This window comes from Zooshikella sp. RANM57 (assembly GCF_050749885.1).
Classification (GTDB): Bacteria; Pseudomonadota; Gammaproteobacteria; order Pseudomonadales; family Zooshikellaceae; genus Zooshikella.
Genome location: NZ_JBOIUB010000012.1, coordinates 57672 through 173014, shown reverse-complemented (window position 1 = coordinate 173014; position 115343 = coordinate 57672). Strand labels below are relative to the sequence as shown.

Here is a 115343-nt window from a genome sequence, read left to right as displayed (position 1 = left end):
GTTGCTTTAACTTCATAAAGTAATCCTTAGTAACTGGTAATAGCAAAATAGCCGAGAATTAAGTATGGACACCTCTAAAAATGCACTTTTTTAGTGGAAGCTGTGTCAGCGCTGTACTCGGATCCTCATGTATTCCTTATACACTGCGGTCCTCCGTGCAGTGCTTCCTTGCTCTAACAAAAAAATTACTATTTTTAAAGGTGCCCATATGTAGATGTTAGACAGCTGATTTGTATACTTGCTTCACTTCAAATCAACATCAATTCTAAACATACGCTGCGAAGGGTCTATATTACGAGTCTTGTAGTCTATTGAGAGGTTGGACTTACCTAATGATTGGAATAAAGCTATGAGTCAATAAGACTCATAGCAGCCCCTCAGAACTTAGAATTTTAACTGGACACCCGCAGAAACAAAGTCAACATGATCAACGTCACTTACATCGTCAATACGTTCCCACTCGGCGACAATGTCCAAATTAGGTGCAAGGGCAAACTTAGCACCAACACCATAAAACAGATCGGTGCCTGTTTCATCATCATTAGCATAGGTAAAACGACCCCGATAGTGACCATCAGCTTCCCAGCGCATAGCACCTATTTTACTGGTTAGGCTAAACTGGTTATTGAGTGGTAATGTACCAGTAAGCGCAACACCTAGGCCTTCTGCTTCAACTGAATATTTACCAAAGCGGTTTTTACCAGTTGTTTCTCCAAAGTTGTAATAACCCGCTTCAATACCAATATTTTGGTTTAATTGGTAACCCCCATAAAGCTTCCAACCAGTATCTTTTTCGTCGCAGCTAAAACCGTCTGCACATTCATCAAAGTCAGTTTGACCAACATTGCCACCAAGATAAAAGCCATTACCTTGAGCAAGGCTAACACCACTCATGAGTGTAGTGATACAAAGTACAAGAATTTGTTTTTTCATAAAAACCTCTCTTGTTTTATGAGAAATTAAGAATAAAAAAAGATGTGATACGTAAAATTGGTTGTTTTGATGAGGCGTTAATAGAAGGAATTATCGCTTGATGTCGTAGATTACAATCATAATATAAGGTGTATAAACTATGTCAGAATTTATTTTATGTATATAAAACAATTGTTGTAAGAAAAATATTTTATGTTTGTTGTATGGCTGGCAAATAAATAATAGATGGTAGAAAAACGCATTGAGTTTTTTTTTGTTTTCTGGTTGGTGAGTGTTTAACCATTGCTTTTTTTGATGTTTTTGTGAGTTTGTTTGATAATTTGTTGTGCTTTGGTTGTTGTTATGGCGGTGTTGTAAGTCTTGGTATGTGGCTGATAATATTTGATTTAGTTGATATTTTAGGTGTCAAGCTTGGTGTTTTTTAATTATTTTAAAGTGGATGGTTAAAAAATGTTAATAACGTATTTTTTAGTAAAATTTCGTCAATACGAATAGTGCTTACGTTACGGTATACTCCGGTAAGTGAAGTGATTCAAAGCATGACTATGTGGGCGTTCTAAGATTTAAAAATCATACCTGTCTTGCTATTCCAAGTTTGAGTACACTATAGTCAATCCAAAGTGCTTGCTGCTCTTATTCTAAAACAGGTAGCGATTCTAAAGCGGATAGCAAGCATTCTTAAAAGGTATTAAAGGAGATTCATTGATGAATATGAAGAGTTTGAAGAAAACATCTCAAGGTGACCAAAACGCTAAAAGCTGGGGTCTATCAAAAAGGTAACGCTGGCTATACCAACTTCGTAGTAGCAAGCTAAATTACTGTAGTTACCGAATCTCCACTACAGTATACCTGTAACATGGACGTTTTTGGGCGACAGGCATTAAGGTGTAATGAAACTTAAAACTTACCTTGAGTGTATATTTGCCAATAACTAAGGTGAGATACACTTAACTTTAAGTCCCGGGTGACATAGCACGGTCGGTAAGTCTCAAAGTCAATGGTGAAGGGTATTATTCTTGCGAGTTGGCTTGTTGGGGGAGGTATCGCCAGCACTCATTTCAGTATGAGTGTTGCAAAGAGTAGTTTGATTTAAGTGTAAAGCTGGATCGTAAGATCTTGGTTAATCATGAATATTTATACTCAAATTGATGGGTATAAACGTATGAACATTAAGGGAAACTGCCTATGTTAAGGAATGCTGTAAAGCCTCTCTGTATTATTCTATCTCTTTGTTTGACACCTATATTAAGCTATGGTGAAACGCAGACAGATGCCACGCCTAAAGCTGAAAGTGTGAAATCGGATAAAGTAAAAAAAGAATCATATCTTTCTTATGGTGAGACATTGTCTCAGATTTTAATTCAATTTAAGAACAAGCCTGTTACCGTTGTGCTTTCTTCTGGTCAGGAGCTATCTGGCACTGTGGAGAGTATCAATGATTCACTGGTTGTGATTAAGGCCTTAAAAGGTAGGGAATTTTATGATGCGGTTGTGCGTCATAGCATGATTGATGCCCTAATAGTTCGCAGAGATAAGTAATTGTGTTGTTCTGCAAATCTTCTCATTTTTGAGGATTTATAACTAAAAAGTAAGCCGTACGACATTATAAGGAGTTAAGCACTAAAGCATTTCATGTTTTAGCTCTAATTATCCCTTAGGTGAAGTGAAGGGAGTAAACAAAGGATTGGCTATGAATAAATACATGATTTTTGAAAATAGTGCTCACAATATCCAAGTTGTAAAACGTGGCTGGTCATGGCCTGGTTTTCATTTTGGTTTGTTATGGGCACTTTTTAAAGGACTACCATTACTGGCTTTATTTGGTATTAGTGTCATAGTAGCAGTTTACGTATGCTGTTTACTTTATCTATTTCACTATGGTATGCCACTTATACTCATTGCCTTAATTGTGAGTTACCTCATACAAAGTGTTTTTTGTGGTTTGCTAGGTAACAAGTTGATGTACAAGCAGTTGGCTAAAAAAGGATTTGAGTTGATTACAGTGATTCCTGCTCATAGATCTGATATTGCATTACGAATCTATCGTCAGCGACGGAATGAGCAGAATTATCAACGATTACGCTTCTCACAACGGCAAGCACGTTTGAATATTGCTTAATATCACACGGCACTGTGTGTGTTTAAATTCACAGTGCCATGCTTATGGTTTTGAATCACAAAAAATGCGAGAAATAGTTCTGGAAAATTGATTTTTGATAGAGAAGCTGGGGATAAGGAAATAAAGGAAAACTTTAAAAAGGTTAAATGTCAGTAATCAGAATAAAGCTCTTTCATTAATACATGCTGTTAATAAAGCGTGTCTCTTCTTGAGTAATCAGCATCATACATAAGTAGGAAAAAGCATTCTTTAAAAAATTAAACTTGGCCCATGCGGTTAATGTGATAACGTTAGTGGTTTTTGGTGTGTTAATGATGATAATTTGCACCACAAATGAGAAATAAAACACTAACATAAGTGAAGAGGTTGCTTTTGAAACGGTTACGCTACCTACTGTTGTTCATTTGCTTCTGGGTTTCTGGCTGTCTATTCCCTGAGCACTTTTCAGCCGAAATTGCTATTCATAAAGACCTGTCATTTGATTTTAAGTATGAAGGAATTCTCACTGCGATTATGGCGCGTGCAGATGAAACTGAGCAGGGACATATTAGTAGTGAACGAGAACACGAAATGAAGCGATGGGCTGATGAGCTTAAACGTGATCCTGGTTTTAAACAGGTTAACTACATTGGTCATGGCCAATTTAAGGTATTTTATGAAAAACATGGTCAGCTTGATAAATCATTTGCGTTCGTAACTAAAGACATCAAATTAATATCAATAGTTCCACATAAAAATAATACAATTGAAATTAAAGGGTTAGCGGTTTCAAAATCTAGACGCCATAAGTTGAATATACTGGGCATGACGATCGAAGGTGATCTTCATATTATCAGTGACTTGCCCGCTGTCCAGCACAATGCACATCAGTTTCATGCGAGTAACTCATCTAAGGCGATTTATCACTGGCACGTTGCATCACTGACAGACCCTGCACCTAAGCTCGTACTGTCAGCACTGTAACATCATGTATAGCGGTATGCTAAGAGGTTATGGACTGAGCACTGATCAATAGGCTAGCAAGCATGACTTTGGAAAAGCACTACTTCATAGGTAGGGCTTTTTTTTGTTAGAAAAGGGTTAGTACTATGTCTGCTTGAAGGGCATAGCCTGCTTTGGTTTAGATGGTAGCTAATAAAGTCAGGTGTTACTATTGTGACAGCGACAATGGAATAGAAGCCTGTTATGCCAAAGACTACACTTTTTTTTCATGACTATGAGACATTTGGTGCTGATCCAGCTCGAGATAGACCTGTACAGTTTGCTGGAATCCGTACTGACACCGAGTTAAATGAGATTGACTCACCCTTTGTGGTGTACTGCAAACTCGCAGGAGATACCCTGCCACATCCTGAAGCCTGTTTGATTACAGGGATTACACCACAGATTGCGCATGCAGAAGGGGTAAATGAAGCAACATTTGCCCAGTTAATACACCAACAATTTGCTCAGCCATATACCTGTAATTTAGGGTATAACTCCATTCGCTTTGATGATGAGGTAACGCGGTTTCTATTATATCGCAACTTCTATGATCCTTATGCGCGGGAGTGGCAAAACGGCAACTCTCGCTGGGACTTACTGGATGTGGTGCGTTTAACTTATGCTTTGCGCCCAGAAGGGTTAAATTGGCCTGCGCCTGATGGTGTGCCTAGTTTTCGGTTGGAGCATTTATCCGTTGCCAATAATATCGCTCATGAAAATGCACATGATGCCTTGTCAGATGTGCGAGCAACAATTGCGTTAGCAAAACTGATAAAGTCTTACCAACCTCGTTTATATGATTATGCATTTTCGTTACGGCAAAAACGATTTGTGTTTCAGCAAATAAATCTGGCTCAGCATAAACCCTTTATTCATGTGTCTGGCATGTTTTCTGCTGCACGAAATTGTCTGGCGATTGTTGTACCTATTGCTACGCATCCTATAAATAGTAATGGGGTTATTGTTTATGACCTCTCAGTAGATCCAACACCACTGCTGGAAATGGATAGTGATGCAGTAAAATCTAGGCTGTTTACTTCTCAAGCTGAGCAAGGTGAAAATCAAATCAGAATTCCCCTTAAAGTTGTGCATGCGAATAAATCGCCAATGCTTGCTCCATTAAAAACGCTTCGGGAAGAGGATATTCAACGTCTGGAAATTGATATGGGTTTATTGAGACAGCATTATGATCAGTTGTTTACGAACCCGCATTATCCTGTTGAGCAGTTAATCAAAAAAGTGCAACAAGTGTTTTCCGATCCTCCCCAAAGTGACACACAAGATCCTGAACTCATGCTTTATAGTGGTGGTTTCTTGCCTCAAGAAGACCGTGAAAAAATGCAGGTAGTCAGGGAAGAGAAACCTGAGCACCTTGCTGACTTGAAGCTAAACTTTAAAGACTGGCGACTTGATGATTTGCTGTTTCGGTATCGTGCTCGTAATTATCCTGATCTGTTAAATGAGGAAGATAGAGCCGAGTGGTTAGCCTTTCGTCGACATCGTTTACTGGTGGGTGAGGAGGGTAGCTTGACACTCGCAGAGTTATATCAGCGTATTGAACGATTAAAGCAAGAAGTGTCAGAACCAGATCGCCTACATATTTTAGACCAGTTAGCAGCCTATGGACGGCAATTGGAATCTGAACTGCAGGGTGCAAATGTTGTGGTGAGTCCGTAATTGCCGCCATTGCGACTAACTTGAGCTAGCGCCTATAATGCGCTGCTTGCCAGTGAGGTCTGGTCTGAAAGCAGAAGTTTGATTCGTTTTGAGGACATTATGTCACGCACTTATCGGTTAGTTGTAGCCTGTCCTGATAGGGTGGGTATTGTTGCAAAAGTGAGCAACTTTCTCGCGACCTATAATGGGTCAATCACAGAGGCAAACCATCACTCTGACCCTGTCACGGGCTGGTTTTTTATGCGTCATGAAATCTGTGCAGACTCACTGCCTTTTGATCTGGAAGGTTTGCGTACAGCGTTTGCACCTATTGCTAAAGAGTTTGGTATGGAGTGGAAGATCACTGACTCTGCTGAGCGTAAGAGGGTGGTATTGATGGCGAGTAGTCAGTCGCATTGTTTAGTGGATCTTTTACACCGTTGGCATTCGGGTGAGTTGCACTGTGATATACCCTGTGTTATTGCTAACCATGAAGAGCTTCGGGGTATTGTTGAGTGGCATGGAATTCCCTATTTTTATGTACCTGTAGACAAAGAAAATAAAGCTAAGTCGTTTGACCGTGTTGCACAACTGGTGAGTGAGCATGATGCTGATACTATTGTGCTAGCACGTTATATGCAGATACTGCCACCTTCTTTGTGTGAGGAATATGCAGGACGTATTATCAATATTCATCACAGCTTCCTGCCATCTTTTGTGGGTGCTAAACCTTATCATCAGGCCTATGAGCGTGGGGTAAAATTAATTGGTGCAACCTGTCATTATGTGACAGAAGAATTAGATGCAGGCCCTATTATTGAGCAGGATATTATTCGTGTCAGTCACCGCGATAGTATTAATGATATGGTGCGGTTGGGTAAAGACTGTGAAAAAAATGCATTAGCAAGAGGGCTTCGTTACCATCTTGAAGATCGTGTCTTAGTGCATAATAACAAAACAGTTGTATTTTCCTAATCTATATCCGGCTCAAATTTTCCGAGTAAAAATATAGCCATAAAGCCTCATATAGTCCTTATATGAGGCTTTATACTTTAACTGTTTTATTTATGAGTAATGAGTTTTGCACCACAAAACTTACAGTGAAGTGCATCGCGGTCATGTCCTGCCCGACCACAGTTATGACAGCCATGAATGACTTTTTCACGTTTTAGTTCTACGGCTAATTCTGCAGTTATAATGCCTGTGGGTACTGCAATAATAGCGTAACCTGTGATCATAATGAGTGATGATAATATCTGCCCTAAGATGGTTTGAGGTGTAATGTCGCCGTAGCCTACCGTGGTAATCGTTACAATAGACCAATAAATACTTTTTGGAATACTGGTAAAGCCATTGGCGGGACCTTCGATTAAATACATCATAGATCCGAAAATAGTGACTAACACCATGACTGAAATTAAAAATACAAAAATTTTGCGGCGGGAAAGTAAAATAGAGCGCATTAATGTATTGGCTTCCCCTAAGTAGCGCATCAGCTTTAATATCCGAAAAATACGGAGTACTCGAAATAGACGAATAATAATTAAAAAGTTGGCTTGAGTAATAAATAAAGCGAAATAACTTGGTAGCACTGAGAGTAAGTCAACTAGGCCATAGAAACTTCGTGCGTATCGCCAGGGTTTTGGGCAACAATAAAGCCTAATCATGTACTCAATGGTGAATAAGACTGTAAAAAGCCATTCAATGGTTTGGAACGTAAACTTGTATTCTTTAGAGATAGATTCAACAGAGTCTAGAATGACGGCCACAACACTTAGCAGGATGGCGTAGATAAGGGCTATATCAAAGTACCTGCCTGCTGGAGTATCTGTTCCAAAGATAACTTCATATATCTTTATACGGAACTCATGGTGTTTTTCACGGAGTTTTGTCATAGAAAACCCATTGCGTTGAGACTTTGTCGGATAGTCAATATATATATTATACGCTCAGAGAATGCTATCTAATGGTGGCAATAGCACTAGAGTATGTGAAGTTTTAACTGGCATTTTTGTTGAGATTGGACCAAAAAGTAATGGTAGGGGTTATTGTGTTTAAAGGTATAAACTTACATTACTGTTCGTAATCTTTGGCGAGTAGCGTTTGCAGAATAACTTGGATACGGCGGCTGTTAACAGGTAGGGTGAAAAAGTCCAGTGCCCCTTGTTTTATGGCATTAACGGCACAGTGAACATCTCCAGATTGGCCAACCATTAACACTGGTAACTCATCATTTAACTGTTGAATGTGTTGAAGCAAGGCGGTGCTATCCATATCCGCTAATTTGGCGGTACTAAAAATACACAGTGGTGCTTCATGATCTAGCTGAGCCAGTAACTGTGCTCCAGAGCCCAGAGTCTTTGTCTCAATATTAAGACGCTGACAGACTTCAGAAATAGTATTTAATGTGTGTCTGTCATTATTAAGAATAAAAACAGATTTGTTGTACGACATTGCCACATTCATAAAGCTATTGCATCAGGCATAAAATATGTTTTAGGTCATTATTTTGTGAGATTTTTAAGGGTAAGTGCAATAACCTGGAAAGCTATTGAGCGTTAACACCTTTAAAATTCACCTTAACTGGTTACTGTAATATAACCCTTTATGATGCTAAGTCTATGGGGTGAGCCTTAAGTACAAAATCTGTAATTTTACTGGCTCATATTCGGGATTTACCTAACAGGTAATTTGTGGAAGGGTACCAAAATAAGTGCAGGTACCCTTTTTGAATAACTCTTGGAGGGTGGTCAGGTGTGGTGGTTTATAGCTCAACCTGATCTTTAACTTGCATCACCTGGCGCACTAAATGAGCAAGGGATTTTGTGCCCATTTTTTCCATCACCCGTGAGCGGTGGATCTCAACTGTGCGTTGACTTAAGTTGATATCTGCGGCAATTACCTTATTGGCTTTTCCTTCAACAACATGCTTAAGTACTTCTCGCTCACGCTCAGTCAATGTAGCAAGTCGCTTTAAGATTTCTTTGTGTTCCAGTAACTCTTTACGCTGCTCACTGTCCAGCTTAAGACCATCATTAATCAGATCAAGAAGCTCTTGGTCTCGAAAAGGTTTTTGAATAAAGTTCATTGCGCCATCTTTGATAGCTTGAACAGCCATTTGTACATCGCCATGGCCGGTAATAAAGATGATGGGCAGTATACAGTGCATTTCATTTAACTTGCTTTGTAGCTCTAAGCCGCTCATACCAGGCATACGAATATCAAGTACAATGCAGCCTGGTCTATTTTCGTCATAGGAAGCAAGAAATTCAGCTGGGGATGCAAACACTTCAACACGTTGCCCCACTGATTGCATCAACAGTTTTAATGAGTCTCTAACAGCCTCATCATCATCAATAATAAAAACAGTGGGTTCCTGCTCTTGCATATTCTCTCCGATCGAATTAATGCTCAAACGTTGGCAAAGTGATAAAAAATGTTGCCCCGCCATTGGGGTTAGCTTTGTAACTAAGTTTGCCACCGTGTGAAGAAATAATCGAGTGGCTAATTGTGAGACCAATTCCTAATCCATTGCTTTTAGTTGAAAAAAATGGATTAAATAAGTGATCTTCACCACCCTTGGGTAAACCACGACCTGTGTCTTGTACCGAAATCTCTACCCAATCAGGCGACAGTTGGTGAGTACTGATGGTTATGCCTGTAGAAAAATCAGTTGTATCCGCCATGGCTTCAACAGCATTATGTATTAAATTCAGTAATGCTTGCTGTAATAGTATAGGGTCAACCTTAAGCTGAGGGCTAGTTTTACTTAAATGCAAGTGTAGGGGAATTCTTCGGTGTCCACAATCAAGTTGCGCAAGGCTGATGGTTTCAGTAACCAATTGATTACAACTGACCACATGTGTATTGGTAGCTGCTTTACCAATAAAACCCCTTAAGTGACTAATAACTTGACTTGCACGTTCTGTTTGCGAGGTGATTTTGGTAAGGCATTCTACCACTTGTGGATTAGGAGGCTGGTGAGCATTCTGGTGGAGCAAACGCTGACACGCTTGGGCATAACTGCTAATAGCTGCGAGCGGCTGATTGATTTCGTGAGCGATGCCGGCGGCCATTTCACCCATGGTACTTAAGCGACTGGCCGCCATAAGTTTTTCTCGTTGTAGCTGGAGTTGATGGTCTTTTTCTTCAAGTTGCTGTTGTATTAAGAACTCATCAGTAATATCGCGAATGGTGGCAATAAAAACACATTCTTGTTCGGCATTGAGTGACAGTGCTTTCCAATAAACATCAAGTATAAGCTGGCTGTCTCCACGTGCGGCTCGCCAGACAAACTGTTGAGCATTATCTGATGCAGCTGCATCACAATAGCGTTTCAATGCTACTGAGGACGATTCACCCGTAGGCTGTTGAGGGGCACTAAAATTTAATAGCGACTTGCCTATAAGCTCATCACGTTCGGCACGAAAGATATGACTGGAGGACTCATTACATTCAAGGATTGTATGATGCTTATCGGAGACGATAACCCCTTGGCTGGATGAGTGAAATAAGATACGGAATTTTTGCTCATTATTATGCAGTCTCTGCATGATGGCATTGAGGCGTCGTTGGTACAGTCTAACGCCAAGAACCAATAATACTACGGTTAAGACACCAAGTAACAAACTTGCTTGTAGAAAAGATTTAGTCAAATCACTTAAGTCAATGAGACCAACTAAGCTTAAATCATGCTGCGGTAGTGGTAGGTAGCTGATAATGTATTGTTTATTGTTATCAGTAATTTGAGTTGTTTGTAAGCGATTTTGAATTAGCCGTTGAATACCTGTGGCAAGGGCGGGTGAGAGTGTTTCACCACTAAAGTAGCGTAATTCCTGCTTGTTGGTTTGCTCAAGGAGGAATATTTGCTCACCTTCACGTAATTGATTGAACGTTTGTTGAACAGCAAGAATGGCTTTTTCGGCATGGGGGTGTCCATTTTCTTCATTAGCTTGTGGTTGTTGTGATTCTGGAGAAGAAGAGACAATCTGCTCAAGAAGCATTGCTTGTGATTTGAGCATATTTCGTAAGTGCTGTTTTTGCTCATCAATCACAATGCTACGCAGAGTGGTAATAGTGATAACCTCCATAACTACCACAATACAGCACATGATCGCTATAACACTGAACAGCTTACGATAGAGTTGATGAGACTGATGATCAGTCGTTGATGGGAAAAACTGATCTGAAGCTGCAGAGGTCTGGGGTATGCAGTGATTAATTGTATGTGTAGCTAGCGAAGCGGGCTTATCCATTCATACCTTTTCCTTGCCAGGGACTGTGAGCAGACCCTCATTTTATTAGCGTTGAGACGAAGACCATTTAGCACGTCTATTAATGATTATTCTAGGAGGTGTACCACTAAGCACTAAATACGAGCAATTACCGTCAGGCTTACGATAATTACTTATAGGGTCAGTATTGTTGGATAGGAATTGAGCTATGAGTTTACCAACCGAAGGTGATTTGCAGCAACTTGCTGAACAGATTTGTCAGGAAATCAGCTCAAACCTGACTGATGGTGCAAGCCAAATAGCACGTCAAACCCTGATGGCACTAGCAGACTTTTGTTGTCTTGCTGACAGCTTATCTAATAAACAGCTTGCTCAGCAGAAAGTGTCTGAGTTGGTAAACCATTTAAAGTCTATTCGTCCATGTATGGGCGCAATAGCAGGTTTAATTGGATGTTGGCAGGAACGTGTCATGTCGATGGAAGATTTACGCGATGCTTCTGCTGTGGCACTAGAGTTGGTAGACTGCTCTCATAATGCAGTTCAGGAAGCTGTTGAGTTATTACAAACGATTTTACCGCGGTCAGGATGTTTGTTAACACATAGCTACAGCTCAACGATCAAAGAACTGCTATCGCAATTATCAAGAGATAACTACCGCATTATTTGTACTGAGTCCAGGCCAGGCAATGAAGGGAAGCGTTTAGCTGCTTACGCATCAGCGCTAGGGATTCCATGTACTTACATTACTGATGCTCAAGTAGGAATTGTGATGCCAAAAGTTCATGCAGTTGTTTTAGGTGCTGATTGTATTCTAGCCGATGGCAGTGTTGTTAATAAAAGTGGTAGCTTCTTATTAGCACTTGCTGCTAAAGAGTATCAAAAACCTGTCTATGTGGTTTGTGAAAGCTTTAAGCGGCAGGCATTTACTGCAGAAGCGTTGACTTTAGAGCAACATGCCCCCGAGGAGCTGGAACTGCCTCAATTACCTGGAGTAGACATCCTGAACCAGTATTTTGAAGTAGTACCTGCTGAATTTATAACAGATATTGTGACTGAAAAAGACTTGAACTTATCGGAATACTAGAAATGGGGCCAGAGACAGAAAGAGATGAGATAATCCCTTTCTGATTTATTTCTGGCTAGCAATTAGGTTATTAAGTGAGTGTTAGTTTTTTAGCAAATTATGAGGAGAAAGCATATTTTCAGGCTTGAGAACTTCTGCTAACTGTTCTTCTGCCATGAGCCCTTCTTCTTTCACCAAATCAACAACTCGTTTACCTGTTGCCAGTGCTTGCTTGGCAATTCGACTAGCATTTTCATAGCCAATATAAGGATTTAACGCCGTCACAATACCAATACTGTTGTCTACGTAGTCTCGGCAGCGCTCTTTGTTAGCCGTTATACCTTTAATGCACTTTTCACTTAGCATGATGGTTGCGTTAGTCAGTTCTTGTATTGATTCAAGTATTTTGTAAGCAATGACGGGCTCCATGACATTGAGCTGGAGCTGACCGGCTTCAGCTGCCATACTCACACAAAGGTCATTTCCTATAACATTATAAGCAACCTGGTTAACCGCTTCTGGAATGACTGGGTTAACTTTACCTGGCATTATTGATGATCCAGGCTGCATTTGTGGTAGGTTTATTTCATTGAGTCCCGCAGTAGGTCCGCTGCTGAGTAAACGTAAATCGTTGCATATTTTTGATAGTTTAATCGCAAAGCGTTTCAGCATGCTGGAAAATAAAACAAAAGCCCCCATATCTGAAGTGGCCTCTACCAAATCAGATGCCTGACATAAATCGATACAGGCAATGCGTGACAGGTGTTCAATGGCAATTTTTCCATAGGATTGATCAGCATTGATGCCTGTACCAATAGCCGTCCCACCTAAATTAACTTCTTTGAAAAGATCGGCTAGCCATTTAATACGTTCAACATCTTCACCAATAGTGGTTGCATAGGCATTGAATTCCAGTCCCAATGTCATAGGGACTGCATCCTGTAACTGAGTCCGTCCCATTTTTATGACATCAGCAAACTCAGCACCTTTTTCTTGTAAGCTTCGTTGTAATTGTTGTGCTGCTATCACCAGCTCACTATGTTTCAGGATGATGGCCATACGTACGGCTGTTGGATAGACATCATTAGTGGACTGGCTCATATTGACATCATTGTTAGGGTGTAGATGTTCATATTCGCCTTTTTTGTGTCCTAAAATTTCCAATGCACGGTTAGCGATGACTTCATTGGCATTCATATTGGTAGAGGTGCCAGCACCACCTTGAATGACATCGACCAGGAAATGCTCATGTAGTTTTCCTGCCATTACTTCATCACAGGCTTGGCAAATAGCATCTGTCTTATGTTGTGGGAGTTGTTTTAACTCAGCATTGGTTTTAGCGGCTGCTTTTTTAACCATTGCCAGCGCTGTTACCAGTGTTGGAAAGAGATTGATTGAGACACCTGTAATTTGGAAGTTTTCAATCGCCCGTTGGGTTTGAATGCCGTAATAGGCATCGATGGGTACGTCTTTTTCTCCAAGTAAGTCTTTTTCTTTACGAACCTGATCTGTATTCACATTACTGCTAATTGGCGAATTGTTCAGCATGGTTACCCCTTGTTCACTGCGCTCAGGTTAATGCTTTGGTTTTTGGTTGAGCGTGAATGCTGTACTAGTTTGCGCGTGGATAGGTCGGAAAACAATAAGGACAATAACGGATAACCGAGATGATGCTGCCGCTTTGTGTGAATGCATATTGCAAATTATTATAAGAATGCTAGGGTAAGCTGTTAAGTGATTATAGATCACTGTTTTTATACATTTATAAAAGGCAGGAGCTTTATAAAGTGGAGCCACGACACGTTGATTGGGATATTTAAAGTCTTTGTAGCTCATCAAAAGAAAGGTATGACGTGTTGAATAATAAAAGGGCTACGAACAGCGTGTTTTATGTGGTAATCCTTTGAATTTTATAAAGTGACGTGGCCTGCGGTTACATAGGTGAAGTAAGGGAGTAAAAAAATGATAAAACGTCTCGCATTAGCTTTTGTGGTGTCTGCTGTAGCATCAACAGCAGCAGTGGCTAAAGACTGGAAAACGGTTCGCTTTGGTGTAGAAGGAGCATTTCCTCCATTTAGCGAAACAGCACCTGACGGTTCTATCGTAGGCTTTGATATTGATATGGCAAATGCACTGTGTGCGGCAATGAAAGCTAAATGTGTGTTGGTTCCCCAGGATTGGGATGGCATGATTCCTGCCCTGATGGCGAGGAAATATGATGCCATTATTGCCTCAATGTCGATTACTGAAGAACGTAAACGTAAAGTGGATTTTACCAATAAGTATTATCATACACCTGCTCGCTTTTTGCGTAAGAAAGGCAGTGATGTTGAAATCAATGAAGACAGCCTAAAAGGTAAGACAATTGGTGTACTTCGTTCCAGTACCTTTGATAGTTATATCTCTGATAGATACCAAGGGTTAGTTAATATCAAACGATATAGTACACAAGATGAAGTTTATCTGGATATGAAAGCAGGGCGGTTAGACTTAATCTTGGGTGACTCAATCCCCTTACAAGATGGTTTTCTTAAAAAAGAAGGCGGAGATAAGTATGAGTTTGTAGGCCCTAAGATTACCGACAAGAAATGGTTTGGCGAGGGTATGGGGGTTGCTGTTCGCAAAAGGGATAAAGACTTGAAAGATAAGCTTAATGCTGCAATTGAAAAGATCAGAAAAGACGGTACCTACGATAAGGTACAGAAAAAATATTTTGATTTTGATATTTACGGCGACTAGTTTGCGGTATGTGTTCAAAAAGGCTGCTATTCATAGCAGCCTTTTTTATGGAAGGTGCTGAAAATTAATGTATAATGAGAATTATTCTCATTTGTGTGTAGGGAGATGCTATGCGCGTTAATTTTCAACGAATGGATGGCTGGTTAGGAAAACATTGGGTATTAATTTCAGCCCTGTTAAGTATGTTAGTGTGTTGGCTGTTTTTATTATCAGTAATTTAGTTTCTATCGTTGTTGCCTTCACTTTCGCAGAATAATGTTTAGCCTTGTTTGTTGAGCTTATTTATCAGGCTTTAGGTGGTGTTGAACACAGTCCATGAAGCACAATTTCTTGGTAGGTAATGATGCCAATAACTTGCCCATCTTGAATGACAGGTGCTGTGGATAAACCAAAGTGATCAAAGAGTCGGGAACAATAGCGAATATCCATATTCGGGTCCACACTGAGTACGGGTTTAGACATAATTTCGTAAACATTAACGCGCTCTGGTGCTCGATCCTTAGCAAGCACATTTTTGGCAATATCCGCTAAGACAACAATACCGTATTCATCATTCTCGTGGCGCTTTTCAACAATAAGGGTATGTGCATCAGCTTGTCGTAAACTATCAATTGCCTCCTGAACAGTTTTTAGCCCATTAATTTTTAGAAAATTACCTTTCATAATATCTCGAACACGAATGAGTGTGGGCTTGCTCATAATGCTTGCTCTACTTTATTAGTTAATTCGTCAATTTGGTGGGCAACACCAACCGCATCTTCAACATCGAGCTGAATGGCAATACCTGTACCAGGTGAGGTATCAAACTCTCCTGCAATGGCAATTTGTTCAAGAATCTTGCGGCTTAGGTGTTCTTCAACCAGAAAGAGTAAAACATCGCGTTGTGTTTCCAGTGATAGTCCTAAAAATGTTTTAGTACCAGAAAGTCCTTCACCACGGGCATTGTTAATTAGTGTTGAGCCCGTGGCTCCTGCTCCACGTGCTGCTTCCATAACGGCATTTGTCTTTGAATCATCGACAAGTGCAACGATTAATTTAAAGTGCATTATTCAGCTCCGTGCTTACTCTGTTTATTAGCGTTACGTTTAATCCAGTAGTCTACTAGTTGAGCGTAAGCCATCACTGTCATCATGGGAAATAAACTGGCAAATGCGATAAGACCAAACCCATCCATCAGTGGACTTCGGCCAGGGACCGTTTCTGCTAAACCTAATCCCAGTGCCGTCACTAAAGGCACTGTTACGGTTGATGTTGTCACACCACCTGAATCATAGGCTAAAGGAATAATGAGTTTAGGGGCAAAGTTGGTTTGTATAATGACAATGATATAGCCCGCCACAATAAAATAATGAATGGGTAATCCTGTCACGATACGGTAGGCCCCCAGTCCAATACCAATGGCCACGCCAATGGCGACTGCAACGCGCAAGCTCCAGGCATGAATGCTGCCACCTGACACTTCACTGGCTTTAATAGCGACAGCCATTAAAGAGGGTTCGGCAATTGTCGTGCTGAAACCGATAGCTATTGCAAAGAGGTAGACACAATAATAATCCTGCCAAGTAAGAGGGGTGCTTCTATTACTATTAGGTGCTAAAAAGTCGATAGCCGTTAATTGCTTTGCCATTAATTCGCCTAATGGAAACAGGGCGTGCTCTAAACCAATAAGAAATAATGTTAGGCCAACAATTACATAAATAAAACCAATTAGTACCCGACGTACGTTGGGTATAGGGCGGCGTATAACAAAGTGCTGAAAGCCAAATAAAATGATAGCGATGGGAAGGACATCTCTCATCGTGACAAAAAAACTAAGAAAAAAATCTGTTATCCAAGCCATTGCACAACCATGCCAAATATCATGACAAAAATAATCGGAAAAAGTGACGCAAAAGCGATGAGTCCAAAACCATCAATTAATGGGTTTCGGCCTTTAATAGCTGAGGCTAAGCCTACACCTAACGCCGTGACGAGTGGTACGGTGATCGTTGATGTGGTGACACCACCAGAGTCGTAAGCAATACCAATAATTTCTTGTGGAGCTATTAGGGTTATCAGGGTGACAATCACATAGCCAGCGATCATTAATAAGTGTAAAGGCCAGTTTTTTAATATTCTCAGCACCCCTACCATAATGGCAATACCAACAGATAGTGCGACTGTAAAGCGTAATCCATAGGCATAAGCATTTTGAGTCTGTTGATTAAATGCAATAATGCCTTCTTCGGCTGCAACTTCAGCGGCTTCTTGGCATACAGAAATAAGTGCTGGTTCGGCAACTGTCGTGCCAAAGCCGAGTGCAAACGAAAATGCAAATAACCAGGTTAGACTGCCTTTGTGCGCCAAAGCTTTTGCCATTGTTTCCCCAATGGGGAAAAGCCCTGTTTCCAGGCCATGTATAAATAATGTGAGGCCTATAAGAACACACAGTAATCCCCCCATCAGTTGCCAAAAGTGGGGAATGGGTTGTTGTAGTACAAAAAGTTGAAAAAAAGTGACAACGAGGAGAATGGGAGTGAGGTCGCGAAGGCTGCTAAGGGTCGATTTTACCAGTGCAATAAGTCCCGTATACAGCATAAATGATCCTGGTATGCTTTATTTGTTGTAGATATTACTATACATCCTCATGAAAAATTATACCTGCCATCATATGATGGTAGCAAAATTATGATGTTGACTAACAAAATTATGATGTTGACTAATAAGTTAAGCAATCGAGTCGATATTTTATTGGCGTGTGGAGAATAGGTTGGTTGCAGGCAATAAAAGAAATAAATGTAAAAAAGGTTGAAAGCAAATGCCTTCAACCTTATGTGTCATTATATAAGTCTACGGTAGGGTATTTTCAGTATTGACAGGCTCATTTTTAGGTTGAGCATTATTAATCTCTGATGTACTGGCTGCAGAGCTTCCATCCAAATAGGTTTCTAGATTTAATTCTTTTTCACTTTTGCTAATCAGCATGGTAACCATAAGATCACCGCTAACATTAACCATTGTTCTGGCCATATCCAGTATTCGGTCAATGCCCGCAATTAGTGCGACGCCTTCAACAGGTAATCCGACGGTGGTCAAGACCAGTGTGAGCATAATTAAACCTGCACCTGGTACACCGGCAGTACCAATTGAGGCTAAGGTGGCTGTGGTGATAATTGTTAAGTAGTCTGCAACGCTTAGGTCAATACCAAAGGCCTGAGCAACAAATAGAGCCGTTACACCTTGATAAAGGGCTGTACCGTCCATGTTAATGGTTGCACCCAGTGGTAATACGAAGCTGGAGATTGATTTTGGCACTCCCAGCTTTTCTTCGCTGCAACGTAAGCTGACAGGAAGGGTTCCTGAGCTACTAGAGCTGGTAAATGCAATAGATTGCGCGTCGATTATTTTCTTAAAAAAGGGAGCTGGATTTAAACGACCGATAAGACTGATAAAGAGACCATAACAACCATAGATATGTAAAGCACAGCCTATATAGACGGCAACGATGACAATCATTAACTTTTCTAGTACCGCTAAGCCATAACTGCCAGCAATAGAAGCCATTAGTGCGCATACGCCATAGGGTGCTAACTTCATGACCATACTTGTGAGCTTGTACATTGCTTCAGCAAGGCTACTAAAAAGAGCAACAGCTGGTTGGCTTTTTTCACCAATTAGGTTTAGCGCTACACCCAAAGCAGCAGCAAATACGATGATTTGAAGAATTTTGCCAGAAGCAAGTGCGGCGACAGGATTTTGGGGAACAATGCTGACTAGCGTATTAATAAAAGAGGGAGCATCTTTGGTTGCGGCCTGCTCTTTAGCAACAAGATCCATACCTGCACCAGGCTCAAACAAAGTACCAATCAGCAACCCTAATGAAATAGCAATTGCGGTGCTAATCAGGTAGAAAGCAATGGCTTTAATACCAATACGGCCCATTTTTTGTGAGTCTTTTATTGAGGTAACACCCACAATTAAAGAGCAAAAAACCAATGGCACAATGAGCATTTTGATAGCGTTAACAAACAAGGTACCAATAGGTTTCAGTACGGTAGCTGAAGGACCAAATACAATGCCAATGACAATCCCTAATGCCATACCTGTCACAATTTGTTGCCAAAGGGCCAGTCTGCTCCAGATACGCCAGGGAGTTAGCAGGGGGTGTGATGTTGCCGACATAGGCTACTCCAGTTGTTTAGTCTCAGTATATCGGTACTTCAGGCTATTCTTGTGAAGAATTTTTAGGTGGGTAGTCGATGTACAACACGTTTGTTATAGGTATTTCCTACTATCTAAAGGTAACAAAGTAGGTATGGAGCACATACATGTGACAGCCCCCTAAAAATAATTCGCTTATGAATAAGCATAAAGCACGGAATTTTGGTGAGTTATTAACCAGCGCAATAGTAAGCGTTAATAGCTAAAGAGCTGGCTGATACACATCAAGAAACCTTGATTCAATGGAGTTGTGTGTTGAAAGTCAAGTATTAACGTAGATTTAACCTATTGATTAATAATAGCTTTATTAGGTTTAGTAAAATCAGTTTGGAAGAAAAGAGGAAAAAAACAGAATAACTTACGAAGGATGTAAGCGTATTATTTTAGAACTACAGGATATTAAAACAATGAGAAGATTGATAACGTAAATTTGGTAGCGGGGGCTGGATTTGAACCAACGACCTTCGGGTTATGAGCCCGACGAGCTACCATGCTGCTCCACCCCGCATCGAAGTTACTATCTTGCTTGAACTAAAAAACACTATTTATAAAGCACAATACAGATAGTTAATGTTGGTAGCGGGGGCTGGATTTGAACCAACGACCTTCGGGTTATGAGCCCGACGAGCTACCATGCTGCTCCACCCCGCACCAAATTGAGTTGCGTATTATAGGTAGAAAAAAACTGTCGTCAACCTTTTTTATTCATTTTGTCTTAAATCTTATATAGGCATGTCAACTTTGAGCATAATCTAACCTGATCGATTTTGGTTAATGGCAAGAGAACATGGGGACTTCTATACTCTCGAGTAAAGAAAAAAGGAAAGAAGAGAAAGGCCTCATAGGTTATTTCCCATGGAAGGTAGAATGAAATTGCTGTATGCAAACTTGTTAATTGTAACTTTGGTTGCTACAGGTTTTCATATTTATAGCCACGAAAGCTCTCACTGGCATAACAAACAAATTGAAGAACTTCTTGGCATTGAACGTAATATTGCTGAGTTGACTACCCAGATTGTATTAATTCGATCTTCAAATTTTAGTCAGAAGGTCACATATAGACAATCATTGAAAGATTTTAGCAAAAAGTTACATCATTACCTGCGGACAGCGCCTTCGAGCTTTTATTTTGCAGATGACTCAAGTCTACAATTTAAACAGTTATCGTCATCACTCTTGGCATTAAGTGAAGATTTTACGGCTTATTTGTCGTTGGTTGATGAACTTACCCATGCGACCTTGCAAATTCACCAACTCAATCAGCAGTATTTAAGAAAGAATTATGAGCTTTCAATCCATGCAGCGGAGGTTGCAGGACTAATGCTCGTTTATCAGCTTGAACATCAAGTAAATGTCAAGCAGGCTATCGATAGAAAAATAGAGGCATTGGAGGCCATTTCGCGAGAGGAAAAATTCACTGTATGGCAACGATCACTCACTGTTTTCTTACAATATGCGCGTTTTATCTCTGAAAATGGTGCTATGGCTGATCGTTTTTTAGATCGCCTAATGACGAATCAGTCTTTTAAATCGCTTCTGGATAGGATTGCTTATCACGAAAAAGAAATTTATAGCAACCAGCGGCGTGAAGTTATAACGTTTTTGCTGTTTTTTTTGGCTATTTTTATCTCAATTGTAACGATTATTTACTCTAAAAATAAGGGATTACAGAAGCAAACACGATTAGCTAAGCGAGCTGCACAAGCGAAGAGTGAATTTATGGCCAATATGAGCCATGAGATACGGACACCCATGAATGCCATCATAGGGTTTACAGGGCTGGCATTACCGTTAGCGTCAGATATGAAGCTTCGAGATTATCTGGAAAGAATAAGAACTGCTTCTGATGCGTTATTAATGTTGATTAATGATATTTTGGATTTTTCTAAAATTGAGGCTGGAAAACTTAATATTGAGCGAGTTTCATTTGATTTAAATGAGCGTCTTGATGTCTTGTGTGGTATGTTTTCTGATATTCCAGTGACCAAAAAAATTGAAATGGTTGTTCATAATGCAACCCATTTGGATAAATGGTTATGTGGTGATCCGCTTCGACTTTCGCAAATACTGATTAATTTAACCAGTAATGCGGTAAAATTTACTGAAAATGGACAAATACTGATTCTTGTTAAATGCCTAAAACTTGAAGGAGACAGCAAGCAAATTGCGTGGCTTCAGTTTGAGATAAAGGATACAGGTATCGGTATTAGTGAAGAACATCAGCAACTGTTATTTGAAGCTTTTAATCAAGGCGATAACTCTTCTACTCGAAATTATGGTGGAACGGGGTTAGGGCTCACTATTTGCCAACAGTTAACAAAACTAATGGGTGGTGAAATAGAGGTTAATAGCCAGTTAGGTAAAGGAAGTACTTTTACTGTTCGGTTACCTTTTGAACTTGTTGAGTCGCCATGTGATACCGCGTTTTATCACATGGTTGGATTGGTTAAAGGTTGTAATGTGCTTATTGTGGATGATGATCCCCATTTTGCTGAAGTTGTGATAGATATACTTAAGCACTTTGGTGTGCATTCATATTACTGCTCGTCGGGGGAAGAGGCTTTAAATCGGCTAACTAATGAGCATATTGACATTGATGTTTTATTAGTTGACTGGGGGATGCCTGAAATGAATGGGTTGGATTTTCTGCGTGCTTTAAAAGAGCAGTTACCAGGATTAAATAAACCCATCATTATTATGTCTGTATATGAGCGTATTAAGTATATGGGGCAAAAACAAGCCGATTTAAATTGCAGTTATTTACCGAAACCATTCTCGTCTATAGCCTTATTAAAAGCGCTGATTCGTGCCTTACAGTTGGAGCATTTTTTAGAGTTACCTAATGGCGATAAAGAAAACTATGATGGATTGTTTGGTAAAAGAGTGCTTTTAGTTGAGGATAATAAAGTTAACCAACTATTGGCTTCAAAATTACTTAGAAATGTCGGTATTATTACAGATACAGTAGATAATGGTGAAGAAGCGTTTATTAAAGTACAGACACAATTCTATGATGCCGTACTGATGGATATCCATATGCCGGTGATGGATGGTTATCAGGCGACTCAACAGATTAGGAACCATTTTTCTAAAGATGCGTTACCTATTATTGCAATGACAGCCAATGTTATGGAAGGTGATCGGGAAAAAAGCCTGGCGATAGGGATGAATGACTATTTGACTAAACCTATTCAAAAAGAGGTGTTATACCGATGTTTATTGCATTGGTTGACTACTGCAGATGCTAGGGTTAACGCATTTTCTAAGCTGCATTCTTCTGATGGTGTTAAGACGGCAACACATACATCAAGCGAGGCAGAGCTGGAGATGGTTAATGCGCGCAAAGATATTTTACCAAAAAAAGAACGCCTTCAGCTTGTATCAGTCGAAAGCAAGTCGTTGAGAAATTTAGTACAACCATCTTTAGCATTACTCAATATCGAAGATGCTATGATGAGACTGGATGGAGACTGCGCAATGTACTGTTCTTTGCTTGAGCTATTTTTAGATGATTTTTCTATAGTACCTACACAGTTGAAAAACTTGGTAAAACAAGGGAATTATAATGAAGCACTTGCGTTGGCGCATAGTCTAAAAGGTGTTGCTGCAAATATTTCAGCACAACGGTTATATGAACTGACAGAGAATATTGAGCGCCAACTTAAAGAAGAAAGTCCAAAGTTAACGGCACTCCTTAATGCTTTTCAAGTCTGTCATCAACAAACGCTGGAAGCAGTGCAGTCGTACACGGCATCTGTTGCAAATGCTTAGTCGTCGCTGAGTGTCCAGTTTTAACAGCAGAGCCAATAAGTTGAGCAAGTCTTAAAACCTCTGGTATATTGCCTTGATCAGACAGCCGGTGAAGTGTCGCTGCAGCAATACCAGGTGAAGTGCCTTGTACTTGAAAATAAAAGTCGCCACTTTTGTGTATATTGCCTGCTTTGCACATAGTTGCAAAACGTTGGTGAGTGTCAGATAAATGCGTTAAGGCAGTTTGAATAGCTCGCATATTGGGTAATTCGCGCATGACGGCGATACAAGGGCGCGCGAGCCATTTTGTTAAAAGGGGTAAATCAATAATATTGAGTCCTGCCATACTAATACCATCAAATAAAATGACATGGACATGAGGGTAAAATGGGCTGCTGACCAATTGTTCAGCCAGTATTTCGGTAGCATCCATTCCATTTAACGTAACTTCACTCCATAACATGCCTTCAAAACGTGTATTTAAGCAAACAATGCCACTAATGTTCACTTTATTATCTTGGCTATGGTTGAAAGGCGTATCGTAGTAACCAATAGCTCTAATGGACTTGTTGTACTGAAGTAAAGCCTCAAGTGTCTTCATAGGGTGCAGGTATTTGTAGTAGTACTTCTTATGTTATCGCTATAGCTCAGCAAAGACATCGCTTAAAATCTTGAATAAACGTATGCTATAGGGATAACGATTAACTGATTACGGCATACCAATCGACTTTCTAAAAGATTAGCACAGAGATAACCAAAACAGAGAGCTAGCTAAGTTGTAGAGATAGACTGTTGAGTTGTTTCGTATATGGTATTTTGTAGTATGCATTCCAATGTATGAGAAGGACCTTGCAAGCGCCATTTTGAATGAAGACAAAGATGCTTAACATGATTATGTTGTTTTGACTCCATTGGCATAACGTCAGGTTGGTACTGATTATATATTGTTTTTATGGGGCGTTGTAAAATTCAGTGTTTAACATGCTTGTTTTTTCTGGTTAAGATAGAAACGATGTGTCTTATTTATTGTACTGAATAATCTGCATCCCTGTAGATTATTATGGGTAATGTTCTATCCAACAAACTTGGTTTAACTCTCCATGATACTAAACAGTGCGGGATTTTCGAGTTTTAATTGCTTAATTGCAATAACGGCTTGAGTACGATTACGTACGCCCAATTTTTTAAAAATTGCTGTTGCATGTGCTTTTATTGTCGCTTCAGATAATTTTAGTTCGAAGGCTATTTGCTTATTTTGTTTACCTTCAGTCAACATTGAAAGCACTTTATATTGTTGAGGTGTGAGTGTCGCCATTTGTTCGGCTAACTTTTCTTGTTGAGGGTCATTCATGAGATGTTGACGCTTATCGATTGTCTCAGGAACCCAAATACTGCCATTCAATACTGTTTGAAGTGCGGTACAAATGGTACTCAAGGAAGACGATTTGGGAATAAACCCTGAAGCCCCATAGGTGATGGTTTGTTGTATAACCTGAGGTTCTTCTAGCGCAGAAACAATAATAATAGGGATGTTTGAGTAGTTCCCTCGAAGAAAGAGCAGTCCTGAGTAGCCATGAGCACCAGGCATGAATAAATCTAATAGGATTAAATCTATCTGAGGTTGTTGTTCGAGTATGTGTTGCAGATTATCAATGCTTTCAGCCTCTATCAGATCGGTATTGCTGACACCAGTAGTCACTGCTTGGCGAAGTGCAGTTCGAAATAAAGGGTGATCATCGGCGATAACTATTTTATAGTACTTTTGCATTCCAAGACCTCGTGTGGCGATTTTGAGACCACGGTTTTCCCTTATAAAAAATCATGGTAATTATGTAATAAAAATGCGCATAAATGTATCCTTTTTTAGAAGATTTTATAGGGTATTTTGTGTATTGATTATTGGCTTAAAAGTTCACAGTGGATTACCAGTGAATAGCTGCAATCATTGGCTTTAGGTATACAATAAAATTAATAGGAGTTGACTGGACTGCGTGAGATAAATATGTTGTTGGTCATTGAGGCTGAAATCTATGCTTGAATCTCAAGACCGCAAAATAATCCATATAGATGCAGATTGTTTTTTTGCGGCAGTAGAGATAAGAGAAAATCCGAAATTAGCAGGGCGCCCTATTGCAGTTGGCGGTACACCTGAGCGACGGGGTGTCATTGCAACATGCAATTATGAAGCACGCCAATTTGGTGTTCACTCAGCTATGGCATCTACCAAAGCTCTGCAACTCTGCCCAGGGTTAGTCATCCTAAAACCCAGAATGTCACTCTATCAACAGGTCTCTCAACAACTGAGGGCTATTTTTTTTGAGTATACTGATAGGGTAGAACCTCTCTCGCTTGACGAAGCCTATTTAGATGTGACATCAAGTTCACAATGTCGGGGAAGTGCAACATTGATGGCGCAGGCTATCCGTCAAAAGGTGTGGGAAAATGAGCATATTACGGTGTCAGCCGGTGTTGCACCTAATAAGTTCTTAGCCAAAATTGCCAGTGATTGGCAAAAGCCCGATGGTTTATTTGTCATCTCTCCAGAACACGTTAATGATTTTGTCTTGAAATTACCCGTTGCAAAGTTACCTGGTGTAGGGAAGGTCACTGCAAAAAAAATGCATCAACTGGGTATTACTTCGTGTGAAGATTTACAGCAAATGAACAGTGCAAAGTTAAAACAATATTTTGGCGTTTTTGGCGAGCGTCTTTATTTATTAGCGCGGGGGATGGATCAACGTCCTGTACAGCCTTTTCGACGACGTAAATCGTTGAGTGTTGAGCATACATTTAGTCAGGATCTGCCTGACTTAGCAGCAGTATTACAATCAATGTCTCGCTTATTTGAAGCATTATGTGAGCGGTTGGATCGAAGCCTTAATGAAGGCTATGAGATGAATAAGCGCTTTATTAAGCTTAAGTTTAGTGACTTTACCCAAACAACCTATGAAGAGCGTTGGATTGGTCAGAATACATCGCAACTGTCGTTGGCCGCATTTCAAACATTAGCAGAGTGTGCATTTAAGCGTGGTGAAGGTAAGACGGTGCGATTAATTGGTATTGGTGTTGGACTTAAAGATCGAAACATGGACGATGGTGAGCAGCTAGTTCTGTTTTAAAAATGGTGCTGATAATCGCGGTTGATTGCTGATTGCAGGCAAGACGGTGCTTTCATTATGAGGTGTAGAGTTTATATCTAAAGGAAGAATGAGAGAGCCTATTATGATGCATACCAAAAGCACAAGGTATACATAAATAGACTCACTCTGCAGGTGCACAAGAACAGCATTAATAGCAAATAAGCTTAATCCAATGGTTAAGGTGCTATAGTCTGTTCAAGTCATTTTCGATTTCTGAAATTTTATGGGCGACTACTTTTTCCAAGTGGCGAAGGTCATCAAGAATTTTCTTTTTCAAATCCTTCATGTCCTTTTCCTGATTAGTAATTTGGTCCAGCTCTTCTACCACTTGCCGTAAAATAGGCGAAATTTCAGTGACATTCTTATACTTATGCGTACCACTATCGACAAGAACTGTTTTCTTTTGCCGAGGATATTTAAACTTTTCACTGCGCGCAAAAAGAGCACCCCTCTCTTTTTTATAATAGATTTTTAGCGTGTCATAATCCGCTTCTGAGCGTAGCGCGTATTTTTCAATTCGGTCATACTGGGTTATACCCATTCCTTTTAAGTGTTCGTACATGACATCACCTTGTAAAACAATGGTTATTCTTTGATCACCATTACGTTAGTTTTGGCATGCTCAACAACCTTGGATGCGACAGATCCTAAGAAGAACTGGCCTACCTTTCGACCACTATGACTGGAAATTACAACGAGGTCGATGTTCTCCTTTTCAATTTCCTTAAGAATCTGTTTATGAGCACTACCCTCACCAACGCCAAACGTGACATTAATATCTGCAGGGATGTTTGCTTTGGCATAGTCCTTTAACTTCTGCTTGAGTTCAGTTAAGGCCTTGAGCATAACATCTTTAGGAAAATAGCTTGATACCATAGGCATATTAAAACCAGGTATCGAGCTAAAGAGGTGAAGGGTGGCATTATGGGCTTTAGCTTCGGTAATGGCTGCCTTGAGTGCTTTTTTTATCAGGGCAGTTTCATTCATATTAAGAGGGAGCAGTATTTTTTGGTACATTGGGCGACCTATAAAACAGCAATGTGTGCAAGCCGAGTACTTGGTTCTATTATATCTGGTTTACGTCTAAATATGGCTAATCATTTTTATGGACGTTGTCATTACAGTACTAAAAAAAAACCACTGAAGCAGTCTCATCCATTGAGAGAATGCCGCAGTGGCATGGGCCGTTTGCCCTAGTCCTGAAATTCATCTCGCTCTTCGAGAGTAGGTGACTTGCTGTTAATAATCAATACGTAGAACAGCGGATTCGGTTTCGGATAAACGGCAGTCGTAGTTGAATTTTATTTAAGTGGCTATTTTTGTGGACGATACTCTTCGCCTTCTTTGTAGTCCAAAGATCATCGCCAGTAAAAGCAATGCAGGTATATACATCAACTCTTTTGCAGGTCGATCATTGGGCAATTCTATATACAAGACTTTCCAATCAAAATCGATGCCTGCTTTAGCCGCAGGGCTATCAAACTCAACATTGTCAACAATGACTTTATTATCATTGGTGATGAGTTCAAGACCCGCATGAGCAAGACGATTTGCGCCATCAGCCTTTGCACCAAGAGGCAATAAAACCGTTTTTTCTACCACATCGCCATCAAATGTTTCGCCCGCTACCCGCATTCGCAGTTGACTATTTTCAGGTTGTTCTGCTGCAACAGTCGTAATTTCGGTTGCAGGAGTATGTAGGAAGGGAGGGTAAAACTCATCCCACCAGAACCCTGGCCTGAATAATGTGAAAGCAACAAGAAGCAGTCCTAAGGTTTCATACCAGCGTGATTTTACCAGCCAGTATCCTTGGGTTGCTGCGGCGAAAATTAACATTGCCATTAAGGCACCAACTACTGTGATAATGAGTTCAAGTGGACTATCAATACCAATTAGCAGTAGTTGTGTATTAAAGATAAACATGAACGGCAAAATGGCGGTACGAATATCGTAGATAAACCCTTGAATACCTGTTCGAATGGGATCACTCTGTGCAATGGCGGCTGCAGCAAAAGCTGCTAGTCCCACAGGTGGCGTATCATCAGCCAGAATACCAAAGTAAAACACAAATAAGTGTACGGCTATCAGTGGCACGATAAGCCCATTTTGTGCGCCTAGCGTTACAATAACCGGTGCCATCAGTGTTGATACTACAATGTAGTTGGCTGTTGTAGGTAAACCCATGCCAAGAATAAGACTGATGATCGCAGTAAATATCAGGATCAGTAGAATACTACCGCCAGAAATAAACTCGACAAATTCAGTCATGACTAAACCAATACCGGTTAGGGTAACCGCACCAACCACAATACCCGCTGCAGCTGTCGCAACACCGATGCCAATCATGTTGCGAGCCCCATTGGCCGTACCATGGAAAAGATCATGAAAACCTTCAACCAATGGTTTGTGCAAATCAGCTTGTTTTCTGAATGCAGCTTTAAGGGGTTTATGTGTTGCTGCAATGGCAATCATAAATACCGTTGCCCAAAATGCAGATAAGCCAGGTGAAAAACGTTCAACAGTAAGACACCAAACTAATACAACAATAGGGAGCAAAAAGTACAGGCCACTTTTTACGGTGGGACCCACTTCAGGCATACTGACTAATGGTGCATTGGGGTCATCTATTGCCAGCTCAGGGAATTTTGCAGAATAGGCGACAAGTGCAATATAGCCAGCACAAACTGCTGCACCAACAGCCCAAATGGCATAGTCACCCAACACATCTTTTACCCAGCCAATACCGTAGTAAACGGCTGCACTCATTATACATAGCAGCAAAAATGAGCCTGTAAATGAGAGCAATGAACGCATAAAGGTTGAAGGTTGGCGTCTAGGTAAGCCTTCCATGCCTGCTTTTACTGCTTCAAGATGCACAATATAAAACAGGGCAACATATGAAATAGCGGCGGGTAGGATGGCGTGCGTGATGACTTCAATATAGGAAATACCCACATACTCCACCATCAGAAAAGCCGCTGCTCCCATGATGGGTGGGGTCAGCTGACCATTGGTGGATGCAGCTACTTCAATAGCACCTGCTTTACTGGCTGGAAAGCCAACCCGTTTCATTAGGGGAATGGTAAAGGTGCCCGTTGTCACCACATTGGCAATGGATGAGCCAGAGATAATACCGCTTAACCCAGAAGAAACGACAGCTGCTTTAGCAGGACCTCCACGTAAGTGGCCTAATAGTGAGAAAGCTACTTGAATGAAATAATTTCCTGCACCCGCTCGGTCAAGCAGGGCTCCAAACAGTACAAACAAAAAGACGAAGTTTGTTGCTACACCCAATGCGACCCCAAAGACACCTTCTGTTGTAATCCAGAAGTGTGAAAGTGCTTTATTTAAGCTTGCACCTTTATGGGCAATAACATCCGGCATATAAGGGCCCGCAAAAACATAAACTAAAAAGACACTGGCAACCACCATCAGTGGAGGGCCTAATGCTCGGCGTGTTGCTTCAAGCAACAGTACCATGCCAATGCCTGCCATCACCAAGTCGGCGGTTATGGGAGCACCGGCACGTGATGCAAGTTCGTCTTTGAAGAGCACCAGATAAAAAGCACTGGCAGTTCCCAAAATTGCAAATAACCAGTCTGTCCACGGAATATAAAAGCGTGGAGAGCGCTTAAATGCCGGGTAGGCTGTAAAAGCTAAAAACAGAGCAAAACATAAATGAATGGCTCTTGCTTCAGACGCATCAAAAACGCCAAACCCTAAGTCATAGGGAATGGGCGATGCAATCCAGAGCTGAAATAATGACCAACAGATTGGCACTAAAAACAGCAGTGATCCCGTCCAGTTTTGAGGGACTCGAGCACCACTGTCAGCCTCTGCGACCATTTGCTCTAGATTGGCATCAAGCGTCTGACTGGATTCTTTCGTATTTGTCATAATTACTAGCCTGTCATTACGAAAGCGGAAAATATGTCTGGCGCTTGGCCGGGGAGTGTAATAGTTATTGTAGTCTTATCCCCGGCTCGAGAAGGGAGAGCAAGATTATTTAATCAAGCCCACTTCTTTGAAGTATTTAGCTGCGCCCTCGTGTAAGGGTGCGGAAAGTCCATCTTTAGCCATACTTTCTTTCTTCAGACTAGAAAAAGCCTGATGAAGCCTTTTGAAGTCATCAAATCCTTCAAATACCGCTTTTGTAAGTTGATAAATAATTTCAGGACTGGTTTTGGTGGAAGAAACGATTGTTGCTGCAACACCAAACGTTGAAATGTCCTTGTCGTTCCCCTGGTATAAACCGGCAGGAATGACGGTTTTTGCATAATAGCTGTTATCAGCTAACAGCTTGTCGATGACTGGACCTGTTACAGGAACAATCATAGTTTCACACGCTGTTGTTGCTTCTTTGATGGAGCCACTTGGGTGACCAGCAACAAACACAAAGGCGTCAATTTTGTTATCACATAGAGCACCAGCCTGTTCTGCAGACTTTAACTCAGATGCGAGTTTGAAATCTTTTTTAGTCCAACCATACTTTTCCATCAGTAACTCCATGTTGGCACGTTGACCAGATCCTGGGTTACCAATGTTTACTCGTTTGCCTTTTAAGTCTTTAAAGGTCTTGATGCCTGCATCTTTACGGGCCACAACAGTGAATGCTTCAACGTGTAAAGAAAAGACAGCACGTAAGTCTTTGTAAGGACCCTGAGCTTTAAATTCACTGCTACCATTATAGGCATGGTACTGCCAATCCGATTGAACGACACCAAGGTCTAGCTCACCTGCACGCATGGTATTCAGGTTATAGATTGAGCCACCTGTACTTTCAACTGAGCAGCGAATTCCGTGCTCCTTACGGCCTTTATTGACTAGCTTACAAATAGCACCACCTGTTGGGTAGTAAACACCAGTTACGCCCCCTGTACCAATTGTAATGAACTCTTGCTTGGCAAAAGCCGAGGTGCTGGTCAGGCAGGTTACCGCTAGGCTGGCACCGATCACTCCAAAGGACAGTTTTTTTAGTATTGACATGTTTACCTCATCGCGTTGTAGTTATCTTGGCTTGCGTTGTTGGTGCAAATTATCAGCAAAAACAAATATTTTCTGGGTTTAAATGACTCAGAAAACTGCAAGACGAGGCCCTTTTCTTAGAAAGAGCACGACTATAATGACCAATATGGGTAAACCACTATAAGTACTTTTACTTACTTGTGGGTAAAATGTGGCCAATACATAGAAAATAGCAATTATAATTTTCTAATTTTTTACTATTTGAAAATGAGTTTCTGCGACAGTTTACCTGTTTTAGATAAGAATGTATTTTTTGGTAAATCTATTAGAAGTCAGGAAGCAATTAAAGATTGCTCTACTGGGTCGTCAGCGTTACGCTTAACGTTTGTATCAAATTATTTGGGTAATGATGAAAAAACAGCCAGCCGATTGGACAATAAATTGGAGAATTTAGTGTGACAGTACGTGTCGGATTACACGGGTTTGGTCGCATGGGGCGAACGGCCTTGCGTGCTGCCTGGGGCTGGCCAGAACTGGATTTTGTTCATATAAATGACAGTAGTATGGAGCCTTCGCTCGCTGTGCATTTATTAACGCATGAAGACCCCAATGTTGCTTGGAATGATATACACGTTACTGAAAATGTTGAGTTAAGTATTGACAACCAGTGTCTTGGGTTTACGCGCCAAACGTCAATTCTGGATGTCGATTGGCGAGGGTATCAGGTTGATGTTGTCATTGTATGTGATGAAAGTACAAATGATATATCAGCTATAAAACAGTTGCTTTCAAAAGGTGTGCGCAAAGTCGTTATTGCTGGGTCGATGCATCATAATGTACTGAATATTGTGATGGGCGTTAACGACTATTTATATAATGCTTCTACACATCACTTAGTGGCTACTGGGCATTGGTTGACACAGTCCTATGCACCCATTTTGAAAGTATTACACGATGGGTTAGGTGTATCTCATGGCGCAATTTCTGTTGCTAAACCTTTAATTCCATCTTCACAAGATTATGATCCTATTGCTTGTCGTTTCCGGGACCCAGGTAATGCAATCATTCCTCAACGGCTAGAGAAAATACATACTAAGCTTATTTTTCCTGAGCTGGCAAATCGCTTGAACTGTAATATTATTCACTTACCAGTGTATGGTGCTTCATATGTGGAAGGTACTTTTGAAGTGAGTTGTAATACAACTGCTGAAGAGGTGGGCAGTCTTTTTGTGAAGGCGGCCAATGGCTTGTTAAGAGGGATTATGCGAGTGGATGATAATAATTTAGTTTCTACTGACTTTGCCCATGGCCCATACTCATGTGTCATTGACCAGCCGGCACTGAGTGTTGTCGCAGGTACACAAGTCCGTGTATTGGCTTGGTCTGATTTTGAATCCAGCTTTTGCCAGCGATTAATGGAATTAGTTCGTAAAGTTGGTATGTCTATTTAGAGCATCTCTTCCTGGTACTCTTCCAAAAAACTATTTTTTGTGATGCCCCTTAGTAACTGCGCTAGTGTTTAGCTGCGCATACAACACTTTTTGTATTTTTTACCACTGCCACAAAGACAAACATCGTTGCGTGTTAATTTTTTAACTTTAATTGATGGCGTGGTATGTGGGTCAATGTAGTACCACTTTGGGTCAATGAAACAAAAAGTTGAATTTTCATGCAACTTACCTGTTTGTTGTGAAGATTTCAGCCGGTAGTGGGCGATAAACTCTACTTCACCATAAGTGTGCGTTGGTAGGCCAAATAAACAATGAATAATTTCTAACCCAAGCCACTCAGTTTGTTGTGCCCATTGTTGAATTTCATGTCGATTAAGAAAAGGTTGTTGGTCAGGGTGAGTGGTATTGACCAAATAATCAACATTCTGCTGATGATAGGCTGTATAGCGGGATCGCATTAATTGCTCTGCCGTTGCTGGCATTTGTTCATTGTGTAGATATAGTAGACAGCAATCCTGATATGTGTGTCCACTTTGACAGGGACAAGGGTCGTTTCTAGATAATGACATATTAAACTAACAGCATGACTTTGTTTTGTAGCCTGTTTATACCCTTGAGAAAGTTGAATGTCCAAGCTTTTTTGCCTTTAGAGGTACCCTTTAGGCTCTAGTCGATATTGTTTTTTTTAGACAAGCAGTATTTTACTAAATAAGCCCCTTGATACGCCATTGCTTGAAATACATTGCTTTTACGTGTCTGTGAAAAATACAATAATTAGGTAGCTGTATTTTACAGTAAGTGCGTAATGGGGCATAAAATTATTGTTTTTTAAAAATTCTGTGATAAATTGCGGCAAGTTGGTTTAAATATAAACTACATATAACATGTCTTTCGCACATTAATTATTATTACTGTGAATAATATTTATATGGAAAAAACACCCTAAAATTGTAGGGCTGTTTGTAAGTGTAGGTTTAGTTAAAGGAATGCTTAGCGTTCAGTGTATTTTTATTTATCACATTATATGCATAGTATAATGCTTGATATCATTCACTTAATAAAAATTGCTGAAGATATGTATACCGGTTACAAAGCATTTTTAGTATGGCTAGCCTGTTGGTAGAAAGCTAGAGCAGATAAGAGTGCTTGGTAAGCGGTGTAGTAGGAAGCTTTACATGGCAAAGCAGTAAATTAAAGGAGTAATAGTGTTTGTCATGCCTTTGGATGAAGAAAATCGTTAAAAGGACATAAATATGAAAAAGATTTTCAACAAAACTTCTGTAGTAGTATGCTGTGCTATAAGTTCGTTATTGATAGGAAACACGGTATTAGCTGTGGATCCAGATCAGCCGCCAGAAGGCAGTGTGTATATTGAAAATATTGTCTATGGGGGAAGTGGATGCCCGCAAGATAGTGTAGGTATATCAATCGCAACAAATGGCCTAAACTTTGGGGTTTCTTTTGACCAATATATTGCTGGAATTGGTGATGATTTTGGGCGTGCAGACCAAAGAAAAAGCTGTGATCTACGTGTTAATTTAAGAGTGCCTCCTGGTTATGCTTATACTGTTGCTGACTTAACCTATCGTGGATATGCTGAAATGGATCGGGGAATCTTTGCTTCTATGTCATCAACATATCATTTCCAGGGGGAAGCGCTTGAGGCTGGGTTTGTCAAAAATATGCGTGGGCCTATAGAAGAAGATTTTACTTATACTGATAGCCTGGACCTTGAGTCATTTGTGTGGTCAAGCTGTGGTGCGACAGCGCCTTTAGTTTTGAAGACAACAATGAAGCTCAAAAAAGCGCGCTTTACGCCACCAGAGTCTGGCGGTACGATAGGGGTTGATAGTGTTGAAGGTAAATTAACGCATGAATATGGCCTTTTATGGAAAAAATGTGAAGGCTAAACTTTTGCCAATCATTCGCTATTTGTAAGTGTTTAAGCAAAGCCTTTAATTGGTTTGTGCTTAATAAAACTATGCTAAATTAAAGGTTTTGCTACTGATAAACAACTGTTGTTTTTTTTGTTCAGTGTGTTAGATTGATTTCGCGCTAACAATTGCTCAAAAAAACAGTAACTTGTTTAGCTTATTTTATGTCTGTAATAGCTGAAAAAAAGCAATGAAAGGATACTTTGCTAATAAGACTTAGGCTAAATAGCAACGGGTTTTGTTCACCATTAAGTCTTGAGACTTTTTATTTGTGCTTATTTTCCTATGATTTTAATTTTGAAGTTTTTCCTTTTGTTTGCCAACGAATATTGTGTATGTTAGGTACATATATTTTTGCTCATTGGTGCTGTTTTATGTGAAATATATTATCAAGAGCATGTAAAGCTAGAGCAGATAATAAAAAGTATTGAATTATATAAAAACTCATCCACATGGAACGGTGAGGATTATAACATGATTAAAAAATCAGGCTTGAAAGTCCTGGGGACTTCATCTCTTTTAGTTGCAGTTGCATTTTCCACTGCAATCGCACAAGCACAGACGGATCCTGTAACACCACCTCATGGTCAGGTTTATGTAAAAGACATCACTTATGGTGGCAGTGGTTGCCCTCAGGGGTCTGTTGGCGTCTCAGTGGCTGATAGTGGACTTAACTTTGGTGTGTCATTTGACGAATATATTGCAGGTATTGGTCCTGACTTTAGTCGGGCTGATAAGCGTAAAAACTGTGATCTTCGTGTGAACTTGCATGTGCCTTCTGGCTATTCGTATACCATTGCTGATGTAAACTACCGTGGCTATGCAGATCTTGACCGAGGGATTATTGGTAAATTTAAAACCAATTATCGCTTCCAAGGTGAACGTTTAGAAGCTGGGTTTGTACAATCAACTCGGGGACCAGTGAGTGAAGATATTTTGGTCTCAGATAGTTTGGATCTGGAAGCTTTTGTATGGTCAGCCTGTGGTGCCACAGCGCCTGTTGTACTACAAACCAAACTACAGTTAGCCAAAACTCGTATGGCTGCAAGTGATGCCGGTGGTGTGCTGGGTGTAGACAGCATTGAAGGTAAGCTGACTCACGAATATAGCTTGGTGTGGCGTCGTTGTAGCAATTAATAATCCTCTTAGTCATCATATGTTGTATTTGCTGAATGAGGGTATATTGTTGTAGCCTTAGCAAAGGGCCAGTATGTACTTTTACTACGAGTGTTAGTGTACTTATTGGCCTGCTGTAATATTTTAAGCTTTATCGTTCATAGGCCTTACTGTTGTCAGTAAGGCTTTTTTGTATGTTGCTAGGCAGATAGTCGCTAAGTGAATATCGGGTGAGCAAATTACTCAAAATTGCCTTATCATTAAGCTGGCAATTTATGAGGGTCGTATGCTGAGTTCATCATTAAAAAAAGTGATTCAAGATGCCTATCGTGCATTTTTAAATAGCAAGCAGCTAAAGCCTCGGTATGGCCAGAAGCTGATGGTTGCAGAAATCGCTAAAACGATGGGCTCAATTAAAGAAGATGATGAGGGACAGCGTATTGGCGACCCTGCAGTCTGTGTTGTTGAAGCGGGGACAGGAACTGGGAAGACGGTGGCTTATGCGTTGGCAATGATTCCCGTTGCTCAGTCATTTGAAAAGCAGTTAGTGATAGCGACTGCAACAGTGGCGTTACAAGAGCAAATTTTATTCAAAGATTTGCCAGAAATCCGGCAAAATAGTGGTTTGTCGTTTAGCTTTGCTTTAGCTAAAGGGCGCGGTCGTTATGTGTGTTTAAGTAAGCTGGATAATATTTTACATGATGGTGCTTCAACACTTGTCACACAAGATCTATTTGTTGCTGCAGGATTACTGAATACTGATCAGCCTTATGATAGGCAAATTTACCAAACTATGTTGGATAAGTTTGCCAGTAGTCGTTGGGATGGTGATCGTGATAGCTGGTCTGATGTTATTGCGGATAAAACCTGGCAATTAGTGGCTACTGACCATGTACAGTGTAGTAATCGTCGTTGTACCTATTTTCATCAGTGCGCATTTTTTAAAGCAAGAGAGCGACTTAATGAGGCTGATGTTATTGTCACTAATCACGATATGGTTTTGGCTGATTTGGCTTTAGGAGGAGGGGCTGTTTTGCCCGCTCCCAGTAAGACACTTTATGTGTTTGATGAAGGACATCACTTACCAGATAAAGCACTTAACCATTTTAACCACAACTCACGGATTCATAGTACCCGCTCCTGGTTAGAGCAACTGCCCAAAACACTACTTCAAATGCGTGATAATGAAGTCATTGAGCGTGCCAAGGCTGAGAAATTTATTCCTAAGGTAGAACAAGCATGTGAGCAATTAAGGCAAGATTTATTGCTGTGGCAGCAGCAAATAATGCCTCTTTTGCCGAATAAAGATGAACAAGCTAAACCTCAATATCGCTTTGCACATGGTGTGTTACCAGAGGCTTTACGCGAAAGTGCTGGTGTTATTAAGGCACAATTTGCCCTTTTGGTTGATATTTTAGGCCGTGTGAGTGAGCAGATTAAGCAACTTCTTGATCAAAAAAACTATATTATTCCACAGCATGAGCTAGAGAATTGGTATGCCTTAGCAGGTGTATTGTTATTAAGGGCTGAAGCTAATTTTGATTTATGGACAGTATACAGTGTTGCAGATGAGGCTGAAGCGCCACCTAATGCCCGCTGGATAACCTGGCATGGGCAGGGGGGGCAGACTGATTTAGAGTTATCCTGTAGTCCTATTCTTGCGGCTAAAACCTTACGCCAAAACTTGTGGAATCGCTGTTTTGGCGCTGTGGTTACCTCTGCCACTTTAACAGCATTGGGTCAGTTTGATCGTTTTAAAATGCGTGCAGGTGTTACTGATTCAACACATTTTGTGGTTGTTCCAAGTCCATTACCTTATCAGGCAGCGGCACGGCTCGTGGTGCCTTCGATGCCATGTACGCCTAAAGATGCTGAGTTACACACTGCATTTATTGTCGATTATTTACCTGAGTTACTTGGTGCTCAGTTAGGTACTTTGGTTTTGTTTGCTTCACGCCGACAAATGGAAGATGTCTATACAGAAATGACAGGAGCATGGCAGGATAAGATTCTGATGCAAGGTGAATTGAGCAAACAAGAAATTATTCTGCGTCATAAAAAACGTATTGATCAACGCAAAGCGAGTGTGATTTTTGGTTTAGCATCTTTTGCTGAAGGCATTGATTTACCTGGTGTGTATTGTGAACATGTGATTATTGCCAAAATACCCTTTGCTGCGCCAGATAACCCTGTTGAAGCTGGGTTAGCAGAGTGGATTGAACAACGAGGTGGTAATCCTTTTATGCAGGTTACAGTACCTGACGCAGCAACGAAACTGGTTCAAGCGTGTGGCCGGTTATTGAGGCATGAAAGTGATCAAGGCATTATTACTTTGCTTGATCGTCGAATTGTTACCCAGCGTTATGGTAAAGCAATTCTTTCATCCTTACCGCCTTTTCAGCAAGATATTCAGCCAGCATAATGGATATTACAATAAAAGACTTTTTCACAGGTTTAATGGATTTTCTTAGTTATGCAGACTCCTGAAATAACGACACCTGTAGTACAAGGTTATTATGAAGAACCGTTTCATGGATTAAAAACGCTGTTTCAACAACAAATGGAAAAACAGCAGGGTGCCTCGTTAAGTATTTGCCAAAATGGTGAGATGCTTGTAGATATTTGGGCCGGTCATATGGATAAGGCTCAGCAAGAAATATGGCATCAAGATACACTGGTGAATATTTTTTCCTGCACTAAGGTGGCTGCAATTGTTAGCTTGCTCCAGCTTTATGAACGGGGTGAATTATTGTTGGATAAGCCTGTTTCCTATTATTGGCCAGCCTTTGCTCAAAATAGTAAAGGGCAAGTTACTGTTGAACATCTATTAACACACCAAGCGGGTTTGCCAGCATTTAAACATGAGGTATCCCCTGATGATTTATTTGACTGGTCAACCATGGTTAATCATATAGAGCGTGCCGAGTTATGGTGGCCTGCTGGCACTAAGCATGGCTATGCACCAGTAACATTTGGTTGGATGGTGGGTGAGCTATTTCGACGTATTCAAGGCGAGACTCTTGGTAATTATTGGCGTGAACTTATAAAACATGAGTTTCAGGAAGAGTTTTATATTGGTGTACCTGAGGATGTAACCCCACGTATTGCCACTATGATGCGATTAAATCAACCCGATCAAAATCCCCAAGGTCTTTTAGCGGAGTTAATGAGTCGGCCAAAAGGGATTACCGCACGGAGTTTCACTAATCCGCTAACCATCATGACCAGCACAAACTGGCCTCAGTGGCAATCAATGGAGTTGCCTTCTGCTAATGGTCATTCGACAGCGCGAGCATTAGCCAAAATAATGGCTGATTTATCAAGCAAAGAGTCCAGGCTATTAAAACCTGAAACACGATCACTAGCGACTCAAACTTTTGTTTCTGGTCAGGATGCAGTATTGCCTTGTCAAACTCGTTTTGGTTTGGGTTTTTTATTGCACCAGTCTTATCCTGGTGGACAGCTCGGAGCACCACAAAACTTTGGACATCCAGGTGCTGGTGGTGCATTGATTATGGCTGATCCTGTCCGTCAGCTTGGATTTGCATTTGTGACTAATAGTATGGGGGCTGCATTACTCGTCGATGAGCGTGCTGAAGCGCTGCTGGAAGCCTGTTATCTTGCCTTGGATTAATTGCAGCGCTAATGTGAATGAAGTTAATAGGCACCTCTAAAAAAGTGCATTTTTAGAGGTGCCCTAAATTTGGTCTTTAATAAAGTCAATGACGAATGGCTTCGTACTATTGCTGAGCAGCTTGGGGTTTTTCTGCTTTTTGTTGAAGGTAGAGATGTTTTAAGCTGGCCAGGATGGCATTAGCTTGCTCAATTTGTCCTGGCGCAAGAAAATGTTTAATTCTTGATACTTCTTCCTGAGCATTTGCTTGGTGTGGGCTATGCGCTTCACTTGATAGGCTTAACCAAATATAAGCAGTAATCAGGTTGGCATCGACGCCTATACCTTTATGAAAAGCATGGCCCAGGTAGTATTGTGCTTCAGCATCTTTCAGTTTTGCTGCTTCATTTAATAATTTAACGCCAAATTTTTCATCCTTGGTGACACCTTTACCTTCTAAATAAGCCAGGCCAAGCAGACGTTTGGCAATGGGGTGATTTGCTTCAGCAGCAGGTTTAAGATAGCGAACTGCCTTTGTATAATCAGTTTCACCCATACTGCCTGTAAAAAAGGCTTGTCCTGCAGCTACCTGAGCTGCTTGATTACCTTGTTTTGCTAATGACTCAATATCAGTTAAATCATTCGCCAAAGAGCTAGGTACTTGCAAAGACAACCAAATCAAGGGAAGAGAGAAAAGGCGTGCTAGATTTGAAAACTGCATAAAAACCTCTGCTGATTGTCATAACATGGATGCGCTTATCCATTTAGGCATGATGTTCTAGCTAAACGGCGGTGGCATTATAGCGGATAGGAGGAGTCATCCCAAGTATTGTTATGATAGAGGTCAATCCTTCAGCATATTTAGCAATCATCCGTCGTAAGTACTTTGATATCGGTTTGTTGCTGAATAGGGTCATAGTCCACCACTAAATGAATAGGGCGACAGCATACCTGACAATCTTCAATAAAGTCCTGAATATCGCAAAGTGGCTCTATTGCCGCATTAAATGGTTCGCCACAATAAGGACATTGCAAAGTGAGCCATTGAATTGATTCCATTTAATACCAACCTATCTATGTGATTAACAGAAAATGGTGGCTGATTTGTACTATAATGGCGAGCTTCTTAAGCAGTACAATGTTGGACAATACTTTCTTAAGTCCTATATATAGCTTGTTGTAGTTATATAGTATTGCAGGAAAAACGAATAAAATTGTTGTTAATACAGTCAGAAGGTGGACCGTTGTTGCATGGACAACTTCGATGATATCAGGCCTTATCACGATGATGAGGTAAGAGCGGTTTTGGATCGCCTGTTAGATGATGCTGCATTTATTAATGCAATGACTTCACTAAAGTTTCCCAGATGCCCTGAGTTTTTACAGCCTGGTTTAAAATATTTAGTGCGTATTGCACTTCGTGAAGAGCTGCGTCATGTTAAAGATGTCGCAGGGTTACAGGACGTACTGGAAACCTATATTGATCGCAATATCCAAAAAAATACATCGCAAGTCACTTATTCTGGACAAGAGTCACTGAAGAATGCCCGTGGTTATCTTTTTATGTGTAATCATCGGGATATTGTTATGGATCCAACATTCGTTAACTTCTCTCTTTATCACCATGGTATGAAGACGCCACGCATTGCAATTGGTGATAACCTGCTAAGTCGTCCTTATGTCAGTGACCTGATGCGCTTGAACAAAAGTTTTATTGTTAAGCGCTCTGTTAAAGGCAGGAGAGAAAAACTGGCGGTATACAAGCAGCTTTCAGCCTATATCAATTATTCGCTGAATACCTTTGAATCAATTTGGATTGCTCAGCGTGAAGGGCGTTCTAAAGATAGTAACGATAAAACTGATACAGCCATTCTTAAAATGTTGTTAATGGCGCAAACAGATAAAGATGTAACGTTTGCGGAGCAAATACAACGGCTCAGTATTGTCCCAGTCGCTGTGTCCTATGAGTATGATCCTTGTGATATCGTTAAAGCGCGAGAATTGGCTTATCGAGCTGCACATGGTAAATACGATAAAGCTGAAAATGAAGATGTGAACAGTATTGTGCGTGGAATTACAGGGTACAAAGGGCATGTTCATATTTCATTTGGTCAATGTTTAGAAGAGGAATATTCAAATGCAACGGAGGTAGCTAATGAGATAGATCGCCAGATCCATTCACTTTATCATTTGCATCCTTCTAACTTCTTAGCATTTGAGCAGGTCAAAGAAGCGTTTGCAGATATTACCCCCCCTACGCTAGAAGCGTATTTTCCTGATCTTGACTTAAAAGCAAAAAGAGAAGAGTTTGAGCAACGCCTGGCTTCTTGTCCAGAGACATGGCGCCATTGGTGGCTTCAGGCTTATGCTAACCCGCTGATTAATAAATTTCGTTGCCAAATGATGAGTAGTAATGAGTCAAATGAATAACGTGTGCGTTAGCACAGCTGATATGCTGGTCTTTGTTGAGCATCGAAACGTTATAGTGAGTGGCTGATAAATGCTTTAGTGCCAAGGAAGGTGCAAAAATTTTCTTATCAACTCTGATGAGCTGGTGACGCAAGTAAGTTCAGCTCAGCACAACCCATTTTTTATAAATATAAAATAAGTGCAGATGTATAGCTGGCTCCAGCCATAATAAGCGAAAAGATTGATACGGTTTGAAAGAGTTGGGTCCATATATATTGAGGTGCTGCAGAGTAAGGCTTTAATGGAAGCTGCTGGATATCGCTATAAACTAGCGCATGCTTTGCAGAGTGTTTACGGAAATAGACGTTAATGATTAAAACGATACTTAATAGTAAATAAATAGACCCTAATATAAACAAAGAAAAACTTGGCTCACTGACTGCAAATTGCCATAGACTATTAATAAGCATAATTAGGTACTTCTTCAGTAAATTGTTTGATTAATCTTGCCTGAGATGAAGCCTGCCTCAATCTATAAAAGAAAATTCACTGTATTCTATCTGGTTAAATAATGTACAGCTACTACTGTGATGGATTGTGAATTAAATATGTGAACTTGGTAGCGACTTTTGATCATATGGCTTTACTGTGTAGATAACAATCAATTGTCAAATTATTGGCGTAGTTTAGGAACTTTCTCTGCTATATTTTTTCTAACCAAGAGTACTAAATGTGATGATATCGTGTTTTAGGTTATACGCAATATGACGTTTTTTTATTTACATGGTACACATATTACTTAAAACAAAAGCGCATAGCAGCCTTGTTAGTGGAGATTGAGAACCGGTTGGTTATACAAAGGAGGTTCTTAAATCATTCAAACGGTTAATGCTAAAGTCAGTAAATAGTCGTGTTTGGGTAGGAATAAGGTTGCTGAATGAGATTAAGCTTGAACATCATTTATTGAGGATCAGGTACAATGCAAAGCCTGGAAACTCGGTGGCGGCAATTAACATTTCAAGGAAGTGAAGCGTTTCACACAGAGCAATATTGGAAAGCGCAAAAATATTTCTTTCAAGCCTTATTTGTTGCTGAAGATATGCTGCTTTTAGAGGATAGTCAGGGTAGTAGTTTACCTGTTGTCCAGTTATTTATGCTTGCTTGTCATAATTTAGCAGATACCTATTTAGCTTTAGGGCTGAAAATTCAAGCATTTGAATACTACCGAAAAGCCTATGCTGATTTAGTTCATTTACTAAACTCACCACTACAGGGTGCGGATATACGTCAACAAGCGCAGGAATTTGTAAGTAAAGCAGCAGATGAATGGCAACAGGCATTTAATAACCTGGATAAGCATATACTATGGGGTTGGTGTAACCAGCAACAGAGTAGTAAGCCCAGCTACACCATGTCGTATAATGCAAGACACTAGTAAACTATACAATTAGTTTTAATACCTTGCTGTAGACAAAAGAAAATTGAAAAATCCCATTTATAGCTAAACAGCATGTTAGGTTTTGCTTTCTTATGGGGACTATGATTGATACCAAAATAAATTATTTTTCTTCAGCCCTCTTAAAATTGAAGTGAGTGGTTTTGGTTGGCCGATACAGGTTGTTTTGTTGAGCAGATAGGGGTAGGCATCAGTGGTGACGAAGCTAAAGATGAAATTTTGTTTCTCTTTTGCTGAAGTAATTGCTGATCTGCTTGGTTTAACAATACTTCAGCATTCCAAGTAACATCTTTTAAGTAAGTGGCTGCACCACAAGAAATTGAAATCGGAATGGCTCTTTCTTGATAAATCAGCGGCTCTTTGACAATAGCCTTTTTTAAGCGTCTACTTACTGCTTGAGCATCATTCATACTTTGGTTGGGTAATGTGATGACAAATTCATCACCTGCATAACGAAAGGCTTGATCACTTCTTCGTAGTGTCTTTTGGAAAACATAAGCAAGGTGTTGTAAAACGGCATCCCCACAATCATGTCCAAATTGGTCATTAATCTGTTTAAAGTCATCACAGTCAATAAATAAAATGGCTAAAGATGCTTGATACCGTTCACAACGCGTCAACTCATTTTGGATATGGTCAAGCATAACCCTTCGGTTATAAAGGTTCGTAAGTGGGTCTCTTTGTGCAAGGTATTGCAGGTTGTCATGTTTATTTAAAAGTGCGAGTAAAAGAGTGACTTTGGTCGCCAGTTGGTTAAATAGAGGGCTTACTGTTTGGAACCAATTCAGTTTACTTTTTTTAAAACCCAAGTTAAGTACGGCAACTAGCTTGTCTTGAAAATAAACGGGTAGCATGAAGATGCCATCAATACGATTAATATATTTGGTAGGAATAATACAAAGTTGTTTTTGTTGGCGTAGCAGGTGTAAGCCATTGGGGCTTTCATCCATAAGCTGTTGCACAATAGATTCAGTTTGAAAGAGGCTATGAGAATAAAGCCATTTTGGTACACATGTGGGAAAATTTATTGAGGAAATGGGTATATGAGGCGTTAAGGTATACCATGCGACGTCTGTATTAAAATACTTTAAGCCAGCTTGTAGCAGTCGCTTAAACAGCCCTTCACTACTATTACTTGTTAAAAGGCAAGCATCAACTTTAAAAAAAATTTGTTGGGCTTCCTGGAACGTTCTATCAATAGTCATAACCATTTTATTATCTACAGCAAAACTGCAGACCTAAACCTCATACATTACTTTATGGATATCACTTTTATAGATATCACTTGATGTGTACGATCCGATCCCTTTATTCATTCTTTTTAAGGGTATTCATAATTTGATTATGAAGTTTGTCATAGTTATACACATGATATCGGTATGAATTCTCAAATGATGAAATTGTCTCGTAATATTTTTACTAAGTAATTTTTTCTTAAAGTTTTAGTAAACTTTTGTATTTTTTGTGGTCTATTTTGATAAGTCACTGTGAAGTATCTTTAGGACGGTGGTAAAGAATGATTTTATCTCCTGCAATTAATGAGAAAGGTGCGATAATCAATAGTAGCAATGTAATGATTAAGTGTGAAAAACACGGTTAGGTATGGAACCATGATAAAGCTAAAGAATGTGGCAATTACAGCCTTAGCGGCTTTTTCCGTAGGTCTTACTGGCTGCATGTCGAACTTATCTGGAAATAGCTACTCTCGTGATGAGGCTAGACAGATGCAAACGGTTCAGTTCGGTACAGTTGTAGGCGTTGAAGCAGTTGCTATTGAAGGCACTAAAAGTGGTGTTGGTGCTATAGCAGGTGCGGCTGCTGGAGGTATTGCGGGGTCTACAATTGGTGGTGGCCGTGGCAGTGATATTGCTGCTGTTGCAGGTGCTGTAGCGGGTGGTTTACTTGGAGGTCAGGCAGAAGAAGCCTATACTCGCTCTCACGGTGTGCGATTAACCATTCAGCTGGATAATGGCGCTTATATCTCAGTTGTTCAGCAAGTTGACCCAGCAGTACGTTTCTATCGAGGTGATAGAGTGCGGATTTTGACGGCTAATGGTGTTTCTCGCGTTGTTCGCTAAGATCTTTACAGTTTGAGATAATATTAACCCTTTGAAAACATGTCTGATCAGGTGGGCTGTGAAATATTTTTATAGTCTGCAGGGTCTTTATTGGCATGAGCAAAAAAGATATGCAATTTAAAGCGTTAGTCGATGCTTACTATAAATCGCTGTATCGTTATGCGTTCTGGCTAACATCAGATGAGAGTATCGCTGAAGATTTAGTGCAGGAAACGTTTATGCGAGCGTGGCGTTCATTAGATAGCTTGCAGAATGAACAAGCCGCTAAATCTTGGCTGATAACGATTTTACGTAGGGAAAATGCGCGACGTTTTCAACGAAAATCGTTAGAGTACGCTGATTTAAGTGTTGATGAACTTGAAGATCAAACACACTCATTTGATGTTTCCACTGATGTGGATGCGATTCGTCAAGCATTGCATAAATTGTCTGATAAGTATCGAGAGCCATTGGTTTTGCAAGTCGTGATGGGGTTTAGTCAGGAAGAGATTGCCTCTGAAATGGGGTTACCTATTAATACCGTCGCTACTCGATTACGCCGTGCTCGGCTACAGCTTAAAGAATTGCTGGGAGATGATCACATTAAACAAGGGGTTAATCGGAGGGGCTTATGAAATGCCTGGAATTTCGTCGCTTAGCTTTGGAACAACCTGCGGCAATTCCTGCGGAGGCCCAAGCGCATATTCGGCAATGTGCCAACTGTAAGCAGTTTTATCAAAAGCTGAATACACAAGAAGTCGCTTTAGCACAAGCATTAGCTGTTGATGTCCCTGAGGATTTAGTTGCAAAAATAATGTTACGACAGAGTTTTGCACCTGAGGAGCCTGCTGGTTCAAGTGCCAAACGGTCACATCAAGGTATCAAAAGAGGCATGATAGGGTTTGCGCTTGCAGCATCGATTGGTGTGCTTGCTGTTATGCTCAACTGGTTACCACTCACTAGCCCAGTATATGAAGAGCATGGTGCAACTGCTGAGCTTATGATTCGCCATGTTGAAGATGAGGCGGAAACGCTCACTAAAACTGAGCTGATATCCATGGATACTTTTCGCAAAACCTTACAGAATGTCAATCTGCAAGCTAATGCAAACTATCCAGGAATTACATTTGCAGGTAACTGTATTGTTGATGGTATTTTAGCGGCGCATTTTGTTGTGCAAACACCTGAAGGCCCAGTAACGGTTTTATTGATGCCAAATCACCCATTCCATGATTCCATCGACTATAGCGATAAACGTTGGCATGTTGCGATGGTGCCTATGAAAAAAGGTTCAGCTGCATTTATTTCGCCTACAGGATTGAATTGGCAGGTGGTTAAAGATCAGATGATGGCTATTGTTAAAGTTTAATAACTGATGCCACAAAATTTATCCACGAAAAGATATTAAACAAAAGGGCCAAGACAGGCCCTTTTGTTTTTGCACTGTAAATAATCGATACGCTTTAAAAGCCATACACAAGTAGCTTTTTGGCAGCATGCATTATCTCTTGTCGGTACTGTGCTTCTAGCTCAAGGCGTTCTTTATCGAGCGCATTGAGTTTGTTGGGGCGTAAACTATGACGTTCATCATGAGTTGGCATATCTTTTGTGGCGAGATACATCGTGTCAATTACGGCGAAATCAGCCTGTTTTAGGATATTTTCATCAATATTTTCTAGTAAAAATCTTAGACGTATACATGCTTCAGATAAATTAACTTGCTCGTTAACAACTGCGGCAGCTATCAGTCGTATACTGGAGATTAAAAAGTCTCGGTGTTGTTTTTTGTATTCACGAATTTTGGCTTGATTTTGAAAAACTTCGCGCCAAAGCTTAATTGCCCAAATAGCAAGTGCAAGTGTAATTACGGTGGCAATAATTAATAACAACGTATATAACGTCATAGGACTCTCATTTCTACTTTTAACAGCTTGGTCATTAGAGCACTTTGCAATTTAGTGCAGAACTACGCATGGTATTTATTAACTTAACAGAAGCATAAATGTGTTGCTTTTTATTCATTGAAGATCATTGGACAAGCTGCAGACGTTGGTGGAGCGTTAACAGAGGCAACATAGGTTCCAGTAAAATCTGCAGTGATTTTATTTCCTTGTTTGATTTGGACAGGAAGAACAAGTTTAGCTGTACTTTTTACATTTAAATCATGGCAAAAACTATCAAGATCACTATCCACCGGGCGGAGACATTCAGCAAAAAAATCATCCGTAATAGGCTTCAAGTAACGTAATTTACTCTCAGCGATAACGACTTGATTAGGGCCTGACGCTTGTTTAGCAAGCAATGTAGCCATTGCCCAGCCAGTAATGGTTGCCAAGGTGGCAATACTTCCACCAAATGCGGTTTGCTTGTCATTGATATTTACGGCTAGCGGAGCACTGAGACGCAAACACTTGCCATCAAAGTAGCTGACTTTAATTTGCATAGCTGCGATTAAAGGGATATTGGCTTGTAAATAGGCATCAAGTTCTTGAGCAATTGCTAGTTTCATTATCTCACTACAAACGCTTGAGTTTTAATTGATTAGGCTGTATGTGAAGTATTGTGGCTATATAAAAGTGTTGAATCATTCTAAACGCTGCCTACAGGGATTGCCACCATTGCTTAGGTATGAGTATTTATAAGATATAAGCGATTGTTAAACTACCCTGTCAATGCAACCTGCTGTTGTGACAAAAAGTGTAGCAGGTGTTGATTGACTTGCTCAGGCTGGTCCAAAGGTGAGGCATGTCTGGAATCGTTAATAATTGCAAGGGTTCCATGTTTAAAGTGTCGTATATAGCTTTGTTTGTAGGCAACCGGTGTGTAGTCATGCTCTGCTGCAAGTACAAGTACAGGGCATTGAATACGCTCAAGTTGGGATTCAACACTCCAGTGTATAAGTGCTTCAAAAGCCGCTAAGTAAGCTTCTTTATCATTTTGTTGCCAGCGCTTAATACCTTTTTCACGAAGTTTGTCCTGAGAGGGCAAGGGGAATAACCTCTTCATCAACAGGTGACTGTGTAGGCGCATACCAAAGAGTTTAATAATGGTTATGCGCTGCCAGATAAATAGTCTGGTTGCCCAGTTAAGCGAGTTTATACCTGGACCACTGTTGATGAGGGTGACAGAGTGAAACAGTGTTGGATGATCAACGGCCAGCTGTAATGCAATCATGCCTCCCATCGATAAACCTACAACATGACAACGTTGGATTTTGAGCTGACCCAGTAGCTGACGAATATCTTCAGCCATACCCCTGATTGAATATGGGCCTGCTGGTTTAGCAGAGTCTCCATGGCCACGAAGGTCTGGTGTGATGACATAGTAATGTGCGGCTAGAGCCTCAATTTGAGACTGCCAGTCTTTACCACAAGACCCTAAGCCATGTAAAAGTAGTACCGGAGTACCCTGTCCATAGCAGTTGTATGCGATTTTATGTGTGTTGACCATGGTCAATGGCATGGTGTTGGCCTTCCCTTGCACGTATAAATACCAATTGTCTGTCACGGTTGGGCAGGTTTAATAGAGGCGCCCCAAGGTAATTGGTTAAATAGATGACAAACGGTCTGGCTAAATAATTTACAAAAAAAGCATAGCGTGACCAACGAATTTGTCCATTGTTCAGTCTTACTGGCTAACCCAAAGGCAATAAACCCGCAGTAAGCTTGAGTGTAACGGCTTAAGATGAAGTTTGTGGGGGTGGTATTTAATAAATTGAGAAGTGGCAGTAGTTATGTTGGAACGGTTTGGTGATTACCTTAAGCGTAAGCGTAAAGCGCAAGGTTATACACAAGAAATGATAGCAACAGCTTTTTCTAGTTTCTCGCCGGTACTGACAGGTATTGATGCTGTTACGATAAGTCGTTGGGAACGATTTACTACGGAGCCACCCATTAGTCGGCAAAAAGAAATTATTTGCTTTTTTAAAGATGAGATAAGCGAAGTATTTCCTTTCATGCCTGCTAAAACCACACTGCAGTCTACTGATCAATCTGTGGCGTATTTGTTAAAACACTACCTCAACTCAACGAAGTTACAGTCAAAGATTGGTACCTATCCAGAGCAGTGCATTACTAATTATGAGCTCAGGTCATTGCTATCACTAACCACGGATGAGCATTTACTCCGTCTTATTTTGGACTATGACCACTCCATTTATCAGTCTGATAACAACGTGACGTTATCAACCTTACAAAAGTGGATGCAGTCTGGCTGCTCTCCGTTAATGCTAGCATGCACAAAGCTGGGTCACTACTTTGGCCACTTAATAGCGTTACCCGTGACGTTACAAGCGTTCTTGCAGCTGATTAATAATGAGCTGGCTGAAGCGGATATATGCCTATCACATTTGGCATCAGTTAACGAACCTCACTGCTTATATGTTTTTTCTCTCTATGGTGGAAGTCGACTGGCCGCATCACTCATTATCTTACAGGTCATGTCTTATGTCAGTCAGTACCGTGACTATGTGCAGAAAATTGGCGGCTTATGTGCAACAAGTGATGGGGTGCGTCTTGCTAAAGCATTCCATTTACAACCCAAGTTTGTTGGGCCTACTGTGGCAAACGGTTCTGTCCGCTTTCAGGGACGAGAAGTGGAGTTTGTTACGTTTTCAGCCAATGTGACTGACATTTTGGCAGACCGAGGGGTGCGTCAAGTGATGACGGCCTTTGCCACATAAGTGCTTGTAATCCAGTGTTACGTTGTTGATAGGCTTTAAAGCGCTGTAATATAGATACAGGGAGCGTGTGGATATCTGGAATAATAAAATTAGCTTTTAAGTAAAATGGGACTACGTCCTGCTCAGCAAAACAGTAATAATGATTAATGGTAAGAAAATCAATAATTCCATCCAATAAGGCTAGTCCTAGCCCTTGTTTACGCAACATATAATCAACCCACAATCCCCTTAATAACCATTGGTCAGTTAAGGGGGTGAGACGTAGGGCTGCGACAATTTGAGGTTGTTGCAGAACAAATATATTTTCATTACCCCTTGCTTTGCCTTTATACCCTTGTGCTTTATAAAAGCGATTAACAAGAGGATACTCAACGGGTTTTAACTGTTTTACGCTAAACAAGACGTCGGTCTCAGTATGGGAATAGTGGCAAATTGATTACACCATTAGTCAGTGATAACCTCGTAACGTGTTAAGTGTACCTTATCATTGAGAGATAAAGTAGACGCTATGGATAGTGTGTATTAGCCTAATTTATGAGAGGCTTGATGGGCATTTGTATTTAGTGTGACATGTTTATAAAACATTAAAATTTTCAAATCACTATATCACATGTAATTTTTACTCATTAGCAGCAGGGATGAAACAATTAATGAATCGCGTATTGCCGTATATTGCAGTTTTTTGGTTTTCATTTTTATGTTGTAGTGTAAATAGTGAAACTCGAGTAAGTGCAGTACCTGCAAGTGAACTGCTATTTTATCCAACACGAAGCGCTCCTGCGCAAGTTGTGGCATTAAATAAAAGCCAAATTCCTGCAGAAATTTCAGCGCGTTTAGTTTCAATGCCAATTAATGTTGGTGATCAAGTAAAAAAAGGCGCTATATTAGCTAACCTTGATTGTCGGCAGACACTATTAACTAAACAACTACAACAAGCTAAATTAGCAGAACTTAACAATCAGTTAGCCTTTAGTAAACGTGAGTTGCAAAGAAATGTAAAGCTCGCGCGTAAGCAGACCATTGGTGAGGCAGAACTGGATCGATATAAAACCAGTGTAGTCAGTACAGAAGCACAGCTAGAGGCACAACGTTCAGCGCTGGACATTGCTGAGCTAAATGTAGAGTACTGCGAAATAAAAGCCCCCTATAGTGGTGTAATTACAAAGAAAATTGCTAATGTGGGTGAGCTACTCTCTATTGCTACTCCTGTTGTTGAGTTACTGCAAACAGATCATCTAGAAGTTTCAGCAAAAATTGCGCGCTCTGATGAGTTATCGTTTATTAATGCTCGCCATTATGAGTTTTCGAGTAGTGAAAAAACATATCCCTTAAAAAAACGTACACTACTGCCTTTTATTGAAAATAATACCCGAAGCCGTGAAGCGCGTTTTTTATTTACAGAATCGTTTTCTATTATTGGTAGCACTGGTCGACTAATCTGGGAGAATCCTAATCCTCACTTACCTGCTTACCTATTACAAAAACGCGATAAGCAATATGGCATTTTTATTGTAGATGATAATTCCGCAAAATTTATTCAAATTGATGGGGCACAAGAGGGGAGACCAATTTCTGTCAATATTGCGTTAACATCATTGGTGATCATTGATGGCCGTCATGGGTTAGTTGATGGTGAGCAACTCCATATTGTCAAAAAACAATAAAATAAGGAACGAAGACAATGTGGTTACGTAGCTTAATCGAAAATCATAAACTGACTAACTTGCTTTTTTTATTAATATTATTGATGGGGTATTTGGTTTATTTACAATTGCCAAGAGAACAAGACCCTAGTATTAATTTTAATTGGGTGCAAATAACGACGTTATTGCCCGGCGCTTCTGCTCAAGATATTGAAAAAAAAATTACCGATGTATTAGAAGAGGAGCTGGAAAAAATACAAAATGTTAAATTTGTATCCAGTACCAGCCGTGAAGGTGTTTCCAGTATATTAGTGCGTTTTCAGGATATTAGTCAGCGCTTGTTTGATAAACGTATGGCTGATTTGCGTCGTGAAATAAACAATGTAGAAGATGAATTACCTGAAGAAGCAGAAAGCCCCACAATTTTTGAAGTAACCACTGCGAATGCCTTCCCAACCGCAACCGTAGTGATATCAGGACCTGCCGATGATGAAAACTTACGTCGGCAAGCGATAATTCTGGAAAATGAATTAATTCGAACAAAGGGTGTTGATCGGGTTCAACTCACTGGTGAGCGAGACCCAGAAATACAAATTCGATTTGACGTAGGGAAAATACAGTTACTTGGCATTTCACCAACAGCGGTGGCAGATACTATACGAACCTTTTATCGTGATATTTCTGCAGGTAGTGCACGTGTTGGCGAAGACCAATGGTTAATACGAGTTGAAGGGACAACTACCAACCCAGATGAGCTGGCGCAATTGCCTGTATTAACGAATCAAGGCTCACAAAGTGAGGTACGTCTGGGTGAAATTGCTGAAGTTGTTTGGGCCAGAGCCAAGGCTGATCGATTAGTTCGTTTTCAAGGCCGTCCTGCCGTAATGTTTGCTGTAATGAAGCAAGAAAGCACCAACACCCTGGAGCTTGTAGAAAGAATTAACCATCTTGTAGAAGATAAAAATAAATTTTCTAAAGAATTAGGGGTTAATTATACACTGATTGATGACCAAACATTAATTACCCGTAATGCATTATCCATCATGGAAAATAATGCTTTAATTGGTTTAGCTTTTGTACTTCTGGTCACTTGGTTTTTTCTTGGTTCTCGCATTAGTTTGTTGGTTACTATTGGTATTCCTTTCACACTGGCGGGTACTTTTATCATGTTAAAAGTATTTGACCAAACGCTAAATACTTCTGTGTTGTTGGCGATAGTCATTGCGCTAGGAATGTTGGTTGATGATGCGGTGGTGGTGGTTGAGTCAATTAATAATAAGATACGTTCTGGGCTAAAAGGAATTCACGCGGCCTGGACTGGACTAACCGAAGTGATTGGTCCAGTCACAGCCTCAGTATTGACCACTATGGCGGCATTTTTACCGTTGATGTTACTACCAGGCATTTTAGGTAAGTTTATGATGGTGATACCCCTAGTGGTAACAACGGCATTAGCGGTTAGTCTCATTGAAGCCTATTGGATGTTGCCAGGACATATCATTGCCGCCAAAGTGTCATTCGCAAGAGCCTCTGTCATTGATAATTTTAGACAACATATTATTCATAAATTCAAAGTGTATTATGGTTATGCATTACTTAAGGTTATGCGTCACCCTAAAAAAACAATATCTGCATTGGTTTTGCTGTTTGCTGCGGCACTTTCAGCCGTTGGAAGTGGTGTTATCCGGGTGGATTTCTTTGCAGCCGACACAATTCGTCTATTCTACGTTAATGTGGAAATGCCAACCAATAGCTCACTAGAAGAAACAATGGCCAAGATGCTTGAGGTTGAAAAGCATGTAGCCAAGAACTTAGAGGATCGTGAAGTACGTTCTGTTGTGAGTTATGCTGGGCAAATGTTTACAGAAACAGCCCCCATGTTTGGTGAGCATCTTGGGCAAATTATGGTGAGTTTGCAACCGAGAAAAGAAGGTTATCGCTCAGTAGAAAAAATTATAGAAGATATGCGTAGCGAAGTTTTACAAGTCATAGGACCTACCAATATTTCTTTCTTAAAGTTAGCAGGCGGTCCCCCTACCAGTAAGCCTATAAGCGTAAAAGTACGAGGGAAGGAGTATAATGAGTTACGGCAGGCTACAGATGCATTAAAAGCCTATATCGCAAAAAATAACAATTTTCGAGATATATCGGATGATGATAGTAAAGGACGTTATGGGCTGACATTAAAGCTGAATAATGATGCGATTAATCGGCTGGATATTGTACCTAATGAGGTTTACCGAACTGTAAAAATGTTGGTTGATGGTGAAATAGTAAGTTATGTGCAGCATGAAGGTGAACAGGTAGCTTTACGAATTAAGTCAACATCAGCCGTTGAAAATAACTACAATGATATCAATGAATTATTACGGTTATCTGTCCCCACCCGAAATGGAGATAATGTACCATTAAAAGAACTGGTAGAGGTTAAAACGGAGCAGGTTAAAGGCAATTTACGCCACTACAATTTCTTGCGTACCATAACGCTAGAGTCTGATATTGATAAACAAAAAATTGATACAGTAGCCGCAAATAACCTCATTAAAGATTATTGGGAAACCATTGCCAAAGAATATCCTAATGTATCATTGGATTTTTCAGGTGAATTAGATGATATACAGGAGAGCATTGATGCCATAGCAATGTTGTTTATGTTGGGTATTGGTTTAATGTATTTAATTTTGAGTACGCAATTTCAAAGTTATTTTCAACCCTTAATGGTGTTGATTACGGTACCTATGGCATTTACTGGTGTTGTTTTAGGATTATTTGTTTCAGGTAACCCTCTTAGCTTATTTACGTTGTATGGCATTGTTGCGCTTGCGGGTATTGCAGTTAATGCAGCAATAGTACTGATATCTACAGCGAATAAAAATTTGGCTAAAGGTATGAGTTTGATCCATGCGATATTTTATGCATCTAGACGGCGAATGTTACCTATTCTGATTACGACGTTAACAACCATTGCTGGGTTGTTTTCTTTGGCTGTAGGGCTAGGTGGGCATTCGCTTATTTGGTCTCCTGTCGCGACGGCAATTGTTTGGGGCCTATTCTTCTCTACGTTTTTAACGCTCTTTGTGGTGCCTGCTTTGTATCAGATGTCAATGTATCGAGTTGCTAACAAGCGAAATATGACGTTATTTGTTGCTCAAAATCAGGATGTGCAACAAAGTGAAATATATAAAGATAAAGAAATAAAGAAGTAAGTCAAGAGTGTGGCTAGGGGGAAATACTGCCGCATACATGTGGCAGTACCAAGTAGAATTACAATAGTTTGGTTTTGACGGATTGAACTTACATTGTACACTCGTTCCTAGCCATGGCCTCCACCGCCAATAGCCGACGAGGATATGCAGTTGTACCCTGGCTTAGGCTTAATAGTAATTTTACCCTCATCGTATAGATGTTGCTGGCGATAACAAAAGTCGAGGGGTTTACCTGTTTGTTTCACATATTTGAGTTGAGCTTGTTTTTGTCTGGCCCACTCACTGCCTTGAGTTGTATTTTGACTGTCACTGGCAAGAGCTGATAGCGGACTAGCCAGCATAAGGGAAGAAAATCCCAACGCGAGTCCAAGCTGTTTATCCCATAAGGTTGACATCACTAATTTTCCTCAGAGTCATTATTTTGATGAGTAATCTAAATATAGGATAAATTTTTGAGTGACGTAAAACGTTTTCATTTTTGCGTACTATGTTTCCAATCTTGCTAAAAACAACGTGTAAAGATTAGTTAGAGTTATTTGCAGGAGATAGATAGTCCAAATCTTGCTTATCGGTTCGAATAATTTATTTAATAATCTGATGACTCAGTTAATGCAGTTAAAATAACGATTGTTGCTATCGCTTGTTTTAACAAATTTGATTAGTCTCATTAAAAAAATTCGTTATGAATATAATATTTTCTTGCGAATAAGTGGAATTGTTTTCTTTCTAAAAATTGGCTCTTTTTGTGGCCAGGTTATATAGTTGAACGAGTATACTTGGCTTTCGTTCTGTCTTGGCGCAATAATATTTCGACTGATGATTCATGGTAGAACATTATTCCAAGCTTATATTATGGGTGGGGTTTTAGTCTTTAGTGCTTATACTTCGATCGAGTTGTTTAGGTCGTATGATAAGATTTGGGCTAAACTGTTCGCTGTCACTTTAATGGTGCCATTAAATTTATTTGTTTTATACTTACTTTATTTTGCGATTCCTTGGTTAGTTGAAATAGTGTTCTGAAAGTTGGTTTTGAGTACGTGATAGTGTCATGATTTGTGAATAGGTGTGAGCTGGAAGAGTAACTATACTTCTCCGATCTCGGTGATGAAGAATATGTTTGTGTTTTTAGCTTAAAATGAAGTATAGCATTTATTCACGAACAATTTGGGGTAGGTTGCTGATCATAGGCGTGTGATGGTGAAAAATATTTTAAAGCTACTGCTAACATTTTCGTCAGTTGCTACTTGTCTTTATGGTATCAATACGTTTGGAAATTCTATGTGGCCATTAATTGTGATTGGCTTAAGTGGAATAGTATTTATATCTATTTTTAAAAGATCCATAGATAAGTTAGCCATAATAGTCTGTCGTATTATGGGTGTTGTGTGTATTGGGGCAGCAGTTTTGTTATTAGTTGCAGGCACAATAGGAGGTTCTTTTCATCTGTCAAAGAGTAATGAAGTTATATTATTAGGTTTGATCTCGATGGGTACCATTGGATGTCTTTTCTTTTTTGTCAAGTTAGAGGAAAAGTTTACATAATCATTGCACTATTTTGACATCTAGTAGTGTCATTTATTCACGTCTTTAGCGTAAAGGAAACCATGAGTATTATTCAAGAAATTAAAGAGTCATGGGGCTGGATTGGTATCGATCCAATTGAGGTTGTTGGTGGTAACGAATTTGGTAATCTTATGATAAAAGATTCTCAAGGAAAATATTGGCGGCTTTGTCCTGAAGATCTTTACTGTAAGGTAGTAGCCAATGGCCGAGAAGAGCTTAACTGTTTATCGAAAGATCAAGAATTCCTTGAAGATTGGTATATGCAAGCTCTGGTAGAGCAAGCAAAGGAAAAGTATGGGCCACTACCAGATCAAATGAAGTACTGTCTTATAACACCAGGACCATGTGGTGGTGAATACGCTATATTAAATATCAATATAGCACATCAAATAGAACTTGTGCGTTTTTCAGGTGATTTGGCAAAGAAAATTAAAGACCTGCCAGAAGGTGCTCACATTCAGCTCAAGGTGGTAGATTAGAGGAAGACATTTGATCATTAAAGCAAACAAAAGCTGTTGGAGGGAAGTCTACGGAGTACTTCCATTTACTTTCTTGCGTGACGCTATTACATAGGAGATGGCATGGTACGAATCCTCATTTTTTTATTTCTGCTTAGCGTGGAAGTACATGCTTTTGATGTTGAGGTTTTTGAAAGTGGAATGGCAAAACATGGGGCAATATACGATAACTTTGCTTCTCTAGAAGAAACTAAGACTCTTTTTATTGAAGGCAAAGTAAGCGAGTCTAATCAGCGCCTTATAGAGTTAGTTTCTGATGACAAAAAGACCGTATATGATTATTTCATACTTGGAAATATGTTATTTGAAAACGATTTTGAGACAAGTTATGAATTGATGCGCAAAGCAGAAAAAAAAGAACCTGACAACCCATATGTGTTATACGAAAGAGGTATCCATGAGCATAGACTAGGAAATTATTCTGTAGCTAAAACCTATTATAAGCGAATACAAAAGACAGACATTGCTTTTAGTAAGCATGTATTAAATGCGTATTTAACTCATACATATCTCATGACGGGAGAACCTGAAGAAGCATTCATTGCTTGGCAGCGTGCAAACTTTGGTCGTAATCATACCTCAATAGAAAAAGCGATGTATACGATTTTCTCAAATACAAATCAAGTTAAAAAGCGAGAGTCGTTGTTATTTGAAATCAATCAAGGTGCAAAACTAAAGTTATGTGATTTATACTACTTAGACTCTGAGTGGGAAATAGATTGGTGGAATTACCAACCGAAGAAAACATATTTAGAGTATGATAAAAATCTGGCATTGGGGATTTTAGAAAGAGGATCTTTAGCTGAAAAGTATTTCAGTTTATGCAGTTCAGGAAAAAAAATAGATGATCAAGCATATATCGAACGATTGCATGAAATAGGGTTGTTTAAAAATAATGCTAAATTGCCAGAATCATCTACTTTGGTTTACGAAATATTAAGAAAGCTCATTTCGACAAAATCAATGAAGCCTGAAGAATTTATTGTGAAATTTGAAAGCAATCTAATTGAATTATCGAAGAGATATCCTAATGATAGAAAATACTTCGATGTATTGGCCTTTCTTTATGCTAATGTTGGCAATCAAGAAAAGCTGAAAGATATTGATTATTACGGATGGAAAAAACTAAAAATTGAGAAATTTGCATTAAGCTATATTGCTGGAATAGACCCTCAGTCAGAGAGTTACGAGTCTGTTTTCAAAGAGGCTCTAGAAGACTTTCCTTTAAGTATACGTTTAAATCAGTATAGATTGTCGATTGATACGAAGAATAAAAAAGATGCACTATTAAAGTTTGTTGCCTCTCAGTTTGCAAATGTGAAAAATAATTGGTCTGGTCCGTATCGACTGAACGACTATATGGCAAGTTTAAGGCATGAGCTGGATAAACTTAAAAATTAGTTATAGCAAAGTATTGCTTGGGGAAATGCTGTGTTTTTGTTTTCTTAGGATCGTTTTACGTTAAGCATGAATAATGGGATTAAAAATGCGTCCAGATTCAAAAGAAAGGCTTGAAATACTTAAGGTTGAAATGGGGCTTCTACAAGGCACATTTGATAAGTATGACGACTTAATATTTAGAAATAGAAATTGGTTTATCACTATATGGGCTGGCGCAATAGGTTTGGCCTTTACTATTAAAGATCCTAGAATTACGTTTCTCGCAGTTTTAGCTGCGGTTCTATATTGGGTGCTTGAAGGGATGATGAGGCAGCAATATTGGTACAAATATGTTGTGCGTTATAGAGCTATACGGGAGTGGCTCAATGAGTCAAATAGCGAATCAATATCTGTTTATGACCTTACCAATCACTATGGCAATCGCGCAAAAAAGTGGGAAAGAGCGAAAAACTCGTTTTTCAAGCTAGAGCCTTCTTTGCTGGGTATTGTCATGGTTGTCTGTGCGTTTGTGGCATATGTATTTGTGCCAGAAAATACCTAATCTAAATAAGATAAGGCAGGCTATTAAGGTTCTGCTATTTCAATGCTCTAGATCTTGTTTCGTTCAGCCTGTTATGTTGGTACTATGCTTAACTTAAAGTGAATTATTTATGCAATAAGTACTACAGTTTTTTTTGATGTTTTTATTTTTATGAACATTTATAATAGAATTTAGCATATCAGTATGATGTGATTACAGCTTAACCTCTATAATCAATATAACATAACCCTATTTAGTGTGCTGTATAAGAAAAAAACTGCCTAAGTTGTTTTTCTATTTCATAACTTTTACAAATAATAGAGTGCCCTTCTTTTGCTAAATTACCAAGCTTGATTTTGAGTGAGGTATTTTGTGAACTATGTGTTTTGACTGTTAGACGGTATTCACTTTGATGCTCATAGTCTTTGGATTTGGTAAATAAGCTAAGTTTGCCGTGATGTTTATTGAAATCAATATACTTTATGTGGCCGCTATCTATTTGATACTTGTTTTGGTTACAGTAATTTTTGATTTTATCTAGAAATAAAAAGGTATTTTTGATAATGACAGCAGTATCTCCAAGTTCGAAACATGCATTATCTATAAGTGGTTTATTGTCACGGCTGAAATGTGTATGGGTAATTGCGCACATGCAATAAATGTAGGGATTGTCAAGTCGGGTATTAAATATAATGGGGGTATAATGATTTTTAATAACGTTATTATTTATTGTTATTGATGGGAGATTGCGTTGTACTATATGTGTAAACCCTTCGTAAATATCTCGGCGTTGGGTGTTGTATATGGGTTTTCTAAACATTTTTAGCTGTTGTAAAAGCATTTCACCTTCATGATGAAGTTTTTCCATAAACTCACTTTCACCAAACTTTATGAGGAAAAAAATACCTTTGTCCATAATGCCACACCTCCCTGTATGTGCTGGACAAATAATAATCAAGCTGATGTCTGCTTACAACAGGGAGATCTCTGAAAATATTGAATAAATTGTGAAGGGAAAAGTTTCAATTATAATGAATTACTTTGTAAAGCTATTAAGGCCCAAGGATAAAGGCACATAATTATGTGCCTCTAATTCTCCTGACTCGAAAAGAACGACCTTTTAATTTTCCTTCAGATAGTTTCTTTAAGGCTGGTTTGCTCGCTTCCCGAGATACTGCTACGTAGGCACAGTTATCAAAAATATGAATTTTACCGACTTGTTTTCCGGCAATACCATTTTTACCTGTTAATGCACCAAGAATATCTCCTGGTCTTACTTTTTGTTTTTTTCCACCATCTATTTGTAATGTAACCATGGGTGGTTTGTCAGACTGCTTTTCTAATAGGCTAAAAGAGGGTAGTGGTTCTGGTTGGATGAATGCGTTCAGCATGTCTTCTATTTTTGCTATCTTGTGCTGTTCACTTTCACTATAAAGGGTACAGGCTGTACCTTTGCTGCCAGCTCTACCCGTTCGCCCGATGCGGTGAACATGTACTTCAGGGTCCTTGGCAACATGATAGTTGATAACAACATCAACAGAGTCAATATCCAAACCTCGGGCCGCTACATCAGTTGCGACTAGGATTGTAGTACTTTGATTCGCAAACCGTACAAGAATTTGGTCGCGCGCTTTTTGCTCTAAATCGCCATGTAATGCTAAAGCGCTGAAGCCATGTTGACGTAACTCTTCTGCAACTTCTTGTGTTGCTTGTTTAGTACTGCAGAAAACAACAGCAGATACAGGTGAGAATTTTATAAGCGCCAGGCGTAGTGCGGTATCACGCTGTTTATTATTGTCAAGTTTATAAAAATATTGCTTGATTTTTGTATTGCTGTCGGTGGTTGTGGCTTGCACCATTAATGGGTGATGCATGATCCGACCAGCAATAGCTTGTATCTGGTCGGGGTATGTTGCACTGAATAACAGTGTTTGTCGTTGGCGAGGCATTTTATCAATAATTGCATCAAGGGCATCTTGAAAGCCCATGTCCAACATGCGGTCTGCTTCGTCTAAAACCAGTGTGTTTAAGTGATTGAGTTGCAAAGTGCCTTTACGTAAATGTTCTTCTATACGGCCTGGTGTGCCAACGATGATGTGGGCGCCATGTTCAAGTGAACCGATTTGGGGGCCAAAAGGCATACCACCACACAATGTGAGTACCTTGATATTGTGGATAGCACGGGCTAGCTTACGAAGCTCCTTGGCGACTTGATCTGCCAGCTCTCTTGTTGGGCACAGTACCAGAGACTGTATTCTGAAGTGCTTAACATCAAGCTTGTTTAGCAAACCGAGGGCAAAAGCTGCTGTCTTGCCTGATCCTGTTTTACCTTGGGCAATAACATCTTGTCCTTGCAAAATGGCAGGTAGACTTTGCTGCTGGATAGGCGTCATGGTTTGGTAATTGAGAGTCGCCAGGTTTTTAAGTAAAGCTGGCTGCAGCTTAAGGTTGCTAAAAGCGGTGTGGTGCATTAAGTAATACCTGAATTCTGTTGTTGCCTGTCATTGCATCTCTTGAGGTTGTACCCTTCACGTGTCATTTTTGTATCCACTGAACACAAGGGGATGTTGTCAGCATTAAAGCGTTGTCTTTAACCTTTACTACGACAATGATTGGTAATGTCTGTGTGAAAGAGGTTCTCATGAGAATGTATTGAGGCTTTCGTGGGGCGCATTGTAACAGATTAAGTGATGAGGAACAGGTTTATTTTAGCCATCGTTCATGCGCTGTTGAGCTGCTTTTATCAATAAAATAATGGGCTAATTCAGGAAAGAAGAGCAGAAAATCTTCTTCGATTGATTCCAAATTTGAGGCTATTAAAGGCAAGTAGCTTGATGCTGTTTCTTTAGCGAGTATTCTTGGCGATAGCCGATGATCTATACGCTGAAGTGCGGAAACTAAGCCAGAATAATCTTCGTAACTTGAGAGAACATTATGAGCAATAATTCGCTTAATAAAATCGGCAGCTTGTTTCGGCAGGGTATCTAATTGCTTGAGCGAATTAATATGAAATGTATGAATAAATTTATTAATGTCAGTATTTATGAAATGTTTCCAGTGTTTAATTAATAAGTGATCAAACGTAATATCGATTACCACTCCTTTAAGATAACCTTTTGTACCAAGTCTAGTTTTTGCTCTCCTTACATGTTGATTGGTATCAGTGAATGAATCAATCCAACCATGCATTTGTATACCATCGAGATGTGACGGGCTGCATCCCGCCCATGCTTTTCCTTTGAGTGGGTCAGCCAGTAAATTTCCCAGTTGATAATCGATGTCTTTTTTAGATAATACAGTATGGGCAAGGTAATTCATTTCATTGCTACTTGTACAGCGTATAAGGTTTGAATGGGGTTTGCTATAGGTTTCCCGTCTAACTCTCGTGAGAGTGACTCATCGCGTTCAGATTCACAAAGTCTATACTTTAGTCTAATTGACGTCATCATAAAAATTTTTTCTAATGCCTGCACTGTTACATACAACCTAATCATTTTATGGTTTGTTAATTACATAATCGAAGCGTTACTTTGGTACACATAAATGATTATTTGTGGCTGAATCATGTGGGTACATGGGTGCTTTCAAATAGTCAATGTCTCCCAGTGTGGTAAAAAGGGGGTAGGGGTGAAATGGGTTGTTAAAAGCCTGTCAAAATATAGCTGGATGGCTATTGTTTCAATACTTTGTGGTGCAATATTTACGTTTGCTGAAGTTAGTTTTCTTTCATTAATAAGTGATTCTATCAATAATGCCGAAGCAGTAAATATAGAAAGTGGCTTTCTATTAGTGCTGCTGGTTTTTGGTTCAGGTTTTTTAACTAAACTGTTGCTTGATATTTTAAGTGAATATTTTAGTTTCAATATTCATTACCAATTAACGAAAAGTTTGAACGATTGTAATTATGCATTAATGGAAAAAATTGGTGGGGCGCGTGCTTATGCGGCATTAACGCGAGACATGGATGTGCTACAGCAAGGTATGCGCATTATTCCTGAGTTACTACTGAATTTTTTAATTATACTGGGTGTATTAATATATTTTTCAATACAGTCACTGACAGGTCTGTTACATTACTCATTTTTCTTGTTAATAGCGGTGTGTGTTGCATTTTTAATGAATCATTATGTGAGTGGTCATCTGCAAAATGTGAGAGAAAAAATTGATCATTTGCATCTGCTTTATCATGAACTATTTAACGGTGCAATGGAGGTAAAGCTCAGTGCGGCACGTCAGCACTGGCTGATGAACAAAAGTTTATCAAATACATTATTAGCTATTCGCCGTAAACGGTTAAAAATAGCCTGGCTGGATGCCTTTAATCTTAACTGGGGACACTGTATTACCTTAACGTTGCTCTTATCACTTTTATGGATACCTGAATGGTTTTTTGGTGAACAAGGACAAGATCATCAATCGGGCTTTATTTTAGCGACATTATTTTTAATAAGTCCTATTACCACTGTGCTGGAGTATATTCCAAAAGCGATTGAGAGTGTTATCAGCTTGAAGCGGGTTTTACCACTAGCAACACTTCCTGCCCAAAAGGGGGCTCATTATTCATTAAATGATAAGGTGTATTTGACGAAAGCAGCATATCAATATCCTAATGAAGAACGACGGATTGGGTTGATGGATTTGCAGTTATCGCCGGGACAGTTGGTCTTTATTGTGGGTGGGAATGGTGCCGGAAAATCAACCTTAATAAAAATGTTAAGTGGGTTATATCCTTTAAGTTCAGGACAGCGTCAGTTAGGTAATAAAATTTTACATAAAGACGATATGCTAAGCTGTGCTTTGGTAAGGCCCTCTCCATACATTTTTGAAAGGGTTATTGATGAGAAAGGTGAGATAGCTGATGTAGAAATAGTTAATCAACGATTATCTCAACTTAAGTTAAATGAAAAAGTGAGTTACCAACAAGGTCGTTTGAGTCAAGTAAAATTATCCCAGGGACAAATGAAACGATTAGCGTTATTACAAGCATTGGTCAGTGGGGAGCAATTATTATTACTTGATGAGTTTGCTGCTGATCAAGACCCTTCATTCCGTCGATATTTTTATAAAGAATTATTACCAGCATTAAAAAAGGAAGGGCGTACGATTATTGCCATTACGCATGATGAGACTTATTTCAGTGATGCTGATCGTGTATTAAAAATGGTTGATGGTCAGCTTATTGAATACAGTTTGTGGGAAAAAACAAATGCCGAAACTTGTCGACTTGAGTGTAGCAATTGACCCTGATTATTGGGAGCCAGATCCTGTTAAACGTAAAGTGATAGATCATAAGCGTGGTGCTGATCGGTTAGGTTCGGCATTGGTGTATCTCAATAGTAAAAATTGGATGTCACGTTGTTGGGAGTGGCTTAAGTGGCGCTGTGGTTGGGGGATGAACCATAAAGATTTCCCAGATCATAAAGGCTTATCACTGATGTTTTATCACCTGAGTACCCATACAGGGACACATATGGATGCACCCTATCACTATGGTGATGTTAATCAGCAGGGGCAACCACAAAAGACCATTACCGATATTCCTTTAGAGTGGTGTTATGGACAAGGGTTGGTAATTGCTGTCAGTCATGATGTTAAACGAGGCGCAATTTCACTTTCAGAAATGATGCAGGCAATAACGCTGCAAAACTTAAGAGTTGAAGCGAATGATATTGTATTTTTTCATACTGGAGCGGATAAATACCAAGGTACGCCACACTATTATTCGAAATTTAGAGGTATTAGTCGAGAAGCCACAGATTGGTTAATTAGCCAAGGCGTCAAAGTTATTGGTATTGATAGTTTTAGTTTTGACCCTCCGTTTGCTGATATGGTGACTCACTACCTTGAAACTGGAAATAAATCAGTGCTATGGCCAGCACATATGCTAGGTCGTGAAAAAGAATATTGTCAATTAGAACGACTTGCTAATTTAGACCAATTACCTATTGATAAAAAATTCAAGGTAAGTTGTTTTCCGATAAAACTTGAAAAAGCAGATGCCGCATGGTGTCGGGTCGTTGCAATTCTAGATGAAGAGGTGAACTGTCATGCAGCTTAAGCATGAAATTGAAGTTAATTGTCCTGCTCGTGAGGCATTTTATTTTTGTAGTCAAGTGGCAAACTGGTCTACTTATTTTGCACCTTGCTTAAAATCAGAAGTTGTTGAACAAGACGGTAATCAACAGCAAATTCGTCTCACAGCTTGGGGTAATGATCGGTTATTTTGCTGGCAGTCAATGCGTACTTTAGATGATCAAAAGCTGGAAATTACTTTCCAACAGGCTAAGCCAATGCCTTTAGTGAATGATATGAAAGGTAAGTGGTGTTTTATTGCATTAACGGATGATACCTGTCGTATTGAGCTATGGCATGAGTTTTCAATCAAAGAGAATATCAGTGGCTTGGTTGAAGGTGTTAATTCAACGCTAGAGGCTGAACAGTTTATGCAAAAAACTATTGATGCCAACAGTGATCGAGAATTACTGGCAATTAAAAAATGTTTGGAACAACAAGCGTGGCATCATGAGTTTGCAGAAGAACTTGTAGTGGAAGGTGATAAGGATATTATTTTTCAATTATTGCGTGAAGCAGAATACTGGCCTGCTTTATTACCTCATTGTACTCAGGTTGATATGGAATATAACGATGGGGAACACCAAATTTTCACGATGACCGTGCAGGTTAATGGTGGAGACGAAGTGATTAGAACCATTCGTCGTTGTGCCGATCACGCGGTGAATTATTTCCAACCAACACCACCTTTACCCCTTAAAAAACATGTTGGTAGCTGGACGTTAGAAGACACGGCAGTTGGCGTAAAAATAATTTCTTGGCATGACGTTGTGCTTAATCCTGAACACTGGCAATCATTAAATAAAACACCTGCAGAAGCCAAACAGTTAGTTGCCCAAGCCATTAATAATAATAGCTTGGGCACAATGCATGCTATTCAGCAAAAGCTGGCTGAACTCTCAAAAGAAAACTAAACCCTTCGCGATGAGTATTTTGGACTTTCTGTTTACCAAATACGAATGGCATATAACTTAAAAAAAGCATTATGGTGGATATAAACCATGGCAAAAAAAACAGCATTAATTACTGGTGCCAGTCGAGGTATTGGCGCTGCAATAAGCCAGCGTTTAGCAGAAGACGGCATGAATTGTGTTTTAGTGGCGAGAGAGCAAGCAGGCTTACACACACTAGCGAGTGAGCTTACTAAAAAAGGCTGTGAGGTTTTAACGATACGTTGTGATGTAACGGATGAGCATGCTGTTAATGCTATGGTTAAACAGGCTGCTGAGCACTTTGGTCGTATTGATGTATTAGTCAATTGTGCAGGACGAGGAGGTGGCGGTATTACCCAAAACCTGTCTACGGATTTATGGCGTGATGTAATTAATACCAACTTAAACAGTATGTTCTATGTCACGCATGCGGTACTTAATCACGGCAACATGTCTGCAGGTAGCAATATTATCAATATCGCCAGTACAGGAGGTAAACAAGGCGTTATTCATGGTGCACCTTACAGTGCATCCAAGCACGGTATGGTTGGTTTTACTAAAGCACTCGGTTTGGAATTAGCGCGTAATGGCAGTGGTATTACGGTGAATGCTGTTTGCCCCGGCTTTGTTGAAACCGATATGGCAAAACAGGTTCGCACTAATTATGCACGACTCTGGCAGGTCGATGAGGCTGAAGCTAAGCGGCGTATTGAGGAGCGTGTTCCTATTGGTCGTTATATTGAGCCTGAAGAAGTGGCTGCCATGGTTGCTTATCTGACTTCTCCTTTAGCGAAAGGCGTGACAGCTCAAGCATTGAATGTGTGTGGTGGGCTGGGGAATTACTAAGGTGGCAATCACGATGAAGCAACAAAAATCAAAACCAAAACCAAACCCAAACCAAAGACGCGTGGTGGTAACCGGACTTGGAGTTATTGCTCCGAATGGTCTTGGCACTGAACAGTTTTGGCAAAACTGTATGCAGGGTGTTTCAGGTGTTGATGTGGTCAGTCAGTTTGATACTGAAGGACTGGAAGCCAAAATTGCAGGTATCGTAAAAGGATTTATGCCCTCTGACTGGGAAATAAGTGAGGAACAAGGTCAACGTTTGGATCGGCACGTTTTATTTGCATTAGCAGCCAGTAAGATGGCTATGTCTATGGCAGGTTTACACGCTGGAGCGATCCCTGTTGAGTTGATGGGCGTGTCCATTGCGACGGCCATTGCCGGTACTGGCTATATGGAGCAAGCTTTCCTGCGTTATACCGATCATGCCAGTAAACCGATTGATTACAATCGCGTTGATCGCCACTTGTATCCTCATATTGGCTTTAATAGCGCTTCGACTGAAGTGGCCGCTCAATACCAACTGTGTGGGCCTACCGCTTCGCTCGCGACAGGCTGCACCGCAGGTTTGGATGCCTTAGGGTTTGCGTTGGACTGTATTCGTAATAATCAAGCTGATGTGATGATTGCAGGTGCAACAGAAGCACCGCTTACGCCAATAACGATGGCGGCCTTTGATATTATTGGGGCACTCAGCAGTAGCCATAATGAATCACCCACCGAAGCTTCTCGTCCTTTTGATAAAAATAGAGATGGGTTTGTCCTGGGGGAAGGCTGTGGCATTTTAGTTCTGGAGGAATATGAGCATGCATGTCGTAGAGGGGCTCCTATTTTAGCTGAGCTGTGTGGTTTCGGTTCGACCTGTAATGCTTATCACATGACGGATTTGCCTGCTGATGGTGAAGAACTGTTACGCAGTATGTCATTAGCACTTGAAGATGCTGATATAACGCCTGATCAAATTGACCATGTTAATGCTCATGGCAGCTCTACGCCTCAAAATGATGTGAATGAGTCTCAAGCCCTGTTAAAACTGATGGGGGAGCATGCTAGACACATTCCTGTTTGCTCATTGAAATCAATGAATGGCCATGCACTGTCTGCCGCCAATGCCATTGAAATGGTGGCAGCGGTATTAAGTCTGGTTCATCAACAAGTTCCTCCCACCATTAACTATCAAACCCCAGACCCTGATTGTCCTCTAGATTATGTTGCGAACCAGGGGCGTGCTGCTGCAATGAATTACGTATTGAAAACGGCCAGTGGCTTTTCAGGTATTCACAGTGCTGTTGTGCTGAAGCGTATTGAGGATTAGAGGGATTTGTCGATGAATAATGAAGTAGTAGTGACGGGGCTGGGTATATTGGTTCCAGATTGTGATGACAAACAAGCACTGTGGGTAAAAGCACTGACACCACAAGCCTGTGGGCAATTTAATGAAGATTTGCAAGGTCATGTGGCTGCCATTGATGATCACCAGCTTTTTTCGGGTTTGTCAAAACGACAAATTCGTAAAATCGATTCATTCTCCCACTTTGGTTTGATCGCGGCAGAGCGTGCTTTGCAGGATGCAGATTTAGTCCCTGAGACAGTGGATCGTCAGCGAATGGGGGTTTTAGTCGGTAATTGTTTTGGTGGTTGGGCTTTTACCGAGCGTGAGCTTAGACATTTACATAAGTCCGAAGGAACGTCACGTGATGTCAGTCCTTTTCAAGCGACAGCCTGGTTTCCTGCTGCGGTGCAAGGACAAATTTCTCTGCAATATGGTTTAAAAGGATTCAGTAAAACGATAATGGCTGATCGGGCAAGCAGTCTTATTAGTGTTGGTATGGCCGCTAATTTAATTGCTCAGGGTAAATTAGATTGTGCGTTAGCAGGTGGTTGTGAAGCGATTAATACCGATTTTATTTTAGCTGCATTACAAGGTGCACCAGAGGGAATTAGCCCTACTGGCCACTATGCACCGTTCGATAAACAAGCTAATGGGATGGTGCCTGGAGAAGGTGCAGTATTTTTGCTATTGGAATCAGTGGAACACGCTCAGGCAAGAGGAAAAGTACCTTATGCTCAAATAAAACGTTGGAGTATGCGTAATGATCCAACGTGCTCAGGAAAAGGATTGGAGCAAACGATGTTGGCTGCAGCAGGAGGGTGTCCCGTGGATCTGCTGATTGCTGATGGCGCAGCTCAGGTACTTCAGGATCAACAAGAAACAGAAGTCATTCAGTGGGTACTCAGTCAGCATACCCATGTTACAGCGCCCAAAGCGTCAGTAGGACAATTATTTGGTGCTGCTGGCGCATTGGATATTGCGTTAGGTGCATTGATGATAGAAAAGCAGATGATACTACCAACCGCCCAATGTTCAGCTGCATCAATATTAGTAAATCAACAGCTCATTCAGCAGGCTGAAGAAAAGCCATTATCTCGGATTTTAATAAATAGCCGTGGTTTGAGAGGCTCTGCTGCCACGCTGGCATTATCTTCACTTCAGTAAAAATACAAAATTAATTCGTCACTTTTTAGGGGATAAAAAATGTCTAATGAAACAGTTAAAGCTATTTATACGACACTTGCAGAATACCTTGATATGCCTGTCAGTGAATTAAAAGAACATACTAATCTGGAAAATGAGTTGCTATTAGATTCTACCGAGTTGGTTTGTATTATGGTGGCCTTGGAAAAGGCGATGGATGTTAGCCTGAAAAATGTTCCTTTTAAGGACTGGGTTGTTATTAATGATATTGTTGAGGCGGTTGAGCTAAGACTCAGTCAGGCTGCTTAGGGAGTATTTGCCATGTCGAGCATCTACCAGCAGGTAAAAATTGCTGCAGAAACCTATGCTAATCATACTGCAATATGCTCAATGGATCGGTCTGTTTCTTATCAAAGCCTGCTTAATCAGGTTCATGAACGAATACATTGGCTGCAATCACACAATGTTTGTTCGCAACAGCGGTTGCTAGTGACCACATCTGATACCTATCAACTTATTGTACTTGAACTGGCTGCGAGCTATTTGGGTTTAACATTAATTTATCTTGAGGGATTAATTAAAGCTAAACAGCATGAACTAAATGCGATTATAAGTGATGCAACTGCTGATTGGTTAATTGAAGATGTAAACAGTACAGATGTAGTCTTTCCTCGACAGCGTCGGTTGAATTTACCAACAATAGAAAATCAAGAGGCACACTTAGAAAGCACTTTTAACACGGAACAGACAGCTGATTTTGTGTTAGTGCAAGCGTATACCAGTGGTACAACAGGACAACCTAAAGGCGTTTGCTTATCTGACCATCGGCTTTGTGCACAAGGTAAGTCTGTCGCGAAAGCTATGCAAGTACATGCTCAAGCGCGGATTTTATTAGACGACAGTATTTTTGATTTAAAAGGGCAGCTGTTAATGCTGGCCGGCTTAAGTCAGGGTGCTTGTTTGGTTATTAATGATGTGCCAGATGATCAGCAAGTTTTTGCAGTCGCTGCAGAATGTGGCATTAGCCATATGATGTTGCCGCCGTTTTATCTCGCAGAAGCGCTCAAAGACCCTGAGCTTGAATCCAGAAATCTTTCTGCATTAGAGTTAATAGCCTATGGTTGTGCACCAATAGACCCAATGCTTTTACAACGAGCACAACGGATTCTTTCTTGTCGATGGTTACAAGGTTATGGATTGACAGAAACTGCAGGGCCTTTTTGCTGGTTAGCAAATGATGAGCATGACCAAGGCAGAGGTACAGTGGGTAAGCCTGCAAATGGGGTTACACTCAAGCTGACTGATCGAGCGGGTAAACCTTCGTTACCTGGACAAGTGGGTGAAATTTGGGTGCAGTCACCAGGTAACATGCTGGGATATTGGGATGCTGGACGCCATAAGCCAGTCGCCAATGAGGAAATTATTCAGCAAGGCTGGTTAAAAACAGGTGATATGGGGGTGTTGACGACAGAGGGATTTTTGCAGTTAAAGGGACGTCTACGGGACATTGTGTTGTTAGCCGATGGGTTTACCGTGTATACCCGAGAAATAGAGGAAACAATCCTTAGTTTAAATCTGCTTGATGATGTGGCCGTTGCTGCATGGCATGATAATGAACACGGTGAAGTTCCTTTGGTATTTATGCGTTCTACCCAGAATGTATTATCACTGCTACCCAAAATCCAACAACATTTAGCGGCTGTGTTAAGCCCATTAAAACATCCGAAATATGCTTATATTTACGATAAGCCATTTCCTCGTGGGCGTAATGGTAAAATCCAGAAGCATGAACTTGTTGACGATGTGAAGCAACAGCAGTTAATTCCTTTATTTATTTAATTTTTTTAGGTTTAGTTTGCTTTGACCTAATGCTAATCATGACTGATTAATGACGTTTCATGAAACGACAATGTGAGAAAAATGAGTAGCTTGGTCAATTGACTATACAAGTGGTAATACCATGAGCATGATGACCTCTCAACAGTTTTCTGAGTTATATTATTTTTTACCGCGTATTATGTTTGGCGGAACAGAATGGGGAGAAATAATTGATGTGAGTAAAAAAATTACCGCATCACCGAGTAGAGAAGCTGAAAAATTTTGGCCGCAATGGTTCGATGCTTGGAATACACATGGTAACCAATTAGTGAATATGGCCAAAGAATGTCATCATAAAACAGCTGCAACGATTTATTTAAAAGCTGCGGCGGCCTATCACTGGGCTGAGTTTATGTTTTTCGCTGACCCCGTAAAAAAAGAACAGGTTCGCGCAAAAGTGACTGATAGTTTTCTGCATGCCTTACCCAATCTGTCTTATTCATGTGAACGACTAGAACTTCGTTATTCACAACAAGTATTGCCTGGTTATTTGTTACATGCCAAAAAAGATCAGCCATCTCCATGTGTGATATTACTTAATGGACTTGATTCAGCTAAAGAAGTTGAGTTGTATGCTTTTTGTAAACACTTCTTGCGCGAAGGCATTAGTTGTTTTATTTTTGATGGGCCAGGACAAGGAGAGTTACTCGGACAGACGGCCATGCCTATTGAATTTGAAAATGTATTTGGCACTGTCCTTGACACACTCCGTCAACATCAGGCTGTTGATCGAAATAGATTAGGTGTTTTTGGTGTTAGCTTTGGAGGATATTTATCATTACGTTGTGCATCTTCCTTTCCGGAAATAAAAGCTGCAATTAATTTATCAGGTGCTTTTGACGTCAGTAACTATTTAGATATTAATCCTCGGGTGCGTCACGATTTTCGATATGTTTTTCATGCAGCGGATGACCAAGAGATGGCGTCGCTGGCTGATGATAAATTAACACTTGCTGGAAAAGTTAACCCCAAGTGCCCTGTACTCTGTATACATGGGGGAAATGATGCAGTATTCCCAATAAGTAACTGCCAGTTAGTTAAGGATTGGGTAGGTGAACAAAACGTTACCATGATAGAGTATCCTAATGAAGCACACGTGTGTCAGCATTATTTTCATGATTATTTACCAAAGGCCGCAAATTGGTTAGCGAGTATTATTTAATACGCATTATTTTTGGTGGTAAATATAATCATCAATAATGGTTAAGTTAACGATAAAGAGTTGGAATACCATACGACAAAGGGTATATATAGTGATCAATGAATGAATCGCCATGGTGTAATGTTAATTTAGAGAAACTAAATACTTGTCTAAAACATTTTGCTTATGCAACGCATGTTGTGTATATACCCTATGACAATCTAGATCGTGAAAGTCAAAGTAGAGAGGCTCATCGTTGGTTGCAGGAAATACTGTCGAGTGTTTTGGGAATACCTGTGAGTTGTTTGCAGTTTAAAAGAACATCTTTGGGAGAACTTTATGCGCCAGGGATAAAAATGGGCTTTAGTATAAGTCATTGTCCTCAGGGTGTGCTAATAAGTGTGTCACCTATAGCGGTTGGGGTGGATATGGTTCAGAGCAAAAAACGGCCTTATTTGCAAGCACTACATGAACGAACGTCGCATCTTGAATTATTGGTTAGTTACCCTAAGCCCTCTGTTCAAGATATCCTAACACTTTGGTCAGGTAAGGAAGCGGTGCTTAAAGCTGCAGGTGTAGGGCTTAAAATAGAGCCAAGTAAGCTAAAGATGAAGTTATATAAATCTCTGATTTATCAAGTTGTCTACGTGGGTAGGAAACCTTATTGGTTAACGTGGTTACCCAAAATTGCGGATATGATTTTTAGTTTATCTCTGGCTAAAAGAAGCCCGCTATTGTTGTGGAAGATTTGTAGTAAGTAGTAAATTGGTTTCTTATTAATATTGATTATGAATCACTTTTAAGTGTTATAAAATAACTAAAAATGCCCTATACACAGGGATAAATAAAAATATGGAGCTTGTATGAGATCATTGCTGAAAACTATTCACTTAATTGCTTTAGCCGTATTTTTAGGAAGTATTATTACGTATATTTTTGCGGGAGCATTTATTCCAGAAGGTGATGCTCATGCTTTAACATTGAACCGTCAGTTTGTATTTGTTGGCACTAAGTTATTGACAATACCTGCCATGCTTGTAACAGGGATTACTGGCATATTACTGATGGGGAAGCCGAGTCAACGATGGTTATGGGTGAAGTTGATTGGTTTTGTAATAATTGCACTTAATACCTACTTGTTTATTTATCCTGCAATAGACGATTCTGTCGTTTTTTTGAGCGAGAATAAGATTGAGCTATTTGATGATGCATTAATGAAAGAGGCTATATTTGGTGCGTTAAATATTTTACTGATTGTGGTTCTTGTCTTTGTGGCGACTAAAAAACCTTCATTTTTTGCTAACCGTAAAATAAGTTAATATTATATCTTTCCCTCTGGTAGCTGAGAAGAATTATAAGCCAGGGGGATATGCATTCTTCTTATCTTTGCTTTAACAGCTTGTCACTCCCTCTCGATTCCAGATTTGTTAGCCTGTGAAATTTTCTAATCAAGTTTCTGAATAGTAATTCGTGAATAAAGCGTAACTAATTCGCCTTTAAGGCTAGCCTGAACAGGACTAAACTCTCTTCTAATAAGATGTTTTATGTCTTGAGGTTTTTCATGCACAGCGTACTTACTTCAATACTTTTTCTAATGTTAACAGTGACTGCAGTATCAGCAGAAGAGTTAGTTATTTTTAACTGGCAGGAATATTTATCTTCTCAGGTTATTGAACAGTGGGAAAAAGAAACTGGGTGGAAGATACACCAAATATTTTATGATACTGATGAAATGCGTGATGAAGTATTGGCGAGTGAGGTTGGCAAGCAATTTGACTTAGTTGTAATTGATAGTATTTCTGCTCAATTATTTGGTAAAAATAATAAACTACTATCAATTACACGTTCAGAAGTGAGTAACTTAGTTAATATTCAGAAACGTTGGATTCAAAGTTGTGGTAATTTTGGTGTTCCCTATTTTTGGGGCACAGTGGGTATTGTTTATAGAGCAGATAAGGTCGAAACTAAACCTGTATCATGGCGAGCACTGATTGAACCTGAGGCTGAGCTGATTGGTCACATTGGTATGCATGAAGACTTTACTGATACATTAATTCCTGCATTAAAATTGAGTGGTTATTCTATATACAGTGAGAATACAGATCATCTTAAGGCTGCTTATCAGTTGCTTAGAAATCAACTTACTGCAGTACTAACCTATGACTATGTCATTAGCTATATTAGTGCAAAGCCTGATGATGACGCGTTATATATGGCGATTGGCTATAGTGGTGATCAACATACTTTAAACGATGTAACAGGAAAAGACAGTTGGCGGTATGTTGTGCCGGAGGAAGGCACATCACTGTGGATAGATTGTTTTTCTGTATTGAGTCATTCGGAAAAGAAAAAACAAGCATTAGCATTTATTAATTTTCTTAATAATGCTGAGAACGCTGCAAAGAATGCAGAGGATATAGGGTATTCAACGACGAATAATGCCGCAATTGCACTATTACCTAATGAAGTAAAAAATGATAAAAGTATTTATCCTGAGCAAAGTGTATTGGATCGGAGTGAGCCTTATAGAATTATATCAGATAAGAACATGAGCCAGCGAAATCGAATCATGCGGGCATTGAGCAAAGAGCATGAGACTAAGTAGACGTGTTAGAGTATTAATTCTTCCTGTTTTAGTATTGAGCTACCTGATTACGTTTATAGGTATTTATCAGGTGCAAAAAAAATCATTGATTGATTTTCTTTCAAGTCAAGCCAGGTTACAACTTAATCAGCTAGCTGATAGTATGAATAGGTATCTTAGTTTTGCTGATACTTATTTCCCATCGCTGGTAAGAAGTGCTGAAATTCGACAATATTTAAATGTGGAAGATAAACGCTTTAAAGCACTTGCGGTTGAAGGTAACTTAGAAACAACTATTCAAGACTTGGATGAAATTAATTTTCATTACATATCATTAGCGATTTTTTTTCCAGATAACAGTATTGAATTTTACTATGAAAATAGTGGTGATCCCTTCAGTAAAATTGATCCTGATATTCCCATCATAGTAAAAAAAATGCGCCAAGAGAAAATTATTAGTAATAGATATTTACTAAGTAAGAATAATAAAACCAGGCTACTCTACATCCACTTTATTGATAGGTATACACAACGCAGGCCTTTAATGAAGGAATGGGAACAATCTATCGCTGTGGTAATGGCATTTGATGCTACTGATTTTGATGCTCTGCGAGAGACCCTGAGAAAAGAGCAAAATAGTGAAACATTTATATCTGGAGTAGATAACAAAAAAACTAAAGCGACTAATGCGTTGATTTCAGTTGACTATAAAATCCCAAATTTAGGCAGTATTGTACTTGCTGTCAGTGATGAAGAAATATCCAACCAGTTGCAAGCGCTTGAGACGCGAATGCTGTTGTCATTTATGATATTAACATTATGTTCGTATGTAATGTTGATATTTTTAATTAAACGTTATATTACCAGCCCGATAGAGGTGCTTGAGAATGATTTGACGAATGTATTAGAGGGAAATAAAGATAAACCTAATGCTTATGATAGTCAGGATGAAGTCGGTAGCTTGAGCCGTGCTTTTGTTCGTGTCTATGAGCAGCTTCATAAAGTATATGAAGTGACTAAGGAAATGGCTGAACGAGATGCGTTGACAAAGTTATTTAACCGTAGAACATTTACTCAGTGCTTGGAACGCGTCATTAATCGGGCACATAGGAAAGTAAAGAAAGTGGCACTGCTTTATATTGATTTAGATAACTTCAAGTTCGTGAATGATAAGTTTGGTCATGAAGCGGGTGATATTTTGCTTAAGACATTTGCTGAGCGTTTACAGTTATCAGTACGCACGACAGATCTTGTTATTAATGTTAATGATCATGATTTAGCGAGATTAGCTGGAGATGAGTTTGCTGTACTGTTACATGACTTTGATAAAGATGCAGTACTTTATAAAGTTGCAGAAAGAATATTAAAGTTATTTGAGGGTGGTTTTGACTGCGAGGCGGGCCACTTTCCTGTTTCAGCCAGTATAGGTATTGCCGTATATCCTGATGATGGTTCAACCCCTGCAGAACTGATTTCTAATGCTGATAGTGCAATGTATCAAGCAAAACACGCAGGGAAAAACCAATATGCATTTTATTCTCAGGAGTTAGCTATTCAGGCTCGAAGGGATAAAGAAATTGAAACAGAGCTTAAGAAGAGAGATTTTACTGAGTTTGAAGTATTTTATATGCCTATTTATTGTGCCAAAAAACTAACGGTTTCTGGCGTTGAAGCATTATTGCGTTGGCAATCCACGGTGCTTGGTTTTGTTTCTCCTGCTGAATTCATTCCTATTGCTGAAAGTCGTGGTTATTTTGAAACAATAGACTTTTGGGTGATTGGGCAAGTGATAAAAGATATTCCGAAATTACAAGCGCTGTATGGTATGGATCTCAAGATAGCGATTAATATTTCATCCGCGCATCTTAGTTCAACACACTTTATTGATAAATTAGCCACGGTTTTTTCTGAAAGTCAGGTAAACCTCTCAGTCATTCAATTAGAGATTACTGAGACATTTGAAATAAGTGATATCGGAAAGGTTGAAAAAAATTTAGCGCTGCTCAGAAATATTGGGGTATCACTGGCGATTGATGACTTTGGGGCAGGCTACACTTCTCTTGTTCAATTATTGAATTATCCTATTGATACTATCAAAGTAGATAAAACTTTGGTTGATATGATGGTTGATAATCGTCGCTGTGCAATGGTGATCTCATTGATAAAATATTTAAAGCACCAAGGTTTTAAAGTGACTGTTGAGGGCATTGAGCATAAAGTGCAAGCTGAGCAATTAATTGCGGCAGGGTGTGATGATTTGCAAGGCTATCTTTACTGTAAACCAATGCCATTAAACTGTCACACACAAATGGTTAAGGCTTCATCAAATTAGGGTATAAAAACCGGGTTAAGGCTATACTACTCAAAATGTATCTTGACTATAAAGGTAATATTTTTTAATGAGTAGTTCATGACAAAATTTATACCAGGAGCGTCGTTACTTGTTGTGCTATTAGCACTATTTAACAGCTCATATACATATTCAATAGAAGTCAAAATAACCATTGGGGAGTGGCAACCTTTTATTGGAAAGAAACTTCCTGGTTATGGAGTAGTTCCTCACATTATTACGGAAATATTTTCTAAATATGACATACAGGTAGTGTATGGATTTTATCCTTGGTCAAGATCGTATAAGTATGTACAGCAAGGTGAGTGGCACGCCTCAGCAATTTGGGGTAAAACAGAAGAACGAGCTAAAGATTGTTATTTTTCAGATGTAGTTTATTCAGGTGAGTCAGTACTATTTTTCTTAAAGGATAGACCGTTAGCATGGTCTGCTGATAGAGAGTCTCTGTATAAACTAAAGAATATCACTATTGGTCTTTCACGAGGTTCTGCTAAAGGTGAATTATTAAAAAAAGCAGAGCAGCAAGGTTTGATTAAATACACTATTGGTGCAGATAAAGTTAGTACTTTTCGAATGTTGCTTGCTAAGCGTTTTGATGCATTGGATGAGAATAAAGCTGTTGGACTGAATATTATGTATACACAATTGACAAAGCAACAACGCAGTCAAATTCGATATACACAGAACTATGAACAATGGAATTATTATCTTATTTTTTCTAAGAAAATCGATAAAAATATAGAATTTTTAGCGTTGTTTAATAAGGGGCTGGAAGAAATAAAAAAGACTGGAGAATATGATAAATTTTGGAAAGACTTTGAAAGGGGTAAATTTAGTTCTGGGGAGGTGCCTTAAAGAGGTTATTGGTTGACAATTTTTATTGACTCATCAAAGAGTTTATAAATTGATCATAGGTTTTTTTTAAGGTACCATTTTTTTGCATTGTCAGTAAGGATTTTGTAATGAAAGGTTTTAATTTTGCATGTTTTTTGTGCAAATAATGGTATATGGCAACTTGGTCTAGGGTGGGATTGACTATTTTTATATTGCTGTTATCAAGTTGTTTGAGTGCTTTTAAGGCTTCGACTTTTCCTAAAATACCAAGTTCAATACGTGATTGCGAAACTACACGTAATAGTTGTAAAGGGGTATTGAATAGTTCTTTATTATATTGATGCGTTTTATTCTCAATATATAGTCCACCTTTTAATATACCTATATGATATGGTTTTACATCTTGCCACCCATTAGGGATTTTGACTGATCTGTAACTAAAAGCCATAAATTCTATGTAACATAAGGGTATTGGTATCATAAGCAAATTTTTATAGGTTTGATCTATCCCTTTCACTCGTCCTAAAGAGCCATCTAATTCTCCTTGATTAGACATAGACAATGCCCTCATTGGTGGAAGTTGGCGTACTTGAATAGTCACATTCAGTGGAGAATAAGCTGACTGTAATATTCTTTCTCCAACAGGAATAAGAGGATGATCAGTGGGGGCAGCAAAAACAAGGGGTTGTTGGTTAGAAGAAATAGCTAGGCTACTCAGAATGAGCAAGAATGATAGAAATGAATACTTGGTTAATAAATTACGGCAGGTAATACGCATGGTTTGTTAATCGTTATTTCTATTTGGATAAGTATACACCTAGAGTGGGTTCAATCTAGTTTTAACAGGCCTGATTTGCAGAAGCAGAGAGTTATTCTTGGCGATTTACTTGTGTTTATATCACCCAATAACTAATGTTACTTATTAGTAGCTGTTTTATAACGACATCTTGTATCTAGCCTTTCAAAGGATTGAAATGATGAGTAAAGTAAAGAATTTTAAAGATGAATACTTTTATGATCTTGATCTAAGTGGTGAAGGACTTTTTTCAGGTCGTTTGTTGCAAGGGCCTGATGCAATATTAATGTCAGCAATCAAGCTGACACCTTATCCGATTTTTTTATCTCATCAAGAACTTATTATTAGAGGACAGGGAACAGTAGCTTTTTCTTTTCAGGCTAGGTCTACCTTTGGCATCGTTTTAAGTGAAAACACTGCTATATTGGGAGCTGATGAGCCTGTCATTTGTTTAGAGATTGGAACGGATCAAACGTTGTTTAAGAAAAATTTAAGTGATGATCCTGATGCCGTTATTGCAAGAATAGAAAAACCAAATGATGAAGATGCTTTTTTAGATACCAACCATGTTCAAACCTATTGGTTAAGTATCGATAAAGAAAACCGATTATTAAGATTTGGTAAAGGTTATATGTTACAAAAATTGGTAGTCTTTGAAGCGAAATTACCAAAGAATGAGGAGCCAGAAGAAGACGCTTATGCCTATATTGAGAAACTAAAGTTTATATCTCTTACAGGTGACTTTACTCAAGAAATGTTATCAATGATAAAGTCTAGTTTTTGGAAGTTTCCAGTAACGGTTGATTTACCTCCAGTTGTTATTTCTACTGAAAAAATATCTTTAGATATGTTAGATCAAGGCACCTCTACAGTGATAAATAACTTGTCTGAAGAGTGTGGTGTTTTATATGGTAATGTTGCAGGTCAAAGGATAACTCTTAATACTCCTGATTTCCCTGATTTTGCTGATGCTATTAATTACAGTATTATCACTAAAGGGTGTATGCTTTATGAAAAATTAAAGGACAAAGAAGGTGAATTTGGACATGCAGATCCAAATGAAACTTACTTACGTGTTACAGTGGGAGTCAATAAAGGAAACTCCCCAGGTGTACCATTTGTTTTAGAAATCTGGCCTGGTGGGCATTATTCACCCATTCATAATCATTCAGATTGTAATGCCATTATAAAAGTTTTGCATGGTAGCATACAGTGTAACTGGTATAGGGGGTTAAGTGTCTATGAAAGTGAGCCCTATGATTTTTGCGAGCTGGCTGAAGGTGAAGTTACTTGGTTGAATAGTCGTCAGTTTCAAACACATAAGTTACATAATGCTAATCCCGAAGGAGAAATGTGTGCGACTATTCAATGCTATATGTATGATAGCAATGATATTCATCACTATGAGTATTTTGATTATGTTGATGCAGATGGGGTTATACAGCACTTTACACCTAACAGTGACTGGGAGTTTGGTGTATTTAAGGTTGAGTTAAAGAAAGAATGGAATAATAGAAAGAGCTAAAGCCCTGTTAACAAAGATTAAGGAGAATATCAATGTGAGAGTGATATTCTCCTGGTACAGTTTTTTATTGATACCTGTAGATATACCCTTCACGGACCCTAAAAATGATCATGAAGGGTGTAAAGCATTAAACAGTAGATAACTGTTTATGTATGTATTTTGTATCAATTTTTGTTAATAGATGAGTTATTTTAGATGCTAATGACATACAGGATACTGTGATATGTCTTGCTAAAGATAAATTTTGAAATTCATGCTACGAATGAGTTATATTCAAGCTGATAAATATGAGGAAGTCAGTTAATATAACTAGGGAGTAGCCTGATGAAAGTTTATACATCCGCTTTTTTGTTTGTCTGTATCTCAACTTTTATAAATGACGCTATGGGCACAGCCTTAAAGAATGAGCCCATACAACCTATACCAAGTGATATTTCCTACAATCAGAATAAAGTTGAACTGGGTAAGATGCTGTTTTTCGATCCTCGGCTCTCAAAGTCGGGTTGGTTAAGCTGTAACTCATGCCATAATTTAGCGATGGGAGGAGATGATAACAGACCAAGTTCGATAGGACATCAGTGGCAAATTGGTCCGATTAACTCACCAACAGTCTTAAATGCACGTTTTAATGTAGCACAGTTTTGGGATGGTCGGGCGAAGGATTTGCAGGAGCAAGCAGGAGGACCTATTGCAAACCCCAAAGAAATGGCTTCAAATCATCAATTAGCTATTAAAATATTACAGTCAATACCTGATTATCAACGTATGTTTGAAAAGGTATACGATAGTAAACGTATTTCAATCAATGACGTCACTGATGCAATCGCTGAGTTTGAAAAAACATTGGTAACACCAGCATCTCGATTTGATCAGTGGTTATTGGGAGATGAAAGTCAGTTAACTAAACAGGAAGAAGAAGGGTATCACCTATTCAAGACAAAAGGTTGTGTGGCCTGCCATAATGGTGTTGGAGTAGGAGGTAACTCGTATCAAAAATTTGGCATAGTGAAGCCTTATGATAAAGATAAAAATTCATTAGGAAGATATAACGTTACAAAAAAAGAAGAAGACAAATATGTGTTTAAAGTACCTTTATTAAGAAATATAGAATTGACTGCACCTTATTTTCATGATGGTTCTGTGTGGGATTTAAATGAAGCTGTAAGCATGATGGCTGATTATCAGCTGGGTATAAAGCTTTCGGATAATGAAACAAGTAAAATAGTAGCTTTTTTAAAAACACTCACAGGTAAGCAACCAGAGATTACTTATCCTGTATTACCACCAGAAAGTATTCGTACACCGAGACCCAGTATTAATTAGCTTGAACTTTGTATAATTTAAAGCAATGACGTTAAAAGCTTACTTTGTAAAAAATCAGAAGATGTTGTGGCTAGTTATCTGTGATTTTAATTACAGAGTAGGCTTTAATACCAGTAAGAGTTTAGAATAGAAACTGGTTAAAATGATACGAAAATATTGAAAAATCACACATAATTTTACCGTTATAAAAGTCATTTTCTAAAGCAACTTTGTTCAACCTCTGCATAATATCCTTCGAACACGCCGTGAATCCTTCCCTGGAGGCTTGGTTGATGCATCCTTGTGGCAAACAGTTTATCCAGCCATTGACTACCATGAGTGTACATTGCAATATGACAAGTGTGATTGAAGTACCCATATGTGGGTTTGCAGTGCTTGAATGGGGGTTGTGAAACAGGTACTGGCATATTTTTATATTTTATTACAGTTTATAGGGTTAATGAGTATATTTTCGGATACCATCATAAGAGAGGAATATATTTATTTAAGCTCTAATTTGATTTTGTTGTAGTCCTCTGTTTTAAAGGAAACAAAATGCTTGCTTATTTTGAACGGTTAATAAAACCATTCCCGAAAAGTGAACCTGAACAGCCGCCAAATACGTTGTTTAAGTTTTGCCTATATTACACTCAGGGAATGTGGCTACCTATTTTATTGGTTTCTATTTTTACGGCGATTGCTGCCATTGCTGAAGCATCGATGTTTGGGGTAATGGGCGCTTTGGTTGATTGGTTAGAACAAAGTGATCCGACGATGTTCTTTACTGAAGAGAAAGGCAAGCTCGTACTTCTAGCCGTTATTCTATTGGTGGCCATTCCAGGTATCGTGTTGATCCGCTCACTGCTGGTGCATCAAACGTTACTTGGGAATTATCCTATGGTGATTCGCTGGCTTGCACATCGTTACTTGTTAAAGCAGAGTTTGTCATTTTACCAGAATGATTTTGCTGGGCGTATTGCCACTAAGGTCATGCAAACTGCTTTATCTGTTCGCGAAACGGTAATGAAGCTAGTTGATGTAATGGTTTATATAGCCATTTATTTTGTGACAATGATAATATTGATTGGTCAAGCTGATAAACGCTTAATGATACCACTTTTTGTATGGTTAAGTGCTTATATTTGTATACAGTGGTATTTTATTCCTCGCTTACGTCGTGTTTCAACACAACAGGCTGATGCACGTTCTGTTATGACAGGCCGTATTGTTGATAGTTATACTAATATTCAAACAGTAAAACTTTTTGCGCATACGCAACGTGAAGCAGATTATGCGCATGATAGTATGGATTTATTCTTAACCACTGTACATAAGCAAATGCGTCTTGTAACAGGTTTTAATGTTTGTTTGGAGTGGATTAATTACACATTAGTTTTTGCTGTTGGAGCGTTATCACTTTATTTTTGGTCATTAAATGAAATAACGATTGGTGCTATTGCTGTGTCAATTGCTTTGGCACTTCGTTTGAATGGCATGAGCCATTGGATTATGTGGGAAGTAGGTGCTTTGTTTGAGAATATTGGGACTGTTATGGATGGTATGGGAACATTAAGTCAGCCATGTACAGTGTTAGACCATGAAGACGCTAAGCCTCTAAAAGTCACTGCAGGTGCGATTGATTATACTAATGTAAGCTTTCACTATGGTAAAGAAAGTGGTGTACTTGAAAAACTCAATTTAAGTATTAAACCTGGTGAGAAAGTTGGGTTAGTAGGACGTTCAGGTGCTGGCAAGTCAACATTGGTTAATTTGTTATTACGGTTTTATGATGTAGAGCAAGGTGAAATTCGAATCGATAAACAGAAAATAGTTAATGTTACTCAGGAATCTTTACGTGCTCAAATTGGCATGGTAACGCAAGATACGATGTTACTGCATAGGTCCATAAGGGAAAATATTCTATATGGCCGCCCAGATGCAACTGAGCAAGAGTTAATCGCGGCATGTAAAAAAGCTGAAGCCTATGACTTTATTCAAGAGCTGACAGACCCTAAAGGTAATAGTGGGTTTGATGCTGAAGTAGGTGAGCGAGGAGTTAAACTATCAGGTGGACAACGTCAGCGTATTGCTATTGCCAGAGTATTATTAAAAGATGCGCCTATATTAGTATTAGATGAAGCTACATCTGCACTTGATTCTGAAGTAGAAGCAGCCATTCAAGATAATTTGTATACACTCATGCAAGGAAAAACAGTTATTGCGATTGCACATCGTTTGTCAACTATTGCAGCTATGGATCGCTTAATTGTAATGGATGCTGGGGAAATTGTTGAACAAGGTACACATGGAGAGCTTGTGTCTGCTGGAGGAATTTATGCCCAACTATGGGCACACCAGACTGGTGGTTTTTTAGGTGAAAGTTAAAAGTCTGCCCTAAATGATAAACCACCTCTGTGTCTTATGAAGTGGAGGTGGTTTATATATCTCGTACTTTCATGTATTAACTCCAGTTGGCTTGTTAGTTTTTTTCTGTTCCATTGAGTTGAATAATATTATTGGGAAATGCCAACGACTGTACTTCTGAAGAAAACTGTTTTGCTACCTTAACTATTGTTTGACTTACATGAGCATACTGTTTTGAAAAAGGAGGCCAATAATTGCCAAGTCCTAGGGCATCATTAATAACCAAAACTTGTCCATCACAGTGAGGCCCAGCACCAATACCTATTGTTGGAATATTTAATGCGCTGGTTATAGCTCCTGCAAGTGAGTAGGGAATATGCTCAAGTACTAACATAAATGCGCCTGCATTTTGAATTGCCTGTGCTTAAAATACTACTCAATTCGATATCCCACACCATGTATTGTTCTAATTACCGTGGGATTTTTAGGATCAACTTCAATCGTTTTACGAAGCTTTGATATATGTTGATCAAGTGTACGGCTTGACGCAAGATAGTCTCGTCCCCAGCAGTGGTTGAATAATGTATCTCGGTCGACCACTTTTCCTCGCATAGAATAGAGTAGGCTGATAATTTTTATATCCCGCAAACTTAAATCAATGGTTTGAGTACCCCGTTGTGCTCTAAGCTCATCAGGATAAATGGTCAAATCATTAATGGTAAATGAATTATCGTGTTTTTGATTGGCTTGTGTTTTTAGATAACGACGTGTGACTGCACGAATTCTGGCTACCACCTCTCGGGTACCGAATGGCTTCATAATGTAATCATCAGCACCTAACTCTAAACCAAGTACTTGATCTATTTCTTCTGATTTTGCGGTTATAAAAATGATGGGTATGTCTTGATTATGTTGTCGGATCTCACGACATAATGAATAACCATCTTTTTCTGGCATCATAATATCTAAAAGCACTAACTCAGGCTTTTCCGTTTGAAATGCTTGCCAGGCCAGTAGTCCATTTTCGGCAAGAATACAGCAGTAGCCTTCATTGCTGAGCAAGTCATTTAATCCTTCGCGAATAAACGTATCATCTTCTGCAATTAATACTTTCACATGAATTCTCCACCAGAATCATAGACAGTGCTCGATAGCTAATTTGAGGTAATATTGATGCTTAATTGAAAACAAGCACCCACATCGGAAGCAACAAGCATTAAATCACCTCCATGTAATTTAGCAAGCTGACGAGCAATACTAAGCCCTATACCTGTACCACTGATACCGTCAGTTAACTTAGAGCTAACACGATAAAATGGTTCAAAGACCTTTTTTTGTGCTGCAGACGGTATACCTGGCCCATAGTCTTGTACCGTTATTTTACACAGGTCATTTTCAATTAGGGTTGTTATATGGATTTTTTTTCCTGAATGTGCATATTTTTCTGCATTACTAAGAAGGTTATTTAAGACCTGTTCGACGATAGCTTTGTCAAAGTATACAGTTTGTCCTGCAGCATAATTTACCTCAAATAGCATACCTTTATTATGCAGTGTTGCTTCAAATGCGACTATTGTATTTTTAACACACTCATCAATAATACCTGGTGTCTTATTAACATTAATCGCATTACGTTGGGCTCTGGAAAAGTTGAGTACATTCTCAATAAGTCGTGAAAGTCGTAAACTTTCGCCTGTAATGACACTGATGTATCTTTTTTGCGGTTGGTCTTCTTCATACAACTGTTCAGCCATAAGCTCAGCATACATGCGTATATTGGTGAGTGGAGTTTTCAGTTCATGAGATACTTGGTTGACAAAGCTTACCCGCTGTTGGGCCTGCTGCATTTCGCGTTGATGCTCTCGATAAAAGTAGATATCTAAGCCAATAAGTGTAAGTCCAAAGGCTAGCAAGCCGGCAAGGGTACTTAGCCAGCTTGAGGCTGTGGGGCTAGGTTTATGGCTAAAATAATTTACTTTCCAACTCGCTAAAGGTGGAGATAAGTAGCGTGTACCCAGTGGTTGCTCATTGTCGGCAACCTGATATTGACCCCACTGATAGAGCACACTTGAATTATCGTCTAATAATTGAATAGCAGACTGATTGAGCCCATTGTGAAGCTGGGTGGCATCAGGTAGGCGATTAATCAGGTCGGATAACATTCGCATGCGGTTCAAATCAAACCCTATGACACGATTTGTGGAGTCTTTGACCCAAAATAACAAGCGATGATGGTTTTCTGAAAACCAACTAATCCAGGCACTGGATAAGATGCTGGGGGCAAAGCTTGCGACGGCTTTTTTCTGGCTGATGGGGCTAGCATAGGCTTCTAACTGTGCTGATCGATCAACGGTTGAAGGTGATATTGACGTTTCATCATGACTGGCTAGGTTCTCAAATAATTCAGGATTATTCCATATAGGCTTTGTTTGACTGATGAAGTTTTTTTCTGTAATTGAAGTCTGATTATTGGGTGGAAATAGTAAGTGACCTGTGCTGTTTAAGATAAAAATATTTTGTATTAAAGGGGATTCATGTAAATAATCCCTCACCTGACTTATTGTTTGATTTTGAGGGAGTTTAGCCAGTGCTTGGTGATCGGACCTTAGTTGAATTTCCAATTGTTCAAAATAAGCCTTCAACTCTCTTTCGACGGCTTTAAGGCGAGTTTCTATGAGATTTTGAGTTTGGTGGGCTTGAACGATTTGTTCATTTTTTTGTAGTTGATAGCTAAGCCATGCAAGAAGGCAAATAGGTAATACTATAAGTAGTACGAGAATAGTTTTAATTTTTTTCTGGGTTGAAAAGTGTTTCATTTATGGCATCGTTTGTTTAAGGGCATCTGAGATACCCTTAATTCATTATTTTGAATTTAACAGGTATCAATTAATAACTCTGTTGTTTAGCACGTTTATATTGTTTTTCCTTTAAGCGTTTACGGTTTTTGTTCCAATCTGCTTCTGATTCAAGGGCCGTGGCATCATCAAGCACTTCTTCTTGCTGAACTCTTAGTTTTTCTGAGTCGACGCGTTTTGATTCTTCTGCCAGGTAATCAGCACTTTGCTGAAGCGCTGCTTTGGCGGCAGGAATATTGCCTTCATCACGTAACCGTATGGCTTTAATTGATGCAGCATTGACGACTTGTTCTACTGAATCCTCATAAGCTTTTTTGTTGATTGATTCCGCGACTTCCTTTTCGGATTGAGAAAAGCGAGCAATGGCTAAGCCTGAAAGTTGTTCCTGTTTTTTGTTTAACATATTGTTATAGTTAACTTGAACAGCTGCAATGTCTTTTTCCTGGCCTGCTTTACTCGGTGGTATCTCAACTTCAAGAATCAGGTATTTTTCCTGGGTACTATACAGCTGGTTGAGTCTGGTTCTCACTTTATTGCCAATAACTTCTCCTTCTCTGCCAAGAATTCGAAGTGGCCGTACACCATTAATGCAACGAATTTCGATATTCACTTCTTGGGCTATCACTGAAAGTACATCACCAAATTCGCTTTGAAATATTTTTGCCAAGTCTTGGGCATTTTCAACAAAGGCATGATTACCATCACTAAAGCCTGCTAATTGTGTCATTAAGTCCTCATTGTAGCCTAGCCCAAGACCAATGGTTGTGACACTTATGCCTTCTTTTGCTAAGGATGCACCTAATTGGCCAAGTTCTGAAGGGGATTGCGGTCCAACATTCGCTAGCCCATCTGACAATAAAATAACGCGATTAACACGGTTTGCACTAATAAATTTACGTAACTCATCTGCCCCTTTACTGACACCTGCGAATAGGGCTGTAGAACCATTAGCTCTTATCTGTCGTACCATAGAAGCAATATTATTTTTATTAATGACTTTGGTGGCGGGTACAACCACACTTACCGTTGTATCATAAGTGACAACAGAGACAACATCTTGCGCCCCAAGTTGATTGATTGCCATGATAGCGGCTTCTTTTGCGTGACGAATCTTGTTGCCTTGCATAGAGCCTGATTTGTCTAAAACGATAGCAATGTTGGTGGGCGTTCGTTGAAGCTTTTCTATGTTCTGTTGGAGACCGGTTAAAGAAATTTTAACAAAGGCTTTTTGTGCTTTTTCTGCTTCTAAAACAGGGGTGGCTAGGTCTACGGAAAGGTTTACCGGGGGAGCTTTGGCGCTGACAGGTTGTGTGAGCAACACCAGGCTACTGATAAAACCTATCACAAGTAGGGTAAAAGGTTTTTTTAGGTTCATCTTTACTTTCCTCGTAGGGGGCTTTGTACTTCACTGTAATCCTTAAGCCTGGTGTTGTGGTCAGACAAACGTAAGTGATATGTAAAAAGTTTGTAAAAACGATGGTTAAGTGATGTCGCTATGAGGGACGATGAATACAACAAACGCTAAAACTAACCAGTAAGGTGATTATAACATGACCAAATTACTGAAAAGAGCAGTATTATGAAATTACTGAAGTATGGTGTAACAACAATTGTGGTAATGAGTGTATGCGCTGTACTTTTTCTGCTCGCATGTGTGTTACAGTTTGAGTTGAACTATGCTAAAAAAATTGATTTATCGTTCAATGTTCATCCAAATAAATTATCGGGATCACTATTGCTACCAGAAGGGCAGGCACCTTTTCCTGTAGTTATATTTGTTCACGGTGATGGTCCTCAAGATAGATTCGCGAATAGTAGTTATACATTTATTATTAATGCTTTTTTAGACAAAGGTATTGCATGTTTTTTATGGGATAAGCCCGGTGTAAATGCTTCAACTGGAAACTGGTTAAATCAGACAATGGAGGATCGTGCTGACGAAATATTAGAAGCTTTGAATTTGCTAGCAAATCGTCCTGAAGTTAATAGTAAAAAGATTGGAGTGTTAGGTTTTTCTCAGGGGGGATGGGTATTACCTAACGTTGCAATGATGAGTGAAAGTCGCAGACATAAAGCAGCCTTTTTTATTTCAGTAGGTGGTGCGATTAACTGGGAGCGGCAAGGAGCCTATTTCACTCGGACACGCTTACAGCAAGAGGGCTATTCTACTACTGAAGTTGAAACAGTTATAAATTATCTTTTCACAGTTAATAAGTTGATCAAAAAGCAGGCTTCTTATAAAAAGTATGTAAAATTAATTCGACTTGGTAAATCTATTAAAGGTTTAAATAGTAACCCTATGTCTAAAGAGCGCTTTAGGTTTGTATCACTTAATATTAATGTGGATATAGAAAATAAACTACAGTATATAAAGTCCCCTTTTTTAGCTATATTAGGTGAGAAAGATTTAAACGTCGATACAGCAGAAACGGCTAGTATTTACCAGAAAGCCTTTAGTCGTGCTAAGCACTCAGATTATCAAGTAGTTGTGCTTAATAATGCTACACACGGTCTTTTAAATGCAAATTCGTATAATTTTCAGATTTTTTCGCAGTGGACATGGCAAGCTCAGCTTCGTTATTTGATTGAAGGTGAGTCCGCTTTCGTACCTGGCTATCTTAGTATGATGGGTGATTGGGTTGTAGAACGGGTTAAACGTTGAAGGAGCATTAAAAAACTACTCAACAATAGTATTAATTTATTTGTTTCAAGAGCGTTTTTGTAGATGCATTTTTTTTATGATAGCTGTGTTAGCTTTATAGTCTTGTCTTCAATAGAAGTTAAAAGCAGTGAATGATAGTACTTATACAAAAATTTAGAATGTTATTTCTAAGCAAGCATTTGCTGCGGAGGTGTTATGTATTCTTTATACTCAGCAAACTTCCATGTTGTGCTGCCTTGCTCATACTAAAAAATTACTATTTTTAGACAAGTTAATTATCTTTTTTTATTTGTTCTGATAGTTTATCTATCGAGCTCAATACGCCCCTTAGGATACTTAACTCTTGTCGCTCTGGACGTGCTCGGTTAAATAAACGTTTTAGCTTTAGCATCGTATTGCCAGGGTGTTGTTTAATAAGAAACCCTATATTTTGCAGTGTTGTTTCTAAGTGTTGGTAGAAATACTCCATTTGTTGCGTATTAGGGTAGGTTTTCTCTTTTGGAGTGTTGCCTGGTTTATAGGGCTGTTCCGACTCCAGCTGGTGGGCCATGTATATTTCATAGCATATGGTTTGTACGGCAGCTGCCAAGTTCAATACTGGATAATTTGGATGAGCTGTAATATAAGTATGAGCATTGCATTGTTGAAGTTCGTCATTGTGAAGGCCCATTGTTTCCCGGCCAAATACCAGCGCAACAGGGTGTGACTGACTTTCTTTAATAGCACGCTCGCCACATTCTCTGGCATTCATTTGTGGTAGAGAGTGGGTACGATCCCGTGCGCTGGTGCCGATCACAAAGCTACAGTCAGCAATGGCTTCAGAGAGTGTGGAGGTAATGACAGCATGCTCAACAATGTCTTTGGCGCCTGCAGCCATGGTCAGTGCTTGCTCATTGGGGAAGTCCTGGGGATCAACAAGGTATAAGTTACGAATCCCCATATTTTTCATGGCGCGTGCCGCTGAGCCAATATTGCCAGGATGAAAGGTATTAATCAGAACAACACGGATATTGCTTAACATGATGAATCAGTCGTCACAGTTAAATGGCGTAGTATACCTTAAAGCGTCATAGAATGAATGTTAGTCTGAGGAGCCAGGTATACATTTTGATCACTAGAATTCAGGGATGATGTTATGCGTATTTGCTTAGTCGTTTTATGCTGTTGGATAAGCATAAGCCATGCTGCGACCGTGGCTATTTCGTGTGGTGCTGTTGGTCGTCAGGTAGAATTATGTCGGGAGGGGGTTACTATATGGGAAAAGCGCAGTGGACACAAAGCAAGTGTTGTTTCAACCCCAGCCTCATCTTCTGAACGGTTAGCCCTTTATCAACAACTTTTGGCAGCTAAAACAGCTGATATTGATGTATTCCAAATTGATGTAGTTTGGCCTGGTATCCTAGCGCCGCACTTTATGGATTTGACCAAGCCTTTAGCTGGACAAGTGAAGCAACACTTTCCTGCGATTATTGCCAATAATACGGTTAATGGCCAGTTGATAGCGATGCCTTGGTACACCGATGCTGGAGTGCTGTACTACCGGAAAGATTTATTAGAAAAGTACCAGCAGCCTATTCCAGAGACATGGACAGAAATGACGCGTGTAGCAAAGCACATTATGACCCAGGAGCGCAAAGCAGGTATTGAGAAAATGTGGGGTTTTACCTGGCAGGGCAGGGCTTATGAGGGCTTAACCTGTAATGCGTTGGAGTGGGTAAACAGCTACAGTGGTGGCCAAATCGTTGAGTCTGATGGCAAGATTTCAATTAATAATAAGCAAGCGGTACAAGCGATAGCTATGGCGGCCAAATGGGTCAGCGATATATCCCCACCAGGTGTCTTAAATTATGCAGAAGAAGACGCACGGGGTGTTTTTCAATCAGGGCATGCGGTATTTATGCGTAACTGGCCGTATGTTTGGGCATTGACACAGCATGAAGATAGTCCAATACGAGGTAAAGTGGGTGTTGCGCCTGTACCCAAGTCAGAGAATGGCCAACATGCGGCGACTTTAGGCGGCTGGCAGCTGGCGGTGTCAAAATATTCTAAACATGCCGATATAGCGATTGACCTTGTACGCTATTTAACCAGTGAAGAAGAGCAGAAAAGGCGTGCGTTGGTAGGCTCTTATAACCCAACAATTCCCAGCTTATATCAAGATAAACAAGTACTCGCGGCTAATCCTTTTTTTGGTAAGTTGGTAAAAACGCTTAATGTGGCTATTGCTAGGCCATCTACTGTGACAGGTGCTAAATATAATCAGGTTTCAGCGGCTTTTTATAACCAGATTCATCAAGTCTTGGCGGGACGACAAAAAGCGGGTGTCGCAATGGAGCAGTTAGCAAGGCAACTGATGCGGATCAGTAAAGGTGAACGCTGGTAAGGATATGAATTATATGAGAGTTACATTCTGTGAGTAGAATATCTACAGGTAGCCGATGGCAAATCATTTGGTTATTGTTACCTGTGTTAGTGACTTTACTCGCTGTTGCGGGTTGGCCATTATTTCGCACAATTTGGTTTAGTTTTACTGATGCGAGTCTCGCTAATTTAGAACATTATACATTTGTTGGTTTGGAAAATTATCTAGTGCGTTATCAGGATCAGTGGTTTGGGTTACTGGCTGATCCTGTATGGTGGAATGCAGTTTATAATACGTTGTTTTTTACAGTGGTTTCTGTCGCGATGGAAACTGTTCTGGGTGTTGCCATTGCTTTAACGTTGCATAAAACATTTCCAGGACGGGGTTTGGTACGTGCTGCTGTATTAATTCCCTGGGCTATTCCGACCATTGTTTCTGCACGTATGTGGAGTTGGATGTTACACGATCAGTTTGGTGTGATTAATGATTTATTAATCGTGTGTGGAGTGATTTCAGAGCCATTAGCATGGACGGCTGACCCAGATTTATCAATGTGGGCAGTCATCTTAGTAAATGTCTGGAAGACGACACCCTTCATGGCCCTGCTGACGTTAGCAGCCTTACAAATGTTGCCAAAAGAATTATTTGAAGCTGCAAAAGTGGATGGTGTATCAACAATCAAGACTTTCTGGCGAGTAACATTACCTTTAATTGCACCTGGCGTTATGGTTGCTATTGTATTTCGAGCTTTGGATGCTCTGCGTGTGTTTGATTTAATTTATGTGTTAACGGCAAACAGTACTGCTACCATGTCTATGTCAGTATTTGCCCGGCAGCAATTGGTAGCGTTTCAACTGGTTGGATATGGTTCTGCAGCTTCAACTGTGTTATTTATGATTATTGCATTATGTACCGTAATTTTTTTATATGCTGGACGGCATCGTTTTTATCAGCGTTTTTAAAATGGATTTTGGTTTGGCAATATCACCTTTAAAATTAAAAAAAATACTGACTAAAATCAGCTTTGCCATATGGCTTGTATGCATACTTATTTATTGTATTTTCCCTTTTTATTACGCCGTTATAAGCTCATTTAAAGAAGGGTCAGAATTGTTTCGAGTGGATTATTGGATTAATACGTGGCATTGGACAAATTATTTAGCGGTATTTGAGCAGCAACCATTTGGTATAAATATTATTAACTCGATCATTGTTTCAACCCTAGTTGTATTTATCTCATTATTGTTGAGTGTGACGGCGGCTTATGCATTAGGGCGCCGTGAGTTTTATGGACGAAAAAGCCTGTTAATGGTGATTTTAGGCGTGTCCATGTTTCCTCAAGTGGCCGTTTTGTCTGGTCTATTTGAGTTAATACAGTGGTTGGGATTATATAATCAGTTAGGCAGTTTAATTTTATCGTATCTTATTTTTACCGTACCTTTTACTGTGTGGGTACTGACTACGTTTATGCAGCAATTGCCGTTAGAAATAGAAGAAGCTGCTATTATGGATGGTGCTCGTCCACGGCACATGATTTTTAATGTTTTTCTGCCGTTGTTATGGCCTGCATTAGTCACCACAGGTTTGCTGGCTTTTATTGCTGCGTGGAATGAATTTTTATTTGCCTTGACGTTTACGTTAAGTGAGCAACAACGTACCGTCCCAGTAGCAATTGCTTTAATTAGTGGTGCCAGCCAACACGAGCTGCCATGGGGTATCATTATGGCAGCTTCAGTGGTTGTTACAGTTCCCTTAATTGTATTAGTACTGGTTTTTCAGCGCAAAATTGTTGCTGGCTTGACGGCGGGTGCTGTCAAAGGTTAGTGCTCGCATCGCTAATGATTAAGTGAAATTTCTCCCTCTTGCTCAATATTCACTTGTCGGGGATAGAAATTATCCAGGCTTAGTTTGCCTGATAGCGTGTAGCTGAATGTGTCTTTGGGTTGTTTAATAATGGCATTAATAAAGCGGATGCTATTAATTAAATTAGTATTGGCATGAACGGTAAAATTGGCGGTGCCAAAAGCGGGCACTTCGGGTATTTGATTTGATACGCCAGAGATTAGCTCATAACCTTCCAGTTCGATACTATAATACAACCCTTTAATATTTAAGGGTTGATCATTGGGGTTCATAATCTGTAACCCCAACGCAAAGCGTTGGGTTAGCCCGTCCGGTTCAAGGATGTGTAAAGAGTTTAATGTGAGCTGTGGCTTTTCATAAGTACTTGATAATGTGGCACAACCGGCCAGTAGTAGTATATTAAACAGTAGTGCAAAATATAGCCGCGTTGCTTTTGGTTGATGGGTACAGTGCATCATGATTTAACCTTTCTGCAACTGTTGTACAAATGCTTTGGACTCACGTATTGAGCGCTGCATTTCTCGGACTAGTTGATTTATATCCTGTTGTATATTTCTAAGCTCACCTTTCAAAGAAGCTATAGCACGGGCATTGAGGTTATGCTTTAGATAAAGTACTTGATCCTGAAAAGTGGTGAGTACAGGCTGCATCGTTTTTTCTGCTCGACGCATAGCAGTAATAAGCTGTTGGTATTTTTGTTTTGTCTGTCGTAGTTTGCGCTCGCTATCACGTTTAAGCGATTGGTTTTTGTACAAGGATAACTCACCTTCCCATTCTTCAAATAAAGCCTCAGCAACATCTTCAACTTTGTTGATACGGCTACTGACTTCTTCTGCGGCATCTTGGCTTTTGTCAAAGTCAGCTTTTAGGGTGTCATATAATGTTTGTAATTCACCACCATCAAAATTAACAACAGCCTGAAAATGTTCCAAGGCTGACTGGAACTGCTGTTGTGCTTCTTCTTGAGATTGCTGAGTGTCTTCAACTCGATCAATTAAAATATCACGCTTGTGATAGCCCACTTTTTCCAGCGTAGAGTAATAAGCGGACTGGCAGCCACTAAGCAGTATGCTTGAGGGGAATAGGATGAGTATTGGGAAAAATAAAGAGGGTACGAAATTCAGGCGTTTCATAAGGCTATCACTTTGTCATTTGATACACATGAATTGAAGCATAATAAGGGGAATTAAGCGTAGAGTATAGTGAAGATCGAACAAGCATGTTGTACAGGAAAAAAATGAGGAAATAGGTTTTAGGGAGGAGAAAAAGCGTGCCCCCACAGAGAGGAGGCACTATTTCTTAGATTTCTACAGATTGGCGCACTTTAGTCTGAGGAAACCGCAGTATCTGCTTGGTAGTTTGTGTTGTCTGTAGAATGGGTATGGTCTGTTGATGAGTCATCGTCGAGCAAGTTTTCCTGGCTGGCTACAGCATAAGTACACACCATATCGCCAGTGACATTATTGGCTGTTTCAAACATATCCAGAATAGGATTGATACCCAAAGCCAGAGCAACAATGATGGCTACCTGATCCTGCGATAAGCCTAAGCCTTGAAGGATAATGAATAGCAACATTAAGCTGCCACCGGGTACACCACCTGCACCAATTGACGCAAGTACTGTAGTGAGCACCATAACCAGTAAGCTACCAAACCCTAAATCAAAGCCAAACATGTTAGCAGCCAAAATAGCAAACATGGGTAAGTGAACACACACACCATCCATGTTAATGGTTGCACCAAGTGGAAGAGAAAAGCTGGCTAGCTCATTTTTAACTTTCAGATCTTCTTCAATGGTTCTTAGTGAGACGGGAAGGGTCGCAGCACTACTACGAGTAATGAATGCAGTAATGATGGCTTCCTGCATTTTTTTCATAACAGGCATAGGGTTCTGCTTAGTTGTTACAGCTAACAACAGTGGGTAAACAACAAACACCATCAGCAGAACTGCGACAATAACACCGAAGGCAACATTGATGTATGGTCCGGCTATGGAAGGTCCATAAAGTGCAAAGTTACCAATAGATAATGCAAGGACACCAATGGGGGTGTACTCCATAATCCAGTCGACCAGTTTGAAGATACAATCGCGGGAAGCGTTGATAATGTTGAACAGAGTGACAAGATGAGCGGAAGACTCATTATTGGCTTCAGCCTTCTCCTGGATAACCCGAAGGGCTAAACCAAACAGAATAGAGAAGGTGATAATCGCCAGGAAGTTACCTTCAGACAAGGCTGCAAATGGGTTTTCAAACATGCTGAGTAAGACTGTTGCTAAGCCCTGCTCTTGTGCTGCTGCCGCTTTGTTGGATATATCACTGGCTTGACTGGTTAAGCCTTGAGTCATGTTTTGCCAGCCTGATAGTTGACTATTGCTGCCTGGATCAACCATTAGCGCAATGAGAACCCCTACCGTTGCGGCAAGTAATGAACAGAAAAAGTACCAGCCAAGCACTTTAACGCCAATTTTGCCAAAACGTTGCAGTGGTAAGCTAGCTGCCCCCACAACAAGAGAAAAGAAGATGACCGGTATAACGATCATTTTTAGCATTTTGACAAAGACTTCACCAAAAGGGGTGATATAGCTCAGTACCTCGCCAATGGTGTCTTGCCCAACTTGGTAGCTTAGCCACCAAAGCAAACAACCAATTAATGAACCACTGACAAAACTTGCCAGTATGCGGATTAATAAAGGAACCGCTAGGTATTTCCGAAGAATAAAAGACACAAGACTTCCCTCGACTATCATTGTTTTGTGTATCAAATGGCCGATCTTTAAAAAAGCTCACTCGTTGATCAATTGCGGAAACTACGTATACCGACTAGGGTGTTGCCTCCTGTCAAACGGATTGCTAATAAAGGGAGGCAAAACATAAAACACCCGTGCGATGAACTCAAGTCATTAGCCAGATTATCTGTAGCTTATGACCTACAAATGTTATCGCAATGGGTTAAATGTAGGGTGTCAATTTGATTACATCGAGTTTAGGCCAAGCCGGGTGAATAATTTACCCTCTAAGAGAGCCCTTTGCACTAATGAAAATGCACCAATGGTTTCATTGGCATCAACTTGGCTGGCGAGTATGCGTGTTTTACAGGCAAAACTTTGGAGGGCCTTATCCTCAATTTGCTTTTTAATACTCGGAAACAAGTAGTGCTGAGCTTTAACTATGTCGCCCGCGAGAATAATCATTTGAGGGTTAAAGAGGTTGATTACTGTAGCAATAGCAAGACCTAAGTAATTACCAACGCGCTTGATGACCGTTTGAGATAGTTCATCACCATTTAAAGCAGCCTGGCAAATGTCTTTAATTGTAACCTCTTGAGTATTTTGGTCGTAGCTGGGATGTGACGTTAATTGACTGGGATGGCCGTGAGCTAATAACTCCTTAGCCTGGCGAATAATACTTGGGTTGGAGGCAACGGTTTCTAAGCATCCATAATTTCCGCAGTTACATTTGGGACCAAATTCTTCAATAAAGATATGTCCGACTTCCCCGGCATTTTGGTTGCAGCCATAAAATAGCTGTCCATTAATCATGATTCCTGCACCAATACCATGTTTGACACTGATTAATACTGAATCTTTAACACCTTGTGAGGCACCAAAATAATTTTCTGCGAGGGCTAAGCTACGGATATCGTTATCAACAAAGGTGATTATATTAAACTCTCGTTCGAAAAAGTCGACAATTGGAAAATGTTTAAACTGATAATGTGGGTTTTCAATAACAACCCCTTTGCTAGGATCAATTAGCCCTGGCATCGCGAGGCCAATCCCCAGGATTTGTTGACGGTTAATATGGCTGTTACTTTCTAAGATTTCGTGAATAACTTCGCACGTTTCTTGGAGTACAGCATCAGGGTTTTGATATTTTAAGGTCAGTTTTCGACGGTCTATGACTTCTTTATTTAAGCGATTTAAAGTGACTTCAAGGTATCCTCGACCTAATTTGGTCGAAATGATGTAAAAACGCTCTTTATTGGTTGCCAGTAAAGTGGGACGTCGACCTCCGGTTGACTCTTCCTGAGAAACTTCTTGCACTAAACCTGCATTAATGAGTTGTCGTGTGATCTTGGTGACACTGGCAGCTGCTAGGCTGGTTACCTCAACTAAACGAGTACGAGAAATTGGACCATCATTGTTGATAGTACGGTAAATCGTAGCCGTATTCAGCTGTCTTACTAGATCAATATTGCCTTTAATAAAGGGAGCCATAAACCTCAGTATTTTTACAAAGTTAAGCTTAGAGCAAATAAAATCATTTTTTGCCCTTAGTTTGTTGTGTCATGCCAATGCCCAGAACTTACGGTGGCTTTTATATTTAAACTATTATCGAAGATAGCTAAGTCAGCACTGTAGCCTGGTGCAACCTTTCCAAGGTAATGATCCTGGTTTATTGCTCTGGCAGGATAAAGTGTTGCCATCCTTAATGCTTCGGCTAGCTCTATTCCGACATGATTCACACAATTATTAATTGCATTATTCATTGTTAATGCAGACCCGCCAATAGTACCATCTTCCGCGATACACTGACCATTTTTAACTTGAATGGTGTGAGGTCCCAGGTTAAATGCGGTCATATTAGTTCCTGCCGGTGAGACCGCATCAGTCACTAAAAATAATTGCTGTGGTTTTAGCGTGTGAGCTAATTTTACGAGGGAATAATCAACGTGAATTCCATCAACAATAATTCCAGCAAAAACGGTTGAGTTCTCTAAAATTGCTGTCGCTAAGCCTGGTGTTCGTGCAGAAATTGAAGGCATTGCATTAAAGAGGTGCGTTGCCATTGATATGCCAGCCTGAAATGCGAGTTGTGCCGTGTTATAGTCAGAAAGGCTATGTCCTGCAGAAACAATAATCTTATTATTAACGAGTAACTGAATTATCTCTGTTGTTGTTAGTTCTGGTGCGAGCGTAACAACTTTTAATGTGTCGCCACCATACTCAGCCATTAATTTTATCATCTCAATATCATAAGGACGAATTTGGTTTGGGTCATGAATACCCTTTTTTTGTCGGTTGATATACGGACCTTCTAAATGTAATCCAATGACTGAAGCATGCTTTTGTTGGTAATTTTTTACTGTTTCTAAAGCGTTTTTTATTTGGGTGTCATTTGTTGTAATCAGTGTGGGTAGATAATGAGTTGTACCATGGCGCAAATTAGTTTTATGCATAATATCCAGTGTTTCTGCACTAATATCATCATTAAATAAACGACCACCACAACCATTTAATTGTAGATCAATAAATCCTGGTGAGACATTATGCCCATGCAGGTCAATTTTTTTAATATCTTTGGTGAGAGTATTAACCGGTACTATGGCTTTAATTGATGTGTTTTCAATGACAACAGCATGTTGTTCAAGTGTTTCTTCACCAGTAAAAATGCATCCATTTATGAGTGCGTACATACTGCGTTTTCTCGTATTAAAAAGTTAGTATTGACAGATAATTTCAGCTTCAAGCTTTTGGTAATACTCAAGCGTCTTAACTTTTAGCTCTTGAGCGGCATCATGGTCGCAAGTAATGATCGCTTTGGGGTGAAGCTGTATTGCTGTAACTGGCCACTGATGACTTACTGAACCTTCAACTGCATGCTGTATGGCATCGGCTTTATTTGTGCCTGTGGCCATGATCAGCAATTCTTTAGCATCAAGTAGAGTTCCAATTCCAACCGTGAGTGCTAGCTTAGGAACGGCCGTGAGGTCATCATTAAAGAAGCGTGCATTTGCGTGCCGTGTTTCATCGGTCAGCGTCTTAATGCGTGTTTTAGAAGCTAAAGAAGAGCCAGGCTCGTTAAATGCGATATGTCCATCAGACCCAACGCCACCAAAAAACAAATGCACGCCACCAAATTTGCTTATTGTTTGCTCATAACGTTTACATTCAGCTTCCAGGTCAGATGTATTCCCATTGGGAATATGAGTGTTTTCTTCAGGAATATCAATATGCTGAAAGAAGTTCTGCTGCATGTAAAAGTGATAACTTTGAGGGTGATCCCATGCCAGTCCAACATACTCATCCATATTGAACGTAATAACATGCTTAAAACTTACTTTTTGTTGTTTATAGGCTTCTATCAATATTTGATAAACGCCTAATGGTGTACCACCAGTAGGTAGACCTAGAATGAAGGGACGCTGTTTGGTTGGCTCAAATTGATTGATCTGCTCAATAATGTAGTGAGCCACCCAGTGACTGACGTTAGCTGCCTTAGGTAAAGGTATCAGACGCATAATGTTACCTCGATAAAACAGATATCTTTATTCGTGTTAAGAAAAAAGTTGGCGCAAATAAGTTTGCCATAGTGGCATTAATTCAATTAAGTCGGTAGGAACATGTCATTTATTTTACGCAGGTCAAGTAAATTTGTAAAACTTATTTTGCAAAGAAAAAAAAGTTGGTGTAAGGTAACGTGAGGCTATATTCCAAAAAAAATGATGAAAATTGGCTTAACTTTCCCTTTGCAGTGATGGGAGGTAACGATGAATATTCTTGGTTGGTTTCAGGGGCTCGGGCGAGCATTAATGCTGCCTATAGCAGTATTACCGGTTGCGGGGCTTTTATTACGGTTGGGGGCTACAGATGTATTTGATATACCGTTTCTATTTAAGGCAGGAGAGGCAATATTTGCAAATTTACCGCTAATTTTTGCAATAGGTGTTGCGATTGGTTTTTCTAAGGATGGTCAAGGCGCTGCAGCATTAGCAGGTGGTGTAGGTTATCTCGTTCTGACTACGGCTATGTCCACAATCAATGAGCATATTGATATGGGGGTGTTGGCTGGTATTTTGATGGGTGTTGTTGCTGGCTTCAGCTACAACCGATTTAACAGCTTAAAGTTACCTGATTATCTGGCATTTTTTGGCGGTAAACGCTCGGTGCCAATAATCACAGCGGCTATCGGTTGTATTTTAGCCATGGTGTTTGGGTATGTATGGCCGCCCATTCAGCATGGAATTGATGTGGTAGGTAACTGGATAACTGGCTCAGGGGCGGTGGGTGCTTTCGTTTATGGCACAGCAAACCGCTTGTTAATTCCTACAGGGCTTCACCATGTATTAAATAACTTGGTGTGGTTTGTATTCGGCTCGTTCCCTGGTACTGGTGGTGAAGTCGTTAATGGCGACTTGCATCGTTTCTTTGCGGGTGATCCAACCGCAGGAGCCTTTATGACAGGCTTTTATCCCGTCATGATGTTTGGTTTACCTGCAGCTTGTTTAGCAATGTATACCACTGCAAAACAGGCAAGTCGTAAAAAGGTTGCTGGGATATTACTGGGTGTAGGTTTGACGTCTTTCCTAACTGGAGTGACCGAGCCTGTTGAATTTATTTTCATGTTCTTAGCACCCATTTTGTACCTCATTCATGCATTGCTCACTGGCTTATCTTTGGCAGTGTGTAGCCTATTAGATATTCGTCATGGTTTTGCTTTTTCCGCAGGTGCAATTGACTACGGGTTGAACTTTGGGCTGGCTAATAAAGGTGGGTGGTTGATTCCTTTAGGCTTGGTTTGGTTTGTCCTCTATTACGTGTTATTTGTTTTTGCGATTAAACGCTTCAATTTAAAAACACCTGGTCGAGAAGATGAAAAAGATTTGAATCTGAATCAGCCAATAGTAGGGTCTAGTACCAGTGAAGCTGTTAGTTATTTAATGGCGTTGGGTGGACACGATAATATCACTCAGATTGATGCATGCTTAACCCGATTAAGGCTGACAGTAAAAGATCAAAGCTTAGTTGAAGAAAAAACGCTTGAGGCTTTGGGTGCTAAAGGGATTGTGAAACTCGGTACACAAAATGTACAGGTCATTATTGGTCCACAGGCCGCTATACTTGCTGATGAAATGAGAGAAATACCTGCAGATGTTGCTGTAGGGCATTCAGAGGTTGGCAGCTCTGATAGTGAGCACAGTAATGAAAAAGAGAGCAGTTCAATGAATAATCAGCAAGCGAGAGAAGATCAGACCGTACTTGTTGCACCTGTTTCAGGTGAAATTGTTGCAATTGAAGATGTTCCAGATCCAGTTTTTGCACAAAAAATGGCGGGAGATGGTATAGCAATCAATCCGACAGGGGATACTTTAGTTGCACCTTGTGAGGGTAAGATTGGCAAAATATTCCGAACAAATCATGCTTTTACACTGACAACTGATGCAGGGGTAGAGCTATTTGTTCACTTTGGTGTTGATACGGTGAACTTAAAGGGCGAAGGTTTTGAGAGGCTCATGGAGGAAGGGAAGCGTGTTAAACCTGGAGATCCTGTAATTCGTTTGAATTTACCACTCCTGCAAAAAACAGCTGTGTCAGTGTTAACACCAGTGGTGATTTCAAATGGTGATCAGTTTGGATCATTGGAGAAAAAATCAGGTCAAGTAACGGCAGGAGAAGACCCCATATTGGTTCTTAACCATTAAAATTTTATGACTGACGTGCTAAATACTTATTGTTATTCAGTGAGGGTCGAGGTTGAATAGCGCAAGATTAGTTTGCTGGTAGTTATTGATACTGGAGAAGAGTGAGCAAGGAGTATATGCACTAATTCTTGGAAATGTATCAGTAATTGCTGATATGATAGCAGGCTTTAAGCACGTGAAATGTTTCTTAACCCTGCAGTTGTGAACCGCTTGATAGTTGTTGGTATCGGTATTGCTGTCAGCGGGAAACTGCACTTTTAACCGCGCCTTTTGGCGCGGTCTTTTTTTGCGCTGCAAATAAAAGTGATTATCTGTTTATATCTTTACTTGCTGATAACAGGTTGAGCTTTAATCGTGTTTACAAGGGCAAGGGATAACAGGGGAATAGATAGGAAGACAAGGTAGACTATAAAGCCCACCTTGATTGGTAAATAAAGCAGATTAGTCGCTACATACTGAAATGTGTTTTTGAAAAGATAACACGTTCTTCCACCTTGGAGTGTGGATTTTGAATACTTTCAACCTTTGTAAGTCTTGGAACAAGTCCTGTGCCATTGGCGACTTGAATAGCAAGTCCTGGGCGAGCATTGAGCTCCAAAAGTAGTGGACCCACTTCTTTATCTAGCACGATATCTGCGCCTAAATAACCCAGTCCAGTCATTTCATAACAAGACGATGCCAAGTGTAGGATAATTTCCCAATCAGGGACTTGTAGCATCTCAAACCCAAAACCCGTGTCTGGGTGTTTTTTGATAGGCCTGCCTTGCTGAACGGCTAAGAGTGCTTTACCTGTACCCAGGTCAAGACCAACACCTACAGCGCCTTGATGAAGGTTTGCTTTTCCATCTGAGGCATGAGTTGAAAGCCTTAGCATTGCCATGACAGGGTAGCCTTTAAAGACAATCATCCTGATATCTGGTACCCCTTCATAGCTGTAATTATCAAAAACGGGGTCGAATTTAACCAGAGACTCAATCATCGCCACATCAGGTTTACCACCTAAACTGTGAAGGCCACTAAGGGTATTGGACACGTGTCGCATGATATCGCTGATGGATAGCTCTTCACCATTTGTTTTGATAAATAAACCATTCCTTTTTCCTGAAATAACTAAAATACCTTTCCCACCACTTCCTTGGGCAGGCTTAATGGCAAATCCTTGGTAAGGTTCTAGGATACGTCCAAGTTCTCTCACTTGATACTGATATTCAATGACCCCAAGAAGTTTTGTTGTTGTAACTTTGTGTTTTTCCGCGACAATTTTGGTTTTGAGTTTATTGTCCACATAAGGATACAAGTGTCTTGGATTGTAACGCGAAATGTAACTTACATTTCGCTTGTTCATTCCTAGTATACCCTTAGCATGGATTTTACTTGGCCAAGTAAAAAACATAGTTAGTCCTCTGCTAAAGGCTGGAAGCGACGTAATTCAGTTAAGCGATAGCCTGTATATTGACCCAGTATTAAAATACCGCCAAGTAATGCAAGCAATAACTCAGGAAAGTTAAAGGTTAAATGTTCAATGTAGGTATTTGTCATTGACAGATAGGCCATTGTGGCAACCAATAAGCTTCCTCCACCTTGAATAAATACTTCTTTAGGGCCTTCTTCCTCCCATAAAATAGACATTCTCTCAATGGTCCAAGCAAGAATGATCATAGGGAAGAATGTCACTTTCATCACTTGACTAAAACCAAGCTTGTAACTGAGTATGCTCATACCTGCCATGATGCCAATAACAACGATAATGACCGCAGATATCCTGGCGACTAGAAGTAAGTTAAGATGGCTGAGGTAGTAGCGTATAAATAAGCCTATGCTGACAATGATTAGGAAGATAACTAAACCAGTCACTAAGCTGGTTTCAATGAAGGCAATAGCAATAAGAATGGGCATGAAGGTGCCTGATGTACGAAAACCAACTACAACTCGCATTAGTACAACTATTAAAGCGCCAATGGGCACCAAAAGAATCGATTTGAAAATGTTCTGTTGCTCAATTGGCAAACTATAGATCGAAAAGTCAACTAAAGCTGCTTTGGCATTGGCTTTCTCAACGAGTGTTCTGGAATTTGCTGGTTGTGTACTTTCAATAATAGAAAAAGACACACTAGAGTTTTCTCCTCCTTCAACATCCATTAACGACTTTCCTCCTCTCTGCCAAAGTACAAAGTGGTCAGGAATACCGCGCTCTGCCGTTAGAGGATCAAAGATAACCCAATGGTCATTTTCAAATACTTCAATTAGTGTGGTTAGTTTTTGGTTACGGCGGCCATCTTCAAGAAATAACCCCCGTGCAATACGTGCAGATATTTTGGCTTGTGCAAGCGTATCAAGTGCTACCTTCACTTTGCGTGAGGACGTATTCTTATTGCCTAGTAAGAGCGCAATATCCTCCATGGGCCTGGGTTCATTAATTAAGCGCATTAATTCTGCTGCAAACGTACTGGGAGACGCTGAACGCTGGTATACAAAGTTAACCAGGTTATTGATAGCCGTTTTTTGAGCAGATTCCAACTCGGGAGGAGAGGGTTCAGGTGGTGGCGTCGCCTCTATTTCTTGTTGGTGATGTGCACCTTCATACACTTGTAACTTGTAATAAAGTACTTGTCGGCCGGTTGCCTTACGAGTTGCCCATTGTGCACGGCGTTGTTGCGCATTGTTATCCCAGCCAAAGCCATAACCAGAAGAAGTAAAGTCTTCGTCAAGGACGGTCATTTTGGGAGGGTTGTGGGGTAATGCAAAAGACACAATGACCGGCTCATCTTTTGCTTGAAACTCTATTTTGGCTTCTACAGTCCATAGCGCCTTTCGTTCACCTGGTAGTAAAGGGAACTCAAGGACACTATTTTTGTAAATGGTTAAACCTATGCCAATAAAGATAAGAATAAAGGCAAATAAATAAACCTGAACTTTAGATGACATTTATGGCTTTCCGTTTGCGGTTTGGTCTGGAGTACTATTTTTTTTAGGCTCTTTGATAGGCTTGTTTGAAGGCGAAGGCTGAGGTTTTGCTGATGGCTTTGGGGTAGCTTTAGGTTTGTCTTTAGTATCGTTAGTTGGTGTTGAAGTAGGAGCTGCTTCAGTAGGTTTGGGATTCTCTTTTGAGTCAGCTTGTTTGGCTGATTCTTCTGTACTACTTGGTTTAGACGCTGCTGTTTGGTTTTCACTCCGGTTATCACTGACATTTTCAGTAATGATAGGCTTTTTAGAGAGTTTTTTGCTGACATCAACAACAGCAATGTCTTTGAGTAGGTTACGGCCAACGAGAACGGGGAAATCATATTCGCTCCGATCGGCCAAAGAGAATTCAATTCGCTGATCAATAGTGCCCAGTCGAACACGCATTTTTACAGTATAGCGTCGATGCCCATCTGTACCATGTTGTTTAACACGAATCCTACGAGCTACTTTACGACTCATTTCAACTGTTTCGTTAGTTTCTGGATCAGTCAGTTTGAACTTTACCCAGCGCTCACCATCACGTTCAAATGGCGTAATATCAAACGCATTAAGTGATGATGTGGTTGCCCCTGTATCAATACGTGCCTTATAGACAACACCAGGAGGATCAAGGGTTACCCACTCAATTTCACCAACAACATACTTGCCACCCTGAGCATCTTTTGTTTTCTCGGCAGGACAGTATACGATGGTTTTTTGTGGTTGTGCTGATTGCTCTGCTTTGTCTTTGCTGGTTGTACTGTTGTCGTCTTTTTTCTCTGGTGTTTCACTTGAGCAGTTTTGCATGTTGATGACCACGGGCTGTATTGCATGCTCTGCGGAGTTTGCACTTGATGTTGTAGCAGCTAAGACGAGTATTAACGAGAGTGTTAGCTGTTGGTAGTGTCTCATTAAAGCTCCCTGGGTTTTCATATGAGCAATCATGGTGTCCGCTATTGTTAGGTTCCAGGCTAAACATTTTTCATTATGGGAAAAGGCCAACTTAAGGTCCAATGAATCCCCACCCTAGATGTAATGATGTGACTTTTGTTCGGTCACAGGGTTCAGTCATTGATCACTTGTGAGCAAAGGCAACCGCATAATTGTGAAGTATGATCTATATCGGTGAATGCTTAGCCAATTGATTACAGTGGTTGCGACGTCTTACACATAATGAGCTGTTTAGTCTGGACCGGTATTATATAGCGGGTGAAACATTTTTCTGTGTGATTGTTGTCGCTTTTAATGCTATTACAGGTTGAAATTTGAACGATGATTCTGTTTTGGAGTGTTAAACATTAGTGTTTCACCATTTGTGACCTATGATCCATTAAATACCTGTAAACCCAAGACTTATGAGTAACCTCGAAATTCAATGCAAAACTTCGCAAGTATAGTTTACCCTCACTAAATTGACTTATAGGCTTAAAGTGTGTTGATAAGGTTTGAAGCTAATTATAACGTTTTGAAATTGTAAGACAGTTAGGTTTGACTTATACAGTGTGTTTATTGACTGATTTTCATTAAGACATTAGATAAGGACCCTTCTTCATCTTAATCTGGACATTTTCTGGTGTTGTTCTTTAGAGAGTCTACATGTAATTACTAAAGAGTATTAAAGTAGATCAAATTATTATGAATATTGCACATATACATCCAATAGGCCTTATGTACAGGCGTGGTGGGATAACTTACAATCGCTAGCCCTGAAAAATCACGCACAAAGTTTACACAGTAAATGGTGTTAACAACGATGTATGACATGCTGATATCAGGGCGAAGTTTTAGGCTATAACATCCAGTCGCAAATAAGGCGCTTATCCTGACTAAAGTAAAATAAGTAGAAATACTATTTTGTTTAAAACTAGGTGTTAGGTAGGTGATGTTGTTGCTTTTGCAGTAGGTTATCTAAAGGGGTGTATTATTTATCATGAAAACAGTGCAGGGTAGTCCAATAGCTCTGTTACCTTTATTGGTATTTTTAGTTATATTTCTGGGCAGTGGTATTTATTATTCACAGCAAAACATAGACTTTGCTTTCTACCAAATAAAGGCTCCTGTTGCCGTATTACCTGCCATTATTATTGCAATGATGATGGGACGTGAAACCTTAAATCAAAAGGTTGAAACTTTCCTGAGAGGGATTGGCGATATGAATATCGTCATGATGTGTATGGTGTTTTTACTGGCAGGTGCATTTGCGAGTGTAACTAAAGCCATAGGGGGTGTTGATGCAACGGTCAACCTAGGCTTACACATTATCCCTCAGCAGCTGATATTACCTGGTATTTTTGTGATTTCAGCTTTTATCGCAACAGCCATGGGCACCTCTATGGGGACTATTGCTGCAATGGCACCTATTGCAGTGGGGTTTGCGAATACAGCCGATGTTTCACTAGGCTTGGCTGTTGGTGCGGTGATTGGTGGTGCTATGTTCGGTGATAATTTATCCATTATTTCAGATACCACGATTGCGGCAACGCGCACACAAGGGTGTGAAATGCGTGATAAGTTCAAACTGAATTTCCTTATTGCTACTCCTGCAGCCGTGCTAACAATGGTTGTTCTCTTTGTGCTTGGTGATACAGGTAGTATGCCGCAACCAGAAGAATTTAACTTTCTTTTAGTGCTGCCCTATTTAGCTGTACTGGGGTTGGCATTAGCGGGTGTTAATGTGTTAGTTGTGTTGATGAGTGGTATTATCATCGCTGGAGTAACAGGCTTGTACCACTCCCCTGATTATACAATCGAAACGTTATCTACCAACATCTTTGATGGTTACAGTAACATGTTGGAAATCATGGTGCTGTCTATGTTCATTGGTGGTTTGAGTGCCATTATGAAAGCAAGAGGTGGATTAACGTTTTTGGTCAGTTTAATTCAGCGACTGACTGAACGTCGAGGTTTACAGCTTCGTGGTGGTGAAGCTGGAATAAGTGCACTTGTGAGCATTGCGGGATTTTTTACTGCCAATAATACAGTGGCTATTTTAATTTCAGGCAGCTCAGCCCAGGAAATTGCGACCAAAAGTGGGATTGATGGACGGCGAAGTGCTAGCTTATTGGATATCTTCTCCTGCGTTGTGCAAGGCTTATTACCTTATGGCGCACAGATATTACTCGCTGGTTCTGTAGCAAGTATGTCTCCACTTGATTTGGTTGGTAATGTCCATTACTGTTGGTTACTAGGACTTTCTGCAATTATTGCTATCATTTTTGGGTATCCGAAATCTGATGCTATTACCGAAAAAGAACCTGCAGCTTGCTAAGTAAAAATATCACTGATGGGGTACATTAAGAAATGTACCCCTTATACTTTCCTTTTAGGCGTTTTTTCAGTACAACCATTAGTTAATTACTGTCAAGCAACTATACGCGATCTTTTGTATTCCTCCCTATTTTCCTACAATCACATAATATTCTTGGTTGCCTAAGGTAATTTCGTTTATCGCTTCAAAGCAGTACAAATAATAAATAAAGCTTAGCGTGGTTAATCGTGATGTTAATTGACATTCAGTATTCTGCTGTTTTAGTGGGGGCTTTAATTGGTGCAGGTTTTTTTGCCGGTTTCATTAATACGATTGCTGGTGGTGGATCAATGCTAACACTTCCTGCACTCATGCTATTGGGTATACCTGCAGATGTTGCTAATGCGACAAATCGTGTGTCAGTTTTTCTACAATGTTTGACGGGAATGAAAGGGTTTCATAAGTATAATCAGCTAGATACTTCTGCAGTTAAACCTATCGTCATCCCAACTTTACTGGGTAGTATGTTGGGGGCATTAAGTGCAGCCTGGTTGCCAAATGCACTGCTAAAGCCTGTGTTGTTAGTGACAATGATGAGTATTGTCATTTTAATGATTGTTAAGCCTGCTTTGGTCCAATCTAATTCAGAAAACACCGTGTTAGATGTGACACAGCATAAGGTGGGCTGGTGGGCACTATTTGCGACAGGGGTTTATGGTGGTTTTATACAAGCGGGTGTGGGATTTTTATTAATTGCTGCGTTGAGTGGTGTATTGCGCTATGACTTGGTACGTGCTAATGCCCTAAAATTAGCCTGTACAGCTGCATTTACCTTAGTTGCATTGGTTGTTTTTATTATTCATGACTTGGTCTTATGGGTTCCAGGCTTATTGGTCGCAATTGGTAGCATGGCTGGGGCATATGTGAGTGTAAAGTTCGCAGTCAATGTACCCCAGACTATATTGCGTTGGTTGTTGTTAATTCTGGTGTTGATTTTTTGTATAGCTGCTTGGCTGCGTTGACAGCACATACTTGTGTCACGCTGAACAGGGAAACTATTTCCAGCGAAATAAGCGACTCAGTAAATAGGGATCATCAAAGTGACGTTGCCCAATGAATAATGTGGCATGATTTCCCCATTGACGCATAGCGCCGGGGGATGGGACACCTGATGGCCATAATATCCATCGCTCGGCACGTTCAGTACTGGAAACGACACCAAATTCCTGATCAAAGAGACTTTTTCGCTCTTTGGAGGGTAGCGATAAACTTCTGAGTTCATCATAACTTAGTAGTGTATAAGGTTTGGCTGTGTGCAAAGCAGTAGCATTAGTCTCTAGTGGTTGGATCCCAATAATGTGGTGTTCAGCTGAACTGATTGTAATCGCCCAGCGAGCAGAGAGATCAACTTCTGGTGAAGAAATAGGAATAATTAAAGGTGGCTCTAAGTGATTAGTAACCTGCTTGGCTTGCAGTTTTTCTGATAAGGGGAAAAAAGTATGATAACAGCCACAGGTATGAATGCTGTCGAAGATAAGAGGTGTTCCCTTTTCAGTTAATGTGACTCGCCAAATAATTCCATCTAGATTGCCACTGTAAATATCCAAAATGCCACTGGCAGGTCGCTCTTTAAACCAAATAATATAGTTAAGCTGCAAGAGGGTTTTGCCATGAAACCTGGTCATGGAGGTATGGGTATAGGTCACGGGTTGTGGTCTAACCGTCGGTTGTGGTGTTAATACCACTTTTCCTGGTATGTCATAGTTTCCTTGATGATTGATAGACCAAACAGGTGCATAGTGATGAAGCAGTTTTTGTAACTGCTCTGGCTTTAGGGTTGGCAGTTGTAATGCGTTACTTTGGTAGGCTTGTTTAAACCAACGTTGTAATGTACTTGTATTTAGGGAAAAGGCGGATGGCACCTTAGGGTGAACTTGATAAATGGCTTTATTTTTGAGCATCTTAGCGTTGACTTGATTAAAGTGCTGAGTTGCTTCTTTATGCCATGCGGCAATTCCAGGTACTAAAAAGTACTGTGTCAGAGGATAAAGTCCAGCCCATTGTCGCCAAGTTATATAGGCTTCTGGGTAACGGAATTTGCGTAGAATGCTAAAAAACTGATCATCATTTAATAAGTTGTGAAATGTTTGCTTGAGGCAGCTGTCAATTTTCTGACCATGGCGTGCTTGATAGGATTTTGGTAAGTTAGCAATATCAATTTTCCAGGCCTTATTGGTTTCCTGATAAGCTTGCGCTAGCCAGGTAGATCGACGAGGTTTAGAGTCAAGCGTATAAATGTAACTGGCTAAAATACGGTTTATGCGCACATAAGGATAGTGGGGAACAGGCTGGAGTTGCTGATCCAAAGAATAGTCTTGGGAGAATTGGTGATATTGCTCAGTCAGGTAATTGTGACAGTCACTTTCAGAGTACAGCGTGGGTGATTGATCTGAAGGTGGTTGCAGGCTACAGCCAGATAAGCTGCAATACAGCACATAAAGTGTAGTTAGCCAAAGAACTTGTTTGATGCTTATCATTGCACTGGAATAAAAATGTTTTATTACTGGGGCTGCTTGATAGGGAAAACCATACTCAGTTGGGATTCGTCATTTGTTTTTTTATAATACCTGATATTACTAGTGAATGTGTTAGACGTGAATAATTGAGAGAGATTTTATTGCAGCTTTTTTTTGGTTATGGGTAAACTATCAACAAATTTGTAATGATGTAATCACGCTTGAATTTAGAGTCAAATATATACAGCGTTTACGTATGTTTTGTGTCGTGGTTATATCTTTGAGTGGGTTCTACAACGTTAGGCAATTAGCATTTTATGTGAGCTGGGAAGCAATACATGCCAAGGAAGCAGTTGTGAAGCCGTATCGTTATTGAAGTGTTGACTGGTTGGCGAGTAACAAAATCCATAGCAAAGAATTTTTAGGGTGACAATAAGCGCTAAAAATGATGTGTGAAGGATATATGGGTGAACAAACAGCGTGTTAACACTTAACTTATGCAGAAAAGGCTAAAAGTTTAAAGGAGCCAGTATGTTGTCTAAAGTGCTTGGGATGGGGCTCATCTTATGGAGTTTAATTACACCTGCAGTACATGCAGAAACTATTCATCTCCTCACTGAAAATTTTCCCCCCTTAAATATGTCGGCAGATGGAAAAAACTTTGCTCGTGGTAGTAATGTAACGGGAATTACGACAGATATCGTGAGATTAATGTTTAAACGCGCTGATGTTGATTACCGGGTAACCTTGCGTTTTCCATGGAAACGTGTCTATGAAACAGCTATAAAGCAAAAAAATTATGGTGTTTTTTCAACGTCGAGAACGCCTGAAAGAGAAGCACTCTTTCAGTGGGTTGGTCCCTTAGCCGAGGAATACTGGGTATTACTGACTAAGGCCGATTCTCCTATTAGCATAAACTCCTTATCAGATGCGAAGCCATGGAAAGTAGGTGGATACAAAGATGATGCACTGACAAAATTTCTTACCAATAGAGGTATCAGTGTTATTGAAGCACATAGCGATCAGTTGAATGTCAGGAAGTTGAAAATTAATAAAATAGATATTTGGGCAACAGGCTCATTATCTGGTCCTTATTTAGCTAAGCAGGAAGGTTTGACTGGGTTAAAACAAGTGTTTTCTTTTAATAAAAACGACCTTTATTTAGCATTGAATAAAGATACCAATCCAGAAATAGTTAAAAAACTGAATGATGCACTTAGCAAAATGCGTCAGGATGGTTCAATAGAAAAAATATACCGCCAGTATCGTTAATTCATAAAAACATGGAATGTGAGTTATATACAGTTTTTTTGGACTTTTTCGATACGACAACGATGATTCAAATAGTATAAAAAGTCCTTACTTATACCTGTTTTTTTAATGTTTGTGGCTTGGTTTAGTTTGTATACTGTTGTGATGCAGCAAGCCAAGCCACAAATGTTAGTCCTGCTTGCTCTGCTGTTTGACCAAACGTGATAACCCCATCCTCATGTCCTTCCATGACAATACCACTAGTTTCTGGACTTTCATGTAACAGCTTGGCAACAGCTTCAGCCATTGCTTGTGTTCCATAAGCGACAGTTGCGGGTATTGTTGGGAAATTGAGTTGTTTGGCCATTTGCCAAATTTCTGGACAGTGACCATGAAAGACAAAATGAATGTCTGGGTTTGCTTGGTATATAGCACTGTGGCTTAAGGCTTCGGATGATGGTTTAGTGAGACCTCGGGAATAAATACTAAACTCACTAATATTGGCTTTTATCACTTCCGCATAATGTCGCTCTTGTAAGACGGAGTATTCTCCCGTTTGAGTGCCTGTAATATAGAAAGTGTCATGTTCACTTCTGGCGCTGAGGTTACCAAAGCCATAACCTTGATAACGACGAGCATCTTGGCCGATCACTTCCAGTTTTAGCAAGATAGAACGCCATGCTGTAAGTGCTTTAGAAAGTGAAGTAGAAATTGTGATAGGTTCTTGATGGTGGTGTAACTGATACTTAATAACACCTTCCGTTTCCTTTGTTGCCATGGAAACATCCTTGCTGCTGTGACTATACAAATTTTCTGCTAATCATAACTAACGAAGATGATTGTTGACAAATATGCTCATGCATTTGACCTTTCATAAGCTGCTGGAACTGGTCATTTGATATACACACTAAACTTTCGTGATCGCCTGCTTCGATATAGATAGTGGGTTGTTGAAGTAATGTGTCATCATAAATGAGCTGAATGGTATAAGCAGCTCCTAAGGCAGGAATAGCACCAGGTAAGCAATCATGAAAGTAAGATTGCAAGCGTCGCTCTGGGACCAGATGAAATGGGGTTTCCATTAAGTCTTCAAGTAGTTCTATGTGAACACGGGCAAGAGCGGGTAATACAGCCAGTAAGTAAGAAGGCTGTGGACTTTCCAGTAGAACGGCTTTGGCTAGTTGAGCAAGAGGCACATGTGCAGCAATCGCAGTTTGTATCGCGCTTTGGGTTTGGGGATGTGGGTGAAGTTGGTAATTAACTTGATTTTGTTGAAGATATTGAGCAAGCGTTGCAGCAAGAGACATAAGCATTGCTCCCTGTTGTTAGCGTATCATCGCTAAGTAACTCCTCAAATTAGAGTATAGAGGATAAGCAAAGCCGAAGTGGCTCATTTTATCACTTGCTTGGTGAAGATTAACAAGAATCAGGCTAAAGGAATTGCGTCTATAATGACCAAAGTACGTTGTGATAGGTAAGATTATCTGTGGTGTGGACTCGAGGAAATTTGGGTGTAACCCTATGTCTCAACATATTCCATTGACATCCCACGTCAGTAATGAAGACGCTACAGCAAGTCATAGCGCTACTCCTCTTTCTGACGATAATAAGGAAACAGAGCCAGTAGCGGATAACAACCGTGTAAATACTAAAGAGCCAAAGGTTGACCCTCTTATTTTCGATTTGGTCTACTGGCGAGATCCAGAGGTTGATAAAACCGATGCTCAGGTCAAAGTGCGCTTGGAAACTTACGCAAAAAGTTTACAGAACATGGTTGGTTTCCAGCTTCGCGGTGCAAATTTATGTGATGTGGATTTAGTTAATCGTGGTTCAAAAGTAGGTTATGATCTCAGCTATGCGGATTTTTATCGTGCTAATTTATCAGATGCCCATATGTTTAAAATTAATTTAAAAGGGGCATCGTTAATGAAAGCGAAATTATGCAGAGCGAATTTACATTGTGCTAATTTGGAAGACTGTAATTTACTTGGAGCAGACTTAACACAGGCAAAATTAGAAAATATTTTTTGGGGAAAATACATCCTTCAGGAAAAAAAAGCTATTCAGGCCAAGATTCAGCGTAAATATCATGAAATGAAACAGTTTTATGAAGAAGCAGAAGAGGTGTATCGTAGTATTCGTAAAACGTGTGAAGCACAGGGGTTATTTGATGTGTCTGGCTATTTTTTTCACCGAGAAATGATTATGCGGCGTTATCAAATGCCACGCTGGTCAGCGCTCAGATTTTTCTCAAAATTAGTTGATTTATTATGTGGCTATGGGCAACGTCCACTTCGTGTAGTATTTTTTTCATTTTCACTGATTGCCTTGTGTGCAGTTGCTTATTTTTTTATAGGCGTCGCTGATAGTGGTCAATTGGTCAAATTTAACTGGGATCATGGTTTTCTGAAAAATATGTATGGTTTAACGGATTGTCTTTATTTTAGTGTAGTGACATTCACTACGTTGGGTTATGGAGACTTTACACCTGTTGGTTTGACGCGTCTAGTAGCTGCAATTGAAGCTTTTGCGGGGAGTTTCACTATGGCATTATTCGTGGTGGTTTTTGTCAATAAAATACTTCGCTGAACATCAATATTTTTAAGAGGGATAGCTTAATAATTAAGTTACTTTTTTTCCTGGCCAATAACATCTGAAACTCGGGCTATTAATAGCTTCTTGAAAAAGGTTTAAGTGCATACAATATTGATATATTTGTACTAATATAGGCAGTTTTGACAAATCAATCATAAGCTGTTGAGCATAGTGAAGTTGTGGAATGAGTGCTAAATCGGCAAGTGTGAGTTCGTACCCAAAACAAAATGGTCCCCACTCAGCATTATCCTCTAACAACTGATTAAGCTTTTGTAAATTACCTTGCAGCCAGTCTTGCAGCCAACGAGCTTGTAATTGCTCCTTAATCAATAAAGTTTGTGATAAATAATTCAAAATTTGATGATTTGCTAAAGGGTAAACCTCTCCAATAACTGAATGTGCAAATGCTCGTACTCTGGCACGTAAGCCAATGTCCTCCGGTAATAGAGGTGGTCGTGGGTATTTTTCATCAAGATATTCCAATATAGCAAGTGGTTGATTTATAGCTAATTGATAGTCCTGTAATAATGGAAGATTCATAGATTGTGCAGGCGCATTAAATGCCTTAACTGACGTTAAATGAGGCACTGCCAACTGCTCAAAATCGACTTGTTTAAGCTTCAGTGCTAAGCGAACAGTGAACGCCGCGACTGACATCGTGTGTGTAAAAAGCTGCATGATCAACCTACTGCGGTGATTGCACTTCGTTCAGTGCAGCTTGTGTTAGATAACATATCAGTCAATCAACGGCTTGATACTATAGTGTTTTTTTAAAGCTCATTATCAAAACGTTGCTTAATGATATTATACGAGTAATAGTGTAGACGCTTTTTTGATAATCACCGAAATGTTATATATTCGTTATCCCTTTTGACTCTTAAGCGACAGATGTTTTTAATGATCTAAGCTGTTGACGCACTGCTTTTAAAACATCCATCGTGGTAATGACGCCGAGTATTTCATCCCCTTCACAGACAAACAACCGATGGACATTATCATCAATCATGGTGTTAATAATTTCTTCCAGTGATGTATTAGAACGAACGACGATAACATCTGTATTCATTATTTCATTAACGAGGTGTGTTTCTTCGCCAATATCATTACCTAATAAGTGAGTAAAACAAATGTCATCTGTGATGTGTGCTTTTTTTTCTAATAAGTCACTAAACAGAGC

The 115343-nt window shown here is 39.8% G+C and carries 103 protein-coding genes and 2 tRNA genes (2 of these 105 cut by a window edge); 52 read left to right on the top strand and 53 right to left on the bottom strand.

Annotation, left to right across the window (positions count from 1 at the left end; genetic code table 11):
* Positions 1-16, bottom strand: partial view of a hypothetical protein gene (locus ACQ96U_RS21640; protein WP_431723354.1) — the start only. It extends 548 nt beyond the left edge of the window; 16 of the gene's 564 nt are visible here — the first part of the coding sequence; its start codon is at positions 14-16; its stop codon lies beyond the left edge, outside the window.
* A gap of 368 nt (positions 17-384) precedes the next feature.
* A complete protein-coding gene (locus ACQ96U_RS21635) occupies positions 385-933 on the bottom strand; it encodes an outer membrane beta-barrel protein (RefSeq protein ID WP_431723353.1) in 549 nt (182 codons plus the stop codon).
* Positions 934-2118: 1185 nt separating this feature from the next.
* Between ACQ96U_RS21635 and ACQ96U_RS21630 the strand changes: the two genes are divergently transcribed.
* The 5 genes from ACQ96U_RS21630 to purU all read left to right on the top strand — a co-directional run bounded on the left by ACQ96U_RS21630 (position 2119) and on the right by purU (position 6667).
* The gene (locus ACQ96U_RS21630) at positions 2119-2472 is read left to right on the top strand and encodes a hypothetical protein (protein WP_431723352.1); all 354 of its coding nucleotides are present in this window, start codon (positions 2119-2121) and stop codon (positions 2470-2472) included.
* Between the two features lie 151 nt (positions 2473-2623).
* Complete coding sequence (locus ACQ96U_RS21625) at positions 2624-3052, top strand: DUF2628 domain-containing protein (RefSeq protein WP_431723351.1); 429 nt, start codon at positions 2624-2626, stop codon at positions 3050-3052.
* Between the two features lie 372 nt (positions 3053-3424).
* Complete coding sequence (locus tag ACQ96U_RS21620) at positions 3425-4015, top strand: hypothetical protein (RefSeq protein WP_431723350.1); 591 nt, start codon at positions 3425-3427, stop codon at positions 4013-4015.
* A gap of 222 nt (positions 4016-4237) precedes the next feature.
* Positions 4238-5713, top strand: a complete 1476-nt coding sequence (gene sbcB, locus ACQ96U_RS21615) for an exodeoxyribonuclease I (protein ID WP_431723349.1) — start codon at positions 4238-4240, stop codon at positions 5711-5713.
* A gap of 99 nt (positions 5714-5812) precedes the next feature.
* Entirely contained in the window at positions 5813-6667 is an 855-nt protein-coding gene (gene purU / locus ACQ96U_RS21610) for a formyltetrahydrofolate deformylase (RefSeq protein WP_431723348.1), read from the top strand.
* Positions 6668-6753: 86 nt separating this feature from the next.
* On the opposite strand, the gene ACQ96U_RS21605 is transcribed toward purU, so the two are convergent.
* The 4 genes from ACQ96U_RS21605 to ACQ96U_RS21590 all read right to left on the bottom strand — a co-directional run bounded on the left by ACQ96U_RS21605 (position 6754) and on the right by ACQ96U_RS21590 (position 10947).
* A complete protein-coding gene (locus tag ACQ96U_RS21605) occupies positions 6754-7587 on the bottom strand; it encodes an ion transporter (protein ID WP_431723347.1) in 834 nt (277 codons plus the stop codon).
* Between the two features lie 178 nt (positions 7588-7765).
* A complete protein-coding gene (locus ACQ96U_RS21600) occupies positions 7766-8146 on the bottom strand; it encodes a response regulator (protein ID WP_431723346.1) in 381 nt (126 codons plus the stop codon).
* Positions 8147-8456: 310 nt separating this feature from the next.
* Entirely contained in the window at positions 8457-9080 is a 624-nt protein-coding gene (locus tag ACQ96U_RS21595; RefSeq protein ID WP_027709248.1) for a response regulator transcription factor, read from the bottom strand.
* Between the two features lie 16 nt (positions 9081-9096).
* Positions 9097-10947 carry an ATP-binding protein gene (locus ACQ96U_RS21590; protein WP_431723345.1) on the bottom strand — a complete coding sequence of 617 codons (1851 nt, stop codon included), beginning with the start codon at positions 10945-10947 and terminating at the stop codon, positions 9097-9099.
* 187 nt (positions 10948-11134) lie between these two features.
* Here ACQ96U_RS21590 and ACQ96U_RS21585 point away from each other — a divergent pair, with 187 nt between their 5' ends.
* Complete coding sequence (locus tag ACQ96U_RS21585) at positions 11135-12010, top strand: translation initiation factor eIF-2B (RefSeq protein WP_431723344.1); 876 nt, start codon at positions 11135-11137, stop codon at positions 12008-12010.
* An 81-nt stretch (positions 12011-12091) separates the two neighbouring features.
* Here ACQ96U_RS21585 and aspA read toward each other — a convergent pair whose 3' ends face one another.
* Complete coding sequence (aspA, locus tag ACQ96U_RS21580) at positions 12092-13537, bottom strand: aspartate ammonia-lyase (RefSeq protein WP_431723343.1); 1446 nt, start codon at positions 13535-13537, stop codon at positions 12092-12094.
* Between the two features lie 414 nt (positions 13538-13951).
* Here aspA and ACQ96U_RS21575 point away from each other — a divergent pair, with 414 nt between their 5' ends.
* Entirely contained in the window at positions 13952-14728 is a 777-nt protein-coding gene (locus tag ACQ96U_RS21575) for an ABC transporter substrate-binding protein (protein ID WP_431723342.1), read from the top strand.
* Positions 14729-15013: 285 nt separating this feature from the next.
* Here ACQ96U_RS21575 and ACQ96U_RS21570 read toward each other — a convergent pair whose 3' ends face one another.
* The 7 genes from ACQ96U_RS21570 to ACQ96U_RS21540 all read right to left on the bottom strand — a co-directional run bounded on the left by ACQ96U_RS21570 (position 15014) and on the right by ACQ96U_RS21540 (position 19579).
* Positions 15014-15427 (bottom strand): CBS domain-containing protein, encoded by a 414-nt coding sequence (locus ACQ96U_RS21570; RefSeq protein ID WP_431723341.1) that lies wholly within the window; start codon positions 15425-15427, stop codon positions 15014-15016.
* On the bottom strand, positions 15424-15774 hold the full coding sequence (locus ACQ96U_RS21565) for a P-II family nitrogen regulator (protein WP_431723340.1): 351 nt from the start codon (positions 15772-15774) through the stop codon (positions 15424-15426). The genes ACQ96U_RS21570 and ACQ96U_RS21565 overlap by 4 nt, the downstream gene beginning before the upstream one ends.
* A complete protein-coding gene (locus tag ACQ96U_RS21560) occupies positions 15774-16568 on the bottom strand; it encodes a DUF1538 domain-containing protein (protein WP_431723339.1) in 795 nt (264 codons plus the stop codon). Before ACQ96U_RS21560 ends, ACQ96U_RS21565 begins: the two co-directional genes overlap by 1 nt.
* A complete protein-coding gene (locus ACQ96U_RS21555; protein ID WP_431723338.1) occupies positions 16556-17305 on the bottom strand; it encodes a DUF1538 family protein in 750 nt (249 codons plus the stop codon). The genes ACQ96U_RS21560 and ACQ96U_RS21555 overlap by 13 nt, the downstream gene beginning before the upstream one ends.
* Before the next feature lie 252 nt (positions 17306-17557).
* Entirely contained in the window at positions 17558-18889 is a 1332-nt protein-coding gene (locus ACQ96U_RS21550; RefSeq protein WP_431723337.1) for a dicarboxylate/amino acid:cation symporter, read from the bottom strand.
* 470 nt (positions 18890-19359) lie between these two features.
* A tRNA-Met gene (locus ACQ96U_RS21545) sits at positions 19360-19436 on the bottom strand.
* 66 nt (positions 19437-19502) lie between these two features.
* A tRNA-Met gene (locus ACQ96U_RS21540) sits at positions 19503-19579 on the bottom strand.
* 216 nt (positions 19580-19795) lie between these two features.
* On the opposite strand from ACQ96U_RS21540, the gene ACQ96U_RS21535 reads away from it, so the two are divergent.
* Positions 19796-22699, top strand: coding sequence for a response regulator (locus ACQ96U_RS21535; protein WP_431723336.1), 2904 nt, complete (start codon positions 19796-19798; stop codon positions 22697-22699).
* Here ACQ96U_RS21535 and ACQ96U_RS21530 read toward each other — a convergent pair.
* The gene (locus ACQ96U_RS21530) at positions 22623-23279 is read right to left on the bottom strand and encodes a DUF99 family protein (RefSeq protein WP_431723335.1); all 657 of its coding nucleotides are present in this window, start codon (positions 23277-23279) and stop codon (positions 22623-22625) included. The two genes, ACQ96U_RS21535 and ACQ96U_RS21530, sit on opposite strands and share 77 nt — an antisense overlap.
* A gap of 489 nt (positions 23280-23768) precedes the next feature.
* The gene (locus ACQ96U_RS21525) at positions 23769-24446 is read right to left on the bottom strand and encodes a response regulator transcription factor (RefSeq protein WP_431723334.1); all 678 of its coding nucleotides are present in this window, start codon (positions 24444-24446) and stop codon (positions 23769-23771) included.
* 262 nt (positions 24447-24708) lie between these two features.
* Here ACQ96U_RS21525 and dinB point away from each other — a divergent pair, with 262 nt between their 5' ends.
* The gene (dinB, locus tag ACQ96U_RS21520; protein ID WP_431723333.1) at positions 24709-25797 is read left to right on the top strand and encodes a DNA polymerase IV; all 1089 of its coding nucleotides are present in this window, start codon (positions 24709-24711) and stop codon (positions 25795-25797) included.
* Positions 25798-26002: 205 nt separating this feature from the next.
* Here dinB and ACQ96U_RS21515 read toward each other — a convergent pair whose 3' ends face one another.
* The 4 genes from ACQ96U_RS21515 to ACQ96U_RS21500 form a co-directional block, all read right to left on the bottom strand.
* Positions 26003-26380, bottom strand: a complete 378-nt coding sequence (locus ACQ96U_RS21515) for a DUF3461 family protein (RefSeq protein ID WP_431723332.1) — start codon at positions 26378-26380, stop codon at positions 26003-26005.
* A 23-nt stretch (positions 26381-26403) separates the two neighbouring features.
* A complete protein-coding gene (locus ACQ96U_RS21510) occupies positions 26404-26835 on the bottom strand; it encodes a universal stress protein (RefSeq protein WP_431723331.1) in 432 nt (143 codons plus the stop codon).
* A 288-nt stretch (positions 26836-27123) separates the two neighbouring features.
* Positions 27124-29715 carry a TRAP transporter permease gene (locus ACQ96U_RS21505; RefSeq protein ID WP_431723330.1) on the bottom strand — a complete coding sequence of 864 codons (2592 nt, stop codon included), beginning with the start codon at positions 29713-29715 and terminating at the stop codon, positions 27124-27126.
* A 105-nt stretch (positions 29716-29820) separates the two neighbouring features.
* Positions 29821-30804, bottom strand: a complete 984-nt coding sequence (locus ACQ96U_RS21500) for a TAXI family TRAP transporter solute-binding subunit (RefSeq protein WP_431723329.1) — start codon at positions 30802-30804, stop codon at positions 29821-29823.
* 434 nt (positions 30805-31238) lie between these two features.
* Here ACQ96U_RS21500 and ACQ96U_RS21495 point away from each other — a divergent pair, with 434 nt between their 5' ends.
* Positions 31239-32234, top strand: a complete 996-nt coding sequence (locus ACQ96U_RS21495) for a glyceraldehyde 3-phosphate dehydrogenase NAD-binding domain-containing protein (protein WP_431723328.1) — start codon at positions 31239-31241, stop codon at positions 32232-32234.
* 68 nt (positions 32235-32302) lie between these two features.
* On the opposite strand, the gene ACQ96U_RS21490 is transcribed toward ACQ96U_RS21495, so the two are convergent.
* Positions 32303-32803, bottom strand: a complete 501-nt coding sequence (locus tag ACQ96U_RS21490) for a YchJ family protein (RefSeq protein WP_431723327.1) — start codon at positions 32801-32803, stop codon at positions 32303-32305.
* 684 nt (positions 32804-33487) lie between these two features.
* Here ACQ96U_RS21490 and ACQ96U_RS21485 point away from each other — a divergent pair.
* The 4 genes from ACQ96U_RS21485 to ACQ96U_RS21470 all read left to right on the top strand — a co-directional run bounded on the left by ACQ96U_RS21485 (position 33488) and on the right by ACQ96U_RS21470 (position 38918).
* Positions 33488-34144 (top strand): DUF4360 domain-containing protein, encoded by a 657-nt coding sequence (locus ACQ96U_RS21485; protein WP_431723326.1) that lies wholly within the window; start codon positions 33488-33490, stop codon positions 34142-34144.
* A 498-nt stretch (positions 34145-34642) separates the two neighbouring features.
* Positions 34643-35305 (top strand): DUF4360 domain-containing protein, encoded by a 663-nt coding sequence (locus ACQ96U_RS21480; protein ID WP_431723325.1) that lies wholly within the window; start codon positions 34643-34645, stop codon positions 35303-35305.
* A gap of 265 nt (positions 35306-35570) precedes the next feature.
* Positions 35571-37706, top strand: a complete 2136-nt coding sequence (dinG, locus tag ACQ96U_RS21475; RefSeq protein ID WP_431723324.1) for an ATP-dependent DNA helicase DinG — start codon at positions 35571-35573, stop codon at positions 37704-37706.
* A 51-nt stretch (positions 37707-37757) separates the two neighbouring features.
* On the top strand, positions 37758-38918 hold the full coding sequence (locus ACQ96U_RS21470) for a serine hydrolase domain-containing protein (protein WP_431723323.1): 1161 nt from the start codon (positions 37758-37760) through the stop codon (positions 38916-38918).
* Positions 38919-39024: 106 nt separating this feature from the next.
* On the opposite strand, the gene ACQ96U_RS21465 is transcribed toward ACQ96U_RS21470, so the two are convergent.
* The gene (locus ACQ96U_RS21465; protein ID WP_431723322.1) at positions 39025-39618 is read right to left on the bottom strand and encodes a tetratricopeptide repeat protein; all 594 of its coding nucleotides are present in this window, start codon (positions 39616-39618) and stop codon (positions 39025-39027) included.
* Between the two features lie 140 nt (positions 39619-39758).
* Positions 39759-39956, bottom strand: coding sequence for a CPXCG motif-containing cysteine-rich protein (locus ACQ96U_RS21460; RefSeq protein ID WP_431723321.1), 198 nt, complete (start codon positions 39954-39956; stop codon positions 39759-39761).
* Between the two features lie 192 nt (positions 39957-40148).
* Here ACQ96U_RS21460 and ACQ96U_RS21455 point away from each other — a divergent pair, with 192 nt between their 5' ends.
* Positions 40149-41327 (top strand): 1-acyl-sn-glycerol-3-phosphate acyltransferase, encoded by a 1179-nt coding sequence (locus tag ACQ96U_RS21455; protein ID WP_431723320.1) that lies wholly within the window; start codon positions 40149-40151, stop codon positions 41325-41327.
* Positions 41328-41488: 161 nt separating this feature from the next.
* Here the strand turns inward: ACQ96U_RS21455 and ACQ96U_RS21450 are convergent, their stop codons facing one another.
* Positions 41489-41776 carry a hypothetical protein gene (locus tag ACQ96U_RS21450; protein WP_431723319.1) on the bottom strand — a complete coding sequence of 96 codons (288 nt, stop codon included), beginning with the start codon at positions 41774-41776 and terminating at the stop codon, positions 41489-41491.
* Between the two features lie 509 nt (positions 41777-42285).
* Between ACQ96U_RS21450 and ACQ96U_RS21445 the strand changes: the two genes are divergently transcribed.
* The gene (locus ACQ96U_RS21445) at positions 42286-42741 is read left to right on the top strand and encodes a hypothetical protein (protein WP_431723318.1); all 456 of its coding nucleotides are present in this window, start codon (positions 42286-42288) and stop codon (positions 42739-42741) included.
* A 143-nt stretch (positions 42742-42884) separates the two neighbouring features.
* On the opposite strand, the gene ACQ96U_RS21440 is transcribed toward ACQ96U_RS21445, so the two are convergent.
* Complete coding sequence (locus tag ACQ96U_RS21440; RefSeq protein WP_431723317.1) at positions 42885-43967, bottom strand: GGDEF domain-containing protein; 1083 nt, start codon at positions 43965-43967, stop codon at positions 42885-42887.
* A gap of 405 nt (positions 43968-44372) precedes the next feature.
* On the opposite strand from ACQ96U_RS21440, the gene ACQ96U_RS21435 reads away from it, so the two are divergent.
* The 3 genes from ACQ96U_RS21435 (at position 44373) to ACQ96U_RS21425 (ending at position 46188) form a co-directional block, all read left to right on the top strand.
* Positions 44373-44840: a glycine zipper 2TM domain-containing protein gene (locus ACQ96U_RS21435; protein ID WP_431723316.1), complete on the top strand. Its 468-nt coding sequence runs from the start codon at positions 44373-44375 to the stop codon at positions 44838-44840.
* A gap of 95 nt (positions 44841-44935) precedes the next feature.
* Positions 44936-45454, top strand: coding sequence for a sigma-70 family RNA polymerase sigma factor (locus tag ACQ96U_RS21430; protein WP_431723315.1), 519 nt, complete (start codon positions 44936-44938; stop codon positions 45452-45454).
* Complete coding sequence (locus tag ACQ96U_RS21425; protein WP_431723314.1) at positions 45451-46188, top strand: DUF3379 family protein; 738 nt, start codon at positions 45451-45453, stop codon at positions 46186-46188. The genes ACQ96U_RS21430 and ACQ96U_RS21425 overlap by 4 nt, the downstream gene beginning before the upstream one ends.
* A gap of 94 nt (positions 46189-46282) precedes the next feature.
* Here ACQ96U_RS21425 and ACQ96U_RS21420 read toward each other — a convergent pair whose 3' ends face one another.
* The 3 genes from ACQ96U_RS21420 to ACQ96U_RS21410 form a co-directional block, all read right to left on the bottom strand.
* The gene (locus ACQ96U_RS21420; protein ID WP_431723313.1) at positions 46283-46723 is read right to left on the bottom strand and encodes a DUF2489 domain-containing protein; all 441 of its coding nucleotides are present in this window, start codon (positions 46721-46723) and stop codon (positions 46283-46285) included.
* A 110-nt stretch (positions 46724-46833) separates the two neighbouring features.
* Positions 46834-47328 carry a YiiD C-terminal domain-containing protein gene (locus ACQ96U_RS21415; RefSeq protein WP_431723312.1) on the bottom strand — a complete coding sequence of 165 codons (495 nt, stop codon included), beginning with the start codon at positions 47326-47328 and terminating at the stop codon, positions 46834-46836.
* Positions 47329-47480: 152 nt separating this feature from the next.
* Positions 47481-48281 carry an alpha/beta fold hydrolase gene (locus tag ACQ96U_RS21410; RefSeq protein WP_431723311.1) on the bottom strand — a complete coding sequence of 267 codons (801 nt, stop codon included), beginning with the start codon at positions 48279-48281 and terminating at the stop codon, positions 47481-47483.
* A 271-nt stretch (positions 48282-48552) separates the two neighbouring features.
* On the opposite strand from ACQ96U_RS21410, the gene ACQ96U_RS21405 reads away from it, so the two are divergent.
* Entirely contained in the window at positions 48553-49500 is a 948-nt protein-coding gene (locus ACQ96U_RS21405) for a helix-turn-helix domain-containing protein (RefSeq protein ID WP_431723310.1), read from the top strand.
* On the opposite strand, the gene ACQ96U_RS21400 is transcribed toward ACQ96U_RS21405, so the two are convergent.
* Complete coding sequence (locus ACQ96U_RS21400) at positions 49424-49900, bottom strand: hypothetical protein (RefSeq protein WP_431723309.1); 477 nt, start codon at positions 49898-49900, stop codon at positions 49424-49426. The genes ACQ96U_RS21405 and ACQ96U_RS21400 overlap by 77 nt on opposite strands.
* Positions 49901-50138: 238 nt before the next feature.
* Between ACQ96U_RS21400 and ACQ96U_RS21395 the strand changes: the two genes are divergently transcribed.
* Positions 50139-51164, top strand: coding sequence for an efflux RND transporter periplasmic adaptor subunit (locus ACQ96U_RS21395; protein ID WP_431723308.1), 1026 nt, complete (start codon positions 50139-50141; stop codon positions 51162-51164).
* A gap of 17 nt (positions 51165-51181) precedes the next feature.
* Positions 51182-54349, top strand: coding sequence for an efflux RND transporter permease subunit (locus ACQ96U_RS21390; RefSeq protein WP_431723307.1), 3168 nt, complete (start codon positions 51182-51184; stop codon positions 54347-54349).
* Between the two features lie 107 nt (positions 54350-54456).
* Here the strand turns inward: ACQ96U_RS21390 and ACQ96U_RS21385 are convergent, their stop codons facing one another.
* A complete protein-coding gene (locus ACQ96U_RS21385; RefSeq protein WP_431723306.1) occupies positions 54457-54744 on the bottom strand; it encodes a hypothetical protein in 288 nt (95 codons plus the stop codon).
* 799 nt (positions 54745-55543) lie between these two features.
* Between ACQ96U_RS21385 and ACQ96U_RS21380 the strand changes: the two genes are divergently transcribed.
* From ACQ96U_RS21380 to ACQ96U_RS21365, 4 genes are all read left to right on the top strand, one after another.
* Positions 55544-55891 carry a hypothetical protein gene (locus ACQ96U_RS21380; RefSeq protein ID WP_431723305.1) on the top strand — a complete coding sequence of 116 codons (348 nt, stop codon included), beginning with the start codon at positions 55544-55546 and terminating at the stop codon, positions 55889-55891.
* A 62-nt stretch (positions 55892-55953) separates the two neighbouring features.
* Entirely contained in the window at positions 55954-56391 is a 438-nt protein-coding gene (locus ACQ96U_RS21375; RefSeq protein ID WP_431723304.1) for a T6SS immunity protein Tdi1 domain-containing protein, read from the top strand.
* 102 nt (positions 56392-56493) lie between these two features.
* Positions 56494-57831: a tetratricopeptide repeat protein gene (locus tag ACQ96U_RS21370; protein ID WP_431723303.1), complete on the top strand. Its 1338-nt coding sequence runs from the start codon at positions 56494-56496 to the stop codon at positions 57829-57831.
* 73 nt (positions 57832-57904) lie between these two features.
* The gene (locus ACQ96U_RS21365) at positions 57905-58372 is read left to right on the top strand and encodes a hypothetical protein (RefSeq protein ID WP_431723302.1); all 468 of its coding nucleotides are present in this window, start codon (positions 57905-57907) and stop codon (positions 58370-58372) included.
* A 232-nt stretch (positions 58373-58604) separates the two neighbouring features.
* Here the strand turns inward: ACQ96U_RS21365 and ACQ96U_RS21360 are convergent, their stop codons facing one another.
* The 3 genes from ACQ96U_RS21360 to ACQ96U_RS21350 all read right to left on the bottom strand — a co-directional run bounded on the left by ACQ96U_RS21360 (position 58605) and on the right by ACQ96U_RS21350 (position 61669).
* Positions 58605-59267, bottom strand: coding sequence for a hypothetical protein (locus ACQ96U_RS21360; protein ID WP_431723301.1), 663 nt, complete (start codon positions 59265-59267; stop codon positions 58605-58607).
* 163 nt (positions 59268-59430) lie between these two features.
* Positions 59431-60822, bottom strand: coding sequence for an ATP-dependent RNA helicase DbpA (dbpA, locus tag ACQ96U_RS21355; protein WP_431723300.1), 1392 nt, complete (start codon positions 60820-60822; stop codon positions 59431-59433).
* A 232-nt stretch (positions 60823-61054) separates the two neighbouring features.
* Positions 61055-61669 (bottom strand): ACP phosphodiesterase, encoded by a 615-nt coding sequence (locus ACQ96U_RS21350; RefSeq protein ID WP_431723299.1) that lies wholly within the window; start codon positions 61667-61669, stop codon positions 61055-61057.
* Between the two features lie 309 nt (positions 61670-61978).
* Between ACQ96U_RS21350 and ACQ96U_RS21345 the strand changes: the two genes are divergently transcribed.
* The 14 genes from ACQ96U_RS21345 (at position 61979) to ACQ96U_RS21280 (ending at position 77482) form a co-directional block, all read left to right on the top strand.
* Positions 61979-63592, top strand: coding sequence for an ATP-binding cassette domain-containing protein (locus ACQ96U_RS21345; RefSeq protein WP_431723298.1), 1614 nt, complete (start codon positions 61979-61981; stop codon positions 63590-63592).
* Positions 63558-64409 carry a cyclase family protein gene (locus tag ACQ96U_RS21340; protein ID WP_431723297.1) on the top strand — a complete coding sequence of 284 codons (852 nt, stop codon included), beginning with the start codon at positions 63558-63560 and terminating at the stop codon, positions 64407-64409. Before ACQ96U_RS21345 ends, ACQ96U_RS21340 begins: the two co-directional genes overlap by 35 nt.
* A complete protein-coding gene (locus ACQ96U_RS21335) occupies positions 64399-65337 on the top strand; it encodes an aromatase/cyclase (RefSeq protein WP_431723296.1) in 939 nt (312 codons plus the stop codon). Before ACQ96U_RS21340 ends, ACQ96U_RS21335 begins: the two co-directional genes overlap by 11 nt.
* Before the next feature lie 87 nt (positions 65338-65424).
* On the top strand, positions 65425-66201 hold the full coding sequence (locus ACQ96U_RS21330; RefSeq protein ID WP_431723295.1) for an SDR family NAD(P)-dependent oxidoreductase: 777 nt from the start codon (positions 65425-65427) through the stop codon (positions 66199-66201).
* Positions 66202-66214: 13 nt separating this feature from the next.
* Positions 66215-67513 (top strand): beta-ketoacyl-[acyl-carrier-protein] synthase family protein, encoded by a 1299-nt coding sequence (locus ACQ96U_RS21325; RefSeq protein WP_431723294.1) that lies wholly within the window; start codon positions 66215-66217, stop codon positions 67511-67513.
* Between the two features lie 12 nt (positions 67514-67525).
* Positions 67526-68695, top strand: a complete 1170-nt coding sequence (locus ACQ96U_RS21320) for a beta-ketoacyl-[acyl-carrier-protein] synthase family protein (RefSeq protein WP_431723293.1) — start codon at positions 67526-67528, stop codon at positions 68693-68695.
* 39 nt (positions 68696-68734) lie between these two features.
* Entirely contained in the window at positions 68735-68983 is a 249-nt protein-coding gene (locus ACQ96U_RS21315) for an acyl carrier protein (RefSeq protein ID WP_431723292.1), read from the top strand.
* A gap of 12 nt (positions 68984-68995) precedes the next feature.
* Positions 68996-70513 (top strand): class I adenylate-forming enzyme family protein, encoded by a 1518-nt coding sequence (locus tag ACQ96U_RS21310; RefSeq protein ID WP_431723291.1) that lies wholly within the window; start codon positions 68996-68998, stop codon positions 70511-70513.
* A 121-nt stretch (positions 70514-70634) separates the two neighbouring features.
* The gene (locus ACQ96U_RS21305) at positions 70635-71714 is read left to right on the top strand and encodes an alpha/beta hydrolase family protein (protein WP_431723290.1); all 1080 of its coding nucleotides are present in this window, start codon (positions 70635-70637) and stop codon (positions 71712-71714) included.
* A gap of 98 nt (positions 71715-71812) precedes the next feature.
* Positions 71813-72454 (top strand): 4'-phosphopantetheinyl transferase family protein, encoded by a 642-nt coding sequence (locus ACQ96U_RS21300; RefSeq protein WP_431723289.1) that lies wholly within the window; start codon positions 71813-71815, stop codon positions 72452-72454.
* Positions 72455-72556: 102 nt separating this feature from the next.
* The gene (locus tag ACQ96U_RS21295; RefSeq protein WP_431723288.1) at positions 72557-73012 is read left to right on the top strand and encodes a hypothetical protein; all 456 of its coding nucleotides are present in this window, start codon (positions 72557-72559) and stop codon (positions 73010-73012) included.
* Between the two features lie 242 nt (positions 73013-73254).
* Positions 73255-74298: a polyamine ABC transporter substrate-binding protein gene (locus ACQ96U_RS21290; protein ID WP_431723287.1), complete on the top strand. Its 1044-nt coding sequence runs from the start codon at positions 73255-73257 to the stop codon at positions 74296-74298.
* Entirely contained in the window at positions 74285-76609 is a 2325-nt protein-coding gene (locus tag ACQ96U_RS21285; RefSeq protein ID WP_431723286.1) for an EAL domain-containing protein, read from the top strand. Before ACQ96U_RS21290 ends, ACQ96U_RS21285 begins: the two co-directional genes overlap by 14 nt.
* Before the next feature lie 78 nt (positions 76610-76687).
* Positions 76688-77482 carry a substrate-binding periplasmic protein gene (locus ACQ96U_RS21280; RefSeq protein WP_431723285.1) on the top strand — a complete coding sequence of 265 codons (795 nt, stop codon included), beginning with the start codon at positions 76688-76690 and terminating at the stop codon, positions 77480-77482.
* Between the two features lie 22 nt (positions 77483-77504).
* Here the strand turns inward: ACQ96U_RS21280 and ACQ96U_RS21275 are convergent, their stop codons facing one another.
* Positions 77505-78239, bottom strand: a complete 735-nt coding sequence (locus tag ACQ96U_RS21275) for a substrate-binding periplasmic protein (protein WP_431723284.1) — start codon at positions 78237-78239, stop codon at positions 77505-77507.
* A 196-nt stretch (positions 78240-78435) separates the two neighbouring features.
* Between ACQ96U_RS21275 and ACQ96U_RS21270 the strand changes: the two genes are divergently transcribed.
* The 3 genes from ACQ96U_RS21270 to ACQ96U_RS21260 all read left to right on the top strand — a co-directional run bounded on the left by ACQ96U_RS21270 (position 78436) and on the right by ACQ96U_RS21260 (position 83469).
* Positions 78436-79782, top strand: coding sequence for a hypothetical protein (locus ACQ96U_RS21270; RefSeq protein WP_431723283.1), 1347 nt, complete (start codon positions 78436-78438; stop codon positions 79780-79782).
* A 324-nt stretch (positions 79783-80106) separates the two neighbouring features.
* Entirely contained in the window at positions 80107-81105 is a 999-nt protein-coding gene (locus ACQ96U_RS21265; RefSeq protein ID WP_431723282.1) for a cytochrome-c peroxidase, read from the top strand.
* 534 nt (positions 81106-81639) lie between these two features.
* Positions 81640-83469: an ABC transporter ATP-binding protein gene (locus ACQ96U_RS21260; RefSeq protein ID WP_431723281.1), complete on the top strand. Its 1830-nt coding sequence runs from the start codon at positions 81640-81642 to the stop codon at positions 83467-83469.
* A gap of 94 nt (positions 83470-83563) precedes the next feature.
* On the opposite strand, the gene ACQ96U_RS21255 is transcribed toward ACQ96U_RS21260, so the two are convergent.
* The 4 genes from ACQ96U_RS21255 to ACQ96U_RS21240 form a co-directional block, all read right to left on the bottom strand.
* Positions 83564-83863, bottom strand: coding sequence for a 3-methyl-2-oxobutanoate hydroxymethyltransferase (locus ACQ96U_RS21255; protein ID WP_431723359.1), 300 nt, complete (start codon positions 83861-83863; stop codon positions 83564-83566).
* Positions 83864-83880: 17 nt separating this feature from the next.
* On the bottom strand, positions 83881-84564 hold the full coding sequence (locus ACQ96U_RS21250; RefSeq protein WP_431723280.1) for a response regulator transcription factor: 684 nt from the start codon (positions 84562-84564) through the stop codon (positions 83881-83883).
* 38 nt (positions 84565-84602) lie between these two features.
* Entirely contained in the window at positions 84603-86264 is a 1662-nt protein-coding gene (locus ACQ96U_RS21245) for a sensor histidine kinase (protein ID WP_431723279.1), read from the bottom strand.
* A 70-nt stretch (positions 86265-86334) separates the two neighbouring features.
* Entirely contained in the window at positions 86335-87678 is a 1344-nt protein-coding gene (locus tag ACQ96U_RS21240) for a vWA domain-containing protein (protein WP_431723278.1), read from the bottom strand.
* 204 nt (positions 87679-87882) lie between these two features.
* On the opposite strand from ACQ96U_RS21240, the gene ACQ96U_RS21235 reads away from it, so the two are divergent.
* Positions 87883-88965, top strand: a complete 1083-nt coding sequence (locus tag ACQ96U_RS21235) for an alpha/beta hydrolase family protein (protein ID WP_431723277.1) — start codon at positions 87883-87885, stop codon at positions 88963-88965.
* Between the two features lie 271 nt (positions 88966-89236).
* Here ACQ96U_RS21235 and trmJ read toward each other — a convergent pair whose 3' ends face one another.
* The gene (gene trmJ, locus ACQ96U_RS21230; protein ID WP_431723276.1) at positions 89237-89986 is read right to left on the bottom strand and encodes a tRNA (cytosine(32)/uridine(32)-2'-O)-methyltransferase TrmJ; all 750 of its coding nucleotides are present in this window, start codon (positions 89984-89986) and stop codon (positions 89237-89239) included.
* 114 nt (positions 89987-90100) lie between these two features.
* Here trmJ and ACQ96U_RS21225 point away from each other — a divergent pair, with 114 nt between their 5' ends.
* The 3 genes from ACQ96U_RS21225 to ACQ96U_RS21215 are packed head-to-tail and all read left to right on the top strand — an operon-like array spanning position 90101 to position 93151.
* Positions 90101-91348 carry an ABC transporter substrate-binding protein gene (locus ACQ96U_RS21225; protein ID WP_431723275.1) on the top strand — a complete coding sequence of 416 codons (1248 nt, stop codon included), beginning with the start codon at positions 90101-90103 and terminating at the stop codon, positions 91346-91348.
* 29 nt (positions 91349-91377) lie between these two features.
* Positions 91378-92289 (top strand): carbohydrate ABC transporter permease, encoded by a 912-nt coding sequence (locus ACQ96U_RS21220; protein WP_431723274.1) that lies wholly within the window; start codon positions 91378-91380, stop codon positions 92287-92289.
* 19 nt (positions 92290-92308) lie between these two features.
* The gene (locus ACQ96U_RS21215) at positions 92309-93151 is read left to right on the top strand and encodes a carbohydrate ABC transporter permease (RefSeq protein WP_431723358.1); all 843 of its coding nucleotides are present in this window, start codon (positions 92309-92311) and stop codon (positions 93149-93151) included.
* Positions 93152-93162: 11 nt separating this feature from the next.
* Here the strand turns inward: ACQ96U_RS21215 and ACQ96U_RS21210 are convergent, their stop codons facing one another.
* The 6 genes from ACQ96U_RS21210 to nagB form a co-directional block, all read right to left on the bottom strand.
* On the bottom strand, positions 93163-93648 hold the full coding sequence (locus tag ACQ96U_RS21210) for an LEA type 2 family protein (RefSeq protein WP_431723273.1): 486 nt from the start codon (positions 93646-93648) through the stop codon (positions 93163-93165).
* A gap of 3 nt (positions 93649-93651) precedes the next feature.
* A complete protein-coding gene (locus tag ACQ96U_RS21205) occupies positions 93652-94323 on the bottom strand; it encodes a DUF2959 domain-containing protein (RefSeq protein ID WP_431723272.1) in 672 nt (223 codons plus the stop codon).
* A 191-nt stretch (positions 94324-94514) separates the two neighbouring features.
* Positions 94515-95918 (bottom strand): dicarboxylate/amino acid:cation symporter, encoded by a 1404-nt coding sequence (locus ACQ96U_RS21200; RefSeq protein WP_431723271.1) that lies wholly within the window; start codon positions 95916-95918, stop codon positions 94515-94517.
* A 246-nt stretch (positions 95919-96164) separates the two neighbouring features.
* On the bottom strand, positions 96165-97409 hold the full coding sequence (locus ACQ96U_RS21195; RefSeq protein ID WP_431723270.1) for an ROK family protein: 1245 nt from the start codon (positions 97407-97409) through the stop codon (positions 96165-96167).
* 56 nt (positions 97410-97465) lie between these two features.
* Positions 97466-98608 (bottom strand): N-acetylglucosamine-6-phosphate deacetylase, encoded by a 1143-nt coding sequence (gene nagA / locus ACQ96U_RS21190; protein WP_431723269.1) that lies wholly within the window; start codon positions 98606-98608, stop codon positions 97466-97468.
* Between the two features lie 24 nt (positions 98609-98632).
* Complete coding sequence (nagB, locus tag ACQ96U_RS21185; protein WP_431723268.1) at positions 98633-99433, bottom strand: glucosamine-6-phosphate deaminase; 801 nt, start codon at positions 99431-99433, stop codon at positions 98633-98635.
* Between the two features lie 249 nt (positions 99434-99682).
* Here nagB and nagE point away from each other — a divergent pair, with 249 nt between their 5' ends.
* Positions 99683-101614 (top strand): N-acetylglucosamine-specific PTS transporter subunit IIBC, encoded by a 1932-nt coding sequence (gene nagE, locus ACQ96U_RS21180; RefSeq protein ID WP_431723267.1) that lies wholly within the window; start codon positions 99683-99685, stop codon positions 101612-101614.
* A 448-nt stretch (positions 101615-102062) separates the two neighbouring features.
* On the opposite strand, the gene ACQ96U_RS21175 is transcribed toward nagE, so the two are convergent.
* Genes ACQ96U_RS21175 through ACQ96U_RS21165 form a run of 3 tightly spaced genes read right to left on the bottom strand, consistent with a single transcriptional unit; the run spans position 102063 to position 105469 of the window.
* Entirely contained in the window at positions 102063-103007 is a 945-nt protein-coding gene (locus ACQ96U_RS21175; protein ID WP_431723266.1) for an alpha-L-glutamate ligase-like protein, read from the bottom strand.
* A 2-nt stretch (positions 103008-103009) separates the two neighbouring features.
* Entirely contained in the window at positions 103010-104539 is a 1530-nt protein-coding gene (locus ACQ96U_RS21170; protein ID WP_431723265.1) for an inactive transglutaminase family protein, read from the bottom strand.
* A complete protein-coding gene (locus ACQ96U_RS21165; RefSeq protein ID WP_431723264.1) occupies positions 104540-105469 on the bottom strand; it encodes a RimK/LysX family protein in 930 nt (309 codons plus the stop codon).
* A 1018-nt stretch (positions 105470-106487) separates the two neighbouring features.
* On the opposite strand from ACQ96U_RS21165, the gene ACQ96U_RS21160 reads away from it, so the two are divergent.
* Positions 106488-107825, top strand: coding sequence for a Na+/H+ antiporter NhaC family protein (locus ACQ96U_RS21160; protein WP_431723263.1), 1338 nt, complete (start codon positions 106488-106490; stop codon positions 107823-107825).
* A 230-nt stretch (positions 107826-108055) separates the two neighbouring features.
* On the top strand, positions 108056-108826 hold the full coding sequence (locus ACQ96U_RS21155; protein WP_431723262.1) for a sulfite exporter TauE/SafE family protein: 771 nt from the start codon (positions 108056-108058) through the stop codon (positions 108824-108826).
* 33 nt (positions 108827-108859) lie between these two features.
* Here the strand turns inward: ACQ96U_RS21155 and ACQ96U_RS21150 are convergent, their stop codons facing one another.
* Positions 108860-110341, bottom strand: a complete 1482-nt coding sequence (locus ACQ96U_RS21150) for a hypothetical protein (protein WP_431723261.1) — start codon at positions 110339-110341, stop codon at positions 108860-108862.
* 510 nt (positions 110342-110851) lie between these two features.
* On the opposite strand from ACQ96U_RS21150, the gene ACQ96U_RS21145 reads away from it, so the two are divergent.
* A complete protein-coding gene (locus ACQ96U_RS21145) occupies positions 110852-111592 on the top strand; it encodes a substrate-binding periplasmic protein (protein ID WP_431723260.1) in 741 nt (246 codons plus the stop codon).
* Positions 111593-111716: 124 nt separating this feature from the next.
* On the opposite strand, the gene ACQ96U_RS21140 is transcribed toward ACQ96U_RS21145, so the two are convergent.
* Positions 111717-112349 (bottom strand): class II aldolase/adducin family protein, encoded by a 633-nt coding sequence (locus ACQ96U_RS21140; RefSeq protein ID WP_431723259.1) that lies wholly within the window; start codon positions 112347-112349, stop codon positions 111717-111719.
* Between the two features lie 22 nt (positions 112350-112371).
* Positions 112372-112878, bottom strand: coding sequence for an aminoacyl-tRNA deacylase (locus ACQ96U_RS21135; RefSeq protein ID WP_431723258.1), 507 nt, complete (start codon positions 112876-112878; stop codon positions 112372-112374).
* A 214-nt stretch (positions 112879-113092) separates the two neighbouring features.
* Between ACQ96U_RS21135 and ACQ96U_RS21130 the strand changes: the two genes are divergently transcribed.
* Positions 113093-114160 (top strand): pentapeptide repeat-containing protein, encoded by a 1068-nt coding sequence (locus tag ACQ96U_RS21130; protein WP_431723257.1) that lies wholly within the window; start codon positions 113093-113095, stop codon positions 114158-114160.
* A gap of 33 nt (positions 114161-114193) precedes the next feature.
* On the opposite strand, the gene ACQ96U_RS21125 is transcribed toward ACQ96U_RS21130, so the two are convergent.
* Positions 114194-114844 carry a glutathione S-transferase N-terminal domain-containing protein gene (locus tag ACQ96U_RS21125; protein WP_431723256.1) on the bottom strand — a complete coding sequence of 217 codons (651 nt, stop codon included), beginning with the start codon at positions 114842-114844 and terminating at the stop codon, positions 114194-114196.
* A gap of 199 nt (positions 114845-115043) precedes the next feature.
* Positions 115044-115343: the 3' portion of a CBS domain-containing protein gene (locus ACQ96U_RS21120; RefSeq protein WP_431723255.1), read on the bottom strand. The gene runs 246 nt beyond the window's last position; 300 of the gene's 546 nt are visible here — the last part of the coding sequence; its start codon lies beyond the right edge, outside the window; it ends in the stop codon at positions 115044-115046.

Coding starts and splice junctions, on each gene's coding strand:
- ACQ96U_RS21635 (WP_431723353.1), bottom strand. CDS start 933: ATGAAAAAACAAATTCTTGTACTTTGTATCACTACACTCATGAGTGGT.
- ACQ96U_RS21630 (WP_431723352.1), top strand. CDS start 2,119: ATGTTAAGGAATGCTGTAAAGCCTCTCTGTATTATTCTATCTCTTTGT.
- ACQ96U_RS21625 (WP_431723351.1), top strand. CDS start 2,624: ATGAATAAATACATGATTTTTGAAAATAGTGCTCACAATATCCAAGTT.
- sbcB (WP_431723349.1), top strand. CDS start 4,238: ATGCCAAAGACTACACTTTTTTTTCATGACTATGAGACATTTGGTGCT.
- purU (WP_431723348.1), top strand. CDS start 5,813: ATGTCACGCACTTATCGGTTAGTTGTAGCCTGTCCTGATAGGGTGGGT.
- ACQ96U_RS21605 (WP_431723347.1), bottom strand. CDS start 7,587: ATGACAAAACTCCGTGAAAAACACCATGAGTTCCGTATAAAGATATAT.
- ACQ96U_RS21600 (WP_431723346.1), bottom strand. CDS start 8,146: ATGTCGTACAACAAATCTGTTTTTATTCTTAATAATGACAGACACACA.
- ACQ96U_RS21595 (WP_027709248.1), bottom strand. CDS start 9,080: ATGCAAGAGCAGGAACCCACTGTTTTTATTATTGATGATGATGAGGCT.
- ACQ96U_RS21590 (WP_431723345.1), bottom strand. CDS start 10,947: ATGGATAAGCCCGCTTCGCTAGCTACACATACAATTAATCACTGCATA.
- ACQ96U_RS21585 (WP_431723344.1), top strand. CDS start 11,135: ATGAGTTTACCAACCGAAGGTGATTTGCAGCAACTTGCTGAACAGATT.
- aspA (WP_431723343.1), bottom strand. CDS start 13,537: ATGCTGAACAATTCGCCAATTAGCAGTAATGTGAATACAGATCAGGTT.
- ACQ96U_RS21575 (WP_431723342.1), top strand. CDS start 13,952: ATGATAAAACGTCTCGCATTAGCTTTTGTGGTGTCTGCTGTAGCATCA.
- ACQ96U_RS21570 (WP_431723341.1), bottom strand. CDS start 15,427: ATGAGCAAGCCCACACTCATTCGTGTTCGAGATATTATGAAAGGTAAT.
- ACQ96U_RS21565 (WP_431723340.1), bottom strand. CDS start 15,774: ATGCACTTTAAATTAATCGTTGCACTTGTCGATGATTCAAAGACAAAT.
- ACQ96U_RS21560 (WP_431723339.1), bottom strand. CDS start 16,568: ATGGCTTGGATAACAGATTTTTTTCTTAGTTTTTTTGTCACGATGAGA.
- ACQ96U_RS21555 (WP_431723338.1), bottom strand. CDS start 17,305: ATGCTGTATACGGGACTTATTGCACTGGTAAAATCGACCCTTAGCAGC.
- ACQ96U_RS21550 (WP_431723337.1), bottom strand. CDS start 18,889: ATGTCGGCAACATCACACCCCCTGCTAACTCCCTGGCGTATCTGGAGC.
- ACQ96U_RS21535 (WP_431723336.1), top strand. CDS start 19,796: ATGAAATTGCTGTATGCAAACTTGTTAATTGTAACTTTGGTTGCTACA.
- ACQ96U_RS21530 (WP_431723335.1), bottom strand. CDS start 23,279: ATGAAGACACTTGAGGCTTTACTTCAGTACAACAAGTCCATTAGAGCT.
- ACQ96U_RS21525 (WP_431723334.1), bottom strand. CDS start 24,446: ATGCAAAAGTACTATAAAATAGTTATCGCCGATGATCACCCTTTATTT.
- dinB (WP_431723333.1), top strand. CDS start 24,709: ATGCTTGAATCTCAAGACCGCAAAATAATCCATATAGATGCAGATTGT.
- ACQ96U_RS21515 (WP_431723332.1), bottom strand. CDS start 26,380: ATGTACGAACACTTAAAAGGAATGGGTATAACCCAGTATGACCGAATT.
- ACQ96U_RS21510 (WP_431723331.1), bottom strand. CDS start 26,835: ATGTACCAAAAAATACTGCTCCCTCTTAATATGAATGAAACTGCCCTG.
- ACQ96U_RS21505 (WP_431723330.1), bottom strand. CDS start 29,715: ATGACAAATACGAAAGAATCCAGTCAGACGCTTGATGCCAATCTAGAG.
- ACQ96U_RS21500 (WP_431723329.1), bottom strand. CDS start 30,804: ATGTCAATACTAAAAAAACTGTCCTTTGGAGTGATCGGTGCCAGCCTA.
- ACQ96U_RS21490 (WP_431723327.1), bottom strand. CDS start 32,803: ATGTCATTATCTAGAAACGACCCTTGTCCCTGTCAAAGTGGACACACA.
- ACQ96U_RS21485 (WP_431723326.1), top strand. CDS start 33,488: ATGAAAAAGATTTTCAACAAAACTTCTGTAGTAGTATGCTGTGCTATA.
- ACQ96U_RS21480 (WP_431723325.1), top strand. CDS start 34,643: ATGATTAAAAAATCAGGCTTGAAAGTCCTGGGGACTTCATCTCTTTTA.
- dinG (WP_431723324.1), top strand. CDS start 35,571: ATGCTGAGTTCATCATTAAAAAAAGTGATTCAAGATGCCTATCGTGCA.
- ACQ96U_RS21470 (WP_431723323.1), top strand. CDS start 37,758: ATGCAGACTCCTGAAATAACGACACCTGTAGTACAAGGTTATTATGAA.
- ACQ96U_RS21465 (WP_431723322.1), bottom strand. CDS start 39,618: ATGCAGTTTTCAAATCTAGCACGCCTTTTCTCTCTTCCCTTGATTTGG.
- ACQ96U_RS21460 (WP_431723321.1), bottom strand. CDS start 39,956: ATGGAATCAATTCAATGGCTCACTTTGCAATGTCCTTATTGTGGCGAA.
- ACQ96U_RS21455 (WP_431723320.1), top strand. CDS start 40,149: ATGGACAACTTCGATGATATCAGGCCTTATCACGATGATGAGGTAAGA.
- ACQ96U_RS21450 (WP_431723319.1), bottom strand. CDS start 41,776: ATGCTTATTAATAGTCTATGGCAATTTGCAGTCAGTGAGCCAAGTTTT.
- ACQ96U_RS21445 (WP_431723318.1), top strand. CDS start 42,286: ATGCAAAGCCTGGAAACTCGGTGGCGGCAATTAACATTTCAAGGAAGT.
- ACQ96U_RS21440 (WP_431723317.1), bottom strand. CDS start 43,967: ATGACTATTGATAGAACGTTCCAGGAAGCCCAACAAATTTTTTTTAAA.
- ACQ96U_RS21435 (WP_431723316.1), top strand. CDS start 44,373: ATGATAAAGCTAAAGAATGTGGCAATTACAGCCTTAGCGGCTTTTTCC.
- ACQ96U_RS21430 (WP_431723315.1), top strand. CDS start 44,936: ATGAGCAAAAAAGATATGCAATTTAAAGCGTTAGTCGATGCTTACTAT.
- ACQ96U_RS21425 (WP_431723314.1), top strand. CDS start 45,451: ATGAAATGCCTGGAATTTCGTCGCTTAGCTTTGGAACAACCTGCGGCA.
- ACQ96U_RS21420 (WP_431723313.1), bottom strand. CDS start 46,723: ATGACGTTATATACGTTGTTATTAATTATTGCCACCGTAATTACACTT.
- ACQ96U_RS21415 (WP_431723312.1), bottom strand. CDS start 47,328: ATGAAACTAGCAATTGCTCAAGAACTTGATGCCTATTTACAAGCCAAT.
- ACQ96U_RS21410 (WP_431723311.1), bottom strand. CDS start 48,281: ATGCCATTGACCATGGTCAACACACATAAAATCGCATACAACTGCTAT.
- ACQ96U_RS21405 (WP_431723310.1), top strand. CDS start 48,553: ATGTTGGAACGGTTTGGTGATTACCTTAAGCGTAAGCGTAAAGCGCAA.
- ACQ96U_RS21395 (WP_431723308.1), top strand. CDS start 50,139: ATGAAACAATTAATGAATCGCGTATTGCCGTATATTGCAGTTTTTTGG.
- ACQ96U_RS21390 (WP_431723307.1), top strand. CDS start 51,182: ATGTGGTTACGTAGCTTAATCGAAAATCATAAACTGACTAACTTGCTT.
- ACQ96U_RS21385 (WP_431723306.1), bottom strand. CDS start 54,744: ATGTCAACCTTATGGGATAAACAGCTTGGACTCGCGTTGGGATTTTCT.
- ACQ96U_RS21380 (WP_431723305.1), top strand. CDS start 55,544: ATGGTGAAAAATATTTTAAAGCTACTGCTAACATTTTCGTCAGTTGCT.
- ACQ96U_RS21375 (WP_431723304.1), top strand. CDS start 55,954: ATGAGTATTATTCAAGAAATTAAAGAGTCATGGGGCTGGATTGGTATC.
- ACQ96U_RS21370 (WP_431723303.1), top strand. CDS start 56,494: ATGGTACGAATCCTCATTTTTTTATTTCTGCTTAGCGTGGAAGTACAT.
- ACQ96U_RS21365 (WP_431723302.1), top strand. CDS start 57,905: ATGGGATTAAAAATGCGTCCAGATTCAAAAGAAAGGCTTGAAATACTT.
- ACQ96U_RS21360 (WP_431723301.1), bottom strand. CDS start 59,267: ATGGACAAAGGTATTTTTTTCCTCATAAAGTTTGGTGAAAGTGAGTTT.
- dbpA (WP_431723300.1), bottom strand. CDS start 60,822: ATGCACCACACCGCTTTTAGCAACCTTAAGCTGCAGCCAGCTTTACTT.
- ACQ96U_RS21350 (WP_431723299.1), bottom strand. CDS start 61,669: ATGAATTACCTTGCCCATACTGTATTATCTAAAAAAGACATCGATTAT.
- ACQ96U_RS21340 (WP_431723297.1), top strand. CDS start 63,558: ATGCCGAAACTTGTCGACTTGAGTGTAGCAATTGACCCTGATTATTGG.
- ACQ96U_RS21335 (WP_431723296.1), top strand. CDS start 64,399: ATGCAGCTTAAGCATGAAATTGAAGTTAATTGTCCTGCTCGTGAGGCA.
- ACQ96U_RS21330 (WP_431723295.1), top strand. CDS start 65,425: ATGGCAAAAAAAACAGCATTAATTACTGGTGCCAGTCGAGGTATTGGC.
- ACQ96U_RS21325 (WP_431723294.1), top strand. CDS start 66,215: ATGAAGCAACAAAAATCAAAACCAAAACCAAACCCAAACCAAAGACGC.
- ACQ96U_RS21320 (WP_431723293.1), top strand. CDS start 67,526: ATGAATAATGAAGTAGTAGTGACGGGGCTGGGTATATTGGTTCCAGAT.
- ACQ96U_RS21315 (WP_431723292.1), top strand. CDS start 68,735: ATGTCTAATGAAACAGTTAAAGCTATTTATACGACACTTGCAGAATAC.
- ACQ96U_RS21310 (WP_431723291.1), top strand. CDS start 68,996: ATGTCGAGCATCTACCAGCAGGTAAAAATTGCTGCAGAAACCTATGCT.
- ACQ96U_RS21305 (WP_431723290.1), top strand. CDS start 70,635: ATGAGCATGATGACCTCTCAACAGTTTTCTGAGTTATATTATTTTTTA.
- ACQ96U_RS21300 (WP_431723289.1), top strand. CDS start 71,813: ATGAATGAATCGCCATGGTGTAATGTTAATTTAGAGAAACTAAATACT.
- ACQ96U_RS21295 (WP_431723288.1), top strand. CDS start 72,557: ATGAGATCATTGCTGAAAACTATTCACTTAATTGCTTTAGCCGTATTT.
- ACQ96U_RS21290 (WP_431723287.1), top strand. CDS start 73,255: ATGCACAGCGTACTTACTTCAATACTTTTTCTAATGTTAACAGTGACT.
- ACQ96U_RS21285 (WP_431723286.1), top strand. CDS start 74,285: ATGAGACTAAGTAGACGTGTTAGAGTATTAATTCTTCCTGTTTTAGTA.
- ACQ96U_RS21280 (WP_431723285.1), top strand. CDS start 76,688: ATGACAAAATTTATACCAGGAGCGTCGTTACTTGTTGTGCTATTAGCA.
- ACQ96U_RS21275 (WP_431723284.1), bottom strand. CDS start 78,239: ATGCGTATTACCTGCCGTAATTTATTAACCAAGTATTCATTTCTATCA.
- ACQ96U_RS21270 (WP_431723283.1), top strand. CDS start 78,436: ATGATGAGTAAAGTAAAGAATTTTAAAGATGAATACTTTTATGATCTT.
- ACQ96U_RS21265 (WP_431723282.1), top strand. CDS start 80,107: ATGAAAGTTTATACATCCGCTTTTTTGTTTGTCTGTATCTCAACTTTT.
- ACQ96U_RS21260 (WP_431723281.1), top strand. CDS start 81,640: ATGCTTGCTTATTTTGAACGGTTAATAAAACCATTCCCGAAAAGTGAA.
- ACQ96U_RS21245 (WP_431723279.1), bottom strand. CDS start 86,264: ATGAAACACTTTTCAACCCAGAAAAAAATTAAAACTATTCTCGTACTA.
- ACQ96U_RS21240 (WP_431723278.1), bottom strand. CDS start 87,678: ATGAACCTAAAAAAACCTTTTACCCTACTTGTGATAGGTTTTATCAGT.
- ACQ96U_RS21235 (WP_431723277.1), top strand. CDS start 87,883: ATGAAATTACTGAAGTATGGTGTAACAACAATTGTGGTAATGAGTGTA.
- trmJ (WP_431723276.1), bottom strand. CDS start 89,986: ATGTTAAGCAATATCCGTGTTGTTCTGATTAATACCTTTCATCCTGGC.
- ACQ96U_RS21225 (WP_431723275.1), top strand. CDS start 90,101: ATGCGTATTTGCTTAGTCGTTTTATGCTGTTGGATAAGCATAAGCCAT.
- ACQ96U_RS21210 (WP_431723273.1), bottom strand. CDS start 93,648: ATGATGCACTGTACCCATCAACCAAAAGCAACGCGGCTATATTTTGCA.
- ACQ96U_RS21205 (WP_431723272.1), bottom strand. CDS start 94,323: ATGAAACGCCTGAATTTCGTACCCTCTTTATTTTTCCCAATACTCATC.
- ACQ96U_RS21195 (WP_431723270.1), bottom strand. CDS start 97,409: ATGGCTCCCTTTATTAAAGGCAATATTGATCTAGTAAGACAGCTGAAT.
- nagA (WP_431723269.1), bottom strand. CDS start 98,608: ATGTACGCACTCATAAATGGATGCATTTTTACTGGTGAAGAAACACTT.
- nagB (WP_431723268.1), bottom strand. CDS start 99,433: ATGCGTCTGATACCTTTACCTAAGGCAGCTAACGTCAGTCACTGGGTG.
- nagE (WP_431723267.1), top strand. CDS start 99,683: ATGAATATTCTTGGTTGGTTTCAGGGGCTCGGGCGAGCATTAATGCTG.
- ACQ96U_RS21175 (WP_431723266.1), bottom strand. CDS start 103,007: ATGTTTTTTACTTGGCCAAGTAAAATCCATGCTAAGGGTATACTAGGA.
- ACQ96U_RS21170 (WP_431723265.1), bottom strand. CDS start 104,539: ATGTCATCTAAAGTTCAGGTTTATTTATTTGCCTTTATTCTTATCTTT.
- ACQ96U_RS21165 (WP_431723264.1), bottom strand. CDS start 105,469: ATGAGACACTACCAACAGCTAACACTCTCGTTAATACTCGTCTTAGCT.
- ACQ96U_RS21160 (WP_431723263.1), top strand. CDS start 106,488: ATGAAAACAGTGCAGGGTAGTCCAATAGCTCTGTTACCTTTATTGGTA.
- ACQ96U_RS21155 (WP_431723262.1), top strand. CDS start 108,056: ATGTTAATTGACATTCAGTATTCTGCTGTTTTAGTGGGGGCTTTAATT.
- ACQ96U_RS21150 (WP_431723261.1), bottom strand. CDS start 110,341: ATGATAAGCATCAAACAAGTTCTTTGGCTAACTACACTTTATGTGCTG.
- ACQ96U_RS21145 (WP_431723260.1), top strand. CDS start 110,852: ATGTTGTCTAAAGTGCTTGGGATGGGGCTCATCTTATGGAGTTTAATT.
- ACQ96U_RS21140 (WP_431723259.1), bottom strand. CDS start 112,349: ATGGCAACAAAGGAAACGGAAGGTGTTATTAAGTATCAGTTACACCAC.
- ACQ96U_RS21135 (WP_431723258.1), bottom strand. CDS start 112,878: ATGTCTCTTGCTGCAACGCTTGCTCAATATCTTCAACAAAATCAAGTT.
- ACQ96U_RS21130 (WP_431723257.1), top strand. CDS start 113,093: ATGTCTCAACATATTCCATTGACATCCCACGTCAGTAATGAAGACGCT.
- ACQ96U_RS21125 (WP_431723256.1), bottom strand. CDS start 114,844: ATGCAGCTTTTTACACACACGATGTCAGTCGCGGCGTTCACTGTTCGC.